Annotated in this window: 88 protein-coding genes, 1 tRNA gene and 5 pseudogenes (1 of these 94 cut by a window edge); 63 read left to right on the plus strand and 31 right to left on the minus strand. The window is 63.3% G+C overall.

All coding sequences use genetic code 11. The annotated features are described in order from the left end of the window. A protein-coding gene (locus tag ABIA96_RS13745) for a Do family serine endopeptidase (RefSeq protein WP_354137577.1) crosses the window boundary here: on the plus strand, positions 1–355 show its 3' end. 1,163 nt of this gene lie to the left of the window's left edge; only the last 355 of its 1,518 coding nucleotides appear in the window; its start codon lies off the left edge, out of view; it ends in the stop codon at positions 353–355. A 135-nt stretch (positions 356–490) separates the two neighbouring features. Here the strand turns inward: ABIA96_RS13745 and serB are convergent, their stop codons facing one another. After that, on the minus strand, positions 491–1,396 hold the full coding sequence (serB, locus tag ABIA96_RS13750; RefSeq protein ID WP_354137578.1) for a phosphoserine phosphatase SerB: 906 nt from the start codon (positions 1,394–1,396) through the stop codon (positions 491–493). Between the two features lie 11 nt (positions 1,397–1,407). On the opposite strand from serB, the gene miaA reads away from it, so the two are divergent. The 11 genes from miaA to ABIA96_RS13805 all read left to right on the plus strand — a co-directional run bounded on the left by miaA (position 1,408) and on the right by ABIA96_RS13805 (position 13,065). Continuing rightward, on the plus strand, positions 1,408–2,364 hold the full coding sequence (gene miaA, locus ABIA96_RS13755) for a tRNA (adenosine(37)-N6)-dimethylallyltransferase MiaA (RefSeq protein ID WP_354137579.1): 957 nt from the start codon (positions 1,408–1,410) through the stop codon (positions 2,362–2,364). A 330-nt stretch (positions 2,365–2,694) separates the two neighbouring features. Next, positions 2,695–4,470 carry an acetolactate synthase 3 large subunit gene (locus tag ABIA96_RS13760; RefSeq protein WP_354137580.1) on the plus strand — a complete coding sequence of 592 codons (1,776 nt, stop codon included), beginning with the start codon at positions 2,695–2,697 and terminating at the stop codon, positions 4,468–4,470. 4 nt (positions 4,471–4,474) lie between these two features. After that, positions 4,475–5,446, plus strand: coding sequence for a threonine dehydratase (locus tag ABIA96_RS13765; protein ID WP_354137581.1), 972 nt, complete (start codon positions 4,475–4,477; stop codon positions 5,444–5,446). Between the two features lie 23 nt (positions 5,447–5,469). Next, positions 5,470–6,012 (plus strand): acetolactate synthase small subunit, encoded by a 543-nt coding sequence (gene ilvN / locus ABIA96_RS13770; protein ID WP_354137582.1) that lies wholly within the window; start codon positions 5,470–5,472, stop codon positions 6,010–6,012. A 3-nt stretch (positions 6,013–6,015) separates the two neighbouring features. Continuing rightward, positions 6,016–6,711, plus strand: coding sequence for a class I SAM-dependent methyltransferase (locus ABIA96_RS13775; protein ID WP_354137583.1), 696 nt, complete (start codon positions 6,016–6,018; stop codon positions 6,709–6,711). 49 nt (positions 6,712–6,760) lie between these two features. Next, positions 6,761–7,636, plus strand: coding sequence for an EamA family transporter (locus ABIA96_RS13780; protein ID WP_354137584.1), 876 nt, complete (start codon positions 6,761–6,763; stop codon positions 7,634–7,636). A gap of 7 nt (positions 7,637–7,643) precedes the next feature. Further along, entirely contained in the window at positions 7,644–8,246 is a 603-nt protein-coding gene (locus ABIA96_RS13785) for a LysE family translocator (RefSeq protein WP_354137585.1), read from the plus strand. A gap of 132 nt (positions 8,247–8,378) precedes the next feature. Next, entirely contained in the window at positions 8,379–9,398 is a 1,020-nt protein-coding gene (gene ilvC, locus ABIA96_RS13790; RefSeq protein ID WP_354137586.1) for a ketol-acid reductoisomerase, read from the plus strand. A gap of 524 nt (positions 9,399–9,922) precedes the next feature. Further along, positions 9,923–10,774, plus strand: a complete 852-nt coding sequence (locus tag ABIA96_RS13795; RefSeq protein WP_354137587.1) for an SDR family oxidoreductase — start codon at positions 9,923–9,925, stop codon at positions 10,772–10,774. After that, positions 10,771–11,058: a hypothetical protein gene (locus tag ABIA96_RS13800; protein WP_354137588.1), complete on the plus strand. Its 288-nt coding sequence runs from the start codon at positions 10,771–10,773 to the stop codon at positions 11,056–11,058. The genes ABIA96_RS13795 and ABIA96_RS13800 overlap by 4 nt, the downstream gene beginning before the upstream one ends. 294 nt (positions 11,059–11,352) lie before the next feature. Further along, positions 11,353–13,065 carry a sulfatase-like hydrolase/transferase gene (locus tag ABIA96_RS13805; protein WP_354137589.1) on the plus strand — a complete coding sequence of 571 codons (1,713 nt, stop codon included), beginning with the start codon at positions 11,353–11,355 and terminating at the stop codon, positions 13,063–13,065. Between the two features lie 15 nt (positions 13,066–13,080). Here the strand turns inward: ABIA96_RS13805 and ABIA96_RS13810 are convergent, their stop codons facing one another. After that, on the minus strand, positions 13,081–13,314 hold the full coding sequence (locus tag ABIA96_RS13810) for a hypothetical protein (protein WP_354137590.1): 234 nt from the start codon (positions 13,312–13,314) through the stop codon (positions 13,081–13,083). Between ABIA96_RS13810 and ABIA96_RS13815 the strand changes: the two genes are divergently transcribed. From ABIA96_RS13815 to ABIA96_RS13825, 3 genes are read left to right on the plus strand one after another with little or no spacing between them, the layout of a single operon-like run. Further along, positions 13,313–14,479, plus strand: coding sequence for a COG1470 family protein (locus tag ABIA96_RS13815; protein ID WP_354137591.1), 1,167 nt, complete (start codon positions 13,313–13,315; stop codon positions 14,477–14,479). The two genes, ABIA96_RS13810 and ABIA96_RS13815, sit on opposite strands and share 2 nt — an antisense overlap. Beyond that, complete coding sequence (locus ABIA96_RS13820; protein ID WP_354137592.1) at positions 14,476–15,462, plus strand: ABC transporter ATP-binding protein; 987 nt, start codon at positions 14,476–14,478, stop codon at positions 15,460–15,462. The genes ABIA96_RS13815 and ABIA96_RS13820 overlap by 4 nt, the downstream gene beginning before the upstream one ends. After that, positions 15,452–16,414 (plus strand): ABC transporter permease, encoded by a 963-nt coding sequence (locus ABIA96_RS13825; protein WP_354137593.1) that lies wholly within the window; start codon positions 15,452–15,454, stop codon positions 16,412–16,414. Before ABIA96_RS13820 ends, ABIA96_RS13825 begins: the two co-directional genes overlap by 11 nt. A gap of 88 nt (positions 16,415–16,502) precedes the next feature. Here the strand turns inward: ABIA96_RS13825 and ABIA96_RS13830 are convergent, their stop codons facing one another. Next, positions 16,503–18,062, minus strand: coding sequence for an ABC transporter permease/substrate-binding protein (locus tag ABIA96_RS13830; RefSeq protein WP_354137594.1), 1,560 nt, complete (start codon positions 18,060–18,062; stop codon positions 16,503–16,505). Continuing rightward, positions 18,059–18,841, minus strand: a complete 783-nt coding sequence (locus ABIA96_RS13835) for an ATP-binding cassette domain-containing protein (protein ID WP_354137595.1) — start codon at positions 18,839–18,841, stop codon at positions 18,059–18,061. The genes ABIA96_RS13830 and ABIA96_RS13835 overlap by 4 nt, the downstream gene beginning before the upstream one ends. Before the next feature lie 132 nt (positions 18,842–18,973). Here ABIA96_RS13835 and ABIA96_RS13840 point away from each other — a divergent pair, with 132 nt between their 5' ends. From ABIA96_RS13840 to ABIA96_RS13850, 3 genes are all read left to right on the plus strand, one after another. Beyond that, the gene (locus ABIA96_RS13840; protein ID WP_354137596.1) at positions 18,974–19,792 is read left to right on the plus strand and encodes an ABC transporter ATP-binding protein; all 819 of its coding nucleotides are present in this window, start codon (positions 18,974–18,976) and stop codon (positions 19,790–19,792) included. Then, positions 19,792–20,580 (plus strand): ABC transporter permease, encoded by a 789-nt coding sequence (locus tag ABIA96_RS13845; RefSeq protein WP_354137597.1) that lies wholly within the window; start codon positions 19,792–19,794, stop codon positions 20,578–20,580. Before ABIA96_RS13840 ends, ABIA96_RS13845 begins: the two co-directional genes overlap by 1 nt. Before the next feature lie 162 nt (positions 20,581–20,742). After that, complete coding sequence (locus ABIA96_RS13850) at positions 20,743–21,270, plus strand: hypothetical protein (protein ID WP_354137598.1); 528 nt, start codon at positions 20,743–20,745, stop codon at positions 21,268–21,270. Between the two features lie 9 nt (positions 21,271–21,279). On the opposite strand, the gene ABIA96_RS13855 is transcribed toward ABIA96_RS13850, so the two are convergent. After that, a complete protein-coding gene (locus ABIA96_RS13855) occupies positions 21,280–21,729 on the minus strand; it encodes a cupin domain-containing protein (RefSeq protein WP_354137599.1) in 450 nt (149 codons plus the stop codon). A gap of 139 nt (positions 21,730–21,868) precedes the next feature. Between ABIA96_RS13855 and ABIA96_RS13860 the strand changes: the two genes are divergently transcribed. The 16 genes and pseudogenes from ABIA96_RS13860 to ABIA96_RS13935 all read left to right on the plus strand — a co-directional run bounded on the left by ABIA96_RS13860 (position 21,869) and on the right by ABIA96_RS13935 (position 38,782). Then, the gene (locus ABIA96_RS13860) at positions 21,869–22,894 is read left to right on the plus strand and encodes an ABC transporter substrate-binding protein (RefSeq protein WP_354137600.1); all 1,026 of its coding nucleotides are present in this window, start codon (positions 21,869–21,871) and stop codon (positions 22,892–22,894) included. A gap of 29 nt (positions 22,895–22,923) precedes the next feature. Then, entirely contained in the window at positions 22,924–23,628 is a 705-nt protein-coding gene (locus ABIA96_RS13865) for an NUDIX hydrolase (RefSeq protein ID WP_354137601.1), read from the plus strand. A 93-nt stretch (positions 23,629–23,721) separates the two neighbouring features. Next, positions 23,722–23,970 carry a hypothetical protein gene (locus tag ABIA96_RS13870; RefSeq protein WP_354137602.1) on the plus strand — a complete coding sequence of 83 codons (249 nt, stop codon included), beginning with the start codon at positions 23,722–23,724 and terminating at the stop codon, positions 23,968–23,970. Positions 23,971–23,986: 16 nt separating this feature from the next. Next, positions 23,987–24,757: an ABC transporter ATP-binding protein gene (locus ABIA96_RS13875; RefSeq protein ID WP_354137603.1), complete on the plus strand. Its 771-nt coding sequence runs from the start codon at positions 23,987–23,989 to the stop codon at positions 24,755–24,757. Further along, complete coding sequence (locus ABIA96_RS13880; RefSeq protein ID WP_354137604.1) at positions 24,757–25,461, plus strand: ABC transporter ATP-binding protein; 705 nt, start codon at positions 24,757–24,759, stop codon at positions 25,459–25,461. The genes ABIA96_RS13875 and ABIA96_RS13880 overlap by 1 nt, the downstream gene beginning before the upstream one ends. A gap of 7 nt (positions 25,462–25,468) precedes the next feature. Continuing rightward, positions 25,469–26,350, plus strand: a complete 882-nt coding sequence (locus ABIA96_RS13885) for a branched-chain amino acid ABC transporter permease (protein WP_354137605.1) — start codon at positions 25,469–25,471, stop codon at positions 26,348–26,350. After that, positions 26,347–27,366: a branched-chain amino acid ABC transporter permease gene (locus tag ABIA96_RS13890; protein ID WP_354137606.1), complete on the plus strand. Its 1,020-nt coding sequence runs from the start codon at positions 26,347–26,349 to the stop codon at positions 27,364–27,366. The genes ABIA96_RS13885 and ABIA96_RS13890 overlap by 4 nt, the downstream gene beginning before the upstream one ends. Next, the gene (locus ABIA96_RS13895; RefSeq protein WP_354137607.1) at positions 27,326–28,249 is read left to right on the plus strand and encodes a polyphosphate kinase 2 family protein; all 924 of its coding nucleotides are present in this window, start codon (positions 27,326–27,328) and stop codon (positions 28,247–28,249) included. Before ABIA96_RS13890 ends, ABIA96_RS13895 begins: the two co-directional genes overlap by 41 nt. A gap of 1,197 nt (positions 28,250–29,446) precedes the next feature. Further along, the gene (locus ABIA96_RS13900) at positions 29,447–31,783 is read left to right on the plus strand and encodes a mechanosensitive ion channel domain-containing protein (RefSeq protein ID WP_354137608.1); all 2,337 of its coding nucleotides are present in this window, start codon (positions 29,447–29,449) and stop codon (positions 31,781–31,783) included. Positions 31,784–31,830: 47 nt separating this feature from the next. Further along, positions 31,831–32,133: pseudogene (locus tag ABIA96_RS13905) on the plus strand (tripartite tricarboxylate transporter substrate-binding protein); the annotation flags it as partial. A 281-nt stretch (positions 32,134–32,414) separates the two neighbouring features. Further along, on the plus strand, positions 32,415–34,067 hold the full coding sequence (locus ABIA96_RS13910; RefSeq protein ID WP_354137609.1) for an NAD-dependent malic enzyme: 1,653 nt from the start codon (positions 32,415–32,417) through the stop codon (positions 34,065–34,067). A gap of 543 nt (positions 34,068–34,610) precedes the next feature. Beyond that, the gene (locus tag ABIA96_RS13915; RefSeq protein ID WP_148753097.1) at positions 34,611–35,003 is read left to right on the plus strand and encodes a BlaI/MecI/CopY family transcriptional regulator; all 393 of its coding nucleotides are present in this window, start codon (positions 34,611–34,613) and stop codon (positions 35,001–35,003) included. After that, a complete protein-coding gene (locus ABIA96_RS13920) occupies positions 35,000–37,519 on the plus strand; it encodes a M56 family metallopeptidase (protein WP_354137610.1) in 2,520 nt (839 codons plus the stop codon). The genes ABIA96_RS13915 and ABIA96_RS13920 overlap by 4 nt, the downstream gene beginning before the upstream one ends. A gap of 49 nt (positions 37,520–37,568) precedes the next feature. Then, the gene (locus ABIA96_RS13925; RefSeq protein ID WP_354137611.1) at positions 37,569–37,856 is read left to right on the plus strand and encodes a hypothetical protein; all 288 of its coding nucleotides are present in this window, start codon (positions 37,569–37,571) and stop codon (positions 37,854–37,856) included. A gap of 150 nt (positions 37,857–38,006) precedes the next feature. Continuing rightward, positions 38,007–38,528 (plus strand): septal ring lytic transglycosylase RlpA family protein, encoded by a 522-nt coding sequence (locus ABIA96_RS13930; protein ID WP_354137686.1) that lies wholly within the window; start codon positions 38,007–38,009, stop codon positions 38,526–38,528. A gap of 101 nt (positions 38,529–38,629) precedes the next feature. Continuing rightward, positions 38,630–38,782, plus strand: coding sequence for a hypothetical protein (locus tag ABIA96_RS13935; protein ID WP_354137612.1), 153 nt, complete (start codon positions 38,630–38,632; stop codon positions 38,780–38,782). A 97-nt stretch (positions 38,783–38,879) separates the two neighbouring features. On the opposite strand, the gene ABIA96_RS13940 is transcribed toward ABIA96_RS13935, so the two are convergent. The 3 genes from ABIA96_RS13940 to ABIA96_RS13950 all read right to left on the minus strand — a co-directional run bounded on the left by ABIA96_RS13940 (position 38,880) and on the right by ABIA96_RS13950 (position 42,407). After that, positions 38,880–39,197, minus strand: coding sequence for a hypothetical protein (locus ABIA96_RS13940; RefSeq protein WP_354137613.1), 318 nt, complete (start codon positions 39,195–39,197; stop codon positions 38,880–38,882). A gap of 147 nt (positions 39,198–39,344) precedes the next feature. Continuing rightward, positions 39,345–39,617: a hypothetical protein gene (locus tag ABIA96_RS13945; RefSeq protein ID WP_354137614.1), complete on the minus strand. Its 273-nt coding sequence runs from the start codon at positions 39,615–39,617 to the stop codon at positions 39,345–39,347. A gap of 99 nt (positions 39,618–39,716) precedes the next feature. Further along, a complete protein-coding gene (locus ABIA96_RS13950; RefSeq protein ID WP_354137615.1) occupies positions 39,717–42,407 on the minus strand; it encodes a flavin-containing monooxygenase in 2,691 nt (896 codons plus the stop codon). 189 nt (positions 42,408–42,596) lie between these two features. On the opposite strand from ABIA96_RS13950, the gene ABIA96_RS13955 reads away from it, so the two are divergent. Further along, a complete protein-coding gene (locus tag ABIA96_RS13955; RefSeq protein ID WP_354137616.1) occupies positions 42,597–42,845 on the plus strand; it encodes a hypothetical protein in 249 nt (82 codons plus the stop codon). 82 nt (positions 42,846–42,927) lie between these two features. Then, positions 42,928–44,397, plus strand: coding sequence for a carboxylesterase/lipase family protein (locus tag ABIA96_RS13960; RefSeq protein ID WP_354137617.1), 1,470 nt, complete (start codon positions 42,928–42,930; stop codon positions 44,395–44,397). Between the two features lie 7 nt (positions 44,398–44,404). Here ABIA96_RS13960 and ABIA96_RS13965 read toward each other — a convergent pair whose 3' ends face one another. Beyond that, positions 44,405–44,584 carry a hypothetical protein gene (locus tag ABIA96_RS13965; protein WP_354137618.1) on the minus strand — a complete coding sequence of 60 codons (180 nt, stop codon included), beginning with the start codon at positions 44,582–44,584 and terminating at the stop codon, positions 44,405–44,407. Positions 44,585–44,743: 159 nt separating this feature from the next. On the opposite strand from ABIA96_RS13965, the gene ABIA96_RS13970 reads away from it, so the two are divergent. Further along, positions 44,744–45,538, plus strand: a complete 795-nt coding sequence (locus ABIA96_RS13970; protein ID WP_354137619.1) for a DODA-type extradiol aromatic ring-opening family dioxygenase — start codon at positions 44,744–44,746, stop codon at positions 45,536–45,538. A gap of 26 nt (positions 45,539–45,564) precedes the next feature. Here ABIA96_RS13970 and glgA read toward each other — a convergent pair whose 3' ends face one another. Continuing rightward, positions 45,565–46,995 carry a glycogen synthase GlgA gene (gene glgA / locus ABIA96_RS13975; protein ID WP_354137620.1) on the minus strand — a complete coding sequence of 477 codons (1,431 nt, stop codon included), beginning with the start codon at positions 46,993–46,995 and terminating at the stop codon, positions 45,565–45,567. Then, positions 46,992–48,254, minus strand: a complete 1,263-nt coding sequence (glgC, locus tag ABIA96_RS13980) for a glucose-1-phosphate adenylyltransferase (protein WP_354137621.1) — start codon at positions 48,252–48,254, stop codon at positions 46,992–46,994. The genes glgA and glgC overlap by 4 nt, the downstream gene beginning before the upstream one ends. Positions 48,255–48,600: 346 nt before the next feature. Here glgC and ABIA96_RS13985 point away from each other — a divergent pair, with 346 nt between their 5' ends. The 4 genes from ABIA96_RS13985 to ABIA96_RS14000 all read left to right on the plus strand — a co-directional run bounded on the left by ABIA96_RS13985 (position 48,601) and on the right by ABIA96_RS14000 (position 51,810). Beyond that, the gene (locus ABIA96_RS13985; protein ID WP_354137622.1) at positions 48,601–49,038 is read left to right on the plus strand and encodes a hypothetical protein; all 438 of its coding nucleotides are present in this window, start codon (positions 48,601–48,603) and stop codon (positions 49,036–49,038) included. A 290-nt stretch (positions 49,039–49,328) separates the two neighbouring features. Then, positions 49,329–50,174, plus strand: a complete 846-nt coding sequence (locus ABIA96_RS13990; protein WP_354137623.1) for a CmcJ/NvfI family oxidoreductase — start codon at positions 49,329–49,331, stop codon at positions 50,172–50,174. A gap of 104 nt (positions 50,175–50,278) precedes the next feature. Beyond that, positions 50,279–50,593, plus strand: coding sequence for a septal ring lytic transglycosylase RlpA family protein (locus ABIA96_RS13995; RefSeq protein ID WP_354137624.1), 315 nt, complete (start codon positions 50,279–50,281; stop codon positions 50,591–50,593). A 47-nt stretch (positions 50,594–50,640) separates the two neighbouring features. Continuing rightward, positions 50,641–51,810 carry a Gfo/Idh/MocA family protein gene (locus tag ABIA96_RS14000; protein WP_354137625.1) on the plus strand — a complete coding sequence of 390 codons (1,170 nt, stop codon included), beginning with the start codon at positions 50,641–50,643 and terminating at the stop codon, positions 51,808–51,810. A 176-nt stretch (positions 51,811–51,986) separates the two neighbouring features. Here the strand turns inward: ABIA96_RS14000 and ABIA96_RS14005 are convergent, their stop codons facing one another. Both ABIA96_RS14005 and ABIA96_RS14010 read right to left on the minus strand, forming a co-directional pair. Beyond that, positions 51,987–52,178 (minus strand): hypothetical protein, encoded by a 192-nt coding sequence (locus tag ABIA96_RS14005; protein ID WP_354137626.1) that lies wholly within the window; start codon positions 52,176–52,178, stop codon positions 51,987–51,989. Positions 52,179–52,508: 330 nt separating this feature from the next. Then, positions 52,509–53,819, minus strand: coding sequence for an ABC transporter substrate-binding protein (locus ABIA96_RS14010; RefSeq protein WP_354137627.1), 1,311 nt, complete (start codon positions 53,817–53,819; stop codon positions 52,509–52,511). Between the two features lie 469 nt (positions 53,820–54,288). On the opposite strand from ABIA96_RS14010, the gene ABIA96_RS14015 reads away from it, so the two are divergent. The 4 genes from ABIA96_RS14015 (at position 54,289) to ABIA96_RS14030 (ending at position 59,092) form a co-directional block, all read left to right on the plus strand. Beyond that, a complete protein-coding gene (locus ABIA96_RS14015) occupies positions 54,289–55,419 on the plus strand; it encodes a sugar ABC transporter substrate-binding protein (RefSeq protein ID WP_354137628.1) in 1,131 nt (376 codons plus the stop codon). Between the two features lie 64 nt (positions 55,420–55,483). Beyond that, on the plus strand, positions 55,484–57,031 hold the full coding sequence (locus ABIA96_RS14020; RefSeq protein WP_354137629.1) for a sugar ABC transporter ATP-binding protein: 1,548 nt from the start codon (positions 55,484–55,486) through the stop codon (positions 57,029–57,031). Then, positions 57,024–58,136, plus strand: coding sequence for an ABC transporter permease (locus ABIA96_RS14025; protein WP_354137630.1), 1,113 nt, complete (start codon positions 57,024–57,026; stop codon positions 58,134–58,136). The genes ABIA96_RS14020 and ABIA96_RS14025 overlap by 8 nt, the downstream gene beginning before the upstream one ends. Beyond that, the gene (locus ABIA96_RS14030; protein WP_354137631.1) at positions 58,133–59,092 is read left to right on the plus strand and encodes an ABC transporter permease; all 960 of its coding nucleotides are present in this window, start codon (positions 58,133–58,135) and stop codon (positions 59,090–59,092) included. The genes ABIA96_RS14025 and ABIA96_RS14030 overlap by 4 nt, the downstream gene beginning before the upstream one ends. Positions 59,093–59,125: 33 nt before the next feature. On the opposite strand, the gene ABIA96_RS14035 is transcribed toward ABIA96_RS14030, so the two are convergent. The 11 genes and pseudogenes from ABIA96_RS14035 to ABIA96_RS14085 form a co-directional block, all read right to left on the minus strand. Continuing rightward, on the minus strand, positions 59,126–60,025 hold the full coding sequence (locus ABIA96_RS14035) for an SMP-30/gluconolactonase/LRE family protein (protein WP_354137632.1): 900 nt from the start codon (positions 60,023–60,025) through the stop codon (positions 59,126–59,128). Between the two features lie 170 nt (positions 60,026–60,195). Continuing rightward, on the minus strand, positions 60,196–61,434 hold the full coding sequence (locus ABIA96_RS14040) for an ABC transporter substrate-binding protein (RefSeq protein WP_354137633.1): 1,239 nt from the start codon (positions 61,432–61,434) through the stop codon (positions 60,196–60,198). A gap of 36 nt (positions 61,435–61,470) precedes the next feature. Then, positions 61,471–62,952 (minus strand): ATP-binding cassette domain-containing protein, encoded by a 1,482-nt coding sequence (locus tag ABIA96_RS14045; protein WP_354137634.1) that lies wholly within the window; start codon positions 62,950–62,952, stop codon positions 61,471–61,473. Next, positions 62,952–63,878: a branched-chain amino acid ABC transporter permease gene (locus tag ABIA96_RS14050; RefSeq protein WP_354137635.1), complete on the minus strand. Its 927-nt coding sequence runs from the start codon at positions 63,876–63,878 to the stop codon at positions 62,952–62,954. Before ABIA96_RS14050 ends, ABIA96_RS14045 begins: the two co-directional genes overlap by 1 nt. Position 63,879: 1 nt before the next feature. Continuing rightward, on the minus strand, positions 63,880–64,755 hold the full coding sequence (locus ABIA96_RS14055; protein ID WP_148778570.1) for a branched-chain amino acid ABC transporter permease: 876 nt from the start codon (positions 64,753–64,755) through the stop codon (positions 63,880–63,882). Between the two features lie 112 nt (positions 64,756–64,867). Next, on the minus strand, positions 64,868–66,112 hold the full coding sequence (locus tag ABIA96_RS14060) for an ABC transporter substrate-binding protein (RefSeq protein WP_354137636.1): 1,245 nt from the start codon (positions 66,110–66,112) through the stop codon (positions 64,868–64,870). A 309-nt stretch (positions 66,113–66,421) separates the two neighbouring features. Further along, a pseudogene (locus tag ABIA96_RS14065) lies at positions 66,422–67,084 on the minus strand (NAD(P)/FAD-dependent oxidoreductase); the annotation flags it as partial. A 12-nt stretch (positions 67,085–67,096) separates the two neighbouring features. Then, positions 67,097–67,522 carry an FAD-dependent oxidoreductase gene (locus ABIA96_RS14070; RefSeq protein WP_354137637.1) on the minus strand — a complete coding sequence of 142 codons (426 nt, stop codon included), beginning with the start codon at positions 67,520–67,522 and terminating at the stop codon, positions 67,097–67,099. A 39-nt stretch (positions 67,523–67,561) separates the two neighbouring features. After that, a complete protein-coding gene (locus tag ABIA96_RS14075; RefSeq protein ID WP_354137638.1) occupies positions 67,562–68,683 on the minus strand; it encodes a D-alanine--D-alanine ligase family protein in 1,122 nt (373 codons plus the stop codon). Positions 68,684–68,733: 50 nt separating this feature from the next. After that, positions 68,734–69,477 (minus strand): annotated as a pseudogene (locus tag ABIA96_RS14080) (3-deoxy-manno-octulosonate cytidylyltransferase). Positions 69,478–69,573: 96 nt separating this feature from the next. Continuing rightward, positions 69,574–70,797 (minus strand): SMP-30/gluconolactonase/LRE family protein, encoded by a 1,224-nt coding sequence (locus ABIA96_RS14085; RefSeq protein ID WP_354137639.1) that lies wholly within the window; start codon positions 70,795–70,797, stop codon positions 69,574–69,576. 264 nt (positions 70,798–71,061) lie between these two features. On the opposite strand from ABIA96_RS14085, the gene ABIA96_RS14090 reads away from it, so the two are divergent. The 5 genes from ABIA96_RS14090 to ABIA96_RS14110 all read left to right on the plus strand — a co-directional run bounded on the left by ABIA96_RS14090 (position 71,062) and on the right by ABIA96_RS14110 (position 75,588). Continuing rightward, the gene (locus ABIA96_RS14090) at positions 71,062–71,331 is read left to right on the plus strand and encodes a hypothetical protein (protein ID WP_354137640.1); all 270 of its coding nucleotides are present in this window, start codon (positions 71,062–71,064) and stop codon (positions 71,329–71,331) included. A 474-nt stretch (positions 71,332–71,805) separates the two neighbouring features. After that, the gene (locus tag ABIA96_RS14095; protein WP_354137641.1) at positions 71,806–73,368 is read left to right on the plus strand and encodes a 2-isopropylmalate synthase; all 1,563 of its coding nucleotides are present in this window, start codon (positions 71,806–71,808) and stop codon (positions 73,366–73,368) included. Positions 73,369–73,540: 172 nt separating this feature from the next. Continuing rightward, complete coding sequence (locus ABIA96_RS14100) at positions 73,541–74,542, plus strand: TRAP transporter substrate-binding protein (protein ID WP_354137642.1); 1,002 nt, start codon at positions 73,541–73,543, stop codon at positions 74,540–74,542. Positions 74,543–74,736: 194 nt separating this feature from the next. Beyond that, positions 74,737–75,345: a Spy/CpxP family protein refolding chaperone gene (locus ABIA96_RS14105; RefSeq protein WP_354137643.1), complete on the plus strand. Its 609-nt coding sequence runs from the start codon at positions 74,737–74,739 to the stop codon at positions 75,343–75,345. Positions 75,346–75,512: 167 nt separating this feature from the next. Next, positions 75,513–75,588, plus strand: a tRNA-Lys gene (locus ABIA96_RS14110). A 186-nt stretch (positions 75,589–75,774) separates the two neighbouring features. Here the strand turns inward: ABIA96_RS14110 and ABIA96_RS14115 are convergent. Continuing rightward, positions 75,775–77,385, minus strand: coding sequence for a T6SS phospholipase effector Tle1-like catalytic domain-containing protein (locus ABIA96_RS14115; protein ID WP_354137644.1), 1,611 nt, complete (start codon positions 77,383–77,385; stop codon positions 75,775–75,777). Between the two features lie 93 nt (positions 77,386–77,478). Here ABIA96_RS14115 and ABIA96_RS14120 point away from each other — a divergent pair. From ABIA96_RS14120 to ABIA96_RS14155, 8 genes are all read left to right on the plus strand, one after another. Continuing rightward, a protein-coding gene (locus ABIA96_RS14120; protein WP_502918814.1) for an IS630 family transposase occupies positions 77,479–78,427 on the plus strand; the annotation gives its coding sequence in 2 pieces (ribosomal slippage) (positions 77,479–77,819 and positions 77,818–78,427; 951 coding nt in all). 137 nt (positions 78,428–78,564) lie between these two features. Next, the gene (locus ABIA96_RS14125; RefSeq protein WP_354137646.1) at positions 78,565–80,130 is read left to right on the plus strand and encodes a recombinase family protein; all 1,566 of its coding nucleotides are present in this window, start codon (positions 78,565–78,567) and stop codon (positions 80,128–80,130) included. Then, positions 80,127–80,984 (plus strand): ParB/RepB/Spo0J family partition protein, encoded by an 858-nt coding sequence (locus tag ABIA96_RS14130; protein ID WP_354137647.1) that lies wholly within the window; start codon positions 80,127–80,129, stop codon positions 80,982–80,984. The genes ABIA96_RS14125 and ABIA96_RS14130 overlap by 4 nt, the downstream gene beginning before the upstream one ends. Next, positions 80,981–81,907 (plus strand): plasmid partitioning protein RepB C-terminal domain-containing protein, encoded by a 927-nt coding sequence (locus tag ABIA96_RS14135; RefSeq protein WP_354137648.1) that lies wholly within the window; start codon positions 80,981–80,983, stop codon positions 81,905–81,907. The genes ABIA96_RS14130 and ABIA96_RS14135 overlap by 4 nt, the downstream gene beginning before the upstream one ends. Positions 81,908–82,194: 287 nt before the next feature. Continuing rightward, positions 82,195–83,268, plus strand: coding sequence for a ComEC/Rec2 family competence protein (locus tag ABIA96_RS14140; protein ID WP_354137649.1), 1,074 nt, complete (start codon positions 82,195–82,197; stop codon positions 83,266–83,268). 4 nt (positions 83,269–83,272) lie between these two features. Further along, complete coding sequence (locus ABIA96_RS14145; protein WP_354137650.1) at positions 83,273–83,962, plus strand: hypothetical protein; 690 nt, start codon at positions 83,273–83,275, stop codon at positions 83,960–83,962. Positions 83,963–83,964: 2 nt separating this feature from the next. Next, positions 83,965–85,809 (plus strand): helicase-related protein, encoded by a 1,845-nt coding sequence (locus ABIA96_RS14150; protein WP_354137651.1) that lies wholly within the window; start codon positions 83,965–83,967, stop codon positions 85,807–85,809. Positions 85,810–85,831: 22 nt separating this feature from the next. Beyond that, positions 85,832–89,227: a TM0106 family RecB-like putative nuclease gene (locus ABIA96_RS14155; protein WP_354137652.1), complete on the plus strand. Its 3,396-nt coding sequence runs from the start codon at positions 85,832–85,834 to the stop codon at positions 89,225–89,227. 113 nt (positions 89,228–89,340) lie between these two features. Here the strand turns inward: ABIA96_RS14155 and ABIA96_RS14160 are convergent, their stop codons facing one another. The 3 genes and pseudogenes from ABIA96_RS14160 to ABIA96_RS14170 all read right to left on the minus strand — a co-directional run bounded on the left by ABIA96_RS14160 (position 89,341) and on the right by ABIA96_RS14170 (position 90,959). After that, positions 89,341–90,066, minus strand: coding sequence for an SOS response-associated peptidase (locus ABIA96_RS14160; RefSeq protein WP_354137653.1), 726 nt, complete (start codon positions 90,064–90,066; stop codon positions 89,341–89,343). 3 nt (positions 90,067–90,069) lie between these two features. Beyond that, positions 90,070–90,519: a hypothetical protein gene (locus ABIA96_RS14165; RefSeq protein ID WP_354137654.1), complete on the minus strand. Its 450-nt coding sequence runs from the start codon at positions 90,517–90,519 to the stop codon at positions 90,070–90,072. Positions 90,520–90,565: 46 nt separating this feature from the next. Beyond that, positions 90,566–90,959: pseudogene (locus tag ABIA96_RS14170) on the minus strand (hypothetical protein). A 145-nt stretch (positions 90,960–91,104) separates the two neighbouring features. On the opposite strand from ABIA96_RS14170, the gene ku reads away from it, so the two are divergent. Together ku and ABIA96_RS14180 are read left to right on the plus strand one after the other, a co-directional pair. After that, entirely contained in the window at positions 91,105–92,034 is a 930-nt protein-coding gene (gene ku, locus ABIA96_RS14175) for a non-homologous end joining protein Ku (protein WP_354137655.1), read from the plus strand. A 165-nt stretch (positions 92,035–92,199) separates the two neighbouring features. Further along, entirely contained in the window at positions 92,200–92,814 is a 615-nt protein-coding gene (locus tag ABIA96_RS14180; protein ID WP_354137656.1) for a cell envelope biogenesis protein TolA, read from the plus strand. Positions 92,815–93,027: 213 nt separating this feature from the next. Here ABIA96_RS14180 and ABIA96_RS14185 read toward each other — a convergent pair. Continuing rightward, positions 93,028–93,250, minus strand: a pseudogene (locus ABIA96_RS14185) (non-homologous end-joining DNA ligase); the annotation flags it as partial. Positions 93,251–93,435: 185 nt separating this feature from the next. On the opposite strand from ABIA96_RS14185, the gene ABIA96_RS14190 reads away from it, so the two are divergent. Both ABIA96_RS14190 and ABIA96_RS14195 read left to right on the plus strand, forming a co-directional pair. Beyond that, positions 93,436–94,917, plus strand: coding sequence for an amidase family protein (locus tag ABIA96_RS14190; protein ID WP_354137657.1), 1,482 nt, complete (start codon positions 93,436–93,438; stop codon positions 94,915–94,917). Positions 94,918–94,986: 69 nt separating this feature from the next. After that, on the plus strand, positions 94,987–95,559 hold the full coding sequence (locus ABIA96_RS14195; RefSeq protein ID WP_354137658.1) for a TetR/AcrR family transcriptional regulator: 573 nt from the start codon (positions 94,987–94,989) through the stop codon (positions 95,557–95,559). Between the two features lie 177 nt (positions 95,560–95,736). On the opposite strand, the gene ABIA96_RS14200 is transcribed toward ABIA96_RS14195, so the two are convergent. Next, positions 95,737–96,000 (minus strand): hypothetical protein, encoded by a 264-nt coding sequence (locus tag ABIA96_RS14200; protein ID WP_354137659.1) that lies wholly within the window; start codon positions 95,998–96,000, stop codon positions 95,737–95,739. On the opposite strand from ABIA96_RS14200, the gene ABIA96_RS14205 reads away from it, so the two are divergent. Next, positions 95,960–96,358 (plus strand): hypothetical protein, encoded by a 399-nt coding sequence (locus tag ABIA96_RS14205; protein WP_354137688.1) that lies wholly within the window; start codon positions 95,960–95,962, stop codon positions 96,356–96,358. The genes ABIA96_RS14200 and ABIA96_RS14205 overlap by 41 nt on opposite strands. A gap of 230 nt (positions 96,359–96,588) precedes the next feature. Here ABIA96_RS14205 and ABIA96_RS14210 read toward each other — a convergent pair whose 3' ends face one another. Next, positions 96,589–98,694: an NHL repeat-containing protein gene (locus tag ABIA96_RS14210; RefSeq protein WP_354137660.1), complete on the minus strand. Its 2,106-nt coding sequence runs from the start codon at positions 98,692–98,694 to the stop codon at positions 96,589–96,591. Positions 98,695–98,900 lie beyond the last annotated feature (206 nt).

The following is a 98,900-nucleotide window of genomic DNA, read 5'->3' on the forward strand; positions in this document are numbered from 1 at the left end:
TGACAAGGTGCAGGCCGCGGTGAAGACAGACGAGCCGCCGCCGGAGAAGCCGGTGACACAGAAGGCGCTCGGCCTCGATCTCGCCGTGCTCAACAAGGATTTGCGCACGCGCTACAAGATCAAGGACACCGTCAAGGGCGTGGTCGTCACCAATGTCGACGCCAATTCGGATGCTGCCGAGAAGCGGCTCGCCGCCGGCGACGTCATCGTCGAAGTCGCGCAGGAAGCAGTCTCCAGCGGCGCCGACATCCAGAAGCGGATCGACCAGCTCAAGAAGGACGGCAAGAAGTCCGCGCTGCTGCTGGTCTCGAATGGCGACGGCGAACTGCGGTTTGTGGCGCTGAGTGTGCAGTAAGGGACGCACGGTCCCGTAGGGTGGGCTGAGCGGAAGCGTGCCACCATTCTTCTACCGTCGCGGCAAGAACGGTGGGCACGGTGCTGACGCGCCTTTGCCCCACCCTACGGCTGCGGTGCATGTAGCAAGAAGAGGCTACGCCTCCACAAACTCATCCCGCCGATAGCCCTGCGCATACAGCAGCGCGGTGAGATCGCCGTGGTCGATTCGCGCCGCCGCGGCGGCCGCGACCGCCGGCTTCGCGTGATACGCCACGCCGAGCCCCGCCGCCTGGATCATCGCGAGATCATTGGCGCCGTCGCCGACCACGACCGAGTCGATGTCGTCGAGATCGAACGACTCCATCAGATCCACCAGCGTTGCGAGCTTTGCTGCGCGGCCCAAAATCGGCTCCTTCACCTCGCCGGTGAACTTGCCGTCGCGCACGACGAGCTCGTTGGCGCGGTTCTCCTGGAAGCCGATCTTGGCCGCGACTGCGCTCGTGAACAGGGTGAAGCCGCCGGAGACGAGGCAGGTATAGGCGCCGTGGGCGCGCATGGTCGCGACCAATTCGCGGCCGCCCGGGGTCAGCGTAATGCGCTTGGCCAGCACCTCTTCGACGACGCTGGCGGGGAGGTCCTTCAGCAGTGCGACGCGCTCGCGCAGCGCCGGTTCGAACTCGATCTCACCGCGCATCGCGCGTTCGGTGATGCCCGCCACATGAGCCTTCATCCCGACGAGATCGGCGAGCTCGTCGATGCATTCCTGGCCGATCATGGTGGAATCCATGTCGGCGAGAAAAAGCTTCTTGCGCCGGACGCCGGCAGGCTGCACGACGATGTCGATGGGCAGGTCGACGCGAAGCTCGCGCAGCCGCTCTTCGATGGCGTGACGGTCGCCTTCGAGGTTACTGGCGGCGCCAAAGGGAATGTCGACCGCAACCCCGTCGAACAGCCAGTGCGCGGGTGCTGCGTTGGGCAGCACAGCACGGGCACCGTCGACGATGGTCGAGTCGAGGGCGGGATTGGCGGGGTTGCAGATCAGCGTGGCGACGAGGGACATTTGAGGTTTTCGTGAGCGAGAGGCAAGTCAGCAGAACGCATGTTGGCAAGGCTGTGCTTATCGCAGGCCCGACCGCCAGCGGCAAGTCGGCGCTGGCGCTGGAGCTTGCCCTCAGTGCAGGCGGGATCGTCATCAATGCCGATTCGATGCAGGTCTATCGCGACCTCCGCATCATCACGGCACGCCCCACGCAGGATGAGGAGACGCGCGTTCCGCATCGCCTCTATGGGCATGTCGATGCGGCCGTGAACTTTTCGGCCGGCGCCTGGGTGACTGATGCTGCAAAGGTGCTGGAAGAGGCGAAGGCCGAGGGCCGCCTGCCGATTTTCATCGGCGGCACCGGGTTGTATTTCAAGGCGCTGACCGCAGGTCTTTCGGTGGTGCCGCCCATTCCTGCTGAAATACGCGAAAATGTGCGCGCGCGGCTGGAGCGGAACGGCGTCGAGGCGCTGCATGCGGAACTTGCGCTTCGCGACTCGCGCGCGGCAGAGCGACTGAATCTGCGCGACCGCACGCGGATCGCACGCGCGCTTGAAGTGGTCGAGGCGACCGGCCGATCGCTGCTCGACTGGCACCATGAGGGCCAGCCACCGTTGCTGCCGACGGACAGTTTTCGCGCGGTGTTTCTCGCCCCCGAGCGCGCCGAGCTCTATGCCCGGATCGACGCGCGTTTCGATGCCATGCTGGGCGCCGGTGCCCTGACCGAGGTCGAGCAGATCGCCGCCCGTGGCCTCGACCCGCTGCTGCCAGCCATGAAGGCCCACGGCGTCCCGGCCCTGATCCGGCATCTGCGCGGTGAGATTAGCCTGGACGAGGCTGCCATGATCGGCCGCGCCGACACCCGCCACTATGCCAAGCGGCAGTTCACCTGGTTCCGGCATCAATTGCCGGATTTCGAATGGGTGAAGCCCGAGACGGCGAGGGGATGGCTCGCGGCCGCCGTCACTGCTGCGCGGCACCCCGGCTGACGCGCTTTTGTACGAGGATTCCCGATTTTACCTCTCGCCGTATCCTGGGAACACCGCTACACTGCCAAAATCGCACGCGAATGGCCGCATTGCCTTGACATCCGGGCTTTGGCCGCTATGTTTCGCGCAACCTTTGGGAAGTCGAGCGTCCGTCATGCGCAACATTATTACCAAACTCCTTATCGCCGTCGTACCCAGGCACACCGCCGGGGGTGGCTAGCTGCCATCCACATGACAGGCGGTGTGCAGGGTCCCTTCTTCGGGGCCTTTTTTATTTCCCGAACCCGACACGAACGAAGCCGCTGACAACAGCGCATCCGGAGCAAGCCAATGAGCGACAACAGCCACGATCCGAACCAGATGACCGGCGCCGCGATGATCGTCCGCGCGCTCATCGATCACGGCGTGACCGACATTTTCGGCTATCCCGGCGGCGCGGTGCTTCCGATTTATGACGAGATCTTCCAGCAGAGCGAAGTTCAGCACATCCTGGTCCGCCATGAGCAGGGCGCCGGTCACGCCGCGGAAGGCTATGCCCGCTCGACCGGCAGGCCCGGCGTTGCGCTGGTGACCTCCGGGCCCGGCGCCACCAACATGGTGACGCCGCTGACCGATGCGCTGATGGACTCGATCCCGCTGGTCTGCATCTCCGGTCAGGTGCCGACGCATCTGATCGGCAACGACGCGTTCCAGGAATGCGATACCGTTGGCATCACGCGTCCCTGCACCAAACACAATTGGCTGGTGCGTGACGTCAACGATCTCGCCAAGGTCCTGCACGAAGCCTTCTACGTTGCGACCACGGGCCGTCCGGGCCCGGTGCTGGTCGACGTCCCCAAGGACGTCCAGTTCGCAACCGGCACCTATCATCCGCCACGCAAGTCCGACGTGCATCGCTCCTATGCGCCGCGCGTGAAGGGCGATGCGACACAGATCCGCAAGGCCGTGTCGTTGCTCGCCAATGCCAAGCGCCCGGTGATCTATAGCGGTGGCGGCGTCATCAACTCCGGCCCCGAAGCGACCAAGCTGTTGCGCGAGCTAGTCGAGGTCACGGGCTTCCCGATCACCTCGACGCTGATGGGCCTGGGGGCTTATCCGGCATCGGGCAAGAACTGGCTCGGCATGCTCGGCATGCACGGCACCTACGAAGCCAACATGACGATGCATGATTGCGACGTCATGCTGTGCGTCGGCGCGCGCTTCGATGACCGCATCACCGGCCGTGTCGACGCGTTCTCGCCGAACTCGAAGAAGATCCACATCGACATCGATCCGTCCTCGATCAACAAGAACATCCGCGTCGACGTGCCGATCATTGGTGACTGCGGCAACATCCTCGGCGACATCCTCCAGGTGTTCAAGGCGGAGGCGAAGAAGCCCGATGTCAAGGCGTGGTGGCAGCAGATCGCGCAGTGGCGCGCCCGCAACTCGCTCTATTACAAGAAGAGCAACGACGTCATTCTGCCGCAGCACGCTATTCAGAGCCTGTTCGAGGCAACGCGCGGCAAGGACACCTACATCACGACCGAGGTCGGCCAGCACCAGATGTGGGCGGCGCAGTTCTTCGGCTTCGAGGAGCCGCATCGCTGGATGACGTCGGGCGGTCTCGGCACCATGGGCTACGGCCTGCCGGCCGCGGTCGGCGTGCAGGTGGCGCATCCCGACAGCCTCGTCATCGACATCGCGGGCGATGCTTCGGTGCAGATGACGATGCAGGAGATGTCGACGGCGGTTCAGTATGAACTGCCGATCAAGATCTTCATCCTGAACAACCAGTACATGGGCATGGTGCGGCAGTGGCAGCAATTGCTCCACGGCAACCGGCTGTCGCATTCCTACTCCGAGGCGCTGCCGGATTTCGTCAAGCTCGCGGAAGCCTATGGCGGCGTCGGCATCCAGGTGCATAAGCCGTCCGATCTCGACGGTGCCATCCAGGAAATGATCTCGGTCAAGCGCCCGGTGCTGTTCGACTGCCGCGTCGCGGCGCTGGAAAACTGCTTCCCGATGATCCCCTCCGGCAAGGCGCATAACGAGATGCTGTTGCCTGAGCATGCCAACGACGAGGCCACCGCCAAGGCGTTCGCCGGTGGCAAGGCGCTGGTGTGAGGCCATGTTCGATCTGACGGAACTCGAACGCGCACATGCGATCGTGGGACAGGCGGTGCCCGCAACGCCGGCACGCGGCTGGCCGCTGCTCGCTGGACGGCTTGGCACCGAGGTCGTGGTCAAGCATGAGAACCACACGCCGATCGGCGCCTTCAAGGTGCGCGGCGGGCTGGTCTATCTCGACCGGCTGAAGCGCGAGCGGCCGAACACGCCCGGCATCATCTCGGCGACGCGCGGTAATCACGGCCAGAGCCTGGCGTATGCTGCTAGCCGACACGGCGTGCCCGCGGTGATCTACGTGCCGCGCGGCAACTCGGTCGAGAAGAATCGCGCGATGAAGGCCTTTGGCGCCGAGCTCGTCGAGCATGGCGAGGATTTTCAGGCCGCCCGCGAGGAGGCGGGACGCCACGCTCAGTTCGCGGGCCTCCACATGGTGCCATCGTTCCATCCTGATCTGGTCTTGGGTGTCGCGACCTACGCGCTCGAGCTGTTTCGCTCAGCGCCCGATCTCGGCATCCTCTATGTGCCGATCGGGCAGGGTTCCGGAATCTGCGGCTGCATCATGGCGCGCGACCTTCTGGGTCTGAAGACCGAGATCGTCGGCGTGCAGTCGACGGAAGCGCCGTCCTACGCGCTGTCGTTCGCGGCAGGCCAAGTCGTGACGACCGAGACCGCCAACACACTCGCTGACGGCATGGCGACGCGCATTCCCGACGCGGAAGCGTTCGCGCTGATCCACAGCGGCGCCTCGCGCATTGTCCAGGTCACCGACGACGAGGTCGCTGCGGCGATCCGCGCCTACTGGACCGACACGCACAATCTCGCCGAAGGCGCTGGCGCGGCCGCGCTCGCCGCGGCGCTGCAAGAAAAGAACAAGCTGAAGGGCAAGCGCGTCGGTCTCGTGCTGTCAGGCGGCAATATCGATTTCGATCTGTTCCGCCGTTGGGTCGGGACAGACGCGCCAGCGATGGCGTGAGGAAGGGACAAGAGGGGACGACAATGAACCAGCCCGCATCCGCCTACTTCATCGAGGAGCGTCACGATCCCAACGAGACGCACACGCTTGCGGTGCTCGTGCAGAACGAGCCGGGCGTGCTCGCGCGCGTCATTGGCCTGTTCTCGGGCCGTGGCTACAACATCGAAAGCCTCACGGTCTCGGAGACCGAGAGCCAGAAGCACCTCTCGCGCATCACCATCGTCACCACGGGGACCCCGATGGTGATCGAGCAGATCAAGCATCAGCTCGACCGCATGGTTCCGGTCTACCAGGTCGTCGACATGACCCAGACTCGCCGCTCGATCGAGCGCGAACTGGCGATGGTGAAGGTACGCGGACAGGGCGAGCATCGCGTCGAGGCGCTGCGGCTGGCGGATGCGTTCCGCGCACGCGTGATCGACGCCACCACCGAGAGCTTCGTGTTCGAGATCACAGGCAATACCGACAAGATCAACCAGTTTATCGACCTGATGCGTCCGCTCGGCCTAGTCGAGGTGTCGCGCACCGGCGTTGCCGCGATCGGTCGCGGGCCTGAAGGGATGTGAACCATGCTGGCGCGCGACTGGTACTATAACGAGCGGAACCGGATGGGCATCGAGCCCGCGGTGGCGTCGATCTACGACGCCCACGACGATGCCGATCTGCGGGCGCGCGCCGCACTGAAAATGCTGGGAGTCCAGCGTGGCTGGCGCATCGCCGATATCGGCTGCGGCAACGGCGTGCTGGCGACCGAAGCAGCCCTTATGGGTGCCGAGGTCGACGCCATAGACATCTCGCCGGCCATGCTGGCGCTTGCCGAGATCTACGCCCGCGACCGCAAAGCGCCCGTGCGCACCCAATCGGCCGGCCTGCTCAGCTTCGCTTACCGGCCAGAGTCCTACGATCTGATCGTCAGCGAGTTTACACTGCATCATCTGCCGGATTTCTGGAAGGCCGTGGCAATGTCGCGGATCTTTCGTGCGCTCAAGCCCGGCGCGAGCTTTTACTTGCGCGACATCGTCTACGCCTCGATGCCGGACGCAATCGAGCGCGACGTCGAGCAATGGGCCGACTTCGAGATCAAGAACCACGATTTCTCGCGCGAGACCGTGGTGACGCATATGCGCGACGAATATACCACCTTCGGCTGGGTCATGGAGCGGATGTTGATCGATGTCGGCTTCACGCTGGCTTCGGCCGACTATCACGCGCCGATGCACGGCACTTATCTTTTGCGCAAACCGAAAGCCGGCGAGCAGGGCTAGAGCGGAACAACAAGCAGGGCTGCACGACAGCGCAGAACCGGAAACAACAATGAAGCCGGCCGACATCCTCATCGCGCTTTTGGTCGCGATCATCTGGGGGCTTGCCTTCGTGGCGAGCCGGATTGCGCTCGACGAGTTTTCGCCGGAGCTGATGACGGCGATGCGCTTCACCATCGCCGCGGTGCCGTGCCTGTTCATTCCCAAGCCGAAGGTCGCTTGGTCGCTGCTGATCGCGATCAGCTTTACGCTGTTCCTCGGCCAGTTTCTGTCGCAGGCTTACGGCATCGCCCATGGCGTACCGGTGGGCCTGACCTCCGTCGTCGTGCAGAGCCAGGCGCTGTTCACGATCGGCTTCGCGGCGATCGCCTTCGGCGAACGTCCGACGCCGGTACAGACGCTGGGCGTCGTTATCGCGGCCATCGGGCTGCTGATGATCTGCGGCACTGTCGGCTACGATTTCAGCGTCGCTGCCTTCGCTGTGCTGATGATCGCGCCGGTCAGTTTTGCGATCGGCAACATCTTGCTACGCGGGGCGCGGGGCGTGCCGATGTTCGATTTGTTCGCCTGGCTCTGCCTTGCGACCGCGGTGCCGCTATTGGCGCTGACCCTGGTCGTGAACGGGCCGGAGCCGACAGTGCACGCGCTGATCCATATGTCGCTGACCGGCCTGATCTGCCTGCTGGTGATCGGCGCTATCTCCACCAGCATTGCCTATTGGCTGTGGGGGCGGTTGCTGCGTGATTATCCCGCTGCGCAAGTGGTGCCGTTCGCGCTGCTGGTGCCGTTCGTCGGCTCGGCCGCGTCCAGCATCGTGTTCGGCGAGCGGTTCGGGCCGCTGCGCCTCGCCGGCATGCTGACCGTCGTTGGCGGCATCGCGGTGATGGTGCTGGTCAGGCGGCCGCGGCCGCTTGCGAAGACCGCGTGAGGTGAATATGGCGCACTCGCTCTTCTACGCCTTCCTCGCCTTCATGGTGGTGATGTACTTCACCCCCGGGCCGAACAACATCATGCTGTTGGCCTCAGGCCTGACCTACGGCTTCCGCCGCACCATTCCGCACATCGTCGGCATCGTCCTCGGCTTTGCCTTCATGGTCGCCACCGTCGGCCTCGGGCTCGGCACCGTCTTCCTGGCCTATCCGATCCTCCAGACCATCCTGAAATATGCCGGCGCTGCTTACCTGATTTACCTCGCTGCCGTGATCGCGATGTCCGGACCGACCACGCCAGGCAGCGAGGACGGTCGCGGCCCGATGACCTTCTGGGGCGCCGCCATGTTCCAGTGGATCAATGCCAAGGGCTGGGTGATCGTGATCGGGACCATCACCGCCTATGCGGCAATCGCCCAATTCCCGATCAACATCGCCATCCAGACCCTGATCAGCCTGCTGGTGGGCACGGTTTCGACCGTAGTCTGGGCTTTCTTCGGCACTGCACTACGACCGGTGCTGACCTCGGAGCGGCTCGTCCGCGCCTTCAATATCCTGATGGCGCTCCTGCTGCTCGCCTCCCTCTACCCCGTTTTCATGGATGCATGATGTCGCGGATTTCCATGCAGAAACGGGTTTCCTTAAGGGGCCAAAATGCTCTAGACAGCCCTCGAAATCCGCAAATTTCACCCTTCGCACACTGACTATCGGCCGCTTCTGGCCCTGAACGAGGAAACGACTATGCGTGTTTATTACGATCGCGACGCCGACCTGAACCTGATCAAGGGGAAGAAGGTCGCCATCGTCGGCTATGGTAGCCAGGGTCACGCCCATGCGCTCAACCTGAAGGACTCCGGCGTCAAGGAGGTGGCGATTGCGCTGCGCAAGGACTCGGGCTCGGTCAAGAAAGCGGAAGCCGCCGGCTTCAAGGTGATGGACGTCGCCGACGCCGCCAAATGGGCCGACCTCGTCATGATGCTGACCCCGGACGAGCTCCAGGGCGACATCTATCGCGAGCACCTGCACGACAACATGAAGAAGGGCGCCGCCCTCGTGTTCGCGCACGGCCTCAACGTCCACTTCAACCTGCTCGACCCGCGCGCCGACCTCGACGTGCTGATGATCGCGCCGAAGGGCCCCGGCCACACCGTGCGCTCTGAGTATCAGCGCGGCGGCGGCGTGCCTTGCCTGATCGCGATCGCCAAGGACGTCTCGGGTAACGCCCATGACCTCGGCCTGTCCTACGCCTCTGCCGTTGGCGGCGGCCGCGCGGGCATCATCGAGACCACCTTCAAGGAAGAGTGCGAGACCGACCTGTTCGGCGAGCAGGTCGTGCTCTGCGGCGGCCTGGTCGAGCTGATTAAGGGTGGCTACGAGACCCTGGTCGAAGCCGGCTACGCGCCGGAGATGGCCTATTTCGAGTGCCTGCACGAAGTGAAGCTGATCGTCGACCTGATCTATGAAGGCGGCATCGCCAACATGAACTATTCGATTTCCAACACCGCCGAGTTCGGCGAGTACGTCACCGGCCCACGCATCGTCACCGCCGAGACCAAGGCCGAGATGAAGCGCGTTCTCGCCGACATCCAGGGCGGCAAGTTCGCCCGCGACTGGATGCTCGAGAACAAGGTCAACCAGACCTCGTTCAAGGCGACCCGCGCCAAGCTCGCCCAGCACCCGATCGAGGAAGTCGGCGCGAAGCTGCGCGACATGATGCCCTGGATCAAGAAGGGCGCGCTGGTCGACAAGTCGAAGAACTAAGTCGCAAGTCCCTGGACGTGGCGCGTCGTTGATCCGCTACGTTTGGGACGCGAGAGCGAAAACAAAAAGCTTCGCTCGCCAAACCAAATCTTAAAACCTTCGCGACTATATCTGGGCGAGATCGCAAACAGCGGTCTCGCTCTTTTCATCTCGCGCGAAGCATTGCTGCTTCATTCAAATTCTTCGCGAGCTGAAGTGCTCTCAGAGCAGCAAGAACTGACGCTTAAACCATATTCTTGGGCCCGCGTCGTTTCTCCAAACCTTTTCAGAGTTTGCGATCGCCAAAAACGCTGCGTCATCAAAGTCTAGGATTCTGCTCTTCATCCGCACTCTCAGGACGCAATCAATCGCATTTTGTGACGTTCGCGCGCCACTTCATCTTAAGAACCGACACCTGCTGCATCTGCTTGCGGCGCGACGCGGCCTCAAAAAAGGCCGTCGGTGCGCGGCTTGAGAACCTCATGGCATTGCGCTGGCGCGGCCTCCCCCTACATTGATCGCGGGGTACAAAGGGGGGAAGGACCATGCGATCTGTCGTCATCACCGGCGCGTCCACCGGCATTGGCTGGGCCATTGCGAAATATCTGATCGGACGCGGCTATCGCGTCTTCGGCAGCGTCCGCAAGCAGGCCGATGCCGATCGGCTGGCGGGTGAGTTCGGCGCGAACTTCACGCCGCTGCTGTTCGACGTCACCGACGAGGCCGCCGTGCTGGCGGCCGCGCGGCAGGTGCGCGAGGCACTGGGCGGCGAGACGCTGGCGGGTCTCGTCAACAATGCCGGCGTTGCCGTCGCTGGCCCCGTGCTCGAATTGTCGGCGGATGATTTCCGCCGCCAGATGGACATCAACGTCATCGGCCCTGTGATCGCGACGCAGGCGTTCGGGCCGCTGCTCGGCGCCGACCCGTCGCTAAAGGGGCCGAAGGGGCGGATCGTGATGATCAGCTCGGTCGCGGGCAAGAACGGCAATCCGCTGTCGGCACCCTATTGCACCTCCAAGCACGCGATCGAGGGCCTGTCGGAGAGCCTGCGCCGCGAGCTGATGCTGTTCGGCATCGACGTCATCATCGTTGCGCCCGGTGCGGTCAAGACGCCGATCTGGAGCAAGGCCGAGCAGTTCGACATGTCGGTCTACCAGAACTCGCCCTATCTCCCGGCGCTCAATAAGGTCATGGCGTTCATGATGAAGCTCGGTGAGACCGGGCTGCCGGCCGAGCGGATCGCCGAGGTTGTGTTCGAGGCGCTCACGGCCGCAAAGCCTCGGGTTCGCTACCAGATAGCGCCCGATCGGATGCGACACTTCATTACGGCCACGCTGCCCAAGCGAGCCGTCGACCGCATCATCGCCAAGCGGCTCGGGCTGCTGCCGCAGGGTTGAGCAATATTCAGCCCACCTCGGCGGTCAGTCGGCGGGGGTGGGCGGCCATCGCGATCATTCGCATCGCCATCACCGCGAACAGCGGAAAGAGGAACGCCGCGTATCCGCGTGCCCGTCGCCAGACACCCAAAGCCCGGCCCTATCACCACGGCGACCTCCGCCGTGTGCTGATTGATGCTGCGCTGCAACTGGCCGCCGAAGGCGCCGAGGTCTCGGTGCGCGAAGCCGCCCGCCGGGCCGCGGTGTCGCCGGCCGTGCCATGGTCTACGGTTTCGCCCGGATGAATCTCGATGGCCATTTTCCGCGCTGGGGCGTGGAGGAGGACGAGATCGAGCAGATGGCGGCGGGGGTGATCGATCTGTTCATCGCGGGAATCGCGAAGGCTTAGCATCGCCCAGGTGCGGCCCTTCGTCATCCGCTAAGATTAAGCGAAGGTCGGATGGCGGATCGCGTTGCCTGCCAGTGACCATTACATTACAGTTTTATGACACGGTGCAGGCTTTCCGGCTGCGCCGAACGCCGCAGGCCCGCCAGACGGCTTGGCATCACCGCGCCGGACCAGAAGTTGCGTGTCGTCGATGGCGTCCGCGCCCAATCCAGGTCCTTCCGCCACCACCGCCGCCCTGGCGAGCGTCGCCGCGCTCGGCATCTGGCGGCTGCTCGCGGTTGCCACGCCGCATTTCGCAGCGCTTGCCCTGATGTACGAGACCGAGACCGATTTCGGCTCGCGCCTCTCCTTCTTGCTCGCCTGGGGCATCCTCAACTTCTTCTGGATCACGCTGCTGCGCCGGCCGGCACTGTCGGGCGCGCTGTCGCTGACCATGGTCGTGGTGCTGGTGTTGCTGTCGCGGCTCAAGCACGACGTCGTGCAGATGACGGTGAACTTCATCGACCTGATGATGATCGACCGCGACACGGTCGCGTTTCTGTTTACGATCTTCCCGAATTTGCGCTGGTCGGTGATTGGCGCCGGTTTCGTCACACTGCCGCTGATGTATGCGCTGTGGTGGCTCGATCCATTTCGCATCCGCCGCCTGCCGGCGCTTGCCGCCATGCTGGCCTGTCTCGCCGGGCTGGTTGGCTATTCCGTCTATTATCCGGATGAAGCCTGGCGCGGCTATTACGATGACGGCTATCTCTCAAAGTTCTTCCGCTCCGGCGTCACCGCAGTATCCGACTTTGTCCAGTACGGCATTATGGAATCAGCCGCCTCGACCAATGAGCGGCTCAACATTCCGCTGGTCGACGCCTGCCATCCCGCTGGCCGGCGGCCGAACATCATCATGATCCATGATGAATCGAGCTTCGACATCCGCGCCGCGCAGGGCATCAAGGTGCCGCCAGGCTACGGCGCCCATTTCAAGTCCTGGGACGGCAAGGAGCGCACATTCCTGGCCGAGAGCAATGGCGGGCCGAGCTGGTTCACCGAATACAACGTGCTGGCCGGCCTCTCTTCGCGCTCGTTCGGGCGCTTCGCATATTTCGTGACGCGCATTGCGTCGGGGCGCGTCGAGCGAGGCCTGCCGCTGGCGCTGCGCCGCTGCGGCTACGACACGATGTCGCTCTATCCCGCCTATGGCGGCTTCATGGGCGCGCGCAGTTTTCAGGTGACGACCGGCATCGAGCGCTTCCTTGACTCCAGGGATCTCGGCGCCAAGGACGTCGAACCCGACAGCTTCTTCTACGACAAGGCGCTGCGGCTGATGGGCGAGCGCACGCCGAACAAGCCGCTGTTCACCTTCATCTATCTCGGCGCCAATCATTTTCCCTGGGAGACGCGCTTCCGTCCCGAGCTGATGCCGAACTGGCGGGCACCAGGCAACGCGCCGTCCATCGACGAATATCTGCGCCGGCAGGCGATGAGTGCCGAGCAATACAACGCCTTCCTCGCAGGCTTGAAGAAGAATTTTCCGGGTGAGCCCTTTCTGATCGTGCGCTATGGCGATCATCAACCTGAGTTCGCGCCCAATCTGCTCGAGCCCGGGCTCGACGAGGGCGCGATCGGCAAGAAGCTCGACGCTTACGATCCGCGTCTCTATGCGACCTATTACGCGATCGAGGCCGTCAATTTCGAGCCGGTGAAGAGTAACACGGTGATGGACACGGTTGACGGTCCCTATCTGCCGCTGGTGATCCAGGAGGCCGCGGGCATTCCGCTCGATCCGTCTTTCGCGGAGCAGAAGGAGATCATGCTCCGCTGCAAGGGCATCTTTTACGGCTGCAAGGACGGCGCCGAGGCGCGGCGCCTCAACCGGCTGCTGATCGATGCCGGCATGATACACGGGCTCTAGCGTCTTTCGCATTCGTCATTCGGATAGGCGAAGATATATCGTATTACGATATATTAATCTTCCGAGCCCGAGCGCGATTTTCCAACTAAAGTCTGAGCCGAAAACACCTGAAATCACCGACTTGTAATTGGCGCGGCGCCTCGCTTCCCAAACTTTGTCACGATTGCTCTCATCATCAGACACGCCGCCGCTCTCTTTTGGCGCGTTGCCCATCCCGGGTTCAACTTTCCTTGCAGGAGTATCGTCCATGCGAGCGCTTGACGCTGCGCGTCTTGCATTTGCCCTCATGCTGCTTGGCCCCACTGTTCATGCCGCCGAACCGGCGCATGATATCAAGGGCCTCTATCTCATGACCGATTACCCGGCCGTCACGGTGCGGCCTGGGACCACGACCAACGTTTCGCTGCGGCTTCAGGATTATGGTCTCGCGCCGGAGCGCTACGGACTTTCGGTCGCCGGCGTGCCGAGCGGCTGGGCCGCAACGCTGCTCGGCGGCGGCCAGCCGGTCGGCGCGGCGATGCCGGCGCCCGATGGCAGCGTCGCTCTCCAGCTCAGGCTCGACGTTCCGGCCGGCAGCGATCTCAGCGCGCACACGCTCACGGTCAGGGCCGAAGGGCAGGGCACGACCGCCGAGCTTCCGATCGTGGTGTCGCTCGCCAAGGAGCTGCCGGCAAAGCTGACCGTGAAGTCTAGCCTGCCGTCGCTGCGCGGCAGCCCGAAATCGAACTTCGACTACACGCTCTCGATCAAGAACGATTCCGGCCGCAACCTCGTCACCAGTTTCGCCGCGGAAGCGCCGGCGAATTTCGAGACGTCGTTCACCGAAGCCTATGGCACCCAGGAGCTGTCCTCGATCCCGATCGATGCCGGCCAATCCAAGGACATCAAGCTGAAGGTGCGTCCTCCCAGTACCGTCGACGCCGGCCACTTCCCGGTGAAAGTGACGGTGAAGGCGGAGGACGCCTCGGCGTCGACCGAACTCGCGCTGGATGTGGTCGGCGAGCCGCAGCTCCAGATCTCCGGACGCGACGGGCTCTTGAGTGCGCGTGCGGTCGCCGGAAAGCAAAGCTCGATCCCCGTCGTCGTAACCAACACCGGCACCGCACCGGCCGAGAACATCGCACTGGCCGGCACCGCGCCGAACGGATGGAAGGTGACTTTCGAGCCGGCGACGATCGACCGGCTCGTGCCCGGCAAGGACAGCGAGGTGCAGGCACTGCTCACGCCCAGCGAAAAGTCGCTGGCGGGCGATTACCAGACCACCATCCGCGCCACCTCGAAGGGCGAAAACGCCTCGGGCCAGTTCCGCATCACGGTCGGCACCTCGACGGTCTGGGGCGTGGCGGGCGCCGGTGTTATCGGTGTCGCGCTGTTGTTGATGCTGGGCGCAGTCGCGAGGTTTGGCAGGCGATGAGTGAACAACAGACCGAGACCAAGAGTCCACCGCGCGTTCCCGTCATCCGCGCGCGCGGCCTGACGAGGCGATACGGCAGCGCCGCGGTAGTGAACGGTATCGACCTCGATATCGTCCGTGGAGAGGTGTTCGGCCTGCTCGGGCCGAACGGTGCGGGCAAGACCACGACCATCCTGATGATGCTCGGCCTGACCGAGATCTCGTCGGGCGAGATCGGCGTGCTTGGCTTCAACCCGGCGCGCGCGCCCCTCGAGGTCAAGCGCCGCGTCGGGTACCTGCCAGACGCCGTCGGCTTCTATGACCAGCTCACGGCCACGGAGAACCTCGCCTACACTGCCAAGCTGATGGGCCTCACGCGTGCCGAGCGCGCCCGCCGGATCGAGCAGGCGCTCTCGCGCGTCGGTCTGGCGGACGTCGCCTTGAGGCGGGTCGCGACCTTCTCGCGCGGCATGCGGCAGCGGCTGGGTCTGGCCGAGATCATCATGAAGCGTGCCGAGATCGCGATCTTGGACGAGCCGACCTCGGGTCTCGATCCGCAGGCCACCCAGGAATTCCTCGGGCTGATCGGGGAATTGAAGGCGGAAGGCATCACGGTGCTGCTGTCGTCCCACCTGCTCGACCAGGTGCAACGCATCTGCGATCGTGTCGCGCTGTTCAAGGCCGGCCACATCGTCCTGATGGGCGCGGTGCCGGAGCTTGCGGTGAAGGTGCTCGGCGCGGGCTTCGTCGTGGAAGTCGAGGCCGAGGGCCCCGGCATCGCCCGGCGGCTCGCGATGATCCCTGGGGTCACCCGGGTCGATACACTCGCCGTCGACCGCTTCCGCATGACCGCGGAGCGCGATGTGCGGCCCGATGCGGCGCGCGCCGTCGTCGCGGTCGACGGGGCTTTGCGCAAATTGTCGGTCGACGAGCCAAGCCTGGAGGCGATCTACGCGCGCTATTTCCAGGCCGAGCCCACGGGAGATGTGCGTCATGCGGCGTGAGGGATCACCGTTCCAGGGCCTGTCCACCGTGTTCGTCAAGGAGCTTGCCGATCACGTCTCCAGCATCCGCATGCTGATGCTGGAGCTGTTGGTCGTCTTCACGGCGCTGGCCGCGCTGTATGAAGCGATCAACAGCCTGCGGCAGAACACGGCCGAAGACCCGTTCCTGCTGCTGCGGCTCTTCACCATCGACCAGGCGCCGCTGCCGTCCTTTGTCGCCGTTCTCGGATTCCTCATTCCGCTGATGGCGATCGGGCTCGGCTTCGACGCCGTCAACAGCGAGCACAACCGGCGGACGCTGTCGCGGATCCTGGCGCAGCCGATCTACCGCGACGCGCTGCTGATGGGGAAGTTCCTTGCGGCGCTCGCCACCATCGGCATCAGCCTCGCCGCATTGTGGCTGCTCGTGATCGGCCTCGGCCTGATCTTCCTGGGCGTGCCGCCCGGCGGAGAAGAGATCGCACGCTCATTGGTGTTTTTGGTCGTGGCGATCTTTTATGCCGGCGTCTGGCTGTCGCTCGCGATGCTGCTCTCGATCGTGTTCCGCTCGCCCGCGACCGCGGCGCTGGTCTCGCTCAGCATCTGGCTGTTCCTGGCCGTGCTCTGGCCGATGCTGGCTCCGGCCGTGGCGGAGGCGATCGCGCCGGTAGATCCACGCTACGCGTTGCTGGGCCTGAACGACCCGGCGACTGCGGTCTGGACCCAGGAGCTGCTCCGGCTGTCGCCAAACGATCTTTTCGGCGAAGCCATGCTCGCGGTGCTGTCGCCGACCACCCGCGCGCTCGGGCCGGTTTTTCTCGATCAGCTCCGCGGCGCCGTGATGGGCGCACCGCTGCCCTTTGGCGAAAGCATCATGATCGCCTGGCCGCAAACCGTCGGCCTCGTCGCCGGCACCATCGTGTTGTTCGCGTTCGGCTATGTGCTGTTCCAGCGCCAGGAGGTGAGGGCGTGATCTAATTGCGCGTTGCCCTCTCGTCCTCCAGAGAAGGGCAGGAGGGGGTGGCCGAAATCCCCCATCGCGGCCACCCCCTCAACTCCATCTACGGTCGTCCAATCTTGCTCCACAGCCACTTTGCGACCGCATCGGGCGAGGAATTCGCGTCGTTGCCGCTGGCGCGCAAATTGGCCTCGCGCATGGTGGTGATGTCGATCTTGCCGAGCAGCGGCTTGAGCGCTGCCTTGAGCCGCTCGTCGCCGGCGCGCTTCGGCGCCAGCAGCAGGATGGCATCATAGGGGGGGATCGCGTGGTTGGGATCGTCGAGCGCGACGAGATCGTATTTCGCGATCAGGCCATCGCTGGTGTAGCCGGCGATCACGTCGACCTCGCCGCTGGCGACGGCGGCGTACATGAAATCCGGCTGCATCTGGCGCTGGGCGCTGAACTGAAGACCATAGGCTTTCCGCAGCGCCGCCCATTCCGGCCGCGAGAAGAATTCGTAATCGCCGGCAATCGACATCGCCGATGCGTGCGCGGCGAGATCGGTGATGCTGTGGATGCCAAGCGCCTCGGCGCGCTTCCTCGGCATCACCAGGGCATAGGCATTCTCGAAGCCGAGCTCGCCAAGCAGGGTGATGTTGTCCTTCGCGAGCGCAGTCTTCAGATCTGCCAGCAGCTCCGCGCGCGGCTTGATGTCGGTACGGTGCAGCTGATTGGCCCAGAGCGTGCCGGAATAATCGACATAGAGATCGATGTCGCCCGCCTTCAGCGCCTCGAAGATCACGCTCGAGCCGAGACCCGATCGCGACGTGGCGGAGAGGTCGGCCGCCTGGAGGCGATCTCTAAGCAGAGCCGACAGCACATATTGCTCGGCAAAGGTTTTTGCGCCGACCACATAGCCGGACGACGAACGTCCCATCGTCGGCACCAGCGTCGCGGCAACCAGCGCCGCAATCCCGATCGCGCCGAGCCCGGCGCGCAGGCGGCTGCGCTGGCGCAGCCCGCTCTCGATGAGGCCGAGCAGCTGATCGACGGCGAGCGCGAGCAGCGCAGACGCGAAACAGCCGAACAGCACGAACACCCAATTCTGGGTCTGAAGCCCTGCAAAAATGTAGTTGCCGAGGCTGGTCTGCCCGATCGGCGTCGACAGCGTCGCGGTGCCGATCACCCACACCGCGGCGGTGCGGATGCCGGCCATCATCACCGGCAGCGCCAGCGGCAGCTCGACCATGACGAGCGACTGCCGCGCAGTCATGCCGACGCCCTTGGCGGCTTCGATCAGCGCGGGGTCGATGCCGTTGAGGCCGGTGATGCCGTTGCGCAGGACCGGCAGCATCGAATAGAGCGCCAGCGCCAGCATCGCCGGCAGGAAGCCGAATGCGGAGAAGGAGACGCCGAACCATTTTAGCGTCACGGACGCCGCGAGCAGCAGCAGCGGATAGAACAGCGCGAGCAGCGCCAGTCCCGGCACGGTCTGCACGATGCTGGCGAGCGCGAGCAGGATGGCGCGCGGCGCCGGGCGATTGCGCGTGAGGATTGCGAGCGGCATGCTGATAATCAGGCCAAGCGCAAGCGCGGCGAGGCTCACCCGCACATGATTGCCGAGATAGTCCGGCAAATGCGACAGGGCCTCGCCCCAGCGCGGATCATTGAGGAAGCTCATGCCGCACCGCTCTGCGGCAGCCGCGCGTTGAGCCGTTCGACCTGGCGCCGCGGGGTGCGCAGCAGCTCCAGCACGTAAGTGTCGCTGCTCGCTGACAGCTCCGCCGGCGTGCCTTGCGCGAGCAGCTTGCCGCCGCGCATCACCGCGATGCGGTCGGCGAGCAAGATCGCCTCCGTCATGTCGTGCGTGATCATCACGGTGGTCAGGCCGAGCTTGCGGTGCAGCTCACGAAAATCCTCGCCAAGCGCATCGCGGGTGAGGGGATCGAGCGCGCCGAATGGCTCGTCCATCAGTACGATGCGGGGCTTTGCGGCCAGCGCGCGCGCCACGCCGACGCGCTGGCGCTGCCCACCTGAGAGTGCCTCCGGCAGCCGGTCGCGATGGGAAGCGCGGTCGAGCTGCACGAGCGCGATCAGCTCGTCGACGCGGGCAGCGATCTCGGCTGTCGGCGCGCCGAGCAACCTTGGTGTGATCCCGATATTGTCGGCGACGCTCAAATGTGGGAACAGCCCGCCGCTCTGGAAGACGTAGCCGATCCGGCGCCGCAGCGCGACCGGATCGACGTTCTGGACGTCCTCGCCCTCGACCGTGATGGTGCCGCCATCGGCTTCGATCAGCCGGTTGGCGAGCCGCAGCAGCGTCGTTTTTCCCGAGCCCGAGCCGCCGACGATGGCCAGAAACTCGCCCTCGGCGATGTCGAGCGTCACGTCGTCGACGGCCTTGAGAAGACCGAAGCTCTTGGTGACGTGTGTATAGCCAATCATCGGCATGGACGGCATCAGACGTGCACTCAGCTCGCTTGCCCTCCAGGGGAGGGGGGTGGTCGAGACCTATGCGTAGCACGCCTGCGCGGTTGATTGAACTTGGCCGCGCGAGAGGCTAAGGCATCGGTCAGGGTTCGGAGGAAACATATGACAACGCCCACGGCAGTGGCGCTGGAAGATGCCAAGGTTGCGTTCCGGCTGGGGGACGGGCGGGTCTACACGGCGGTGGAGAAGGCCCATCTCGCGGTCGCGCAGGGCGAGTTCGTCGCCATTGTCGGGCCGACCGGCTGCGGGAAATCCACGCTGCTCAACGTCGCCGCCGGCCTGCTGAAGCCAGCGGCCGGCAGCGTCAAGATTTTTGATCGGCCGCTCGCCGGGCTTAACCGGGATGCCGGCTATCTGTTCCAGGCCGATGCGCTATTCCCCTGGAAGACGGCGCTCGACAATGTCGCGATCGGGCTCGAGGTCAAGGGTACGCCGCGCAGCGAGGCGCTACCGCAGGCGCAGAAATGGCTCACCTCCGTTGGCCTCGGCGCCTTTGCGAACCGGTATCCGCACATGCTCTCCGGCGGCCAGCGCAAGCGTGTGGCGCTGGCGCAGGTGCTGATTCGTGATCCAAAGATATTGCTGATGGACGAGCCGTTCGGGCCGCTCGACGCGCAGACGCGCCAGGTGATGGGCAATCTCCTGCTCGATCTCTGGAACGCTGACCGCAAGGCCGTGCTGTTCGTGACCCATGATCTCGAAGAGGCCATCGCGCTCGCCGACCGCGTCGTGATCATGTCGGCCGGGCCATCCTCGCGCATCATCGGCGACTGGCGGGTGACGCTGTCGCGCCCGCGCGACATTTTCGAGGTGCGGATGGACAAGGAGTTCCATGGGCTTCACCGCGAGATCTGGAGCGTGCTCAAGGACGAGGTGATGAAGGGCTACGCGCAGTCCACCCATGCGGCGGAGGCGGTCTGATGTCGCGCGTCACGCTGCTCGCCTTGCAAGTCCTGGTCGCGATCGTCTGCATCGTGCTTTGGCAGTTCTTTTCGAGCGTTCCTGTGTTTGGAAAAATTCTGCTGCCACCGTTCTTTTTCTCCAACCCCATCGATGTGCTTAGCCAGATCGTGAAGTGGTTTGCCTCCGGGGTAATCTGGAAGCATCTCGCGATCACGCTCTGGGAATCGATCCTCGCCTTCGTGATCGGCTCGCTCAGCGGCGTCCTGGTCGGCTTCTGGTTTGCTCGGCAGCCGCTGGTTGCCGCGGTATTCGATCCCTACGTCAAGATGGCCAACGCGTTGCCGCGCGTGGTCCTGGCGCCGATCTTCGCGCTGTGGCTGGGGCTTGGCATCTGGTCCAAGGTCGCGCTCGGCGTGACGCTGGTGTTCTTCATCGTGTTCTTCAACGTCTACCAGGGCGTCAAGGAGGTCAGCCGCACCGTGCTCGACAATGGCCGCATGCTCGGCATGAGCGAAGGGCAGCTGATGCGGCACGTCTATTGGCCGTCGGCGCTGTCGTGGATGTTCTCCTCGCTGCACACCTCGGTCGGTTTCGCCGTGGTCGGCGCCGTCGTCGGCGAATATCTGGGATCGGCGGCAGGGCTCGGCTATCTGATCCAGCAGGCGGAAGGTGTGTTCGACGTCGCCGGCGTGTTCGCCGGCATGTTCGTGCTGTCGGCCTTCGTCATCCTGATTGATTTCGGGGTGACGCTGGTGGAGCGACGGCTGCTGGTGTGGCGGCCGACTACGTCGGATGGACGCGGTTGAGCGTGCAGCCGCTTAAGACCGAGCGGCCCGGCATCTTCGCGGTAGATTTCTACCATCTTCGATTCGGCCAATGGCGGGCCAATGCCTCCGCGGGTAGATTTGGTCACTGGACCTGGACGGGTCCTGCTGCCTTCACCTGAGGGGATCAAACGGAGGAATGCTATGCCGGTCCCTTCTAAGCTCGAGCGCAGTCTCCTCAGCCACGAAGAGTATGAGACGATCCGCCTTACGCACCATCCCGCCATTTATGACGTCGAAGTGGCTGAACTCGAAGCCATGCGTCCCCGCTTGCGCAAGATGCGCGATAAGGAACGCACGCTCGGCCGACAACGGCGACGAGAAGGGCGCGGTAAGGCCGAGGCGCGCGGAGCAAGCTTTCCAGGAACCGTCGAGCGTACATCAGAGCGCAAGCAAGTCTTCGCCGCGGCGCTGAAGCGGCTGAACAAGGAGCTCGGCCGTCTTCACAATCTGGCAGCCCGCACCGCGCATGTCGAAGCGGCTCGAAAGGCGCTTGCACTGCATCGAACCGCGAACTTCACGACCTATCCTCCTGCCGGAGCTACCGCGAACGACGGCATGGTCCCGAACGCGAGCAGACGTCGAAGAAAGATCGTCACCGGCGCAAAGATCGGACGAGTGTCGCAAGCGACGAAAGTCGCGCAGGCGATGCGCGACTCGCGAGGCATGTGAACTCAACGCTCAGTCTAAGAGCTTGACGTCGTCGGGCGCCTGTGGCGGCGTCTTGATCGCGATCGCCTTGACCTGTCCGCTGATCGGCTTGGTGCCACCATGCGGCGTGCCCTTCGGAATGATGACGAGGTCGCCCGGTTTCACCGTCACTTCCTTGTCGCCGAGCCAGATGGTTCCGGTGCCGTCCAGGATGTACTGGATCTCGTTGGTGTTGGGATGCAGATGCTTCGGCACATTGCCGACCTGGATCGACACGGTCGAGCCATCAGCGGTCACGAATGTCTTGGAGCGGTAGCCGACCTTGTTGGCGGGGCCGAGCGCATCGCCTTCCATCTCGCCGGTATGGATGATCTGAGGGGTAATGCTTTCGGCGGCGAGCGCCGGCCGGAGCAAGTGGGTCGCGCCGCATCCGGCGACAAAGGCGGCGGTGATCGACAGCGTGGCTGTAAAGCGATTCATGGATGATCCTCCCCATCGATGATTGTTGTCGTGTGCGCATGCTATTGCGACGAAATGCCAATGACCAGTGCCACTTAAGCGGTGCTTCTCAAGCCTGTCCCGCTGCTCTATGGTGCCGCCAGCCGAACGGAGGAAACCAATGAAGAACACGATTGCCAGGCTCGCCGGCGCGCTGCTCGCGCTGACGCTCACCACCGGTCTTGCCGCAGCGCAAAGCAAGGTGACCATCGCGGTCGGTGGCGGCGCCTGCCTATGCTATTTGCCGACGGTGCTGGCCAAGCAGCTCGGCGAGTACGAAAAGGCCGGCCTCAATGTCGACCTGGTCGACCTCAAGGGCGGCTCGGACGCGCTCAAGGCCGTGCTCGGCGGCAGCGCCGACGTGGTGTCCGGCTATTTCGACCATTGCGTCAACCTGGCGGCCAAGAAGCAGGAGCTTCAGGCCTTCGTGGTCTACGACCGCTACCCCGGCCTCGTGCTGGTGGTCGCACCCTCGCATACGGGGGACATCAAGTCGGTCAAGGATCTCGCCGGCAAGAAGGTGGGTGTCAGCGCGCCCGGCTCTTCCACGGATTTCTTCCTGAAGTATCTGCTGAAGAAGAACGGGCTCGATCCGGCTGGCACCGCCGTGATCGGTGTCGGCCTTGGAGCCACGGCGGTGGCTGCGATGGAGCAGGGGCAGATCGACGCCGCGGTGATGCTCGATCCCGCTGTCACTGTGCTTCAGGGCAGCCACAAGGATTTGCGCATCCTCAGCGACACCCGCACCCAGAAGGATACGCTCGAGACGTTCGGCGGCGAATATCCGGGCGGCGCGCTGTACTCGACCGTGGCCTGGGTCAATGGACACGAAAAGGAAACCCAGGCGCTTACCAACGCAATGCTCGCCACGATCGCCTGGATCCATTCGCATTCGCCCGAGGAGATCATGGCGAAAATGCCCGAGGAGATGGTCGGCAAGAACAAGGACCTGTATCTCGCCGCGTTGAAGAACACGATCCCGATGTTCTCCGAGACCGGCAAGATGGATCCCAAAGGTGCGGACGCCGTGCTCGCGGTGTTCAGCGTCGGTTCGCCCGATGTGGCCAACGCCAAGATCGACGTCAGCAAGACCTTTACCAACAAGTATGTCGACCAGGCCAAGAAGACCACGGGGAGCGCCAAATAACTGACGCGAAGTCTTGGTAAGCAGGCGTCATGACGTCACCGACCATTCATCGCGTTACGACGCTTGACCTTGCCGTGCGCCCCGTCGTCTGGCCGTTCGCCGAGGAGCGGCGCGCCGAGATCGAGGCGCATTTCGCCGAGCAACAGCGCGCGAGGCCAAAGATCTGGAACGGCCGGGTGCTGCTCGGGCGCGATGCCGTCTTCACCGACGGTCGTCTCGCTGCGACCTATTTCGAGACGGATTTCGCGAGCTTCCTGGCATGGCGCGACTGGGGCTTTCCCGATAAGGCCGTGTTCAACGGGTTCGGCATGGGGGCGCTGCGCACCTCCGATGGCGCCTTCGTGATGGGCGAAATGGCACATCACACCGCCAATGCCGGACGCATCTATTTCGCATCGGGTACGCCCGATCTCGACGATGTCAGGGGCGGTACGCTGGACATTCCCGGCAGCGTCGTCCGCGAACTCGAGGAAGAGACCGGCCTGCTGCCCGCCGATTATTCGGCGGAGGCGGACTGGCACTGTGTCGTCTCCGGCAGCGCACTCGCAATGATACAGATCCTCAACCTGGACATGCCGGGTGAGGCGGCTCGCGCGCGGATCGAAGCCAATCTGGCTCGCCAGGACGAGCCGGAGCTTTCGGCCATCCATCTCGTGCGCGGAATGGATGATCTCATGCCGGCCATGCCGCGATTTGTCACGGCCTTCATCGCGCAGCAGTTCGCCTCGCGCTGATGCGCGAGGCTTGACATCGCGCGGCCGAGCCCATGTGATGGGCGGAAAAGCAAAATCAAAAATTGCAATGCACAATCGTCCAGGGAGGTTTAGATGCGCCTGCGCATGGCTGCTCGCTTGGTCCGTGGGGTGTTGATCGCGATTGCAGCGACGGGCTTGACCGTTTCGGTCCAAGCCCAAGACAAGGCTCAAGACAAAGTTCAGGACAAGAGAATCAAGATCAACGTGATTCTCCACAAGTACGTCGTCGACGACAAATCCTCGGTGGTGTGGCCCAAGAGCCAGGCGCAGCGCGAAGCCGTGCTGTCGCTGCCGAAGGGCACCGCCTACAGCAACCAGTAGCGGCGGAGTGGGGGCGGTGCTGGAGGTCAACGGCTTGGTGAAGCGGTTTGGTGGCTTCACCGCCGTCAACAACGTTTCATTTAGAGTCGATCAGGGCGAGATCCTCGGCCTGATCGGTCCCAACGGCTCGGGCAAGAGCACGATCTTCAACATGCTCTCCGGCACGCTGGCGCCAAGCTCGGGATCGATCCTCTTCGACGGCTCCGAAATCGCAGGCCTCGCGCCGCACCGGATCATCAACCGCGGCATCGGCCGCACCTTCCAGATTCCGCGGCCGTTTCGCCGCCTCTCCATTTTCGAGAACGTCGCGCTTGCCGGCTTCTACGGCCAGGGCCGGCATAGTCGCGTCAAGGCCGAGGAGGCGGCGGAGCGGTCGCTCGCGATGGTGGGCTTGCCGACCGATCGCCACGCCAGCGTCGACGGCCTGGGTGCGGCCGGCTTGAAGAAGCTCGAACTCGCGAAAGCGCTCGCCACCGCACCAAAGTTGCTGCTTGCCGATGAGAGTCTCGGCGGTCTCGACGAGGCCGAGATGGATCAGGCCGCCGACATGCTTCGCAACATCCGCGACGAACTCGGTATCACCATCATCTGGGTCGAGCACATCATGGCTGTGCTGATGCGGGTCGTCGACCGCGTCATGGTGCTTGATCACGGCGAGAAGATCTCGCAGGGATTGCCGAGCGCAGTCGCCGGCGATCCGCGCGTCATCGAAGTCTATCTCGGCACCGATGCCGAGATAACTCAGGCTGCAGCGGCTGAAGCGCGCCGCCGCGCGGGAGGCCAATGATGCTGGAGCTTCGCGGCGTCAATGCCGGATATGGCACGTTCCAGGCGCTGTTCGATGTCAATCTCGACGTGATAGCCGGTGAGGCCGTGGGCGTCATCGGCCCGAACGGCGCCGGCAAGACCACGCTGATGCGCGTCATCTCCGGCCTGATCCATCCCTCGCGTGGCTCGATCAAGATGGAGGACGTCGACGTGCTGGCGACACCGCCGCACAAGATCGTCAGCCTCGGGATTGCGCATGTGCCGGAGAACCGGCGGCTGTTCCCACAGCTCTCGGTCGACGACAATCTGAAGATGGGCGCCTTCATGAAGGAGGCGCGCGCGCACTACGCGGAACGGCTGGAGGTCGTGTTCGACCTGTTTCCGCGGCTGAAGGAGCGGCGCCATCAGATGGCCGGTACCATGTCCGGCGGCGAGCAGCAAATGTGCGCGATCGGCCGCGCGCTGATGTCGAATCCAAAACTTCTGCTGCTCGACGAGCCGTCGGCGGGGCTGGCGCCGGTCGTGGTGCAGCAGGTGTTCGAGCTTGTGAAGCGGATCCGTGCCAGCGGGCTGACGGTGCTGATCGTCGAGCAGAACGTGCAGCAGGTGCTGCGGGTGGTCGATCGGGCCTATCTGATCGAGGCCGGCACGATTCGCGCTTCCGGCACTTCGGCCGAGATGCTGGCGAGCGACACGGTTAGGGAAGCGTATCTCGGGGTGTGAGGGGAATATGCAGGCGTTCCTGGACATTTTCGACATCTATCTGCTGGAGGCCGTCATCAACGGCATCCTGCTCGGTGGCGTGCTGGCACTGCTCGCGCTCGGGCTGAATCTGATCTTCGGCGTCATCGACGTGACCTGGATCTGCTACGCCGAGCTCGTCATGATCGGCATGTACGCCATGTACTTCCTGGTCCAGTATTACGGCGTCAGCTATTTCATTGCAGCGCCGCTGACCATCCTGCTGGTCGCGATCCTCGGCGCGCTGCTGCATTATCTCGTGATCGCGCCGCTGTTGACCGCGCCGCCGATCAACCAGCTGCTGGCGACCGGCGGCGTGCTGTTCGTGCTGCAGAGCTTTGCCACCGTCGCCTTCGGCGTTGACTTCCGCAACCTCGGTATCCGCCTTCCGGTGCTCGCCTTCGGCGACATGAATTTCAGCTACGCACGGCTTCTGTCGTTCCTGGCCGCGCTGGTCGGCATGGTCGCGGTCTATCTGTTCATGACCCGCACCTTCACCGGCACCGCGATCCGCGCCATCTCGCAGGACCGGCAGATCATGGCGCTGATGGGCGTCGACACCAAACGCATCTATCTCATCACATCCGCGATCGGCGGCGGGCTTGCCGGGCTCGCCGCTTGCCTCCTGGTGCTGCAATATGACGTGCATCCCTTTGTCGGCCTCTCCTTCGGGCCGATCACCTTCCTGATCTGCGTGCTCGGCGGCTTGGGCAATTTCATTGGCGGCTTCATCGCCGCGTTCGTGTTTGCCGAGATCATCTCGCTGGGCGGCCTGTTCTCCGATCTCGAATGGGGCTACGTGCTCGCCTTCGCCTTCTTCATCGTCATGATGTTCATCCGGCCCGCTGGCCTGCTCGCGAGGCGCCGATGACGGGGCAGGGACGGCTTGCAGTGTGGGGGATAGCATTGGCCGCGCTGGTCGCGCTGCCCTTCGTCTATCGCGATCCCTATCATCTGCACATTCTGGTGCTGATCCTGATCTGGTCGTTCGCCTATACATCGTGGTCGATGATGGGGCGGTTCGGCCTGGTCTCGCTGGGGCATGGCGGCTTCATGGGGATCGGCGCCTATGTCACCGCGCTGTTGTGGAACCATCTGGGCCTGTCGCCATGGATCGGCATTCCCGTCGGCATGGTCGCGGCCGGGGCGCTGGCGCTGATCGTCGGCTATCCCTGCTTTCGCTTCCGCATCACCGGGCATTATTTCGTGCTGGTGACGCTCGCGCTCTCCGGCATCGTGCTCCAAATCATCACGGCCACGCGCGACTATACCGGCGGCTCGCTCGGCTACACGCCGAACCGTGCCTCGGGCAACAAGCTCCTGGCGCTGCAGTTCGACGACAAGACCAACTGGTATCTGATCGCGCTTGCGGTCTGGCTCGGCGGCATCATCGTCTGGCATCTGGTCGATCGCAGCATGAGCCGCTACGCGCTCGAGGCGATCTCGGAGGACGAGGACGCAGCCGCCGCCGCTGGCGTCGACGTCACCGCGGAGAAACTGAAGATCACCTTGATCAGCGCTGTGATGACGGCGCTGGCGGGCGCCATCTATTGCCAGTACCAGATGTTCATCACGCCCGACACTGTCTCCGGCATCGCGGTGTCGCTCCAGATGGTTTTTGCGGCCATCGTCGGCGGCCTGTTCGTCTCGCTCGGTCCGACCGTCGGCGCCGTCATCACCATCCTGCTCGCGGAAACCCTGCGCATCGGCTTCGGCACCAGGGCGGTCGGCTGGGACAACCTCGTCTACGGGGTGCTGCTGGTGCTTTTCATCATATTCCTTCCGAAGGGCATCCTTGGTAGCCTGCTCGACCGATTGAAGCCGCAACGCAAGGTGCCCCGCGCTCATGAGCAAAAATCCGTCCAAATCGCTCGCCCAGGAACTTGACCGCTACATCACGCCATTCCGGCACGACGGGTCCGGCAAGTTCCACCTGAAGAGCTACAAGACCAACGCGAAGGGCGATCTGGACAAGGAGACGGCGCAGGAGATTCTCGACGCCAACAAGAAGCGGCTGGTCGCATTCCAGGAGAAGCTCTACGCCCAGGATCGCTGGTCGGTGCTGATCGTGTTCCAGGCCATGGACGCCGCCGGCAAGGACAGCGCGATCAAGGCGATCTTCGAGGGCATCAATCCGCAGGGCTGCGAGGTGTCCTCGTTCAAGGCGCCGAGCAGCAAGGAACTCGACCACGATTTCCTCTGGCGCCACGTGATCGCGCTGCCGGAGCGCGGTCATATCGGCATCTTCAACCGCTCCCATTACGAGGAATGCCTGGTGACGCGCGTGCACCCGGATATCCTCGCCAAGGAGAAGCTGCCGCAAAAACTCGTCACCAGGGATATCTGGAAGGAACGGTTCGAGGACATCGTCGCCTTCGAACGCTATCTCTCCCGCAACGGCACATTGGTGCTGAAGTTCTTTCTCCATCTCTCAAAGGAGGAGCAGCGCCAGCGCTTTCTCGACCGGCTGGAGGAGCCGGCCAAGCAGTGGAAGTTCTCGATGGACGACATCAAGGAGCGCGCTCTGTGGCCGCGCTACCAGGCGGTCTATCAGGACATCGTGCGCCATACCGCGACGCCCCATGCGCCCTGGTATGTCGTGCCTGCCGACCACAAATGGTTCGCCCGCGTGGTGATCGGCTCCGTCATCGTCGCGGAGCTGGAAAAACTGGACCTGCGCTTTCCCCGCGCCGACAAGGCTTCGCTGGCGGAGTTCGATAACGTGCGTAAGGCGCTGGAGGGGAAGGGGGACAAGAAGCGGAGAAATTGACGGCCGGCGAAACAGTCCGCGCGGCCACCGTCACCGGCAAAACTTGAAATCAACCCCATGCACAGTAGCCGGCGATAGCGGAATCAATGGCTTGCGGGCGATCGCGATGGATGTTCGGATTTTAGGAAATTTGCTTGACCCGTCGGGCAAAACAGGGGCATGATGTCACCATAGCGACAGTGCCCTCCAGTGCGTGCGGCCCTGTCAATAGCAGCCTGATCTCCGCTCTCGTAGGGTGGGCAAAGCGTAAGCGTGCCCACCAATCTTCATGACGAGAGAGGTGGTGGGCACGGCGCTTTGCGCCTTTGCCCACCCTACAAGTTCTGTACACGCCGTTAGTACCCTCGGCCCCACCAATAGCAGCAGCGTTCGACATTGGTGGGCATGCTCGCCTCGTAATTCGCCCATCTCGTACTTCGGCAGCTTCGATGCGATCAATCTGTTGCGGGAACGCCATGGAACGTAGCGTCAAATGTGATTGCGATGCCATTGATCCCGCTTGACAGTTTTATGTCACGGGAGGACCATGCCGATGGTCGCAAACAAGCGACGCGTAACGTCCACTTCATGAGCAAGGGGAGGTCTATGACACCACCTCCGCAGAGCCAGCCGCGTTAAGTGCGATGGAGCTCGTTCGGACTATCGCATAGCGGCAGAAACCGCGAACGGCACGCCGGGTTTAGGTTTAGTGGGCTGCAGTCAGTAAGGCAGAGCCCCTACCTGCCCGGCGCTGTGCGTTTTGCACCGTCGGATCGACTGGGCCTTCTTCTGCACGCCGAAGAGATCACCGAGCGATTGATAATAGACCGGCTGCTTGTCGTGCAGCGTGCTGCGGTTGTTGGGCGGGCGATCGACATTGCCCCAGAGATAGATTGCCCCAGAGATAGAGGCTTCCCGTCACCGCAAAAAACTCCCGCACGTTTCTTCAGCAAATAGGAATCTGGCGGATAAAGCTCGTTCTGCCTGGCGATGTCGTAGAAGCGTGCCCCCGAACTCCTATCGTAATCTCTCACTCTTTTGCGACATTGACCATGGCGCGGTTCCATCCTGCCTGCGTTGCAGCAAATGCCAAGAGAATGTCGCCTCATTGGCAAACTTCCGACACAGGATCGGGGCGAATAGCGCTGACCCGACATGACGCAGTGCTTCGCGGTCACGATTCCGCCGGCGCATTTCATTTACTTTTGGGGAATCCGCGTGTCGCACAAGTTTGTCTCAGCGCTTTTCGCAGCGCTCTTCCTCGCCATCTCGTCGTTCTCCCCGGCCCACGCAGAGCCGCCCGCGCCGGCCACCAATGGAGCGGCCGCGCTGTCGCCCGACGAGGCCAGGCGGGCGCTGGACACGCTGCAGGACGACAAGAAGCGCGCGCAAATGATCGACACCCTGCGCGCGATTGCGAATGCGTCCGGTCCGCAGCAGCCGGCACCCGCGCCCGAGCAGAAGTCGCCGATTCCGCTCTCGGCCGATGGCCTCGGCGCACAGCTTCTGCTCACCGTGTCCGAGGAGATCGGCGAGATCTCGCGCGATGTCGCCGATATGGCGCGGACGCTCACGCATTTCCCGGCGTTCTATTACTGGATCGTGCGGACCGCCAATGATCCCGACGCCTATAATCTCCTGATCGAGATCGCCTGGAAGCTGGCGTTGGTGTTCGGCTGTGCTCGTGCGGCCGAATGGGTGGTTGTCCGCCTGATCCGGCGCCCGGTCACGTTCCTCGAAGGGCGCGTGCCGCAAACGGCGCGCCTGCCGGCGCAGGTGCTGCCGATCGCCGACCCGCCATCGTCAGTTGCCGACGTGACGCCGGCGCCCGAATTGCAAAAGCGCCGTCACAGCCTCGCGCGTGCGTGGCAATCGTTGCTGCGGCTGCCGTTCGTGTTCGGGCGCCTGGTACTCGAGCTGCTTCCGGTGGTCGCTTTCGTCGGCCTCGCGACCGCACTGCTCGGAACGGAGATCGGCGAGCCTGCCACCGTCCGTCTCGTGATCCTCGCCGTCGTCAACGCCTACGCGTTCTCGCGCGGGCTCATTTGCGTGGTCCGCGCGCTGGCCGGGCCGTTCGGCCTGTTTCCGGTGCGCGCCGAGACCGCAGCCTATATCGAGATCTGGGCGCGTCGCATCGTCGGCGTCGGCGTATCCGGCATTGCATTCGCCAACGTGGCGCTGCTGCTCGGCCTGCATCGCGCCGGCTATGCCGCGCTCTTGCGCATGGTGATGTTGGTCGTGCATCTCTTCGTCGTCGTCATCATCCTGCAATGCCGCCGCCAGGTGGCCGATTCCATCCGCGCGCCGGCGGCCCGGCAGGGGATTACGGCGCGGCTGCGCGACCGCATCGCCGGCGGCTGGCATTATCTGGCCATCGCGCTCGACCTGGCGCTGTGGGCGGTCTGGGCGCTGAATATCCGCAATGGCTATTCGTTGCTGCTGCAATATTTCGTCGGCACCATCGTGGTGGTGCTGATCACGCGCATCGCCATCATGGTGACGCTGAGCCTGATCGACCGGGGTTTCCGGATCCAGCCGGAAATTCTCCAGCGCTTTCCGGGACTGGAGATCCGCGCCAACCGCTATCTGCCGCTGCTGCGCAAGGTTGTCTCCGGCGTGATTGCCTTCATCGGCTTTGTCGCCGTGCTCGAGGTCTGGGGCGTCGACGCCATCGTCTGGTTCTATGGTGGCCAGATCGGCAGTCGGCTGATCTCGGCGCTCGCAACGATCGGCATCGCCGTCTTCATTGCTGCAGCGATCTGGGAAGCCAGCAATGCGCTGCTGGACCGGCAGATCAACACGCTGTCGCGCGACGGACATTATGCCCGCGCGGCGCGCCTGCGCACCTTCCAGCCGATGCTCAGGACGGCGCTGTTGTGCCTGATCGCCACCGTCGTCGGCCTTACGGCGCTCAGCGAAATCGGTGTCAACGTTGCGCCGCTGCTCGCGGGTGCCGGCATCGTCGGCATTGCCATCGGCTTCGGTTCGCAGAAGCTGGTGCAGGACCTCATCACCGGCTTGTTCCTGCTCCTGGAGAACACGGTCCAGGTCGGCGACGCCGTCAGCGTGTCGGGCCTGTCGGGCGTGGTCGAGAACGTCTCGATCCGCACCATTCGCCTGCGCGCCGGCGACGGCGCCGTGCACATCGTGCCGTTCAGCGCGGTGACGACGATCACCAATGCCAGCCGCGGCGCCGGCAACGCCTCCGTGAGTGTCAACGTCGCCTACAAGGAAGACACCGATCGCGCCGGCCAGATTCTCAAGGACATCGTCGAGGAGATGCGCCGCGAGACGGAATTCCGCCCGTTGATCCGCGGCGACCTCGATCTCTGGGGTATCGACAAGGTCGATGGCGCGATGGTGTCGATCGTCGGCCAGATCCGCTGCACCGAGGCCGGCCGCTGGCCGGTCCAGCGCGAATTCAACCGCCGCATGAAGCAGCGCTTCCAGCAGAACGGCATCGAGGTCGCGTCCGCCACCCAGACCATTTTGATGCACGTCGCGCCGCCGGCTGATGTCGCCACGAACCTGACGCCAAGGCGGGCGGCCGGATAGCCGCTCGCCAAATTTTCCGGCTTGCCTCCGCTCACCCGGCAGCGTTCACGCGGCTTGCGTCCGCCCCCGACATTCCGACCGTCGACGAGGCGGGGCTGCCAGGCCTCTACATCTCCCACTGGCACGGCATCTGGGCCCCGAGGAACGCGCCGAAGGAGATCGTCACAAAGCTCAACACGGCGATTGTCGCAGCACTTGCCGAGCCGTCCGTCAGGCAGCGCTTTGCGGAACTGGGCCAGGAGATTCCGCCGGCGGACCAGCAATCGCCCGCAGCGCTCGGCGTCTTTCAGAAGGCCGAGACCGAGAAATTGTGGCCGATCGTGAAGGCTGCGGATATCAAGGCGGAATAGTCTTATCGCGTCACGAGCTTCCCCCTCATCCTGAGGAGGCCGCATAGCGGCCGTCTCGAAGGATGGCCGCAGGCGAGATCGGGGCCTTCATGGTTCGAGACGCGCGTTCCGCGCTCCTCACCATGAGGAGCGGGAAGTGTGCGGCATTAACCTCCTGCCACGCGCGAAATCTCGCTGCGGTGCGAGATCACAATCGATGCACGCGTCGCTCAGTCCTTGATCTCAGGTGAGCGCTGGCCGACAATGTTTGCTGTTCAATAAGAAACTCCCTGGGGGAATTCGTGAATAGACCTGCTCGGGTCAGCGCCCATTCGACATCATCCGATTCCGCACAAGGCATGACGCTGCTGCGCGATCCCTTGCTCAACAAGGGCACGGCCTTCACCGAGGAGGAGCGCGCTGCGCGCGGCCTGCGCGGCCTGTTGCCGCCTTGCGTGCTGACGATCGAGACGCAGGTCGAGCGCGTGCTGACCAACCTGCGCACGCTGCCGACCGACCTCGAAAAATACGTCGCGCTGAATGCGCTGCATGATCGCAACGAGGCACTGTTCTTCCGCGTCGTCGTCGACAACATCGACGAGATCCAGCCGATCATCTATACGCCGACGGTCGGACTCGCCTGCCAGAAATACGGCCTGATCTACCAGCGGCCGCGCGGCATGTTCATCTCCTCGCGCGATCGCGGCGAGATCGCCGAGATTTTGAAGAACTGGCCCTATCCGGCCAAGCTGATCGTCGTGACCGACGGCGAGCGCATCCTGGGGCTCGGCGATCTCGGCGCCAACGGCATGGGCATCCCGGTCGGAAAGCTCTCGCTCTATTCGGCCTGCGCCGGCGTGCATCCCGAGCAGTGCCTGCCGATCGTGCTCGACGTCGGCACCAACAACGAGGAGCTTCTCAGCGATCCCTACTATCTCGGTCTGCGCGAGCGGCGGCTCACCGGCGAGGCCTATGACGGCTTCGTCGACGAGTTCATGACGGCCGCGCGAAAGACGTTTCCAGATGTGCTGATCCAGTTCGAGGATTTCGCCAACCATTCCGCGTTCAAGCTGCTGCACAAATACCGGGATGAAGCCTGCGTCTTCAACGACGACATTCAGGGCACCGCAGCGGTTGCGCTCGCCGGCCTGTTCTCGGCGTTGCGCGTCAATGGCGGCAAGCTCAGGGACCAGCGCATCCTGTTCCTCGGCGCGGGCGAGGCGGCGACCGGCATCGCCGATCTCGTCGTCTCCGCCATGATGGCGGAGGGCACGACGGAAGCCGAGGCGCTGCGGCGCAACTGGCTGGTGGATTCCCGCGGCCTCGTCGTCAGCAGTCGCGAAGGCCTCTCCGGCCACAAGCGCCGTTATGCGCATAAGGATCAGGCGCCGATCGCCGACTTCCTCACCGCGATCAAGACGCTGAAGCCGACGGCGATTATCGGCGTCGCCGCGGTCGGTGGTGCCTTCACGCCCGAGGTGCTCAAGGCGATGGCCGAGCTCAACGAGCAGCCGATCGTGTTCGCGCTGTCCAACCCGACCTCGAAGGCCGAGTGCTCGGCGGAGGATGCCTATCGCTACACCGAGGGCCGCGCGCTGTTCGCCTGCGGCAGTCCGTATGATCCGGTCAAGCTCAACGGCCGCACCTTCGTGCCGCGCCAGGGCAACAACTCCTACATCTTTCCCGGCGTCGGCCTCGGCGTCATCGCCAGCCGATCGCGGCTCGTGACCGACGAGATGTTCATGGCGGCCGCCCATACGCTCGCCAATTGCGTCGGCAAGGAGGACCTCGACCAGGGCAGCCTGTATCCCGCGCTGCCCCGCATCCGGGAGGTCTCGGCCCGCATCGCAGCGGCCGTCGCTGACGTCGCCTATCAGCGCGGGCTTGCCGACGGACCCGCGCCCAACGACGTGAAGGGCCTGGTCCAGTCGCAGATGTACGAGCCGAAGTACTGAGGCTGCTAAGCGAAATGGACTTAGGTTGAATCAAGTAGCCGCGGGCTTGGTGCACCTCTCTCGCTTGCGGGAGAGGTCGGCGCAACGCGCCGGGTGAGGGCTCTCTCCTCTGGGGGAGTGTCCCATGCGGAGAAACCCTCTCCCCAACCCTCCCCCGCAAGCGCAGGGCAATCGCATACGGGAGCGATTCCCCCCGTAGCCATCCTTCGAGACGCCCGCCGTTGGCGGGCCCTCAGGATGAGGACCGAGTGTGCGGCCGTCGTTTCGACCAGCACCAATGCCACTTAGCCTCATCCTGAGGAGACCGCGAAGCGGTCGTCTCGAAGGACGAGGCGCGCGCTGCGATCGCGCAAACTGCCATATGCGATTGCCCTACCCGCAAGCGGGGGAGGGAGCACACCTCCCTTGCCGCGGCAATTGAAACCTAATCTCATCAGGCTCTACGAACGATTCCGGTTCGGCCGGAATCGCCGTTGTTCGCCGACGCCTTATGTGCGACGGTCCGTAGCGTTACAAGAATCTCAAGCCGTTAGGTAAGCCACCATGGACGATCGTTTGCCCGACCTGGGCGATCTCGAGCACGAGGTCATGCAATTGGTATGGGCCCATGGGCCGGTCACGGCCGAAATCGTCCGCGAGCGACTATCGCGACGCCTGAAGGAATCGACGGTGCGGACGGTGCTGCGCCGGCTGGAAGAAAAAGGCTATGCTCGCCACACCGTGGACGGGCGCACCTACGTCTACCACGCCGCCGAAGAGCGGGCGCGCGTCGCGGCCAAGGCGGTGCAGCGCATCGTCGACTGGTTCTGCAACGGCTCGATGGAGGAGGTCCTCGTCGGCATGGTGGACAATGCAATGCTCGATCAGCAGCAATTGCGTGCGCTGGCCGACCAGGTGGCCAAGGCGAAGAAGGCGAGGGGAGTGAAAAAAGAATGATCGCAGCTCTGGCTGAGGCGGCGTTACGCTCCTTCTCGCTGGGAGGCGTCGTCTGGATCGGTCTCATCCTGTTTCGTGTGCGCAATCCGCACGTCCACATGACGGCGTGGGTGGTCGTCCTGCTGGCATCGTTGGCGATGCCGTTCGTGATGCATTGGCCGACGCTCACCATCGACCGGATGCCCTTGTCCGTGCCGGTGCCGGACGAAGCGTGGCCGGCCGACTTCGCGATGCCTGAGCGGCCGCAGCCGTTCCTGCCGATCGCGCCCGCTGCGGCCATCGCGCCGATGGTGACGCGAGGCGTCTCGATCGACTGGTGGATGGTCGCCACCACCGTCTATGCCTGTGTCGCCGGCCTGTTGCTGCTGCGGCTGGCCATCGGCCTCTGCCTGACCTGGCGTCTGGCACGCGCGGCGAAGCCGGTGAAAAGCCGTGAGATGATCGATGCCGATGTGCGCGTCAGCCGCGACGTCGGCGGTCCCGTCACCTTCGGCTCGACCATCCTGGTGCCGCCGCAGTTTTTCGGCTGGGACGCGAAGAAGCGCCTCGCGGTGCTCGCCCATGAGGGCGCGCATGTCGCCAACCGCGATTTCTACGTTTTGCTGCTCGCCTCGCTCAACCGCGCGGTGTTCTGGTTCAGCCCGTTCTCCTGGTGGCAACTGACGCGGCTTGCCGAGCTTGCCGAGATCATCAGCGATGCCCGGGCGATCGAGATGATCGACGACCGGCTCTCCTACGCCGAAATCCTGCTCGACGTCGCTGCCTCCGTGAAGCCGCGGCCGATGGAGCTTGCGATGGCGCAGGCCTCGACCGTGCGCGCGCGCGTCGAACGCATCATCGCAGCTGCCGCCATGCCCGCGGCGGTCGGCTGGCGCAAGCGGCTTTGGATCGCGGCTGCGATCGTGCCGGTGGTGATCGTGTCGGCCGGCATGATCGCCTATCGCACGCCGGATCCGGTGCCCGCCGGCGCGGATCTCGGCGATGTACCGGCCGAGCATTACCATCCGTTCGCCAATTTCTATGCCATGGGCCCCGCCTCGGTGTTCGCCGTCTTCCGCGAGGGCGACGAAATCTACGGGCAGCTGACCGGGCAACGCAGGCTGCGCCTGACCGTCGCCAATGACGGTACGGCGTCGTATGCGGCGTCGTTCGGCGAGATCTCGTTCCCGATCGATGCAGAGCGCCGCTCGTCCGAATTGATGCTGCATATGAACGGCCGCGACGTGCGCGCCGTTCGCGTTGCCGAGACGCCGGCGCCGGCCACAGATCCCGTGTCGCTCGATCAATATGTCGGCTGGTACAAGATCGCGCCGAACCGCGTGCTCACCGTGCGGCGTGATGGCGATCGTCTGCAACTGCAGGAGACCGGGCGGGGCCGAGCGCCGGTTCTTGCCGAGGGCACTGACGCCTTCTCCGTCCACGGCGATCATCTCCTGATCTTCCTGCGCGATGAGGCGGCCAGCGTCTCGCGCGTGCTGGTCCAGAATGTCACCTCCGGCGCCCGCCTCGCGCAGCGGATCGATGCGGCCACGGCCCAGGCGATCGAGGCCGACTTCGCGCGGCGCCTCGCGGAAGTGCCTGACAGGTTCAGGGAGCAGGTCCCGGCTGCAGGCAGCAAGGCGGTGATCCTCGCGGGGATCGAGGATCTTCGCCGCGGCACGCCGAACTACGATCGCATGAGCGCGCCGCTCGCCGCCAACATCCACCGTCGGGTCGACGAGCTGCGCGCGACGTTCGTGGCGCTCGGTGCCGTCGAGTCGATCTTCTTCCGGGGGGTCGGGCCTGGCGGCTACGACATCTATGGGGCGAAGTTCGAGAACGGGACCGCGGAATTCCGCGTGCTGCTTGAACCCGACGGCAAGGCCGGCGACGTCACCTTCCGGCCCGACGGCAATGACGAACTCGGCGGCATCGTGTCCTGTTCGCAGGAGGCGAGCGTGCGCGGCCGCGCCGATACCTCGCCGATCAGGATCATGCTTTATAACGAGACGGACAGCGACATTCAGGTCTTCAATCTCGACGCGAACGGTCAGCACAAGGCGCAGAGTGTCGTCAGGTCGGACATGACCTGGGCCGCGTTGACCACCGTGAACAGTCCCTGGGTCATTGCCGACAAGTCCGGGAAGTGCATGGAGATCCTGGTGCCGGGCCGGCAGACGCGCTTCCATAATGTCGAGGCCTCGAACGTCGCGGCACGGCCGGGGCGCGCGGCGCGTCGCGCCGTCCCGATCGCCAATGGCGAGGCGATGCTGCGGCAATATATCGAGGGTATCGGCAAGGGGCAGCCCGACTACGACCACATGACGACGGAAGTTGCCAACATCACGCGGCACCAGCTTTCGTTCGACCAGGCTATCCTGGTGCGGCTCGGCGCGTTGCGCGCGGTCTCTTTCCGAGGCGTCACCGCGCTCGATAGCGACATCTATTTTGCCCAGTTCGCCAACGGCTCCGCAGAATGGCGCATCGGTGTCAGGAACGGCACGATCACCAAGATCGCGCTCGGGCCGAATTATTAGACGCGCGTTCTCTTTATCGTGATCATGCGGCGATGCCGTCAAACGGTGCTTGCGCCCGTTCATCTCAAACGTTACGCTGTGTAACACTACGCTAAGTAACCTGACGCGGATGTTCGGTGCGGCCGTGCGCCTTGGAGTTCGGCGCGGCCCTCACAAGCTGACCGGGTTCATGATGTGCACGCTGACGCAACGGGAGCTCGATTTTCTCGCCAGCTTGAAAACCGGCTGGCGGCTGCTCTATCGGCGCGAACTGATGCGGCTCATCCGGGGCGACATCGAGGCCGGCGAGGCGCAGCCGGAGACGCGCGCGATCAATTGGCGCATCATATCAAACTGAGTTCCCTGTCCTGTGTCGATTCAGGGCGGGTACCTGTGGTGGATTCATCACAGCCGGCGCGAAACGATGGTGGCCGCAAGGCCGCTTTTGTTCAGCCAAGGTTCTGCCCTCATTGCCCACCGAAACTTGGGGTTGTTCGGAGGGCGCATCATGTCTCGCTTTGCAAGTGCCGAAACTACCCCGATTTCGCTGGCAACCTCGGCGCGGTTGCTGCTCGCCATCATCGGCGCCGCATCGCTCGCCGCGTGCGCACAATCACCGGTCGGCCGCCAAAAAGCAGACCTTGCTCCGACCACAAGGCAAACCGCGGTCGAGCGTCCGCACAGGGTGGCAGCGCTGCATCGCCCCGTGAGCCGGGTGCGTATCCCCCACGACACCGCCGACGCGAAGCCGACGGCCTCGCATGGCGTGGCCAGTTTCTATTCAGACACGGAGACCGCGAGCGGCGAGAAGTTCGACAAGAACGAATTGACCGCGGCGCACCCGACGCTGCCGTTCGGCACCAGGCTGCGCGTGACCGACGTTTCCTCCGGCCGCTTCGTGACCGTCCGGGTCAACGATCGCGGGCCCTTTGTTCGCGGACGCGTGGTCGACATCTCTCCCTCCGCGGCCGAGGCGCTCGGCATGGTCGACAAGGGCATCGCCAATGTCAGGCTCGACGTCGTGCAATAGTACGCCGCTCATCGACATCGGTAGGCCGCGCTTAACCGGCTGTTAGCTGCTCTCCCGCACGATGGGTACCCGGCAATTCGGGGCTTTGGGGGAGAAGGCGCTTGACCACGATCCAGCATCTCGAAGATCAGGCTGCGCGCGCCGAGCGACTTGCCAAACGGATCACGGATACGCTGACGATCGAAAAGCTCCTGAGTTTCGCCGGCGACCGCCGCCGCGAGATCGAGGTCATCGCCGGCAGGCGACGTGGCTAACGCCTGCAGCGAGTAACGCCTGCATGGGGTCGAGGTGCTCCGCTCTGGTTGCTCGGCGTGCCGCTGCCGAACGTTCTGCTGCTGGCACTTGCCGTCGTCAGCTATGGCTCTCGACGAAATCGCTGAGATAGTCCGGCAGCGTCACGCCATCGATATCGCAGCGTGCCTGGATCTCGTCGGCAATTTCGGTCGAGATGTCCTTCATCCAGTGCTCGAGCGTATTGAACGAGATCACCTTGATGGGATCGTTGAAGCAGCCGGCGACGAGCTCGCCGATGGTCGCTTCGAGATTGCTGCGTTCGACACGGATTTCAGTCGCCTTGTCGAGGCGATCGATCACCACGAACAGGGTCTGGTCTGCGCCGAAGGGCACGGTTTGACTGGGCACGGTTTGACTGGGTATGGCTTCAAGCATCTCAGGCACTCACGCCTTGGCTTTGGATCGGCTTCGGATTCTTGGTTTCAGATTCTTGGTTTCAGATTCTTGGCTTCCGATCCCTGTTAACGGGAACAACCGGAAGAAGGTTCCTGCCATGATGAGAAGCTTGTCGGGCTGGCGCCTTCAGAGATATTCCCGCAGCCGCGATAGCTCGAGGACGTGCTCGGGCGACAGGATGTCTGTGACCAGCACAGGCTGCGGCGCCGTGTGGATCTCATAGAGATGCCGGGTCGGCGCGGGCTTCTCCATGAAGGCCGAGATGCACTGATCGAGCGTGCCCTCGCTCACCTGATAGGACGCACGGTCCGGCCGGCGCTGGTTTCCGAGTGACGGCCATTTGTGCAGCACTGAGAGCGCGCTGAAATCAACCTTTGAATCAACTGATACGCCACCCATCGTCCTCACCTCACGCAAAAAGACCCCCGGCACGCAAAGCCCTCGCGTACCGGGGCTCACAACGCGATGGCCGGGAAAAGGTTCCCGGCCGACCGCGTCTTAACTCGCGGCCGCCGCGATTTTATGCCCCGGATCAGCATGGCGGTGATTGGTTTCGTCGCCGCGGCTGACCTCCGGCGGAAACCCGGCAAAGCGCCGCAGGGCTTGTGCCATCTGCACCCGGCCCTGGACGCCGGTGATGACCACATCGACCATCGCAAAGGACGAGTGGAAATGGCCATGCGCCTTTAGCTGTTCGACCGGGACACCCGCGGCCGCCATCGCGTCCGCATAGGCGATACCCTCGTCACGTAGCGGATCGAACTCGCAAGTGACGACAAAGGCCGGGGGCAACCCTGAGACCTTGCCGCGCAGCGGCGAGGCGCGCGGATCGGTGCGGTCGGCCGGCGAGCAGTAGAGGTCCCAGAACCAGTACATCAGCGACCGCGTCAGGAAGTAGCCGGTCGCATTGTCATTGTAGGACGGACGATCATAAGTGCAGTCGGTGACCGGACACACCAGCAGCTGGCCGGCGATCTCCGGCCCGCCGCGATCGCGCGCGAGCTGGCAGGTGACGGCGGCGATGTTGCCGCCGGCGCTCCAGCCCGCGACCAGCACCGGGCCGGGCTTGCCGCCGAGTTCGGCCAGATGCTCCGCGATCCAGCGCGTCGCCGCGTAGCCGTCTTCGGCCGCGGCCGGGAAGCGATGCTCCGGGGCGTGGCGATAGCCGACGCTGACGAAGGTCAGACCGGTCCGCCGCACCATGTCGCGGCAGAACGGCTCGTCCGACTGCTCATCGCCGAGCACCCAGCCGCCGCCGTGGAAATAGACGACGACCTGATGTGGGCCCGGTGTGGCCGGCTTGTAGACGCGATATGGCAGCGGGCCATCCGGGCCGGGCAGCGTGCCGTCGACGATGTCGCCGATCGGCCGTCCCGCGGGCCGGCCCTTGTTGAACTCGTTGACGAAGGCGCACGCGCCTTGCGCCCCCATCGACTCGATCGGCGGCAGGTTCAGCGACGCGAGAAAGTTCAGCACCAGCCGCACGTCCGGCTGGAGCTGCACCACCTCGCCGTCATTGCATTGCGCGGCGCCGTCGGCGCCAGTGAGCCTGAAGCCGAGCATGCCGCGGCTCGTGACCTCGTCGCAGATGCTGCGATAGGGACCGACGCCGCCGGTATAGGGCATCAGGCCCTGCACCTTGCCGGGGACGTTGGCGCCCGTGTACCAGGTGTTGGCGAGCCGGTGCAGCGTCACCATCGAGCAGTCGGTCATGTGCCGGCCCCAGCCGGCCTGCGCCGTCTCGGTCGGCTCGATCGTGGTGAAGCCGGCGTCGCGCAAGGCGGCGAGGCGGTCGACAACCCAGTCGACATGCTGCTCGATCGAGACCGCCATGTTCGACAGCACCGACGGGCTGCCGGGCCCCGTGATCATGAAGAAGTTCGGGAAGCCCTCGACCGTGAGACCGAGATAGCTCTGCGGTCCCTGCGCCCAGACATCGGTGAGCGACTTGCCGTTGCGTCCGGTGATCGGATGCACGGCGCGGATCGCGCCGGTCATGGCGTCGAAACCGGTCGCGAACACGATGACATCGACGTCGACGTTTCGTTTGCCGGTGGTGATGCTGCCTGCGGTGATCGCCTTGATCGGCTCCTGGCGCAGATTGACCAGCGTGACGTTCGGCCGGTTGTAGGTCGCATAATAGTTGGTATCGAGGCAGGGGCGTTTGGCGCCAAAGGGATGATCGTGCGGCATCAGCGCTGCCGCAGTCTCCGGATCCTTCACGGCTGCCGAAATCTTCTCGCGGATGAGATCGCAGATCAGTGCATTGCCATCGACATCCACGCCCTGGTCGGCCCAGAGCTGGGTCAGAATGTGGACGAGATCGCCGGCCGCCCAGGCGCGTTCGAAGCGTTCGCGGCGCTCGGCATCGCTCAACTGCCAGCTCACCACCGTTTGCTGCGGATAGGGCACGCCGGTCATCGACTGGCGCGCCTGCTCGCGGTAGGCCGCGCGGTCGCTCTGGAACAGATCCCTGCGATCGGCCGGCGAGGGGCCGTTATGCGCGGGCAGCGCGAAGTTCGGGGTGCGCTGGAACACGGTCAGGTGCGCGGCCTGTTCCGCGATCAGCGGGATCGACTGGATCGCCGACGATCCGGTGCCGATCACGGCGACGCGCTTTCCGGCGAGATTGACGCCGTCATGCGGCCAGCGTCCGGTGAAATAGATTTCGCCCTTGAAATCCTTGACGCCGTCGATCTCCGGCGGTTTTGGCGCGGAGAGGCAGCCGGTGGCCATGATGTAGTGGCGGCAGGAGACCGGCGCGCCGTTGTCGGTGGCGAGCTGCCAGCGCTCGGCTGTCTCGTCCCATTTGGCTTCGATGACCTTGGTCCTGAAGCGGATGTCGCGGCGCAGATCGTAGCGATCGGCGACGAAGCCGAGATAGCGCAGGATCTCGGGCTGGGCGGCGTATTTCTCCGACCAGGTCCAGAGCTTGTCGAGTTCCGGATCGAACGTGTAGCTGTAGTCGATGGTCTGGATATCGCAGCGCGCACCGGGATAGCGGTTCCAGTACCAGGTGCCGCCGACATCGCCGGCTTCCTCGAGGCCGACGGCCGAGAGACCGGCCTTGCGCAGGCGATGGAGAAGATAGAGGCCGGCAAATCCGGCGCCGACCACGGCAACATCGACCTGCTGGGCTGTTCCACTCGCCGGCTTGGACTCACGTGCGGCGACCATTGCTTCCGGCATGGTATTCCTCCCGTGTATTTTGTTTTGCCGGCAGGCTAGTCCTGCAGGCTCGGCATGTCATCAGAGCAAGTGCAATCTTCGGTAGTCGTTGCGGCCTCATCATAATGACGCGAAGGTTGCTTCAATGCACGCATCGCGATGCACAATGGCCGTGATTGCCCGGGCTAATCATGCGCGATCCGTCTGTGTATGCTTGCGGTTACAAGCCACGCGTACCGACCGGGCGTCATGACAGAGTTGAGTGAGCGGACCAAAGCGAACATGGACGTCGTCCTGGAGGAGACGTGCCGCCAATTGCCGCATGGCGGCGACCACGACAGCCGCAGGTTCATCGCCGAGCGCCTGATCGAGGCGGCGCAATCCGGCCATTCCACGCTCGGCGAGCTCGGCATCATCGCGCGGCATGCGCTGGCGGAGATCATTGCCAAGGGCGGCTAGCTCCCGCCACAGCGCTTGCCTCGCCACGCCTCGCGGACGTAACCTGCCAGGGAACTTTTCCGCGCATCGAGATCTCCTGAAGATGCGATCCCTGCTTGCGGTCATTTCAGCCTTTGCATTGCTCTGTACCGGCGCGGCCGTGGCGCAGGCGGTCGGTCAGTTTCCATTTGCATTGACGCGCGAAGGCCAGATGCTCGGCGCCGTCGAGGGTGAGGTGGCGTCCTTCAAAGGGCTCGCCTATGCGGCGCCGCCGCTCGGCGCACTGCGCTGGCGTCCGCCGCAGGCATTGCCCGAGAGTTCGGAGATGAGCATGGCCTACCACTATGGCGCGCCCTGCCTTCAGCCGTCGATGCCCGCCGCGCGCGAGGATTGCCTCACGCTCAACGTGTTTCGTCCCTTCGGCGTCGACGGACCGTTGCCGGTGATGGTGTTCATTCATGGTGGCGGTTTCGTTACGGGCACCGCAAATGATCCGTTGTTCGACGGCGCAAGGCTCGCGCAGGCCGGGCTCATCATCGTGACCTTGAATTATCGTCTCGGCGCGCTCGGCTGGCTGATGCATCCCGCACTGTCGGAAAGCGGCTCCGGCAATTTCGGTCTGATGGACCAGATCACGGCGTTGCGCTGGGTGCATGACAACATCGCGGCTTTCGGCGGCGATGCAAACAACGTCACGCTGTTCGGCAACGGCGCCGGCGCAACGTCGATCGCGCTGCTGATGCTGTGTGCCCAATCGCGGGATCTCTTCCAAAAAGCCATTTTGCAATCGGTGCCAGGTCGTGCGCGCCTGCCTTCGCCGCGGCAAACCGAGGTTGTGGGCCGACAGTTCGTCGCGGCGCTTGGGCAGGCGGCGGACTTGCGCGCCGTCGAACCGGCGCGGCTGCTTGCCACGGAAAAAAGCGTGCTGGAGAAATCGCCGCGCAGCTTTGCGCCGGCGATGGACGGACATCTGGTGACGGAAGACATCGCCGCGGGATTTTCGGCAGGACATGAGAGCCGCATTCCCCTGATCATCGGCTCGAACAACGATGAGACCCGCTTCGACAGCGAGCCGGACGTCAAGGAGATGCTGTCCGCTTCGGGCGAGAGCATCGATGAGCTGCGCAAGCTCTATCCCGATGCCGCCGGGACGTCAGACGTTGCGGCCAGCTTCTACACCGACAAGGTCTTCTCCGAGCCGGTGCGAAGGCTCGCCCGGCTTCATGCGGCGACCGGCGCGCCGACCTTCCGCTATCGCTTTGCCTATGTGCCGGAAGCCCGGCGCGGCAATCCCGAGGAAGGCCACGGGCGCGAGTTGCAGTTCATCTTCGGCGTGGAGGGCGTGCCCGGTGCGGGCATTTTCTCGCGACGAGATCGCGAGGTCGCAAACCGCTTGCGCGCCTACTGGATCAACTTCGCAAAGAGCGGCGATCCCAACGGTGCCGAGCTGCCGCATTGGGATGCGGTCGCGGACCGCGACCATTTGCTGCTGATCACGAATGATCGCATCACGAGCGGCGACGACCCATGGTCGGGGCGTCTGGACCGGCTCGCAGGCGACAGCAAAAAATGAGTTGGACTTAGGCCGCGAGCTCGACGCGCGGAGCCGGGCTCAACCGGTCTTCTTCCAGATGGTCCATCGCGCCGTCCTTCTCGACGGCGTAGAACTGCAGGCCTTCCTTCGTCCTGTAGGCGGCGCGAACCACGCCGCGGCGGCCCTTGTCACTGTTGACGACGTCCCCCAGTGCAAACTTCTTCATCTCACGTCTCGCTTGTCTTCTGGCCGATTGCTTCAGCCACGCCGGATTGTGGGCGGCAAATCGTTAACGACTTGCTAACCATACCGGTTTGCCTATGCTCGCCGCCGATTGCGCGGGCCGTTCACACGCGCATGTTGTCAAAGAGACGAGCTGGCGTAAATGACGCGACTTCCAACCCTGTTCCTGTCCCACGGCGGCGGCCCCTGGCCCTTCATGGAGGACCGGCGGGTGCAATATGCGAAGACTGCTGCGGAATTCGGCCGGCTGCCACAGCTTCTGCCTGCAAAGCCGAAGGCGGTGCTCGTCATCACCGGACATTGGGAGGCGGACGCCTTTACCGTGTCGACCTCCGCGCATCCGCCGATGGTGTACGACTATTACGGATTCCCCGAGCATACCTATCACATCAAATATCCGGCGCCGGGCGAACCCGAGCTTGCTGCGGAAGTGAGAGCGCTGCTCAAGCACGCGGGCCTCGAATGCCGGGAGGATCCCAATCAGGGGTTTGACCACGGCACCTTCGTGCCGCTCGGACTGATGTATCCGAACGCCGACATGCCGATCGTGCTGATGTCGCTGAAGTCCAGTTACGACGCGGCCGAGCACATCAGGGTTGGCCAGGCGATCGCATCTCTCCGCGCCGAACGCGTTTTGATCGTTGGCAGCGGTCTCACCTATCACAACATGCGCGGCTTCGGGCGCGCGGAGTCCAAGCCGGTCTCGTATGATTTCGAGGCCTATCTGAACGAGGCGATCGGCAACCCGGATGCGGTGCGCCGCAACGCGATGCTGGTGGACTGGGAGAGCGCGCCGAGCGCGCGTCTCGCCCATCCGCGCGAGGACCATCTGCTGCCGTTGATGGTCGCGGCGGGTGCCGCCGGCAGCGACGTGGGCAAGCGCGTCTTCGTCGACGAGGTCGCGAATGTGGCGATGGCGTCTTACATGTTCGGGTGAATCCGCCCTGCGCATCGCGCAGGGCTTCAGGCGCGGCGGGATGCCATCAGGCCGCGATAGAGCGCCGCGTACTCGCCCGCCCGGTTGCGCCAGGAGACGTCGGTCGCAAGGCCCGCGAGCTGCAATTGCCGCCATGCCGCCTTGTCATGGAAGGTGAAGCTTGCGCGCCCCAGCGCTGCCGAAAGATTTGCCGATGTCACTGGCCCGAATGTAAAGCCGGTGGTCTCGTTCACGGTATCCGCGAGGCCGCCGACGCGCGACACGATCGGCACGGCACCATAGCGCAGGGCGCAGAGCTGCGTCAGCCCGCATGGCTCGAACCGCGACGGCACGATCAGTGCGTCAGAGCCGGCCTGGATCAGATGCGCGAGCGCCTCGTCATAGCCGATCACGGCCGCTATCCGGCCCGGATGTCCGCGTGCAGTTCCTTGGTAGCGATCCTGCAGTTCGGCATCGCCGCTGCCGAGCAGCGCCAATTGCATCCCATCGCTCAAGATGGTGGGCATGGAATCCAGCAGCAGATCGAGGCCCTTCTGCCACGACAGGCGGCTGATAACACCGAGCAGCAGCGCATCCGGCCGCGGATCGAGGCCGAATCGCTGTTGCAGCGCTGCCTTGTTGGCCGAACGAAACGACAGCTCCCCGGCGCTGAAGCGATAGGCGATATGCGGATCGGTGTGCGGATTCCACACCGAGATGTCGATGCCGTTGAGGATGCCACTTAGCACGCTTGCGCGCTCGCGCAGCAGGCCGCCGAGCCCCATGCCGCCTTCGTCGCTCTGGATTTCCTGCGCATAGGTCGGCGACACCGTGGTGATGCGATCGGCGAGTTGCAGGCCGGCTTTGAGGAAGCTGATGCCGCCGAAATATTCGAGCCCGTGGACGTCGAACGACGCCTCTGCAGGCAGGCCAATAGAACCAATGAGCTGGCGAGAAAACTTGCCCTGATAGGCCATGTTGTGAATGGTCATCACCGTGCCGGGCCGCGTTCCGCCGTCATAGTGCAGATAGGCCGGCACGAGCCCGGCCTGCCAGTCATGGGCATGCACGACGTCAGGCACGAAGGCCGCGACGAGACCGTGGCCGATGTCGGCCGCGACGCGCGATAGCGCCGCGAAGCGCACGCCGTTGTCCGGCCAGTCGACGCCTTCGGCGGTGACGTAGGGATTGCCCGGCCGTGCGTAGAGATGCGGCGCGTCGAGCACGAACAGGTCGAGCCCGTCGTGTGAGCCGGCGAGCAGCCGGCCCGGGCCGCCGAAATAATCCGGCCAGCGCCGGATTTCATCCGCGCCCGAAAGCAGTCTCATCACGTCCGGGTAGCCCGGCATCAGCGTGCGCATCTCGACGCCGTGCGCCTTCAGCGCAATCGGCAGCGCCCCGGCGACATCCGCGAGGCCGCCGGTCTTGACGATGGGGTAGACTTCAGAGGCGACCGCGAGGACGCGAACAGGCGTCATGTATTGAGCCTGTCGATCATGGTCTGGGTGATCAGCGAGATGCCCTGCTCGGTGGTGCGGAAGCGCTTTGCGTCGAACTCGGGATCTTCGCCGACGACAAGTCCTTCGGGGATCTCGATGCCGCGGTCGATCACGACGTTCTTGAGCCGCGCGCCGCGGCCGACGGTCACGTAAGGCATGATCACCGCGTTCTCGACATTGGCATAGGAGTTGATGCGCACGCCGGTGAACAGCAGCGATCGGCGCAGCGAGGCGCCGGAGATGATGCAGCCGCCCGAGACGAGCGAGCTCACGGCGTAACCGCGCCGGCTCTCCTCGTCGTGGACGAATTTGGCGGGCGGCGTGATCTCCGAATAGGACCAGATCGGCCAGGCGCGGTCGAACAGATCGAGTTCCGGCACTACGTCGGTGAGGTCGATATTAGCGGCCCAGTACGCGTCGACCGTTCCGACATCGCGCCAGTAGGAGCGCGGCTCGGTGCCGGTCCGCACGCAGGAGGTCGAGAACTGGTGCGCGATCGCGCGTCCGTTCTTGACGATGTAGGGAATGATGTCCTTGCCGAAATCGTGGTTCGAGTTTGGATCTGCGGCGTCGCGCTTGAGCTCCTCATAGAGGAATTTCGCGTCGAACACGTAGATGCCCATGCTGGCAAGCGAGACGTCCGGCTTGCCCGGCATCGGCGGCGGATCCTTGGGCTTCTCCAGGAATGACTGGATCCAGCCGTTCTCGTCGATATGCATGATGCCGAAGCCCGAGGATTCCGCGCGGGGCATTTCGAGGCAGCCGACCGTGACGTCGGCGCCGCTGTCGACGTGCTGGCGCAGCATCACCTCGTAGTCCATCTTGTAGATGTGGTCGCCCGCAAGCACCACGATGAAACGTGCGTTGTGCGACTCGATGATGTCGATGTTCTGGTAGATCGCATCCGCCGTGCCGACATACCACATGCTCTCCGAGACGCGCTGGCTCGCAGGCAGGATGTCAAAGCTCTCGTTGCGTTCGGGCCGGAAGAAGTTCCAGCCCATCTGGAGATGCCGGATCAGGCTGTGCGCCTTGTACTGGGTGGCGACCGCGATACGGCGGATGCCGGAGTTCACCGCATTCGACAGCGCGAAATCGATGATGCGGGATTTGCCGCCGAAATAGACCGCGGGCTTGGCGCGCCGATCGGTTAACTCCAGCAACCGGCTGCCGCGACCACCAGCCAGGACAAATGCCAAAGCCTGGCGGGCAAGCGGCTCATTTCCGGCGGCACTCATGCTTTCCTCCCACGCATTTGGTGCAAGCTCAGGCCATCGCGAGACGCCTCCCGGCCGCGCACCATTGGAACCGATAGTAATGGTACGAATAGGTAATCGGAAAGGTGCTTGTTGGTTGCGAACGCATGGGAAGCTTAACGCTTTGCCGTGGCGCGCGGGACCTCCGGCGCCGTCTCCCCGGTGTCGCGTCCGGGCGGCGGAGGGCCCGCCGGCTGATCACAATTGGGGCACATCGGCCTGCCTTGTGCGTTGCACGCGCATTCGAGGCTTTGACTTAACGCTGGGATGCCCGATCATGTTGCTCGCGATCCTTTTCCAAACGAAACGTCAGACACGGAGTAAGACGATGATCTGGAAAACCGCAATTGCCTGCTCGCTGACCGCCGCTTTCATGGCGGGTGAAATCGGGCAGGCGGCAGCGGCGCCGATGCCGACCAATGTCGCGACTATGAAGGCTGCGACACCGGAGGCAACCACACAAGTCCACTGGCGCGGCAGAGGCTTTGGTTGGGGCATTGGCGGCCTCGCGGCCGGTGCGATCATCGGCGGCGCCATCGCCGGCGGTTCACCTTATGGCTACTACGGCGGCGGGCCCTATTACGGTGGCTATGGTTATCCGGGGCCGGGTTACGGCTACGGGTATGCGCCAGCCTATTATGGTGGCGGTTACGGACCGGGCTATGGTTACCGTCCCTACTACCGCCCCCGCCCTTATTATGGCTATGGCTACGGCTACTATCGGCCGCGGGCCTATTACCGTCCCTACTACCGACACTATTGGTGATCGCGCAGGCCCGAATGGTGGCCTAAAGCGACCGCCACACGATCAGGCTCATGCAGGCGAGATGCAGCGGGCCGGCTTTGAGGCGAAGGCTGCGCATCTCGCCGATAGCTCAGGCGTGTTCAAGCGTTTGTGAGGCGAGAACGACGTTCTCCGCGCTGCGCCTATCGTCGACACGTTCGTTCTGCATATCTTGCGCTCGACAACAGCCTCATTGCTATTTGCATCATCTCTCTTGCAGCCCCATCGGTCCCGTCAAAAATTAATCCGACGACCACATCGGGAGACCGGCCATGGGCCTGCAAGAAACAAAGATCGAATCGCTTCCCTTCGTCACCGCTGAACTCAACTACCTCGCGCCGGTGTCCGGCAAGCCACGTACCTACGCCTTCGATCCGCCGCCGGGCGAGCCCAAAAGCACATCGCTGCCTGAGCCGCACCAGGTGCCGATCTTCGATGCGCGGCTGATCGCGCACAATCTCTCCCTCGATCGCGAAGGCTTTGCGCTGGTGCGCCATCCGAACCGGGTGAAGGACTTTTACAACGACGAGGAAATACGAGCGCTGTACTATCCCGCCGTCGAGTCCTTCCTGCGCGCGACGCTGAAGGCCGACCGCGTTGTCATCTTCGATCACACCGTGCGCAGGCGCGTCGAGGGCGCGGCGGATATTCGCGACGGTGGACCGCGTCAGCCCGCGACACGCGTCCATGTGGACCAGACCGCCGTCTCCGGGGCCAACCGTGTGCGCGAGCATCTGCCTGACGAGGCCGAGGAGCTGCTCAAGGGCCGCGTCCAGGTGATCAACCTCTGGCGGCCGATCCGTGGTCCGCTGCGGGACTCACCGCTCGCGATGGTCGACGGCACGACCGTCGCGCCTGACGATCTCGTCGCCTCCGATCTGATCTATCCCAACCGTCGCGGCGAGACCTATTCGGTGAGATACAATCCGAACCATCGCTGGTTCTATTTCCCTGAGATGACAGCGGACGAAGCGCTGCTGCTCAAATGCTATGATTCAGCAACCGACGGCCGCACGCGTTTCGGGCCGCACACCGCCTTCGTCGATCCGACCACGCCGCTTGATGCCGCGCCGCGCGAGAGCATCGAGGTGCGCACGCTGGTCTTTCACAAACAGTAACAATGTGTGATGGCACCTGCCGGGCATCGCCCGGCAGTGTTTTGGGAACCAAGGGGAATCGGGCGACGTTTGCAGCGCGGGGCAGGGCAATCGGGAGCGATGCCGTGCGAGCGCAGCCGACGCTATTGTTTTGTCTGACCACTTTGTCGCTTTCTGCATTTTCCGTCGCCCACGCTGAAAGCGGACTTGCCTCATATTATGGATACGGGAAGGCCGCGAAGAACGGCGAGCTGACCTGTGCGCACAGGACGCGCCCGTTCGGCAGTGTGCTCAGGGTCTCCTACAGCGGGCGGACCATCCAATGCCGCGTCAATGATCGCGGCCCGTTCATCCGCGGCCGCATTGTCGATCTCTCGGTGCCCGCGGCCCGCGCGCTCGGCATGATGAGCGCGGGCGTGGTGCGGGTCTCGGTGGAATAGGCGCGCAGGCCCGCTATAGTGCCGCCCAAAGCAAGGGGAGGGGCGCTATGGCCAAAATCAAGGTCGGACTGGTCGGCTGCGGCTTCGTGTCGGAGCTGCATATGTATGCGTTCCGGCGCGTCTATGGCGTGGACGTCGAAGTTGCGGCAGTCGCGGCGCGCGGCGACTCCGTTGTCGAATTCGCCGCCCGTCATGACATTCCGCGCGTCTATCGCAGCTTTGCGGAGTTGATTGGGGACCGTGCGCTCGATGTCATCGACATCTGCACGCCGCCCAATCTCCACGCCGAGATGATCGTCGCCGCCATGCAGGCCGGCAAGCACGTCATTTGCGAAAAGCCGTTCGCCGGTTATTTCGGCCGTGACGGCGACAGGCGGCCGATCGGCAAGCACGTGCCGAAGGCGCTGATGTATGAGCAGGTGCTGGAGCAGATGGACGCGACGCGTGCCGCGATCGAGCGCACGGATAAGCTGTTCATGTACGCCGAGGACTGGATCTATGCGCCGGCCGTGACCAAGACTGCAGAGATCCTCAAGGCGACAAAAGACAAAGTCCTGTTCATGAAGGGAGAAGAGAGCCATTCCGGCTCGCACGCCGCGCATGCCGCGCAATGGGCGATGACCGGCGGCGGTTCACTGATCCGGATGGGCTGCCATCCGCTCTCCGCGGTGCTCTATCTCAAGCAGGTCGAGGCGAAGGCGCGCGGCGAGACCATCAAGGTCGCCAGCGTCACCGGCGATGTCGGCAACGTCACGGCAATCCTCAAGCCGGAGGAGCGGACTTACATCAAGGCCAATCCGATCGATGTCGAGGATTGGGGCACGCTGACGGCAACGTTCTCCGACGGCACCAAGGCCACCGTGTTCTCCGGCGACATGATCATGGGCGGCGTACGCAATCTGATCGAGACCTACACCAGCGGAGGCTCGCTGTTTGCCAACATCACCCCGAACACGCATCTGATGAGCTACCAGACCTCCGAGGAAAAGCTCGCCTCCGTCTACATCACCGAGAAGGTCGACCGCAAAACCGGCTGGCAATATGTTTGCCTCGAAGAGGAATGGACGCGCGGCTATCTCCAGGAGATCCAGGATTTCATGGAATGCGCCGCGACCGGACGGCAGCCGCTGTCCGACCTCGCGCTGGCCTATGAGACGATCAAGGTCAACTACGCCGGCTATTGGGCGGCGGAAGAGGGACGGCGGGTGATGTTGTAGGACGCCGCCGCAGGCTCGCTGCTATCAATCTCGCCGCCTACCAGGCTCCGACAGCCATCATCATGACAATGGTCAGGCAAGAGAGGCAGGCAATAGACGCAGCATAGAATTCCGGCGTATTCAATGTTGCCTCCTGAAAATGTGCTGCCTTTCCAAATATTGTTGCCGTGGCGCGATTATTCCCGCGCGCGCTTCAATTCGGCTTCTTGCTGCGGATCCATCCTGTCCGGATCGGCGGGATCATCGTCCGGCAGAAAGAGTTTTGGATGTTTACCCGTGAGCAGAAGCTGCTTGCGCATCTCGGCAAGGCGAGCGCGGCAATATTCCTTGTAGAGCATTTCGAATATGGCGGGCATGGTCACCCCCATCGCTGGAATTCAGTTTCTGAAAATGTCTGGTCCGCGCTGGACGGCTTCGAAATGCGAGCCGATTTGCCGGTTGAGCCAACCTGACGCGATTGGCTGATCGGCTTGTACGTAGGAAATTGAAGCAGCGCTGATTATCCAGATCACATTCTAGAAGTTTTTTGTTTCAATAAGACTTCGCTTCACAACCTGTGCGAGTTGATCGACGGTCGAAAATCCAACTACAGCGCGAAAGCAATGACCATTGGCTGCAAATAGCGTCAACTACAACGCCACTCGTGCAGCGAGCTATTCTCCCTCTCGGGGAGAGCTACTGCCGCTATGACGGGACGACTACGTCCCGTAAGTCGATCCCTTCGGCAGCGGAAACACCGGGTCCTGGGTGCGGATGTTGGTCGGCCACACCACGGAGATGTGCTCGCCGGCATTCTGCATCACCACCGGCGTCGAGCGTTCGTTCTGGCCCGAGAGCGGCGTGCCCGGCGGGAAGAATTTCACGCCGTAGCCCTGGATGGTGCCGCCGGGAGGGATATCGACGTCGAGCGCGGCCTTGCGAATGGCTTCCGGCTCGAAGCTGCCGTATTTCTCTTTTGCCACCGGCAGCACGTTGTTGAGCAGCACCCAGGTCTGGTTGAAGCCCATCGAGCAGTGCGGCGGCACGTCGGTGGCGCCGGTCTTGGCCTGGTAGCGCGTGACCATGGTCTTGATCAAATCACCCATGCCGGGCGCAAGCTTCGACGGGTCGAGCAGCTGGGCCGGCACCGGATCGATGTTGCAGAAATTGTCGATGTCGGCGCCGAAGGCCGTGCGCAGCTTGTCGAGCTGGCTGTAACCGGCTCCCGCACCGAACAGCATCTTGAACCGAAGTCCACTCTCGCGCGCCTGGCGCAGGAACAGGGTGATGTCGGGGTTGTAGCCGGCGTGCGAGATCACATCGACCTTGGCGCGCTTGAGCTTGGTCACGAGCACCGAGAGATCGGGCGCGGAGGCCGAATAGCCTTCGCGCAGCACCACCTGGATGCGGGCCTCCTTGGCATAGGCCTCGTCGGCGGCTGCGACACCCACGCCATAGGGACCATCCTCGTGGATCAGCGCAACCTTGACCTCCTTGGGCTCCATGCCGAGCTTGGTCTTGGCGTGCTCGGCGATGAAGCCTGCGAAGGCCTGGCCGTACTGGTCGGAGTGGATCTGCGCGCGAAAGACGTATTGCAGGTTCTTGTCCTTGAACACGGCGGTCGACACCGCGGTCGTGATCCAGAGGATCTTCTTCTGCTGTTCGACCTTCGCCGCCATCGGCACGGCGTGCGCGCTGGAGAAGACGCCGTTGATGATGTCGACCTTTTCCTGGCTGATAAGCCGCTCGGCCTCGTTGATGGCGACATCGGCCTTGCTCTGGGAGTCGGCGGCGACGGGCGCGATCTTGGTCTTGCCGCCGATGCCACCCTTCTCGTTGACAAGATCGATCGCGATCTGCGTTCCGACGGATGAGGCGACCGAGCCGCCCGCGGCAAACGGGCCGGTGAGATCGTAGATCACACCCATGCGCAATGTCTCGGCTTGCGCCTGGGCCCTTGTCCAATCGAGGCTGAGTGTGGCGGCGGCAGCCGCTGTACCCTTCAGCAGCTGCCTGCGTGAAGTCGGCATCCTATCCCTCCCTCCGAACCGTCGTTTGCGACTGGCTTTAGTTTTTTGGCGAGTATTTGGAGGGCGCCTGTGAAAGTCAACATGCACCGCACCAGGCAAATCGCGGCCGTCCGTGATCGGATCGGCATTTTTCACTGAGTATCATTCTTTTTGCGGAGCGCTCGGGAAGACACCGCTCCGCTGTCCCTCGCCCATGGACCGTTCGATTGCTCTGCATCATGCCGGACGCGAACATCCGCTTGTCGTGCGTGTGCTTTCAGCTTCGCCGCAACACGACATCGTCTCCCGCAATTGTGATGGTTTCGCTCCCGCGCGGTCGCCGCGGGCCAGGCTTGCGACCGGCATCCGGCTTGTGTGCGTCGGAGGTTGCGTGCCATCCTAGCGGGGCAAATTGCACGGGAAGCTCAATTCCCGGCTTGGCCATCGCGCCGCGTTAAGGGTGGAACACAAAGCTCAGGGAGGTAGAGACATGGTGTGGACGCTTCGTTTTGCGGGGCTGGCTTGCGCTGGCCTGTTGCTGTCCTCGGTCAGTGCGTTGGCAGGGCCCAAGGTCGTATCCGGTCCGGGCGCCGATCCCGGATGCTTCAAGCCCTGGTCTTCCCAAACCAAGTTTTTCCAGTGGGCCAAGAAGCCCGGCCCGTACAAGATCGCGCTCGTCAACGGCTTCGTCGGCAACACCTGGCGCATCCAGATGGTGAAGACCGCAAAGGCGTTTGCCGCGCAGCCGGGCATCAAGGAGAACATCAAGGAGTTCAAGGTCGTCTCGACCGGCACCGATGTTGCAGCGCAACTCGGCGCGATGGAGGACTTCATCAATCAGGGTTTTGACGCCATCGTCACCATCGCGGTCGCCCCCGATGGTTTTGATCGCATCATCCGGCTCGCCGACAAGAATAATGTGGTCGTGGTGCCCTTCGACAACGTCCTCGACACCGACAAGGTGATGATGGTCAACGAGGACCAGAAGGAAATGGGCCGCATGTCGGCCAAATGGCTCATCGATGAGAGCGGCAAGAAGGCGGGAGACATCCTCGAGGTTCGCGGCCTGCCGGGCAATTCGGTCGACCGCGACCGTCATCTCGGCTTCCGCGAGGTCATGGAAGCTCCGGGCAACAGCTTCAAGATCACGGAAGTGGTCGGCAATTGGGACACCGGCACCTCGCAGAAGGTGACGGCGGACGCGCTTGCGGTGCACGGCCATTTCGACGGCGTGTTCACGCAAGGCGGCTCCGACGGCACCGTGCAGGCGCTGATGTCGGCGAAGCACCCCTTCGTCCCGATGTCGGGCGAGGGCGAGAACGAGTACCGCAAGCAGATCGCCGATCACGCCAAGGACGGGCTCAAGGGCATGTCCTACGGCCAGTCCCCGGCGCTGGTCGCCATCGCCACCAAGGCGGCGATCTCCGCGTTGCAAGGCAACGTCATGCCGCAGCTCATCTCGATTCCGATCCCGGTCGCGACCTACAAGGATCTCAAGCCCGGCACCAATTACTGGCCGGACCTCAACGCAAACTTCTTCGCGCCGAACCAGTTCACGCCGTGTGGCGTCAATTTCACGGCGCCGGAGATCATGTCGCAGAGCGAAAAGAACACCCAGTGAGCACACTGGAGATGTCCCGGTTGCGGCCCGGCCTTCGCCGGGCCGCGGCCGCGTGAGCCTCGCCATGCCGGAGGCCACCTCGAGCCAACCCGCCTTCCTCACCTTGTCCGGAATTTCCAAGCGTTACGCCGGTGTACGCGCGCTCGAAGGCGTCGATTTCGCGTGCGAGCGCGGCAAGATCCACGCGGTGCTGGGGGAGAACGGCGCCGGCAAGTCGACGCTGATCAAGATCATCGCCGGCGTTGTGCAGCCTGATGCCGGCACCATGCGGCTCGGTGGGGACGATGTGAGCTTCGCGACGCCGTCCGCGGCCAATGCAGCCGGCGTCGTCTGCATCTTCCAGGAATTGTCGCTGATGCCCGACCTCTCGGTCGCGGACAACATCTCGATCGCGTCGCCGCCGCGCCGGTTCGGCCTCATCGACGCGCGGGCGCAGCGCCGCCGTGCCGAGGAGCTCCTGGCCGAGATCGGATGCGAGGACGTCAATCCCCTGATGCGCGTGCGCGATCTGCCGCTGTCGCGCCGTCAGGTGGTGGAGATCGCCAAGGCGCTCGGCAAGAAGCCGCGGCTGTTGATCCTCGACGAAGCCACATCGGCCCTCACCAGTGCCGACGTCGAGAAGGTGTACGCCATGCTGGCACGGCTCAAGGCCGAGGGCGTTGCCATTCTCTATATCTCGCACCGGATGCACGAGGTCGAGGCGCTCGCCGACCGCGCCTCCGTGTTTCGCAACGGTCGCCATATCGAGACCTTCGACAAGGGCCGACGCTCGACCGCCGATATCGTTCAGCTCATGATCGGGCGCGACATCGCAACCCAGTATCCGCCCAAGCCGGCACGGGGAGCTCCGAAGCCGGTGCTGGCCATCGATAATCTGAGCTGGGACAGGAGCCTCGACCGCATATCGCTCAGCGTCGGCGCCGGCGAGATCGTCGGCCTCGGTGGGCTCGACGGCCAGGGCCAGAAATCTCTGCTGCTGGCGCTGTTCGGGGTGCTGCGCGGCGTCTCCGGGCAAGTCACCGTCGAAGGCCGCGAGGTGCGTCCGGGATCTCCGGCGGCGGCGAAATCGGTCGGCATCGCGCTCGTGCCGGAGGATCGCAAGACTGAAGGGCTGATGCTGCCGATGTCGATCGCCGACAATCTGGTGATCGCCTCGCTCGACGCGATCTCGACCGGACCGCTGGTCGACCGCGCGCGCGAGAATCATGAGATCAAGCGCGCCATCGCGCGGCTGCAGATCAAGATTGGCGCCCCCGGCGACGCGGTCTCCACGCTCTCCGGCGGTAACCAGCAGAAAGTCGTTCTCGCCAAATGGCTGATGACCGATCCGCGCATCATCCTGCTCAATGATCCCACGCGCGGCATCGACGTCGGCACCAAGCAGGAGCTTTACCGGCTGATGCGCGAGCTCGCCGACCAGGGCGCCGCCATCCTGTTCTACTCGACGGACTACGACGAGCTCATCGGCTGCTGCGACCGGGTGGCGATCATGTATGACGGGCGCATCGTGCGCGAGCTTCAGGGCGACGGGCTCACCGAGACCAACATCATCGCGAGCGCGCTGAATATCGACGCCACGACACCGGGCGCTGTCGGGGTCGCCCATGCTTGACGATATCGCCATCAGGATTCGCCAGAACATCGGCATCGTCACCGCCGTCCTGTTGTTCTCCATCCTCTATCTGCTCTACAACTTCGCCCACCCCAAGGGCTTCTCGTCGGCGGTTCTGGTGCAGAACGGCGACGAGATATTTGCGCTCGCCATGCTGGCGATGGCCCAGACCGTGCCGGTGCTGGCGTCGGGGCTCGATCTCTCCGTGGGCGCCGTCATGACCATGGTGGGCTGTTTCGCGAGCTATCTGCTCACGGGGGTGGCGGGCGGCGCGCCGTTGCATCTCGACATCTTCGGCTTGCAAATCGGTCTTGGCACCTTTCCCGGCGGGGTGAGCGGCATCCTGCTCGGGATCGTCGTGTGCCTCGCGATCGGCGCACTGGCCGGTTTCGTCAACGGCTGCGTCGTCGTCTATGGACGCATCCAGCCGATCATCGCGACGCTCGCGACCGGCGCGGTCTATATCGGCATCGCGCTGTTCCTGCGGCCGACGCCGGGCGGCAAGATCGACGAGGATCTCAACTGGGCGCTGACCAATTCGCTCGGAGACTTCGCCGCGACCGTCCATATCTTTGATGATGGCGCAGCCAGCTGGTTTGCGCCGGTGGCCTGGATCCCGGTGCCGTTCGTGCTGCTGGTCCTGATTGCCCTGCTGGTCTGGGTACCGTTCCGGCGCTCCGTGCTTGGCCGGGCCGTCTATGCGGTCGGCTCGGCTGAAGGCGCAGCCTACATGTCCGGCCTTCCGATCGAGCGCGCCAAGATTGCGGCCTTCACGCTCGCCGGATTCTTCGCTGGTTGTGGCGGCCTGTTCCTCGCCATCCAGACATCCTCAGGCAATGCCGACATCCCGCAGGCCGGCGCCTACACGCTCAACTCCATCGCCTCTGTCGTCATCGGCGGCACGTCGTTGCTCGGCGGGACCGGCAGCGCGATCGGCTCGATCTTCGGCGCCATGGTCTTGCGCGTCATCTCGTTCTTCTTCCGCATCTTCGACATCGCGCCGCTGTTGCAACCGCTGTTCGAGGGCCTGATCCTGCTTGCCGCGGTCAGCATCGGCGCGCTCGGCGTCCTGCGCGTCAAGAACACGCTGGAGCTGTTCCGATGAGTTCGGCCTCACTCAGTCTCTCGCGCGATGACCGCCCGATCCTGATCGCGGCGCTGTTCATCCTCGTCATCCTGGTGGCGGGCACGATTTACACATTTGCGCGCTTCGGCAGCGCGCCGCTGTTGTCACCGACTTATCTGTTGCAGCAGCTCCAGATCGGTGCGTTTCTGGGCATCGTGGCCGCCGGGATGATGATGGTGATCCTGATCGCCCAGATCGACCTGTCGGTGCCGTGGACGCTCGCCGCCGCCGCCATGATGGCGACATCGATCGGCGGGCCGCTCGCAATTCCGGTCGGGCTCGGGGTCGGGGTTCTGGTCGGTCTCGTCAACGGCATCGGCGTTGCTTATCTGCGCGTGCCCTCGATGATCTTCACGCTTGGCGTCAACGCGGTGATGCGCGGCCTGATGGTCGCCCATACCGGCGGCTACGCGCCGCAGACCGCCGCCACCGACCTGATGCGGATGCTCGCCGGCGACCGCACGCTCGGTATTCCCAACGCCTTGTTCGTCTGGGCCGCCGCGTCGGTGCTCGTCACCATCGTTCTCCAGCGCACGGCGCTCGGCCGTTACGTCTATGCCATCGGCAACAAGGAGGCGGCCGCGTATCTGGCCGGCGTCGACACCCGCCGCATCACCGTGATCTGCTTCGTGCTGTGCGGGGTCGCAGCCGCGCTCGCCGGCGTTCTGCTCGCCGGCTACTCCACCAAGGCCTATCAGGGCATGGGCGATGCCTATCTGCTGCCGTCGATCGCGGCGGTCGTGATCGGCGGTACCAACATTCTCGGCGGCCGCGGCCGTTATCTCGGCACGCTGGTCGGCGTCGTGCTGATCGTGCTTCTCAACAGCGTGCTGTCGATCATGGACATGCCCGAGGCCGGCCGCCAGGTGATCTACGGCCTGGTCATCATTATGATGCTGCTGGTCTACGGTCGCGGCGAACGCGTCACGAGTTGACGCGACACGTTCTGCTTCATCGCGATCGTTCTCTTACACCGCCGCCCGCGTGTTGAGAAAGATCGAATACAGCGAGGTCTGCCCGCAGATGTAGAGGCGGTTGCGGCGCGGGCCGCCGAAGCAGACATTGGCGACGATCTCGCCGATCGGGATCGTGCCGAGATGCGTCCCGTCGGCTGCGTAGCAGAACACGCTGCGGCCGGCCGACGTCCAGATGTTGCCATGGATGTCGCAGCGGAAGCCGTCGTAGAGCCCGTCCGTGCAAGTGGCATACAGCGAGACTTCTCCGATTGCCTGTCCCTTGACCTCATAAGACCAGATCGTCGGCGGCAGCCCGCGGACATGCGTCGCGCCGGTGTCGGCGACGTAGAGCCGGTTTTCGTCCGGCGAGAAGGCCAGTCCGTTGGGCTGCACCCGATCGGACACGACGCGCGTGATGGCACCGGAGCTGCCGTCGATCCGGTAGACGTTGGAGGCACCAATCTCGGAGGGGCTTTGCTGCCCTTCATAGTCGCTGTCGATGCCGTAAGTCGGATCGGAGAACCAGATCGAATTGTCGGACTTGACGACGACGTCGTTGGGCGAATTCAGCCGGCGGCCCTCGAACGCGTCCGCCAGAACGGTGATCGAGCCGTCGTGCTCGGTCCGGGTGACGCGCCGCATGAAATGCTCGCAACTGACCAGCCGCCCCTGGCGATCGGTCGTGTTGCCGTTGGAATTGAAGCTGGGCGAGCGGAACACCGAGACCGATCCGTCGGTCTCGTCGAAACGCATCATCCGGTTGTTCGGAATGTCGGACCAGATGAGGTAGCGCCCGGCCGGAAAGTAGGCGGGGCCTTCGGCCCAGCGGCAACCGCTGGTGAGCTTTTCGAGATTGACGTGGCCGAAGACCAGCCGGTCGAAGCGAGGGTCGTGGGCGACATAGGGGAGCATGCGTCCTCCTTGATGAGCCGCAGATTCTTGGAGCTGCCTGCGTGCTGTCCTTACTTTGATCGACCCTGCCAAATTTGCAAGAGTGCCTCAGTTCGGGGCGCATCGCCGCAAAACGAAATGCCCGGGACAGGCCCGGGCATCACGCGCTTGCGAAGACGTTCTTCTGCCTCTTACTGCGACAGCTTCACGAAGTTCGGAAACTTCAGCTTGCCTTCCGCGATCTTCTCCGGCCAGACCACCACCTGCTTCTGGTCCTGCCACTGGAAGACGAGGCCGGTCACCGCGCCGGGGCCGGACTTGATGCCGTGGGTGAACTCGTCGTCCTTGCCGTAGAACTTGATCTGGCCGATCGTGCCCTCGAAGTCGGTCTTCTCCATCTCGGCGACCATCTTGTCCGGATCGGTCGAGCCGGCCCGCTTGATGGCGTCGGTGATGATGTAGACCTCGTCATAGGCGGTATAACCGGTATAGGCCGGCGGCGTGCCGAACTTGGCCTTGAAGGCCGCCGCGAACGGCTTCGTCTTCGAGGTCACAGCGACGTCGGGCGTCGAAACCGCGAGCGACGGCACGCCGTCGGCGGCGCCATTGGTGTCCTTCCAGAATGTCGGGCTCAGCGCCTGCGCGCTGATGCCGAACATCGGGATCGGCACCTGCTGGTTCTTCCACTGCACCGTCGGCTGCACGCCGACATGCGAGATGCCGGTCACGATCACGTCCGGCTTCTTGCTTTCCATGTTGTTGAAGATCGGCGTGAAGTCGGTGGTATCAGGCGAGAAGCGCACATGCTCGACGACCTTCAGCCCGGCCTTCGGCAGGCAGGCCTCGTAGCCGACGTCGAGGGGCTTGGTCCATGCGGCGTCCTCGCTCATGATCGCGGCGGTCTTCATGTGCATCTTGTCGACCAGGAGATCCTTGGCCGCATCGCAGACGATCTGGGCTTGCGCTGCGGAGGTCAGATAGCCGTGGAAGGTGTACTTGTTCTTTTCATAGTCGTTGTGGATCGCCTTGGTGATCTCGTTCGAGGCGGCGCCCGGCGTGATCAGCGGCATCTTCAGCCGCGCCGCCCAGGGCTCGAGCGCCAGCACGACTTCGCTGATATAGCTCGCGATCACGGCGGACACCTTGTCCTCGCTCACGGCGCGCTGGAAGGCGCGCACCGAATCGGCCGAGGAGCTCTTGTTGTCATAGGTGACGATCTCGACCTTGCGGCCGAGGATGCCGCCCTTGGCATTGATCTCGTCTGCGGCGATCTGGGCGCCGCCGGGCGTTGCAGCACCTGCGATCGACTGCACCTCGGCAATGACGCCGATCTTGATCGGATCGTTCGACTGTGCGTAGGCGGGGGCGGCGAGGCACAACGCCAGCGCGGATGTAACGAGGCTGCTCGCCAAAATCGTCGATGATCGCATGGTCGTTTCCCTTCGTTGTTTTTGTTGATACGCGAGCTAGAGAAAATCGGCACCGGCCTCGGCAGCGAAGCGGCCAGGATCGCCCTCCCAGACGATCCTGGCATGCTCCAGCACGTAGACGCGGTCGGCATGCGGTAGCGCGAAGGTCACGTTCTGCTCGCCGAGCAGCACGGTGATTGACGTGGTCTGACGCAGCCGCTCCAGCGCTTTGGACAGCAACTCGAGGATGACGGGTGCGAGCCCCAGCGTCGGCTCGTCCAGGATCAGGATCTGCGGCTGCATCATCAGCGCCCGGCCGATCGCGAGCATCTGCTGCTCGCCGCCGGAGAGCGTCTGCGCCAGCTGGCCCTGGCGCTCCTTCAGGATCGGAAACAGCTCGAACAGCCAGGCGAGTTGCTTGGCGCGGGCTTCGTCGTCGAGATGTTGCCCGCCGAGATCGAGGTTTTCGCGCACACTCATCTCGCCGAATAGCTCGCGCGATTCCGGGCACTGCACCAGGCCGCTGCGGGCGATCTTGGCTGGGCTCGTGCCGCGCAGCTTTCCGCCGCCGCGCAGGATCTCGCCGCTATAGGGCAGGAAGCCGGAGATGGTGTTGAACAGCGTGGTCTTGCCGGCGCCGTTGAGGCCGACGATGGAGACGAACTCGCCCTCGTGGATGTGGATCGAGACGTTCTCCAGCGCCTGGGCCTTGCCATAAAACACGCTGACATTCTCGACCTGGAGCAGCGGTACCTTGTCCTTGAAGCTGGTCTCCGGCCGCGCGTGGGTCTCCAGCGCGCCGCCGAGATAGACCCGCCGCACGGTCTCGTTCTTCATGACGTCCTCGGCTTTGCCCGTGACGATCTCCTCACCGAGATACATCGCGAGCACACGGTCGACCAGCGCCGCGACACTCTTGACGTTGTGGTCGACCAGCATCACCGCGCGGCCCTCGTCGCGAAAACTGCGGATCAGGTTGGAGAACACGTCGACCTCGGCGCGCGTCAGGCCGGCGAAGGGCTCGTCCACCAGCACGACCTTCGGGTCGCGCGCGATCGCCTTTGCGAGTTCGAGCCGGCGCAAATCGGCGAAGGGCAGCGTCGGCGGGCGGCGGTTCATCACGGAGCCCAAGCCGACGCGGTCGGCGATCCATTTGGCGCGCTCGACCAGCGCCTTGTCGGGGAACAGCATGAACAGGCTGTCCGGTAGCAGCGCCACCATGATGTTTTCCAGCACGGTCTGCCGATTCAGCGGCCGCGAGTGCTGGAACACCATGCCAAAGCCCTTGCGCGCGATCTTGTGCGCGGGGAGGCCAGCGACATTCTCCCCCTCGAAGACGACTTCGCCGGCAGTCGGGCGCTCGATGCCCATCACGCTCTTCATCGCGGTGGATTTGCCCGAGCCGTTCGGCCCGATCAGGCCAAAGATCTCGCCGCTGTTGACCTCGAAGCCGAGGTTCTTCACCGCCGTCAATCCGCCGAACCGTTTGGTCAGGCCGCGGACTTCGAGCACGGGCGGGTTGGAAAGCCTCTGATCCATCACGAGCGAGCCTCGCGCGAGAGGGCCGCTCCGAGGAAGCCGCCGGGAAAGAACAGCACGACGAGCAGCGCGACCGCCGAGACGATGAAGGTCGCGAGTTCGCCGGTCGGGCGCAGGAATTCGCCGGCCACGATCAGGAAGATCGCGCCCAGCGCCGCGCCGAGCACGGTGCGCCGGCCGCCGAGCACGGCCGAGACGATCACGTTGACGCCGACCGCGACGTCGACGACGGTGCCGACCGAAGCGGTGCCGAAGTAGAACACCAGCAGCGCGCCTGACAGGCCCGAGAAGAACGCGCTGACGATGAAGGCCGCGAGCTTGTGCTTGATGATGTTGAAGCCGAGCGCGCCGGCCTGCACCGGATCCTGACCACTGGCTTGCAGCACGAGCCCGACCGGCGATTGCGAAAGGCCGTAGAGGATCGCCGCCGAGATTGTCATGAAGCCGAGCGCGATCCAGTAATTCGCGCCGGCGTTGATGGTGATGACGTCGGGGATGGTTAGCCCGATCTCGCCGCCGGTGAGGTCGGCGAATACCACGATGAAGTTTTGCAGCATCAGCACCGCGACCAGCGTGGTCAGGCCGAAATACGGCCCGCGCACGCGCAGTGCCGGCAGCGCCAGCACCAGGCCCGCGATGACGGAGGCAAGCGCTCCCAACACGATGCAAGGATAAACCGACCAGCCGAACTGGGCATTGAGGATGCCGGCGGTGTAGGCGCCCACGCCGATCAGGAAGGTCGGTCCAAAGTTCACTTCGCCGGCGAAGCCGAACAAGAGGTCCCAGGACATCGCGAACACGCCGAAGTAGAACGCGACAGTCAGCAGTCCGAGCACATAGCCGGAGACATAGAGCGGCAGCGTCGCCGCAATCACGACGAGCGCGAGCGAGATAAAGAACAGGCGCGAGGTAAAGAAGCTCGCCATCTCAGCGCCTCCCCAGAAGGCCCTGGGGCCGGATGTACATCACGAACACGAGCAGCAGGAGCGCAGGGATGGTGCGGTAGGCCGGCGAGACCAGGTAGGCCGTCAGCGTCTCGAGATAGCCGACCACGAAGGCCGCGATCAGCGAGCCGGAGACGCTGCCGAGGCCGCCGAGCACGACGATCGAGAACGCGCTCGCGGTCAGCGGCCCCACGCTGTAGGAGCTGACGCCCAAAAACATGCCGAGCAGCACGCCGGCGATGCCGGCGAGGATGCCGTAAATTCCCCAGACCACGATGTAGATGTTGGTAAGCTCGAGCCCGAGCAGCGTCACGCCGCGCGGGTTCATCGAGGCCGCCAGCACCGCCTTGCCGGTGCGGGTACGGTTCACCAGCAGCCACAGCAGTGCGATGACGAGGCAGCACACGATCGCCGTAAAAATCTCGTTCTTCGGCGTGCGGACGCCAAGCACGTCGACGACGCCTTCGACGATCGGCAGCACCGTCTTGGCGTTGTTGGTGAAGAAATAAGCGATCAGCTCCTGGATCATAATGCCCCAGAGCAGCGTGCCCGTGAGGACGAAGATCTCTTTCTCCTCATTGGGAATGCGCCGGGAGTCCTGGATGGGCTTCACCACCGCGAAGTAAGTGGCGAAGGCGGCGAGGAGGGCGACCCCGACCCCGATCAGGGCGCCGGCATAGGTGCCGACACCAAGCACGCTGGCCGCGGCCCAGGCCGCTACCGCTGCCGCCACCATGATGGCACCGTGGGAGAGGTTGAGCACGCCGGAGACGCCGAAGATCAGCGTGAAGCCGGTGGCACCGAGGGCGTAGAGAGCGCTGATGGCAAAGCCATCGATCAGAATTTGGAAAGCTCGCATCTAGGATTGGCTATCCGTCTATGGCTGGCAGTCAGGCTGCCGCTTTGAGGGAAAGTGCTGCGGAGGGCGGCAAGTGAAAGCTCCCGGGAGGTGGTCCCGGGAGCATTTCCGATCAGTTGCTGAGCTTGATGAAGCTTGGGAACTTGATGTCGACCTTCGCGACGTCCTTGGGCCAGACCGCGCTCTGCTTGCCGTCCTGCCATTGCAGCATCAGGCCGGTGATCAGGCCCTTGCCGTATTTGATCGAGTGCGTGAACGGATCGTCCTTGCCGTAGAACTGGACGCGGCCGATGGTGCCTTCCCAGTCGGTCTTCTCCAGCGCATCGACCAGCTTGTCGGCATCGGTCGAGCCGGCGCGCTTCACGGCATCGGCGATGTAATAGACCTCGTCATAGGAGGTGTAGCCGGCATAGGACGGGTAGTTGCCGAACTTCTTCTTGAAGTTTTCCGCGAACGGCACCGATTTCGGCGTCACTGCGACGCCGGGCCCGGAGACGCCCTGATAGAGCACGCCTTCGGCCGCCTGGTTGGTGTCCTTGCCGAAGGTCTCGTTGGTGGCCTGCGAGGAGATGCCGAACATCGGGATCGGCACCTGCTGGTTCTTCCACTGCACCGTCGGCTGCACGCCGACATGCGAGATGCCGGTGATGATCACGTCGGGCTTTGAACCTTCGATCTTGTTGAAGATCGGGGTGAAGTCGGTGGTGTCGGGCGAGAAGCGGATGTGGTCGAGCACCTTCAGCCCGATCTTGGGCAGGCACTCCTGGTAGCCGACATCGAGCGGCTTGGTCCAGGCGGCGTCCTCGCTCATGATGACGGCCGTCTTCATGTGCAGCTTGTCGACCAGCAGGTCCTTGGCGCCGTCACAGACCGAGAGCGCAAGTGCCGCCGAGGTCAGGTAACCGTGGAAGGTGTACTTGTTCTTCTCGTAATCGGCGTGGACACTCTTGCTGATCTCGTTGGAGGCCGCACCGGGCGTGACGAACGGCGTCTTCAGCCGCGAAGCCCACGGCTCCAGCGCCAGCACTACTTCGCTGATATAGCTCGCGATGACCGCGTTGACCTTGTCTTCGTTCACAGCGCGCTGGAAGGCGCGCACCGAGTCTGCCGAGGAGGAGTGGTTGTCGTAGCCGATGATCTCGATCTTGCGGCCGTCGACGCCACCGGCGGCGTTAATCTCGTCTGCAGCAAGTTGTGCAGCCTGCGGGATCGATGCGCCGGCAATCGCCTGCGCTTCCGCGATCACGCCGATCCTGATCGGATCGGCCGCAAAGGCCGGGCTAGAGGCTGCCAACAATGCGCCCGTCGCCGCTGCGCCAATCGCAATTCGCAATGCACCAGAAAATACGTTATCCATATCGTTCTCTCCCTTGAACAAGCTTCTTTGAGCTATTGGGGCGGACTATAACGACGAGAGAATCCTCGGCAAGTGAAACTGTATTCAGGATTGTACGTTGGGGACTAAAGTCTAGCGCTTGCGTAAATATCGGGCAGAGCGGATCGGTACTCCGCACACAGGCATGCAGATTTTGGCGGCGGCCATGCATGAGCATTCAAGGCCGTAGCCCGGATGGAACGAAGCGCAATTCGGGATTCTCGCCCATGCTCCGCGTTCCCGGACTTCGCTTCGCTCGATCCGGGCTACAAGGAAGGATTGCTGAGCTACTCAGCGTGCTTGCAGCAGCGACGGATCGAGCGGCGCGAGCCGGGCGGGATCGAACGGCGCGAGATCTACGTGCGTTCCGCCCTCGGCAATGAGTTGCGCCATTGCCTCGCCCGTCGCGGGCGCATTCAGAATGCCCCACACATTGTGTCCGGTCGCGACATAGAGACCGTCGCTCTCGGGGACCCGGCCGATCAGCGGGAGGCCGTCCTCCGTCACGGGACGGAAACAGGCCTGCTGCGCGATGATCTTGTCGGGGCGAAACAGCGGCGACAGCCGCTCGGACATGGCTTGCAGGCGCGCGATTGCATCGCGGTCCGGCGTCACGGTTGCGGGATCGAGCGGCAGCGGCGCAATGTCGGAGAGAGCGGTGATATGCGTACTGCCGTCGGCGCGCGGAAAGACCTCGATCGGCACGGCGCTGCCATCCGTCTCGCAGTCCAGGAACAACGCATCGGCCGGCACGTTGGGGCCGATGTCGTAGACGATGCTCGGGCTGCGCTGGCCATAGACGGCGGGCAGGCGCATCCATTGCGCCGCGAGCAGCGACCATGGTCCCATCGCGATCGCGACGGCATCTGCTTCGATGATGTCGCCGTCGATTTCGACACCCTTCGCCGTCGTGTCATCGGAATCGCGCGCGATGCCGGTGATGCGACCAACGCGAAGCTCGGCGCCTTACGCGAGGGCCGCATTCATCACAGCTGATGTGAATTTGTGGGGATGCACGATCGCAGTCGTGTCCGTCGTTCCGATGCGCTGGGTGATGGCCACGCCATCGGCCAGCCAGCCGAGCGTGGATGGCATCGTCCGGCGTTGGTCGCCATCGGGAGCAACATAGCCGGCATACGCGCTCATCGGTCGGTAGCCCCAATCGCCGGGGATCTCTCCGGGCAGTTGCGCGTGAAGCCCAAAGCTTCGTCGCGCCAGCGCATCCAGCGGCGAGCCGGCGCACCAGTCGCGCGCCAGAAAGCCCCCGGCCTTGCCGGAGGCCGCGGCCGCCACCTCGGTCCGTTCGACGACAATGACATCGACGCCGAGGCGACAGAGGAAATAAGCGGTGCAGGCCCCGATCACGCCGCCGCCGCAGATCACTACGCGCATGGCCTGTTCCCTGGTCCGGCCCGTCGTTGAGGTGACAACCTAGCTGGAATAGCCGCGTTCCAGGGCATGACGTTGCCGGTAGCGGTCCAACGCCTGCTGGACGAGGCGCGTGAGCAGCTCTCCATACGGCACGCCTGAGGCTTCCATCATCTTCGGATACATGCTGATCGAGGTGAAGCCGGGCAGGGTGTTGATCTCGTTGAAGCAGAACGCGCCGGTTTTCCGGTCGAGGAAGAAATCGACCCGCGCGAGGTCGCTGCATTCGAGCGCCGCGAACACCTGCACCGCGAGCGCGCGCACGCGCTCCATTTGTGCCGGGTCGAGCCTGGCCGGAAGATCGACGCGAGCGCCGTCGGGATCGAGATATTTGGCCTCGTACGAATAGAATTCGTGATGGGCGTTGGGATTGAGTTCGCTGGCGATGCTCGCAAACAGCGTCTCGCCCTCGAGCACGGCGACCTCGATTTCGCGCGCGTCGATGCCCTGTTCGACCAGCACCTTGAGATCGTAGCGAAACGCATCGTCGAGCGCGGGGCCAAGCGCATCCCAGGTCTTCACCTTGTGAATGCCGACACTGGAGCCCATGTTGCACGGCTTGACGAACACCGGCAGGTTCAGGCCCTCGACCGCCTTCGCGAGAGACGAGGCGCGGTCCGCGGCGAAGGCTTTGCGGGTGAGCACGCGATAGGGCGCGACCGGAACGCCGGCGAATTCGGCGAGCCGCTTGGCGACATCCTTGTCCATGCTGACGGCGGAGGCGAGAACGCCCGATCCGACATAGGCGACATCGGCGAGCTCCAGCAGGCCCTGCACGGTGCCGTCCTCACAGAGCGGGCCGTGCATGACCGGAAACACGACGTCGATCTTGATCGGGTCTGTCGCGCTTTCGGAAATCGGCATGAGAACGCCGCGTCCATCGGCTCCTCGGGCGAGCCGCATCTCGGGCGCGTCGGGCAGGATCGGCAAGGCCGCCGCCTGCGTCCGGTCGATCGTGGCAAGATCGTTCCATTGCCACCGGCCCGTCTTGTCGATGGAGACCGGGATCACCTCGAAACGCGCGCGGTCGAGATGCCTGAGCACGGAGGCGGCCGATTTCAACGAGACCTCGTGCTCACCGGACCTGCCGCCATAGAGGACAACGACGCGAATTTTGTCTGCCATGGCTCAATTATCACGCGCTCCGTCTGGAAGTCACGTGTTGCCCGCGGCGGCTAGATCGACCTGGATGCCAAAAGTTCTCGAGCGCGCTCGAGATCAGCCAACGTGTCCACACCGAGCGGCTCCGTTCGGATTACCTTCGCGTCCATCCGCATGCCGTGCTCGATCGCTCTGAGCTGTTCAAGGCTTTCGCGCTGCTCGAGGACGCCGCGTGCGAGGCTGACATATTTCGTCAACGCCTCGCGCCGATAGGTGTACATGCCGACGTGATGATAGTGCTTCCCCGCTCCCGAGGGGATCACGGCCCGGCTGAAGTAAACCGCGCGACCGATGGTTTCTCCCGGGTGGAGAGCAAGGGCGATCTTCACGACGCTCGGCGCTTGAAGCTCGATGGGATCCTCGATCTCGGTGGCGAGCGTTGCAATCGCGCATTCGGCGTGTCGGGACAACGGCTCCATCGTCGCCCGTATCGTCGCCGGATCAATGGCCGGCAGATCACCCTGAAGGACAACGACGACATCGTAGGCCGTTTCCGCGTCGATCAGCTGTAGTGCCGCGTGCGCACGATCCGACCCTGTCGGGAGCGTTGGGTCGGTCAGGACCGCTCGTCAGCCCAAATCGTCGATGACATCCACGATGGCTTGATCGCCGCAGGCAACGACAACAGGGCCGATGTCGGCTTCGAGACCTCTTCGCCAGACGTGAGCGATCATCGGCTGACCGTTGATATCCGTCAGCGCCTTGCCTGGGAGCCTAGTCGAACCGAGCCGGGTGGGTATGATGACGATCGGACGCATCGAAACTTTCCGCTTCCTGAATGGGCAATGTGGCGCGCAAGTTTGAGGCGCCAGCGGGGCACCCTGGCGCCTCGTCGCAATCAGCTCACGCCTGCTTCAGCCCGGCCCCGCACCTTGCGTCGCCGTGAACACCGCGTAGAGCGACTGGCTCGCGGCCATGAACAGGCGGTTGCGCTTCGGTCCGCCGAAGCAGATGTTGCCGCAGACTTCCGGAAGCCGAATGCGGCCGAGCAGCTTGCCTTCCGGCGACCATGTCGTCGCGCCGTTATAGCCGACCGCGCGGCCGGCATTGCTGGAAGCCCAGACATTGCCGTTGACATCGCAGCGCACGCCGTCCGGCCCGCACTTCACGCCATCGATCACGCAATCGGCGAAGCTCTTCAGATTGGAGAGCTTGTTGTCCGCGCCGACATCGAACACAATAATTTCGCCCTTGCCGCCGGGGCCGGTGTCGCCCGGTCCCTTGCCGGTCGAGACGACATAGAGCTTCTTGAAGTCGGGCGAGAAGCACAGGCCGTTCGGGTCGGGAACCTGCTCCTCGGTGACGACGAGATCGACACGGCCGCTCGGATCGATGCGATAGCAATTGGTCGGCAACTCGCGCTTGCCAGGTGTGAAGCCGGCCGGCTGTCCGATCCGCGGATTGAGCTTGCCGCCCGCATTGGTCGATCCGCCCGCCGCGTCGGGCTCGCCCTCGTAGAGCTGACCGCCATAGGGTGGATCGGTGAACCAGTAGCTGCCGTCGGGATGCGCGACGACATCGTTCGGCGAGTTCAGCTTCTTGCCGTTGTAATTGTCGCACAGCACGGTGGCGGTGCCGTCGTGCTCGTAGCGCGTCACCCGCCGGGTCAGATGCTCGCAGGAGAGCTGGCGGCCCTGGAAGTCGAACGAGTTGCCGTTGGAATTGTTGGAGGGCGCGCGGAACACGCTGACGCGACCGTCGTCCTCGCTCCAGCGCATCTGCCGGTTGTTGGGGATGTCGCTCCACAACAGATACCGCCCTTGCGCGCTCCAGGCAGGTCCTTCCGCCCAGAGTACACCAGTGTAGAGCCGCTTGATCGCGGTGTTGGGCTGCGCCAGATCGTTGAACGACGGATCGACCGCGATGACGTCGGGGTCCCAGAAGTAGGTGGTCGGTGCGCCGTGGGGGCCGAAGTCGCGCGGCGGGGTGGTGACCGTCGTCGGCGGGGCGGCAGGTCCGGTCTGGGCCAGCGCGGTGCCCGTTCCGGCCATCGTGGCTGCGGCGCCGAGCACAAGGCCCTGGACCAGCGTCCGTCGTGAAAGCGAAGCATCCTGCTCACGCTGTTGTTGGCGTGTCATTCGCGTCCTCCCGGGTCATGTTCGGCTGGCCGGTTGATCCGGCCGGGCAACCTGAGGTTAGTCCGGTCGGGGGTCGGTTGCGAGCGCCACCGTCGCGTCCTCAGCGCGATTTCCATGGTGTCGCCGGATTCGTCTTGTCCCTGTCGTGCCTGAAGCGACCATCTGTCCTCCGAGGTCAACCGAAACCGGCTGCGGCGCCTGTCAAGTCTTGACCTCAGGCGTCAGGCTGGCAGAACGTCCATGGGGTCAACGCCGGAGTTCCGCGTGATACAAGGTGTCGTACTGGTCATATTGCTTGGAATCGCGTTTGCGGCCGGCTATTTCACGCGCGACCACATGTCCCGGAAGAAGCGGGCACAAGCGCGCCGTTGGCGCGATTATGTAGAACCCGACTGGCTCCATGCGGGCCCGCCTGCCAACACCAACGAGGTGACGGTCACCAATCAGATGCCGCAGCCGGCTCCCGCGACCGGCGAACTCGGCCAGATGCTGGGCCGCTGGGAGAACAGGGCGCGCGCCCGTCGGACGGCGTAAGGCTGACTGGACCTTTGCTCGCCCCATCCACAATCCGTTGCGCGCCGTCGCGGATGTGAGTGGCAGGGTCGAGAGGCTCCCCACGGGACGCGTTGCGTCCCCAGACCCAGTCAGGTCAGTCTCCCTGACCATCTTTTGGCGTTGCAGTTGCTGCCATTTCTCGTCTAGAAACGACGTGTTGAGCCTCCCGGCAACCAACCGTCAACGGTTTTGACCGAGGATTTGGGGCTCAAATAGGGTCTGGCAATGCTGATTCGCGGCCAAATCGATGGGATTTCGAGGGAGGTGGCTCTGGCCGCCGCCACGATCCCGGCCGCGCTGCTGCCCACCCTCCTTATTGGCGGGCTTCTTCTTACTTGCCCCTGAGGGCCGGCTGGGCGCCATGCGCCTGGGCGCTCAGGGGTTGGTCGAGATCACCGGACACCTCAAGCGCCCAGCAGACTGACGGCGCAAAAGCTCAAAAGGAAATTTGCAATGGCCCCCGCGAACAAGTCCGACAAGGACCGCGTCATCATTTTCGACACCACGCTGCGCGACGGCGAGCAGTGCCCCGGCGCCACCATGACCTTCGAGGAAAAGATCGAGATCGCCGAGATGCTCGACGACATGGGCGTCGACGTTATCGAGGCCGGCTTCCCGATCACGTCCGAAGGCGATTTCCAGGCCGTCAGCGAGATCGCCCGCCGCTCCAAGAACTCGGTGATCGCCGGCCTGTCGCGCGCCAATCCAAAGGACATCGACCGCTGCGCCGAAGCGGTGAAATTCGCCAGGCGCGGGCGCGTCCACACCGTGATCGCCACTTCGCCGCTGCACATGCGCGTCAAGCTGAACATGACGCCCGAGCAGGTGATGGAGCTTTCGATTGCCAATGTCACCCGCGCCCGCAATCAGATCGACGACGTCGAATGGTCGGCCGAAGACGCCACCCGCAGCGAGATGGACTACCTCTGCCGCATCGTCGAGGCCGTGATCAAGGCTGGTGCTACCACGGTCAATATTCCCGACACGGTCGGCTACACCACGCCGGAGGAATACAGCCACTTCATGCGCACCTTGATCGAGCGGGTGCCGAATTCCGACAAGGCGGTGTTTTCGGTTCACTGCCACAACGACCTCGGCATGGCGGTGGCGAACTCGCTGGCCGGCATCGCCGGCGGTGCGCGCCAGATCGAATGCACCGTCAACGGCATCGGCGAGCGGGCCGGCAACGCTTCGCTCGAAGAAGTCGTGATGGCCATCAACGTCCGCAACGACGTGTTTCCGTGGTGGAACAAGATCGACACCACGCAGCTGACCCGCGCCTCGAAGGTGGTGTCGGCGGCGACCTCGTTCCCGGTGCAGTACAACAAGGCGATCGTCGGCCGCAACGCGTTCGCGCATGAGAGCGGCATTCATCAGGACGGCGTGCTGAAGGATGCCTCGACGTACGAGATCATGCGGCCCGAGATGGTCGGCCTGAAGCAGTCCTCGCTGGTGCTGGGCAAGCATTCCGGCCGCCATGCCTTCGTGCACAAGCTGGAGGAGATGGGCTACAAGCTCGGTCCGAACCAGCTGGAAGATGCGTTCACGCGGATGAAGGCGCTCGCCGACCGCAAGAAGGACATCTACGACGAAGACATCGAGGCGCTGGTCGACGAGGAGATGGCGGCGTCGCACGACCGCATCAAGCTGATCTCGCTGACCGTGATCGCCGGCACCCATGGCCCGCAGCGCGCGACCATGAAGCTCGACGTCGACGGCCAGATCAAGATCGAGGAAGCCGAGGGCAACGGTCCCGTGGATGCGGTGTTCAACTGCATCAAGCGCCTAGTGCCGCACGAGGCCAAGCTCGATCTGTATCAGGTCCACGCCGTGACCGAAGGTACCGACGCGCAGGCGGAAGTGTCGGTGCGTCTGTCGCATGAGGGACGTGCGATGACGGCGCGTGCGGCGGATCCGGATACGCTGGTGGCATCGGCCAAGGCCTATCTCGGCGCGCTCAACAAGATCGTCATGAAGCGCCAGCGCGACATCGTGACGACGGCTGCGGCAAGCTGACATTGCTGACTTCGCCTCTCCCGCTTGCGGGAGAGGCGGCTGCGTCGCTCATCGTGAATAGCAGCCCTGCTAACGGCCAATAGCACGCGGCGGCGCCGGCCTGTATTGAAGTGCCTGGCATGAGGATAGGCCGTCCGCGCGCCGGACGGCCCAAGAACAACAGGGAGAAATTATGCGCACCTTCGCGATCGCGGCATCCGTCGCAGCATTGGCCTTGGGCCTTGCCGGCCCCGCCAGCGCCGACCCGATCATCATCAAGTTCAGCCACGTCGTCGCGACCGACACGCCGAAGGGCAAGGCGTCCGAGAAGTTCAAGGAACTCGCCGAGAAGTACACCGGCGGCAAGGTCAAGATCGAGGTCTATCCAAATTCGACGCTGTACAAGGACAAGGAAGAGCTCGAGGCGCTTCAGCTCGGCAGCGTGCAGATGCTGGCGCCGTCCAATTCGAAATTCGGTCCGCTCGGCATCCGTGAATTCGAGGTGTTCGATCTGCCCTACATCCTTCCCGACCTGAAGACGCTGCGGAAGGTGACGGAAGGCCCGCTCGGCGCGCGGCTGCTCAAGCTGCTGGAGCCGAAAGGTATCACCGGCCTTGCCTATTGGGATAACGGCTTCAAGCAGATGAGCGCCAACAAGAAGCTCATCGCACCGGCCGACTATCAGGGCGTCAAGTTCCGCATCCAGTCATCGCGCGTGCTGCAGGCGCAGTTCAAGGCGCTCGGCTCGCTGCCGCAGGTGATGGCGTTCTCGGAGGTCTACCAGGCGCTTCAGACCGGCGTGGTCGACGGCCAGGAGAACACCTGGTCGAACATCTACACCCAGAAAATGCACGAGGTGCAGAAGTACATCACCGAGACCAATCACGGCTACATCGGCTACGTCGTCATCGTGAACAAGAAGTTCTGGGACGGTCTGCCGGCCGACATCCGCGAGCAGCTGTCGAAGGCGATGAAGGAGGCGACCGACTTCAACAACGCGCAGTCGCAAAAGGAAAACGACGACGCGCTCGCCGAGATCAAGAAGAGCGGTAAGAGCGAGATCATCAAGCTCACGCCGGAGCAGGACGAGGCGATGCGCAAGGCGATGGAGCCAGTCTACAAGGATGCGGCCAGCCGCGTCGGCCAGCCGCTGATCGACGAGTTCCAGAAGGAAGCCAAGGGCACGACGAACTAAGCTAAACGATTTATGAATGAATGGCTTCCGTGCGCGCTGCACGGAAGCCATTTTGTTACGAACGATGTCAGTGCAGCTGAACAGACATTCAAGTAAGTTACATCTCTGACGGAACGTTCTCTCTGTCCAAGTTGTAAGTTGCATGAGAGGCCGGCGACCCTCATCTTCAGGATATCCTTCCAGAGGAGTTTCTTATGAGGAAGTTCACTATCGCCGCCATCGCCATGCTCAGCATCGCCGGCTCGGGCGCGGTCTATGCCCAATATCATCGCCCGTGGATGGAGCACTTCCGTCACATCCGCATGAACCCGGAAGACCGCGCCGCCTTCGTCGACGCGCGAATCGCCGCGGTCCATGCCGGGCTGAAGCTCAATGCCGACCAGGAGAAGCTGTGGCCGCCGGTCGAGGCCGCCGTGCGCGACCTCGCCAAGCTGCGTCTGGACCGCGCCAACGCGCGGATGAACGCCGGTCCCGGCGACGCTGCCAGGAACGGCGACAATAGCGGCGACAAGCCGGATGATCCGGTCGCCCGCCTGCGCCAGCGCGCCGACGACATGAGCGCGACCTCGGCTGCGCTGAAGAAGATCGCCGACGCCGCCGATCCGCTCTACAAGAGCCTCGATGACGGCCAGAAGCGCCGCCTTGCCATGCTGACCCACCACCGCGGCCTGTTCGGCGGCGGCGAGGACGGCCCGCGCCACCACTTCATGGAGCGCCGCATGGACCGCATGATGGAGCGTGGCATGGACCACTTCCGCGGCGGCGACCGCGACGACAGCCCGGATCGGGACGGGCGTCTTTAAGCGCTCCGGGATTTCCCGGATATCAACCTTGGCGAAGCCGCTGGAATCCAGCGGCTTTTCGCATTTCCGGGGCTGTGGAAGAACCTTGGAAAACATGCGCCACATCGCTTGCCAGACCCGGATCGCTTTGCTAAACGACCGACCTCGCAAGGCATTGACCGCCTTTCGGGCGCATAGCTCAGTTGGTAGAGCAGCTGACTCTTAATCAGCGGGTCCCAGGTTCGAGCCCTGGTGCGCCCACCATACAAATCAAGACCTTAGCGAGAGAAACCGTTTGAGAAGGCCGAACTAGAACGGTTTTTCAAACGGTGTTTTTGGTGGGCGGCCGGCGAGTCCACTCGCGGCATTGTGAACCACTCTACGAGTCTCGGCGGAGGCCAAGGCGACTCGAAGGGCGGCCAACAGAACCGCTTCCTTGTAGTTTCTGGGTCAGAGCCGCCCGACATAGCCGGCATTTTCCCACTTCTGTTCTATGTCATCGGCGACGCATTGGGGCGGTTGCGCAGAGCTTCCGTCGAAGTAATGCTTGAAGTCGACGTGAATTCGCATGTTGTCCGGCCTATAGGCGGCCTTGCGGTCGTAGAGCAGAACCGATCCTGCTTCGAAGCGCTGATAGACCGATTTATGCATCGGTGATCTCGACTCCTCAGTCTCGGGATCGATGGGAAGATCGCGAACTCCCGCCTTGAGGAAGCCGCCCGCCTGCTCATTGTGCTGGGGGCCGGCAGGATCGGGTGACAGCCGTAGGACACTGCCGTCGTGTTTCAGGCCAGCCGGGATCAGTGAAGCTCCGGCGAGCAGCCAGTTCAGCGCCACATCCGACAAGCGGGCCTCGTTTTCCAGATAGCCGCCGCCGACATCAGCATGCACGCCCGGAAACCAGACCTGCTCGAAATAGAGATTGCCGTGCGCGTCACGTTCATCCTGCTTCTCGGCCGTGGGTGACCAGCCAACGCGCTTGAAGTCGGCGCGGTTCTCGTCGATCGAGATCGCATGCTTGGCGTAGCCCACATTCGGATTCAGCGTCGTGTCGTAGAATTTGTGCTTCGGTGGCGCGAAGTGCGTGGCCCGGAGGCGCTTCATGAAGCCATAGCCGGGCAAGGATGGCGCGATTTTGAGATAGTTTATGAGAAAGACGATCAGCGCTGTAGCTACACCGAGGTAGCTCAGTATCCAGGCCACCCATCCCGCCCATGGAAAGACCGGCTGAAGGAAGCCACCGAGCCAGTGCAGTCCGATCAGTAGCGCAATGCCGGAGGTCACGAGCGCCGTACCGAGATATTTGTGGCCGAGGGCGGCGACCGTATCGAACACGCCGATGAAGTAAGGAAAGACGTTCGCGTGCTCGGCGCCGTTGACGGTGGTTGTGCTGCCGTAATGCTGTCTGAATTGTGCGGCGATCGCGTCTCGAGTCTCGAGCAGGAACTGCCGGTATCCAAGAATCTTGCGCGAGTAGGATGGGCAGAATTGATAGACGTCCTTGACGGCATGCTCGGCCAGCTTGTGGATGCTTGTCGGGTCGCGGCGCAGGGGCGAGCCATCCGGCATATGGCGCGGGATGCCGCAATAGGTCATGACGCCAGCGACCGATCGGACCGTGTAGGCGCCTCGGCTGAAACCGATCAGAAAGACTCGGTCGCCTTCCTCATAGAGGGCGATGATCGCGGCGTAGCAATCAACGATGTTCCGGGTGATCCCGAGGCCCGTCGCCATGCTGGCGAGATTGTAGAGCCAGCGCATCCAGCCGATCTTGAAATGCCCGCCGTCTGACGCTGAGCCAAGGCCGGCATCATAGAACGCCACCTGCTCGGAAGGCTCGATCTTAGTGTCGGGCCCGACGCGGCAGGCGCGGTAAAGCTTATAGACGTTGGTCCGGGCTTCGTCGAAATTGATGCCGCCGGCTTGCCCCGTGCCGTCGGAAAAGATCACAATATTCTTCGGCATTGCACACCGTCCCCCAAAGTGCGCTAAACGCCGTTCTATACCAAAGATTGTGGCTGCCGGGTGTGAACCAGCTGACATATCCACGCATCTCTGCATCCGACAGTTGGGTTGAATCGAACGTGATCGAGGGAGGGATTCCCCAGGGACGTTTGGCGTGAGTCCATGTGGTCTCTGATTCGGAGGCTGGATATGGGAACGTCAGCGCATTCGGATGATCTTCGATCGCGGGTTGTTGCGGAGATTTTGGCAGGAGCTTCGCGGCGGCAGGCCGCGGAGCGGTTCAAGGTGAGCGCGGCCTCGGCCGTTCGCTGGGCTCAACTCCACAGCCAAACAGGCGGCGTTCACCCCCGGCCTCGGGGCGGCAAGAGCCGCTCGCCGTTGGAGCCGCATGCGGCGTGGCTGCTGGAGCTGATCACCGCGGAACCGGACCTGACGCTGGAGGCGATCGTGCAGCGGCTGCTGGCTGGTCTTGAGTTGAAGACTTCGGAGGCCGCGGTTCGCCGCTTCTTCAAGCGGCACGCGATCACCTTCAAAAAAAACACTGCACGCCGCCGAGCAGGATCGGCCCGACGTGTCCGAGGCGCGCGAGCGCTGGCAGGCAAGCCAGGCGAGCCTTGACCCCACCAAGCTGGTGTTCGTCGATGAGACGGGCGCCAACACCAAGATGGTGCGCGCCTACGGGCGATGTCGAAGGGGCAAGCGGCTCGTCTGCAAGACCCCGTGGGGTCATTGGAAGACCACGACCTTCACCTGCGGCCTGCGCTGCGACGGTCTGGTCGCGCCCTGGGTGCTGGAAGGCCCCATGACCGGCGACGCGTTCCGCGTCTATATCGAGAAGGTGCTCGTTCCAACCCTCGCACCAGGCGATACAGTCATCATCGACAACTTGGCCAGCCACAAAGTCGCCGGGGTGCGTGACGCGATCGAGGCTGTGGGTGCGAAGCTTCTGTACCTGCCGCCCTATTCCCCCGATCTAAATCCCATCGAACTCGCCTTCGCCAAGTTCAAGACCGGACTGCGAAGAGCCGCAGAACGAACCGTCGATGACCTCTGGCAAAGAATCGGCACCCTCATCGACGACTTCTCGCCCAACGAATGCCAAAACTACCTCCGTCACGACGGTTACGCCTCAGCTTAAGTGACGGATGCGCTAGCGGTATTTAAGTCAGCTGAGCATCAAGTCGCCCAGATCCCGTAAACGGCCCGCTTGGATTTGGCGGCTAATTTGCCACGGCAAGCCGGTCCCTAGATCTGACGTCCCCAGGTTAGCTCGTCATGCCTGACGCGTGGGTGATTGCCTCCGGACCCGCAGCGTCGCCTCTGCGAGCTGCGCAATATGTACGCATGTCCACCGACAATCAGAGGTACTCGACCGAGAATCAAGCGGAAGTCATTGCCGCTTATGCCCAGAGCCGCAATGTATCAATCGTAAGGACCTATTCGGACGAAGGGCTCAGTGGCCTTTCGATAGACGGGCGCGACGGCCTAAAGGCTTTAATCGCCGACGTCGAAGGCGGACGCGCGGATTTCGACTGCATTCTTGTCTACGATGTCAGCCGATGGGGTCGCTTTCAGAATACAGATGAAAGCGCCTACTATGAGTTCATCTGCATGCGCGCCGGGATCACCGTCCATTATTGCGCCGAAGAGTTCGAGAACGACGGTAGCTTCGCTTCCAGCATCCTCAAGGTGAATAAGAGAGCGGCGGCCGCCGATTTCAGCCGCGGGCTGTCAAAGAAGGTTTTTCTCGGCCAGTCGCACATCGTGCGGATGGGATTCGGTCGCGGCGGCATGCCGGGCTACGGGCTGCGGCGGCAGCTCGTCGAGGAAAATGGCGCCATCAGGCAGACGCTCGAATACGGGCAGCAAAAATATCTTCAGACCGATCGGATCAAGATCATCCATGGACCCGACGCCGAGGTCGAAACCGTCAGGCGCATGTTCAATGCGGTCGCGTTGGAAGGAAAGCATCCCGGCGATATCGCCGCCGAACTGAATGCGAAGCAAATCCGCACGACACGAGGCCGCTGTTGGGACCCCGAGACGATCCGGAAGATCCTTACCAACGAGGTCTACACCGGCAGCCTTATTTTCAATCGGGCCTCTTTCAAGTTGAAGCAGCGCCGCGTCAACAATCCCCGCGATATGTGGATCAGATGCGAGAACGCCTTCCCAGCCATCGTTTCAGTGGAGCTGTTCAACCAAGTGCAGGAGGTCATGCGGGCGCGGCGTGAGCAACGCAGCAACCAGGAGGCCATCGATCGACTGGCGGCGCTAGGGCGCGAAAAGGGTCGTCTCTCCGTAGCAATCATCGCCGCGGCCGATGGTATTTTGTCGGCCGAAAGCTATCGGCGACGTTTCGGATCGTTGGTCGCGGCCTATGCACTTGCCGGCTATCAGCCGGAGTCCTATCAGCGCCGCGCCGAGACAACCGCAAGGTTCCGGGAGCGTTTGATCGCCATGGCTGATGAAGTGGCAACCAGGATCAATGCTCTCGGTGGTCTGGCCGTCCACGATGGCAAATCCGGCATCGTTAGCCTGGGCGATGGTTGCCGCATCGCGGTCGGATCGGCGCGCGCAGTGACCAGCGGCGCGGATCGCGTGCGCTGGACGATCTTCGCCGATCGTCGGGCGGACGCCGAACTTACGCTAATCGTCCGAATGGACCCTGCCAACGATCTGGTCGCTTCTTGCTACGTGCTGCCGACTCACGACCTTGCGCTGGCAAAGGGGAGGGTACTGCGTATTTCAAATCCCGTCTTCGCACAGGCCTGCCGCTACCCAACCCTCGATGCATTCTGCCGACTCTGTGCCGGTTATGACGAGAGGACAGCCGCTTGAAAAGCCGCCGCAAGATCGAATCCATACCCATCGCCGCGATCAAGGTGCTCAATCCGCGAAATCGGAGCCGTGCACGGTTCAAGGAGATTGTCCAAAGCATCGAGACGGTTGGCCTGAAGCGGCCCATCACGGCGAGCAAACGAGAGATGGCGAACGGGTACGAGCTGGCATGCGGCCAAACGCGAATGGAGGCGCTCTCGACCCTCGGTCAGGCGGAGATTCCTGCGATCCTCGTTGAAGCCTCGACGGAGGATTGCATCCTGATGAGCCTGGTTGAGAATATTGCGCGCCGGCGGCACTGGCCGATCGAGCTCGTCGGCGATATCGGCCGGCTCGCCAAGAGCTATAGGGCCCCAGACATCGCCGCCAAACTCGGCGTCACCGAGGACTTTGCGCGGGCGATCGCCTATCTGATCAAGCATGGTGAAGATCGGCTGCTCAGCGCAGTCGAACGGGGCATCGTACCGCCGACGCTGGCTGTCGAGATCGCCAGAGCCAAGACGCCCAGATTGCAAGCCGCGCTGCTGGAGGCGTTCGTCAACGAGAAGCATACCAGCAAGCAGATCGGCAAGATGCGCAAGCTCGTCGAGCAGCACCACCGCAAATCCATGAAGGCACAATTCGCCGGCGAGGCGATCAATGCCGCCTCGCTGGTTCGCGCCTTTCGGCAGGAGACCGAGCGTCAGGAGATCGTGGCAAAGAAAGCCGATCTCACCCATGCGCGTCTTGTTTTCCTGATCAGCGCGCTCAAAACGCTGATGGGCGAGCGCATGTTCATGTCGCTGCTGCGCGAGGAGCGAATGGACAAGGTCCCCCTTCCGATCCTCCGCCTCCTGTCGGCGAGTGTCTCATGACGGAGAGGTCCATTCGTTTGGTGTTTGAGCCCGAGTTGGCGGTTCTGCGGCTCAAGTCCCTGCTGCCGCTCAAGCAAGTGACCGATCGAATCCGGCGTTCTCACAAGTATAAGGTGATTGCCGCCTCAATCGACGAAATCGGAATCATCGAACCGCCTGTCGTTTTTCACAAGCCGGACCAGCGTGGCCGGTACATGCTGCTCGATGGAGCGCTGAAGCGAGACATTTTATTGGCCAGGGGCGAGACCGAGACCGAGTGCCTGCTGGCGCTCGACGATGAGGCCTATACTTACAACAAAAAAGCGATCCGACTTTCCGTCGTGCAAGAGCACGTCATGATCCTGCGCGCCATCGAGCGCGGTGTTCCCGAGGGACGGATTGCCAAGGCCCTGAATGTCAAGATTGCGCACATCAAGCAACGCCGAAGAATGCTACGGGGGATTTGCAAGCAGGCCGTTCGCCTGTTGCGAGACAAGCCGGTCAATCCAGTGACGTTTGATGTTTTGCGCAAAATGCGCGAACCGAGGCAGATCGAAGCCTGCGAACTGATGGTCGCCGCGTCGAACTATTCCTCGTCTTACGCGAAAGCCCTCCTCGCGGCGACCTCGGATGCGGAGCGTGTGCAGCCTCAGAGGCGCGGCGTCCCGGCCGTAGTGACGGCTGCCGACCTCGCCCTCTTGGAAAGAGAGCTGAACGACGTGCAGAAGAAGGCCGGTATCGTCGAGGCCGCCTACGGACGTGACATGCTCGATCTCGCTATTGCGGCCCGCTACGTATCCGACCTTCTCGCGCGAACGGCGATCGCCCGCTACCTGGATGACAATCATCCGGAGATGACGAAGGAGTTCGGATCCATTCTGGCGGCCACTCTGACCCAGCCCCGAAAGAAGCTATTGCCTACAGCCAAGGGCGCGAATGCCTGAGGCTGTAACGTCGCCCAACATCGCCCAGAGACTGTGGCTCTTGCTCATCGGCCCGGTTCCGCAGATCTGAGAAAAGTCAGCAATATTGTCCTAATTATTGAGCTTTTATTGCGGTATTTGTGCATAAGTCTGCACGATTTTAGAAAAATCTGCTGTGTTCCTCTTGAACTGTTCCCACGCGTTCCCAAATCGTTCTTCACTTTGTGGGGATCACTCGCGCGAGGCCTCCAGCTCATCAGGTTCACCAACGACCGCCCCGTAAGGGCGGCCGAACGCGGGAGTATGCCTTGCCTTACGAGATCGATTTTCTGCGTGCCGGCGATAGCAACGGCGACGCCATCATCCTTCGCTGGGGAGCCACGAAGGAAAGCCCGTTCTTTATCAACATCATCGATGGCGGTTTCGCCGACACCGGCGACCAGATCATCGAGCATGTTGAGCACTATTACGCCAAGCCGGCCAACATCGCCAACGTCGTTCTCTCGCACGCCGATAACGATCACGCGACCGGCCTGATCAAGGTGCTTGAGCATCCGCGGTTCACGATCTCGACGCTCTGGATGAACCGTCCCTGGGACTATGTCGACGAGGTGATCGACAGCTTCCACGGCGCCTATACCCGGGAAGGGCTCATCAAGCGCATGCGCGAGATGCACCCGTACCTGGTCGAGATGGAAGAGATCGCCACGCGGCGCGGGATCACCGTCAAGGCGCCGTTGCAGGGTGCCGCGATCGGTCCCTTCAAGGTACTGGCGCCGAGCCGCGCCCGGTATGTGCAACTCATTCCCGATCTCGACAAAACCCCGACCGCCTATGGCAGTAACCTGAAAGGGGGCTTCGGAAGCGCCCTCGTAAAAGCGTTTGTTGATGTCGCCGAGAAGGTCCTTGAGCGGCTCGATTTGGAGACGCTCGACGATAACCCGCCAGCGACATCCGCCTCTAACGAGACCTCGATTGTGCAGTGGGCCGTGATTGACGGCAAGCGGATCCTGCTGACCGCTGACGTCGGGCCTGAAGGCCTTGCCGAGGCCGCACAGTATGCCGAGAAAATCAGCCTCTCCATCCAGCCCGATCTCGTGCAGATCCCGCACCATGGCAGCCGGCGCAACGTGACGCCGACGGTCCTCAACCGCTGGCTGGGCGGCTATCCTGCGTCGGGCCGAGGCAACGCCATCGCCTCGATCGGCAAGAATGCCGACATCTACCCGCGCAAGAAGGTCGCGAATGCGTTTGCGCGGCGCGGCTACGGTGTTCACGCCACGCGCGAATCTTGGGTCAACTTCCGCGACGGCTATGATCGCCGCGCGAATACGATTGATGCCTATGTCATCCCGTTCACCTCCGATGTCGAGGATGACTAAGATCATGCCTAAGTTCGATAAATACACGCTCCTGGCCCGCCTGCTTCCGGCCGTGATCGCAGTCGCGCCGGCATTTGCGCTCGTTTGGGTCGTCATCACATCCGGCACCGAGTTGAAATTGGTGCACGGCATCGCCGGCTCCGCGCTCGCCGCTCTCCTATGGGCCTTTGCCGACGCGGCGCGGCGGCGCGGGAAAGCCATCGAGCCGAAACTGATCGAAGCCATGGGTGGGTTGCAGAGCATCGTGATGCTCCGGCACCGCGATACGACGTTCGATGCGTCGACGAAAGCGCGCATGCAGGCGTTCCTCGCCGGCAAGATCTCCGAGGTGGCGCCGACCCCGCAGCAAGAAGCCGACAATCCCGAGGCGGCCGACGCATTCTACAAACGGGCGGGAGACTGGTTGCGCGAAAACACCCGCAGCCAGAAGAAGTTCGACATCCTCTTCAATGAGAACGTTACCTACGGCTACCGCCGCAATCTTTACGCGCTCAAATGGCTCGCGCTGGCGCTTAACGTCCTCATCGTGGCGGGCTGCGTCGCACAGTACCTGTTCCGCTGGCCGTTGCCGGCCGATCTCGGGCTGGTACCCGTGTTCGTCATCGCCTTCTTGCATGCGAGCTATCTGCTCGCCTTCTCGACACGAGCGGCGGTCTTCGAGGCCGCGCGCACTTACGCGCGGCAGCTCCTGTAGCCATGTTCACCCGCCGACCGGCCGACGCCGCGCGGTTGCTGTCGACGGCCGCGTTCATCGTGATCGACGAGCTCCATTCCTTCCTCCAGGGGCCGAGGGGACTTCATGTGGCGAGCCTGCTGCGCCGCATCGATGCGATGTCGAAAAAGGCCGCGCGGCGCGTCGGGCTGTCCGCGACGATCGGCGATCTTCCGCAGGCCGCCGCTTGGCTGCGTCCTGCCGTACCGCACTCGGTCGAGATCCTCGAGGCGAAATCCGATTCGCCGGAGCTCAGGCTTCAGATCCGCGGATACGTCGAGCCGCCCGAGCTCGACGATCCCGATCATGCCGAAGGTGCCGCCGGTGCAGAAGAAACGCCGAGAAGGATCGCGCTGGACGACATCGCGGATCATCTGTTCGCCACGCTCCGCGGGACGAACAATCTCGTCTTCGGCGGGTCGCGCCGCACGGTCGAGTCGGCCGCGGACAGATTGAGGAGGCGTTGCGAGGCTGCGAAGGTCCCGAACGAATTCTTCCCCCATCACGGCAGCCTCTCGAAGGCCTTGCGCGAGGATCTCGAAGATCGCTTGAAGGACGCAAAGCTTCCGACGACCGCGATCTGCACGTCGACCTTGGAACTCGGCGTCGACATCGGATCCGTGAAGTCGGTCGCCCAGATCGGCTCGCCCAGATCGCTATCGTCGCTGAAGCAGAGGCTCGGACGCACGGGGCGCCGGCGCGGCACGCCTTCGATCCTGCGGGTCTACGTGCGCGAACCCAACATCGATCAGGACTCCGGGATGTTGGATAGGCTTCGGTCCAACACGATACGGTCGGTCGCCGTCGTCCGGCTGCTCCTGGAACGGTTCGTCGAGCCGGCGGGCGAGGTGCCCGAAACGGCGTCGACGCTCGTCCACCAGATCCTGTCGGTCATCGCGGAACGCGGCGGCATAAGGGCTCGACCGATGTACGATCTGTTGTGTGGCCCGGGTCCCTTCGCGTCGATCTCGGTGTCTGAATTCGCCGATCTGCTCCGGCACCTGTCTTCCGAGGCGGTCAAGTTCGTCGAGCAAGCGAGCGACGGTACCATAATGCTCGGGAAGGAGGGCGAGCAGATCGTTCAATCGCGCAATTTCTTCGCCGTGTTCGAGTCACCCGACGAATGGCGCCTCACGGTCGGAGGGCGGACGCTCGGGACTCTCCCGATTTCATTTCCCGTCCATAAGGACAGCCTGGTCGTCTTCGCCGGCCAACGCTGGATCGTGCAGGATCTCGACGAGAAGACGAACACTCTATTCGTGGCGCCGCATCCGGGCGGCGTGGTGCCCCGGTTCGAACGAGCCAACGGAGAGCGCCTCCACGACCGATTGGCTGCGGAGATGCGACAGGTCTACCTGGCATCGGACATGCCGCCCTATCTCGATGACAAGGGGCGTTCGCTGCTGGCCGAAGGACGAGAGATGTTCCGGTCTCTCGATCTCGAGACGGCGACCTGCGTGCAGGAGGAAAAGAACCTTCACGTCTTTCTGTGGCGGGGGTCCCAGGCGACCGCCGTCTTCGGAGCCGCCGCCGCGATGGTCGGAATTCCGGGCGAGGTCCATGACCTCGGTCTTACGCTTTCCGAGACGAACGTGTCCGATGCTTCGGCGAAGTTGAAGCTCCTGGCAGATGCGGAGGAGGTGGATCCCATCGGGGTAGCGGCGTTCGTCGAGAACGTGGCGGCCGGCAAGTTCCGGGAGCAGGTCCCGCAACCCTTGGCCAAGGCCTTGTGGGCCAGACAGAACGCTGCGGCGATAACCGGAATCAACGGCATGGCGCGGACTGTGTGCCAGGCGCACGGAGCGGGAAGCGACGGCGGACTCCGCTGACGCGATCCAATGAGGTGAGAAAATGTACAAAGTCGCGGGAACGCTCAACCTCAGTGCCGGCGATCTGGTGGGGCATCTGAACTGCCGCTATCTGACGTCGCTCGACCTCAAGGTCGTCGACGGCGAGTTGGACAAGCCCAAGATCTGGGATCCGGTGCTCGAAGTGCTGGCCGAGCGAGGTTCGCTGCACGAACGTGAATTCGTCGAGCACCTCAAGGCCGACGGTCGAACCGCGACGGTCGTGGAAGGCGTCGGCGTCGACGCCAATTCGCTCGCCGCCACCGGCGCCGCCATGGCCCGGGGAGAGGCGATCATCGTCCAGGGCGCGTTGCAGGCAGGGCGCTGGAACGGTCGCGCGGACATCCTCACGAGAGTCGAAACGCCGAGCCGCTTCGGCTCCTGGTCGTACGAAGTCATCGACACCAAGCTCGCGCGACAGACTAAGGGCAGCACGATCCTTCAGTTATCGCTCTATTCGGATCTGTTGTCCGAAATCCAACAGGCTGAGCCGACGTCCGCGCTGGTCGTCACGCCCGGTACCAATTTCATGCCGGAGACGTACCGGGTCGCCGATTATGCCGCCTACTACCGGCATGTCCGCCGCAGCCTGGAGGAGGCAGTGTCGGGACCGCTCTCGAGCTCCGTCTATCCCGAGCCCATCGACCACTGCGAGATATGCCGGTGGCGGCGGCACCGCGACGAGCGAAGGAGGGCGGACGATCACATGTCGCTCGTCGCCGGCATCAGCAAATCGCAGATGAGCGAACTGGAGAGGAACGCGGTGGAGACGATGGCCGCGCTCGCCGCCCTGCCGTTGCCGCTGCAGTGGAGACCCGAACGAGGAAACGTCAAAAGCTTCGAGAAGATCCGCGAGCAGGCCCGCATACAGGTCCAAGGGCGCGAGAGCGGCGCGATCCTCTACGAGACCTTGCCGCCGATCGCGGGATTCGGCCTGTCACGGCTGCCCGAACCTTCCCAAGGCGACATATTCTTCGACTTCGAGGGCGATCCGTTCGTAGGCGACGGCGGATTGGAATTTCTGTTCGGATACACCTACTCCGACGAAGGCGGCCAGCCGCGTTACGTCGGCGATTGGGCTTCCAACCGTCAGGAAGAAAGGATCGCCTTCGAGCGTTTCGTCGATTTCGTGACCGATCGCCTCAAGACCTATCCGGACCTGCATATCTACCATTTCGCGCCCTACGAACCGGCTGCGATGAAACGGCTCATGGGCCGATATGCAACGCGCGAGAACGAGGTCGACAGCCTCCTGCGCGCCGAAACCTTCGTCGACCTCTATTCCGTCGTCCGCCACGCCATCAGAGCAAGCGTGGAGAGCTACTCCATCAAAAAACTCGAGCCTCTGTATTCCTTCGTCAGAGCTGTTCCGCTCGACGACGTCGGTGCGGTGATGGCCCGGACTCAGGCGCGGCTTGAGTTGTCGGACGCGGCCGGCATACCTGAAAGCGACAAGGAAGCGATCAGGGGCTACAACCGGGACGACTGCTCCTCGACGGATGCTTTGCGACGTTGGCTCGAGTCGGTTCGGGCCGAGGTCGTCGCCGCCGGGGCGATAGTCGACCGGCCGGCGCCGGGGACGTCGGAGATCAGCGCCGAACTCGACGAATGGCACAAAAAGGTCGCCGCGCTCGTAGGACGTCTAACCGCAGGCGTGCCGGACGACTTCGCGGAACGAAGCCCCGAGCAGCAGGCGCGCTGGCTTTTGGCGTTCATGCTGGATTGGCACGGGCGGGAGAACAAGGCCGTCTGGTGGGAATACTTCCGGCTGCGGGACCTGTCCGCCGAAGATCTGCTTCACGAGCGCGACGGGATCGCGGAATTGAGGTTCCTGCAGCAGGTCAGCGGAACGGCCAAGGTCCCGGTCCATCGGTATCGCTTCGCGCTGCAGGACACCGACATCCGCGTCGGAGACAAGTTGCACAGCATCGGCGGCGACGATTTTGGACGGGTAGTCGCGATGTCGCTCGACGATCGTACCATCGACATCAAGAAGCGCGGAGACACGGCCTCGTTGCATCCCGAGGCGGTCTTCACACACAGCTTCGTCGGCACTCAGGTTCTTGCCGACGCGCTGATGCGGATCGGCGAGTACGTGGCCGACCACGGAATGGTCGGGGAAGGCGATCATCGCGCCGCCCGCGATCTGTTGATGGCGGCGGCTCCGCGACTGGTGGGGCAGCAATTCCAGGTGGACGGCGAGACGACCATGCAGGCCGCGATCCGGACAGCGCTCAACCTCGACAGCAGCGTCTTTCCAGTGCAAGGCCCCCCGGGGGCGGGAAAGACATATACCGGCGCTCGTATGATCTGTGCCCTAGCCAACGAGGGTAAGAAGGTCGGGATCACGGCGAACAGCCATAAGGTCGTCCGCAATCTTCTGGACGAGGTCGTCTCCACCGCTCGCCAACAGAGCCTTCCGATCGAATGCATCCAGAAGCCGTCCGAAAAGGAGGACGATCTCCCGGGACTGCGCTTCACGACGGACAACGCTGCGTTTCTCGATGCTCTGGATTCGGTCTGCATGGTCGGAGGTGCGACCGCCTGGTTCTGGGCCCGACCCGACGCGGCGGGGATCGTCGACGTTCTCTTCATCGACGAAGCCGCCCAGATGTCGCTCGCGAACGTTCTCGCCGTCTCGCAGACCGCTCGGAGCATCGTACTGTTGGGCGATCCCCGGCAACTCGAACAGCCGATCAAGGGGAGCCATCCCGACGGCGTCGACGTCTCCTCTCTCGACCACATCCTAGGCGCCCACGCCACCGTGCCCCCCGACTGTGGCCTCTTCCTGCCCGAGACCTGGCGCCTGCATCCGCAGATTTGCTCGTTCAACTCCGAGATGTTCTACGACGGCCGCCTGCATCCCCATCCCGGCCTGGAGAATCAGAAGATAACGTCGACCGGCAGGCTGGCAGGCGCCGGTCTCCGCTATCTACCCGTGGCGCACGACGGCAACCAGAGTTCGTCGCGGGAGGAAGCCGACGCGATCCGCGACCTTGTCTCGGAGATTCTAGGTACCGGAACGACCTGGACCGATCGCGACGGCGTCGAGGCACCAGTCGGTTTGAGCGAGATCCTGATTATCGCTCCCTACAACGCGCAGGTGTTCGAGCTTCAGGAGCGCATTCCCGGTGCCCGCATCGGGACCGTGGACAAGTTCCAGGGACGCGAAGCCCCCATCGTGATCTTTTCGATGACGACGTCCAGCTACCTAGACGCTCCTCGCGGAATGGAGTTTCTCTATAGTGCGAACCGGCTGAACGTGGCGACTTCGCGCGCGAAATGCATCTGCGCCATCGTAGCATCTCCTCGACTCTTCGAGGTTGAATGTAAAACCCCCCGACAGATGCAGCTCGCCAATGCGTTTTGTCGGTATCTCGAGCTGGCGACGCATATCTAATCGGTTTCAAGCCCCGGAGCCTCTTGGTCCCGGCACTCAGCTGCCCCAAATCGTAAAAGCGGATTTTACAGTCTTTCCGGATGATTGCCCCGCTGGGTCGTTGGTTTCGTCAGTCACGCTGCCGGTTCGGCCGAATCTTCCTTGATGCCGCGGGCAACAATCCGGAGCGCCCCATCCGGAAGCGGCCGCTGTAGCCTCAGGGCCTCCTCCAGAGGCGCCGTCATCCAAGTCTCGACCTCGTCTGGCGTCGTCAGAATTACCGGCATCGCCTTGGGGTGGATGGCGCCGACCTCGGCGTTCGGCTCCGTCGTGAGGAACGCGTAGAGGTCGTTGGTGGTCTCGCCTTCCTTGACCTTTCTGACGGAGGTCCAGTTGGTCCAGATGCCGGCGAAGCAGGCGAGGGGGCGAGTCTCATCGAGCGCGAACCAGATGTCGCCGCCTTTGGCCTTGTTGAACTCACTGAAGGAGTTGAACGGTACCACGCAGCGGTTTTCGGTTCCTAGCCATCTCGTCCAATGCTGGCTCTTCACGTTGCGGATGTTGGTCGTCCCGCCGTCCGGCTCTATCCGCAGCAGTTCCTTGAAATCGACGGTCTTACCCTTGGCTTGCAGCTTCTCGGCTCGCTTCTTGGTGGCGTCCATCAGCGCTTTTGACGACGACGGCATTCCCCAGCGCGCCGTAGCGAGTTCGCGGCCCTCGGCCCCGTTGCGCACGATCGGTGCCTTGTAATCGGGGAAAACCCCGGGCATCGGCGCCAGATTGCCGACGTATCGGTTCACGACGCGGAACAACGCGCTGATCGCGGCTTGGTTAGTCGTGATCGAGTAGAGATTGCACATCGGTCAGGCTTCGGTCCGAGGGTGGCGCGGCTGCCAGGCTAGTTGTAGCAGAGTCGCGGAAGGACGCCGGCCCGCCTTGGCGCATTTGCGGCAGCGCAGCCGGCTGGCGAGATCGTGCACGAAGGTGGTCGGCGGATGCTTCATCGCCGAGAGGTCAACGTCGCTCGGCGTCTTGCAGCGCGCGCACTGGATCTCCAGCCAAGGGAAGCCGCCATTCACCGCTTGATCGATCGTCGGGGATGGATCAATCGGTTCTCCGTCTGACCACATGCGTTCGTTCCAACTCTCGCAGAGCAGCTTGTCGGCCCGCTGGATGAGCGCTTCCCCCTTCGCCCGCGTCTCCGCCGATTGGGTAGCCAGGATGTTGGCCATTGCCCGCGCCTTGCCAAGCTCCTTCGCCAGAGTCTTGCGGTCGCCGCCCGACAGCGGCGTAGGGTGATACTTCGGGGCCATCCGGACATCCAGGCGCTAACAGATCGGATTGGCGATCCGGAGCGGGCTACGGCGTCTTGAACGCCGGCCAGCACCCGTCTTCTTCGTGTCTGCCGGTGCGCTGCTGGCAGGTGTTGTCGAGCAGCCGTTGCGCGACGTCCTTCCAGACCGCGTTGCCGCCATATAGTCGGACTGCATCGGCGGTCTGGATTTCCACGGTTCGCTCGCAGCGGCGGCAGGAGATGCGCAGCACGTGGCGCTGAATCTCCGAAAGACGTCGCTGCCGCAGGTGAGCTCCGGTCGCGCAGGCGCGAGGATCTTTGAGCAACGACTCCCAGTATTCGGCCGGCAGCGGCGCATCAGGCCGCAGCGGGAGGAGCCGGCCTGCGGGCGGCTTGAGCGGTCAGTTTTTTCATCTGCTTCGGGGTCGGCATGCGCCAGCTCGCGGGTCGATCGGTCATTCCGAATTAGAACATAAAGAGAACAAAAGTCGAGTCCGCTTGGGCAGGCATCCGAGAAAAATCGTCCTGTTGGGAAGGCCGCGATGTCGGAACCAAGCCGGGCCATTCGTCTTGAATCCGGCATCAGTATTGGAGTTCCCCCGTCATGGCGCCCCGCGCGAACTGGAAAGGCTTCCTGCGCCTTTCTCTCGTCACCTGTCCGGTAGCGCTCTATCCGGCGACGTCGGAATCCGAAAAGGTCTCCTTCAACCAGCTCAACCGGAAGACCGGTCACCGCATCAAATATGCCAAGGTGGATGCTGACACCGGCGAGGAAGTCGCCAACGAAGACATCGTCAAGGGCTACAAGGTAGACACCGACACCTTCATCGAGGTGACCAAGGAGGAGCTCGAGAACGTCGCGCTGGAATCCACGCGAACCATCGAGATCGAGGAGTTCGTCGACCGCAGCGAGATCGACCCGAGATATCTGATCCGTCCCTACTACCTGGTGCCCGACGGAAAGGTCGGTCACGACGCCTTCGCCGTCGTCCGCGAAACCATCCGTGAGATGAACAAGGTCGCGATCGGACGGGTGGTGCTGACCAACCGCGAGCACATCATCGCCCTCGAGCCGATGGATAAGGGGCTGATGGGGACGCTGCTGCGCTATCCTTACGAAGTGCGTTCTGCGGACGAGTATTTCGACGATATTCAGGACGTCAAAGTCACCAAGGATATGCTTGATCTCGCCAAGCACATCGTCAACCAGAAGGCGGGCCACTTCGAGCCGGACAAGTTCGAAGACCAGTACGAAACTGCCCTTCTCGATCTCATCAACCAGAAGCGCGCCGGCAAACCCATCACCGCGAAAGCGCGTCCCCGCGGCGAGAACGTGGTGGACCTGATGGACGCGCTGCGCAAGAGCATCGGAGGAGGCGCGGCGGCAGCGACAGAGGCGCCGAAGAAGCCAGCCAAGAAGGCGCGCAAGGCGGCGGCCGGGCAAAAGGAAATGCTGATGCCGATTGCCGGCAAGAAACCGGCGAAGGAGGCTGCGGCGAAGAAGCTGGCCAAACCGCAGCGGAAGTCGGCTTAAGGTATCTTTGCGGTGGGTTCACGGAAAGCTCGCTCCGACACGCCGGATGCACCGAGATATTTTCCGGGCCGGCCGCTCTGTGCGCCCGCTTTGGAAATTCTCTGCTCGCGAGGTCGACAGCAGAGCTGATCGCATGGCGGCGGTCAGTGGGCGGGGAAGCGTCTCATGGCCAGAAAACTGAAGACCTACCAGACTTCGCTAGGCTTCTTCGATCTGGCGATGACCGCTCCCTCCATGAAAGCGGCTCTGGAGGCGTGGGGCGCAGACAGCAATCTCTTCCACCAGGGCGCGGCGAAGGAGAGCCACGATCCGGACGTCATCGCGGCGACCATGGCAAAGCCCGGCGTCGTTCTCAGGCGCCCGGTTGGAACGGACCGATCATTCAGCGAACATGCCGAGCTGCCCACCGATCTTGGCGGCGGAGGACCAACGAAAGCCGCCCGCAAGTCGAAAGGCCCAAAGGCGAAGAAGCCTTCCTCTCGCCCCGTCGACAAGGCTGCGGAACGAAAGGCCGCTCTCGCCTTCGAGAAGGAGCAGAAGCGGCGCCAGCTTGAACAGGCGAAGGAAGAGACTGCCAGGCAGAAGGACCGTGAACGCCGGCAGCAGGCCATCGACAAGGCGCAGGCTGCGTTGGACAAGGCCGAGCAGGAGCACGCGAAGCGGGCCGCTACCATCCAGGCCGAGGTCGAGGCTCTCGAGAAGAGATCGCAAGCCGAAAAAGCCCGCTGGGATAAGGAGAAGGAGCGATTGGGAGCCGCGCTGCGGCGCGCGCGGGGTTAGTTTCTGCGGCGGCACTGACAGGCGAAGGCCAACGGTCCCGTTAAGCGTTCATCGTTCGAGCTGGCACACATGCTGCGGCTTGATTTACCGCGGCGCGGTCCCGTCGGCCCTCAGGAGCGAGCTCCATGACGGCCCGATGTAGCTCGGCCGGAATCGCCAGCGAGCTTTCCGGCGGCTTGTTCGCCCACTGCCAGAAGCGATCGAAAGCATCCATCACAGGTCCTCCCGCAGGCCCCCTGAAAAACGGGTGACGAAACTTTCCCTTGGCCGGATTCGCGCGATATTCGAGGTTTAAGCCTCTCCTTCAGGTCGGCCGCCGAGATCTTATCGAAGCCGTGGTCGACTTTGCCGGCGTAGACCAGATCGTCGCCTTGCGCCGGCCGACGTAGGGCCCGTCCCACTTCGTACCATCGAGCCTGAAACCGGCAATGATCAGCCTCCCTTGAGCGGAGGTGTCGGCATCATCGGCACCTCACGCTTATGTGTCCAGCGACGCTGCACCCTCGCCAGAATTGCTATTGAATTACGATCGTAATTTTATATTATGACCGTAATGGCATTGAGCTGAGCCGCTGTTTGGCGGCAGCGGGATGCCGCCAAACAGCTCTTTGCGAGGATTTCATGGACGACACGACCGCCACTTCACGCCAGATTGCATCGCGAGACACCACAGATCTCACCTCGCTTGGGCTCGCAGCGGCTGCAGCAGCGGTTCGCAACGGCGACATCACGTCGGAAGCCTACACTACTGCGCTTCTGCAGCGCGCCCGAGCGCTTGCCGAGCTGAACGCCTTCATCACCATCGACGAGGCCGCTGTGCTCGAGGCCGCGAGGGACGCGGACAAGGCGCATGCGGCCGGCTCGGCGGCTCCGCTCCTTGGCGTGCCCCTCGGGGTGAAGGATAGCTATTTGACGAAAGGGCTGCCAACGAGCCTGGGCCTCGATAGCTTGGCTCACTTCATTCCGCGGGAAGACGCCGACGCCGTCCGTGCAATCAAGGAAGCGGGCGCTCTCGTCTTCGGCAAGAATAATCTGGTGGAGATGTCCTACGGGCTTACTGGCCACAATGAGCGCTATGGCCAGGTGAAGAACCCACACGCCCGCGATCGCGTAACAGGCGGCTCCTCAAGCGGCTCTGCCGCATCGGTGGCCGCCGGCCTCGTTCCCGCGTCCTTGGGCGGTGACACCGTTGGGTCAATCCGGGTGCCCGCATCGTTCTGTGGCGTTGTGGGATTCAAGCCGACCACCGGACGTTGGCCGCGGAACGGCGTTGCTCCGATCTCCCATACGCTCGACACGACGGGCGCATTCGCCCGAAGTGTCGAGGACTGCATTTTGATGGATCAGGTCGTGACTGGTGAACAGGCTGCGGAGTTCTCCGACGGCGGCTACGACCTGAAGGGAGCCCGACTGGCCTTCGCGCCGCGACAGTTCCTGGATTTGGTGGACTCGGAAGTCGAGACCCACTTTCGCGAAGTGGTTCGACGGCTGCAGGACGCCGGCGCCGAGGTCGTTGAGGTAGATCTTGGCGACGATTTCAATGCCCTCATCCAGACCGCGACATGGGGCATCTTCGCTCATGAGACGATGGACGCAATTTCGGAATTCCTTCGCCGCCACGACATCCCGACCACGTTCGAGGCGATTTTCGAGGGTCTTAAGCCCCAACTTCGGCAGGCGTGGGGACACGTCGTACTGCCGGGCGGTGCAGGTGCTACCTCGGCAGACGCGTATCAGACGGCGCTCAACGTGAGCCGGCCGGAAATCCAGCGCCGCCTCAACACGGCGTTCGTCTCTCATGGGGCGCTGGTCATTTTGCAACCGACCACGCCCTGCACGGCGCCTTTGATCGAGGAGCAGTCGACTGTCCATATCGCTGGGCAGGAAGTCAGCTACCTCGCTTTGGCGAACCACACCGTGTCGGCGAGCAGCGTGGGGCTGCCGGGTATCAGTCTTCCAGTCGGCTTGTCTCGCGCTGGGCTGCCGATTGGCCTTGAACTGGACGCTCCCTTGGGGAGCGACCGGGTGCTTCTGAACCTGGCCCGCGGCATCGAAGGCGTCTTGGGCGCCAAGTCCTTGGGCGCCAAGTCGACTGCGATCTAACGCCATGGCCCCTTCGCTTGGCGAAGCTGCCGCCTAACGGTTGCGGGATATTAGTGGAGTGGAGAGAACATGCGTTTCGAGAAGGGTCATAAGGCAGCGACGCGACGGCACATCGTCGATGTGGCCTCGAAGTGCGTGCGCCGAGACGGCATCTCCGCCGCCGGGATCGGCGGGATCATGGGCGAAGCCGGCCTGACGAAAGGGGCATTCTCTCCGCACTTCGAGTCCAAAGACGCGCTCGTTCGCGAGGCGCTGGCGAGCGCGCTCGCCGACCAGCAACATCGCCTCGATGAAGATCAGCGCAACGGCCTGGACCTCGAGGGCGCGATCCGGAGGTACTTGAACCGCGCTCACCTCGAAGACCCGGCGGGTGGGTGCCCTTCCGCAGCGTTGCTCCCCGAAATCTCCCGCCAGCCCCTGTCCACGCGGCAAGACTACGAGAAAGGCCTGCTCAGCTTCGTTTCGACTCTCGCGGCACTGCTTCCTGACGCCGGTTCTGCAGCGAGTGGCCGTCGCGCGACGGCCATCTTCGGCCTCATGGTGGGCACGCTCCAGTTCGCGCGGGCCGTGCCCGACGCTGCGCGGGCGGAGCAGATCCTGGAAGGCGGCGTTGAGGCCGCGTTGCAATTGGCACGAGCTTGATCTTGCTAGATCAGGAAGGGCGGAGAGGCTGAGCTTGCACATCCTGGTGAGCCCGGATCACCGAGGTTCAGCTACTGGACCATCGCGTCACTAAGCTGCGCTGCAAAATCTGGTCGCTATCGGTGCATAGTAGACTCTGGCCAGCCGTCCACCCCGGCATATTTATGGGTTCACGACTTAATCAGGAGGGCACTCTGGGCAGGTATCACCGATCGAGTTCAGCACGTCGCGAACCTCGGCCGCCGCTGCATCAGGGGAGACCCCTGCTGGTGGGTCCCGGCGGGCGATATCAAAGGCCCGCTCCCGTGCATGCGGATCGGCGCGGTCCTGCATCCAACCGTGCTCCTCACACTCCCGGATGGCGCCAGCTTCCTGGAGCACGTCAATCGCCCATCCGCGCATGGTGCGTATTGCCGGCCTTCGTTCACTCGTCATCAGCATAGAAATAACTCCTGATACGGCGAATCGTTTTGTCCGTCGTTCGTTCCGGCTGCTAACACATGGCTGGGATTCGCAATCGCGGGAACTCAAGATTTGGAGTGACACCGCTCGCGAACTGTCCGCTTCAGGTTGCGCGCTTGAAGTGAACGGCAAACTGAAGGCCGCATTTGCGATCAGGGACGGCGCCGCGGCAAGAAGCTGTGAACACTTTCTCAATGCTTCAGGTTTTGACGCGCAGACCAAAGTTCGCGAGGGGGTCCCAGTCCCTGAACTTAGTCTTCCTGGATTTTCGTTTGGGCGCGTGCGGCAAGTGCCGCACCGAGCTTATATGAACGGAGCCCTGTCAACCCATCAATAGCCCACCAAAACCATCGCGGACCCCCCCGTTTTCGCCGATCGGCGATGTCCGCTACTGGCGAATGCGGACATTCCACCGGGGTAAACCTCGGTCGCGAATGACCCATCTCGGACATCTGAGAACAGACACTAGGTGCTCGCCGCGCACGGCGATAGACCAGATCGTCATACTGATTGAGCGTTCGGATCGCGTGATGATGGCCATCCGAACGCTTCGAGAGGAGCCTGAGACTACGGCGCGCGCGCTGGTCCGATCTGTGGCGCACGAACCGGCTTTGCCATTCCATAGAAAATGACAACACCTTGGCCGCCGCAACGGGTCGAGAGCGCCTCGTTTGGCTCGCCGAAACAACTGGCAATGTCCGTCCAATTGTTCATTACCCAGACGTTGCCCGCTGGGTCGACGGCAAGATCAGTCTGCATTTGCAGGCCGCCACCGACATAGCCTCCGGGCGGCGAAATCTGGTCGCCTGTCTTCATGCCCGGAGGACAGGTCTCGGTGCGAGTGCCGCACAGCTGGGTGATCGGACTGTTCGGCATGGCAAAGTTAGAGATCCAGACGTTGTCGTTGCCATCCACCGTTGCCGCCCAAGGACCGGGGAGACCGCCGCCCGTGAACGGCGAACCGGGATACTGAGTACCATCGGGCCGCAACAGCGTGACGCTGCCACCGTCAGGGCCGCCTACCTGTTTGGCCATTTGCTCGGTGAGTGTCCGATCAGCGTTGTCGCCCATCTTCAGGACAGCGATGTCCTCGACAATATCGAACATTCCGCGATCCCTGCTACCTAGTCGATTGGTGACCCAGACATTGCCGCGGCTGTCGATGCCAAGACCGCTGCCGCTGTACCCGGTTTTGAACTTCTCGACCTTATTCGGGTCGGAGGCGGGAAATCGCGTCACATGCGCACCAAAGGCGTTCGTCACCCAGATGCGATCTTGCTGATCAATACCGAGATGGAACGGTCCCACGAACGATTTGCAAGGCTCGACTTCTCGGCCCTCACAGACGATCCGGCCTTTGGTTGGATCACCCTTGGGGAAGTAGAGGAGCTGGCTCTTTGATATGCCTACTGCCCACACGTCTCCACTGGGTGTTGCGATAATACCCTGCATGAGACCTAGCTTGCCATCAAACGTAATGCCCTCCGGCGGTGTCAGTGGCTTGCCGTTCTTGTCGAATACCGCAATTGACTTGCCGCCGTAACTGGAGAGCCAAGCGTTGTCTTTTGCATCGACGGCTGCGCCGAATGTGCCGCCCTGCATTCCACCGCCCGCGAACCCGGTCGTGATCGGGGAGAGCGGACGACCGTTAGGAGCGAACTTGGTAGCGTTGCCTTGCCAAAGGGTATCCTGACCCTGCCAGCCGACTGTGAAGTTGTCACCGACCCAGAGGTTGCCTTGGCTGTCGAACATGGCTTTGCCGCCCGCACGATAGCCGCCACCATCGAATTTGAGCGGTAGAACCCAAGCGCTAGGCGCAAAGTTCAGATAGGGCATGTACGGAACGGCGCGCATGGTCCTGCCCTTCGGGACCGGATAGAACTGGTCCAGAAGTGCGAACAGTCTCGTGGGCTGATACCACGGAGCACGCGCAATCGACTGTGCTGCCGCCAGCGTGTCATTCGGGGCATCACCCTTTGGCGGGGTGGCCGCCGTGTAGAGCTGGGGGCACGCATCGGCCGTCACACGCGTGACGCATCCGGCAAGCGCATCCGCGAGCGTGGCGAAGTTGGCCATCGTTGGCGTCTGGACGCTGTTGAGCGGGTCCTGAATTGTCGTGCCCCAGCCGCCCGTCTGAAGATCGACGAAGTTCGGAACGTTGCCAGCGGCAATGCGCAAGCTGAGCGGCGGTCCCTTGATCACGGAGCCGTCGAGAAATTGCGCGTGGGTCCATACCGAGGCCACGGTCGTCATCTCGTTAATTGTGATAGTCGCCGGTGGTTTACCGCCTATCACCGTCATCAGCGCAATGGCGGGGTTGTCACCACCTTGCGCATTCGATTTAGGTTGGCCGCCCTTCGCAATCAGATAAAGCGTGGCAGCGCCGGTCCCACCCGTTGAATTGAGCGTAAACCTGCCATCGGCTCCGGTGCGGGCCTGACCCAGCTGCTGCGGCGCGCCCGCGCTCGTAGCCCAGAGGCTGACTGTCGAATTGGTAATCGGCTGGCCGCCGCCGAGAACTTTCCCCTTGAGGGTATCCGCAGCAGCCGGGCCAACTGCCCAAGTGAGCAAACCGCCAGTCAGTAGTATGGTGACGAACTTCGCCTTACTTTTCGCTATCACAAGAGCCTCCAGCGTTTTGGCCGAAACCTGCAGTCTGTCAGCTGCTCTCATCTTGTTCTATGCAAGTTCGGCAGAACTATCCCCAAAGGCGCAAGAATCTCTGGCATATTGTGCGACGCGCTATCTATATTACCTGCACTTCATTACCTGCACTTCCGTTTTTGTGAAGGGTTTCGGATGCCGGCCCCATGACGGTGGGGCCGCGCGCACGGGGCCGGCGTCCGAAAGCCTCCAAGGGAGGAAACCGCGCTTGAGGG

Source organism: Bradyrhizobium sp. LB11.1 (assembly GCF_040549385.1).
GTDB lineage: Bacteria > Pseudomonadota > Alphaproteobacteria > Rhizobiales > Xanthobacteraceae > Bradyrhizobium.

What these genes read in the sequence shown, in the direction of transcription:
- serB (WP_354137578.1), bottom strand. Translation starts at nt 1,396, where the DNA reads ATGTCCCTCGTCGCCACGCTGATCTGCAACCCCGCCAATCCCGCCCTC.
- ABIA96_RS13760 (WP_354137580.1), top strand. Translation starts at nt 2,695, where the DNA reads ATGAGCGACAACAGCCACGATCCGAACCAGATGACCGGCGCCGCGATG.
- ABIA96_RS13765 (WP_354137581.1), top strand. Translation starts at nt 4,475, where the DNA reads ATGTTCGATCTGACGGAACTCGAACGCGCACATGCGATCGTGGGACAG.
- ilvN (WP_354137582.1), top strand. Translation starts at nt 5,470, where the DNA reads ATGAACCAGCCCGCATCCGCCTACTTCATCGAGGAGCGTCACGATCCC.
- ABIA96_RS13775 (WP_354137583.1), top strand. Translation starts at nt 6,016, where the DNA reads ATGCTGGCGCGCGACTGGTACTATAACGAGCGGAACCGGATGGGCATC.
- ABIA96_RS13780 (WP_354137584.1), top strand. Translation starts at nt 6,761, where the DNA reads ATGAAGCCGGCCGACATCCTCATCGCGCTTTTGGTCGCGATCATCTGG.
- ABIA96_RS13785 (WP_354137585.1), top strand. Translation starts at nt 7,644, where the DNA reads ATGGCGCACTCGCTCTTCTACGCCTTCCTCGCCTTCATGGTGGTGATG.
- ilvC (WP_354137586.1), top strand. Translation starts at nt 8,379, where the DNA reads ATGCGTGTTTATTACGATCGCGACGCCGACCTGAACCTGATCAAGGGG.
- ABIA96_RS13795 (WP_354137587.1), top strand. Translation starts at nt 9,923, where the DNA reads ATGCGATCTGTCGTCATCACCGGCGCGTCCACCGGCATTGGCTGGGCC.
- ABIA96_RS13805 (WP_354137589.1), top strand. Translation starts at nt 11,353, where the DNA reads ATGGCGTCCGCGCCCAATCCAGGTCCTTCCGCCACCACCGCCGCCCTG.
- ABIA96_RS13815 (WP_354137591.1), top strand. Translation starts at nt 13,313, where the DNA reads ATGCGAGCGCTTGACGCTGCGCGTCTTGCATTTGCCCTCATGCTGCTT.
- ABIA96_RS13810 (WP_354137590.1), bottom strand. Translation starts at nt 13,314, where the DNA reads ATGGACGATACTCCTGCAAGGAAAGTTGAACCCGGGATGGGCAACGCG.
- ABIA96_RS13820 (WP_354137592.1), top strand. Translation starts at nt 14,476, where the DNA reads ATGAGTGAACAACAGACCGAGACCAAGAGTCCACCGCGCGTTCCCGTC.
- ABIA96_RS13825 (WP_354137593.1), top strand. Translation starts at nt 15,452, where the DNA reads ATGCGGCGTGAGGGATCACCGTTCCAGGGCCTGTCCACCGTGTTCGTC.
- ABIA96_RS13830 (WP_354137594.1), bottom strand. Translation starts at nt 18,062, where the DNA reads ATGAGCTTCCTCAATGATCCGCGCTGGGGCGAGGCCCTGTCGCATTTG.
- ABIA96_RS13835 (WP_354137595.1), bottom strand. Translation starts at nt 18,841, where the DNA reads ATGCCGTCCATGCCGATGATTGGCTATACACACGTCACCAAGAGCTTC.
- ABIA96_RS13840 (WP_354137596.1), top strand. Translation starts at nt 18,974, where the DNA reads ATGACAACGCCCACGGCAGTGGCGCTGGAAGATGCCAAGGTTGCGTTC.
- ABIA96_RS13845 (WP_354137597.1), top strand. Translation starts at nt 19,792, where the DNA reads ATGTCGCGCGTCACGCTGCTCGCCTTGCAAGTCCTGGTCGCGATCGTC.
- ABIA96_RS13850 (WP_354137598.1), top strand. Translation starts at nt 20,743, where the DNA reads ATGCCGGTCCCTTCTAAGCTCGAGCGCAGTCTCCTCAGCCACGAAGAG.
- ABIA96_RS13855 (WP_354137599.1), bottom strand. Translation starts at nt 21,729, where the DNA reads ATGAATCGCTTTACAGCCACGCTGTCGATCACCGCCGCCTTTGTCGCC.
- ABIA96_RS13860 (WP_354137600.1), top strand. Translation starts at nt 21,869, where the DNA reads ATGAAGAACACGATTGCCAGGCTCGCCGGCGCGCTGCTCGCGCTGACG.
- ABIA96_RS13865 (WP_354137601.1), top strand. Translation starts at nt 22,924, where the DNA reads ATGACGTCACCGACCATTCATCGCGTTACGACGCTTGACCTTGCCGTG.
- ABIA96_RS13870 (WP_354137602.1), top strand. Translation starts at nt 23,722, where the DNA reads ATGCGCCTGCGCATGGCTGCTCGCTTGGTCCGTGGGGTGTTGATCGCG.
- ABIA96_RS13880 (WP_354137604.1), top strand. Translation starts at nt 24,757, where the DNA reads ATGCTGGAGCTTCGCGGCGTCAATGCCGGATATGGCACGTTCCAGGCG.
- ABIA96_RS13885 (WP_354137605.1), top strand. Translation starts at nt 25,469, where the DNA reads ATGCAGGCGTTCCTGGACATTTTCGACATCTATCTGCTGGAGGCCGTC.
- ABIA96_RS13890 (WP_354137606.1), top strand. Translation starts at nt 26,347, where the DNA reads ATGACGGGGCAGGGACGGCTTGCAGTGTGGGGGATAGCATTGGCCGCG.
- ABIA96_RS13895 (WP_354137607.1), top strand. Translation starts at nt 27,326, where the DNA reads ATGAGCAAAAATCCGTCCAAATCGCTCGCCCAGGAACTTGACCGCTAC.
- ABIA96_RS13915 (WP_148753097.1), top strand. Translation starts at nt 34,611, where the DNA reads ATGGACGATCGTTTGCCCGACCTGGGCGATCTCGAGCACGAGGTCATG.
- ABIA96_RS13920 (WP_354137610.1), top strand. Translation starts at nt 35,000, where the DNA reads ATGATCGCAGCTCTGGCTGAGGCGGCGTTACGCTCCTTCTCGCTGGGA.
- ABIA96_RS13930 (WP_354137686.1), top strand. Translation starts at nt 38,007, where the DNA reads ATGTCTCGCTTTGCAAGTGCCGAAACTACCCCGATTTCGCTGGCAACC.
- ABIA96_RS13940 (WP_354137613.1), bottom strand. Translation starts at nt 39,197, where the DNA reads ATGCTTGAAGCCATACCCAGTCAAACCGTGCCCAGTCAAACCGTGCCC.
- ABIA96_RS13945 (WP_354137614.1), bottom strand. Translation starts at nt 39,617, where the DNA reads ATGGGTGGCGTATCAGTTGATTCAAAGGTTGATTTCAGCGCGCTCTCA.
- ABIA96_RS13950 (WP_354137615.1), bottom strand. Translation starts at nt 42,407, where the DNA reads ATGCCGGAAGCAATGGTCGCCGCACGTGAGTCCAAGCCGGCGAGTGGA.
- ABIA96_RS13955 (WP_354137616.1), top strand. Translation starts at nt 42,597, where the DNA reads ATGCTTGCGGTTACAAGCCACGCGTACCGACCGGGCGTCATGACAGAG.
- ABIA96_RS13960 (WP_354137617.1), top strand. Translation starts at nt 42,928, where the DNA reads ATGCGATCCCTGCTTGCGGTCATTTCAGCCTTTGCATTGCTCTGTACC.
- ABIA96_RS13965 (WP_354137618.1), bottom strand. Translation starts at nt 44,584, where the DNA reads ATGAAGAAGTTTGCACTGGGGGACGTCGTCAACAGTGACAAGGGCCGC.
- ABIA96_RS13970 (WP_354137619.1), top strand. Translation starts at nt 44,744, where the DNA reads ATGACGCGACTTCCAACCCTGTTCCTGTCCCACGGCGGCGGCCCCTGG.
- glgA (WP_354137620.1), bottom strand. Translation starts at nt 46,995, where the DNA reads ATGACGCCTGTTCGCGTCCTCGCGGTCGCCTCTGAAGTCTACCCCATC.
- glgC (WP_354137621.1), bottom strand. Translation starts at nt 48,254, where the DNA reads ATGAGTGCCGCCGGAAATGAGCCGCTTGCCCGCCAGGCTTTGGCATTT.
- ABIA96_RS13985 (WP_354137622.1), top strand. Translation starts at nt 48,601, where the DNA reads ATGATCTGGAAAACCGCAATTGCCTGCTCGCTGACCGCCGCTTTCATG.
- ABIA96_RS13990 (WP_354137623.1), top strand. Translation starts at nt 49,329, where the DNA reads ATGGGCCTGCAAGAAACAAAGATCGAATCGCTTCCCTTCGTCACCGCT.
- ABIA96_RS14000 (WP_354137625.1), top strand. Translation starts at nt 50,641, where the DNA reads ATGGCCAAAATCAAGGTCGGACTGGTCGGCTGCGGCTTCGTGTCGGAG.
- ABIA96_RS14005 (WP_354137626.1), bottom strand. Translation starts at nt 52,178, where the DNA reads ATGGGGGTGACCATGCCCGCCATATTCGAAATGCTCTACAAGGAATAT.
- ABIA96_RS14010 (WP_354137627.1), bottom strand. Translation starts at nt 53,819, where the DNA reads ATGCCGACTTCACGCAGGCAGCTGCTGAAGGGTACAGCGGCTGCCGCC.
- ABIA96_RS14015 (WP_354137628.1), top strand. Translation starts at nt 54,289, where the DNA reads ATGGTGTGGACGCTTCGTTTTGCGGGGCTGGCTTGCGCTGGCCTGTTG.
- ABIA96_RS14020 (WP_354137629.1), top strand. Translation starts at nt 55,484, where the DNA reads ATGCCGGAGGCCACCTCGAGCCAACCCGCCTTCCTCACCTTGTCCGGA.
- ABIA96_RS14025 (WP_354137630.1), top strand. Translation starts at nt 57,024, where the DNA reads ATGCTTGACGATATCGCCATCAGGATTCGCCAGAACATCGGCATCGTC.
- ABIA96_RS14030 (WP_354137631.1), top strand. Translation starts at nt 58,133, where the DNA reads ATGAGTTCGGCCTCACTCAGTCTCTCGCGCGATGACCGCCCGATCCTG.
- ABIA96_RS14035 (WP_354137632.1), bottom strand. Translation starts at nt 60,025, where the DNA reads ATGCTCCCCTATGTCGCCCACGACCCTCGCTTCGACCGGCTGGTCTTC.
- ABIA96_RS14040 (WP_354137633.1), bottom strand. Translation starts at nt 61,434, where the DNA reads ATGCGATCATCGACGATTTTGGCGAGCAGCCTCGTTACATCCGCGCTG.
- ABIA96_RS14045 (WP_354137634.1), bottom strand. Translation starts at nt 62,952, where the DNA reads ATGGATCAGAGGCTTTCCAACCCGCCCGTGCTCGAAGTCCGCGGCCTG.
- ABIA96_RS14050 (WP_354137635.1), bottom strand. Translation starts at nt 63,878, where the DNA reads ATGGCGAGCTTCTTTACCTCGCGCCTGTTCTTTATCTCGCTCGCGCTC.
- ABIA96_RS14055 (WP_148778570.1), bottom strand. Translation starts at nt 64,755, where the DNA reads ATGCGAGCTTTCCAAATTCTGATCGATGGCTTTGCCATCAGCGCTCTC.
- ABIA96_RS14060 (WP_354137636.1), bottom strand. Translation starts at nt 66,112, where the DNA reads ATGGATAACGTATTTTCTGGTGCATTGCGAATTGCGATTGGCGCAGCG.
- ABIA96_RS14070 (WP_354137637.1), bottom strand. Translation starts at nt 67,522, where the DNA reads ATGCGCGTAGTGATCTGCGGCGGCGGCGTGATCGGGGCCTGCACCGCT.
- ABIA96_RS14075 (WP_354137638.1), bottom strand. Translation starts at nt 68,683, where the DNA reads ATGGCAGACAAAATTCGCGTCGTTGTCCTCTATGGCGGCAGGTCCGGT.
- ABIA96_RS14085 (WP_354137639.1), bottom strand. Translation starts at nt 70,797, where the DNA reads ATGACACGCCAACAACAGCGTGAGCAGGATGCTTCGCTTTCACGACGG.
- ABIA96_RS14095 (WP_354137641.1), top strand. Translation starts at nt 71,806, where the DNA reads ATGGCCCCCGCGAACAAGTCCGACAAGGACCGCGTCATCATTTTCGAC.
- ABIA96_RS14100 (WP_354137642.1), top strand. Translation starts at nt 73,541, where the DNA reads ATGCGCACCTTCGCGATCGCGGCATCCGTCGCAGCATTGGCCTTGGGC.
- ABIA96_RS14105 (WP_354137643.1), top strand. Translation starts at nt 74,737, where the DNA reads ATGAGGAAGTTCACTATCGCCGCCATCGCCATGCTCAGCATCGCCGGC.
- ABIA96_RS14115 (WP_354137644.1), bottom strand. Translation starts at nt 77,385, where the DNA reads ATGCAGAGATGCGTGGATATGTCAGCTGGTTCACACCCGGCAGCCACA.
- ABIA96_RS14125 (WP_354137646.1), top strand. Translation starts at nt 78,565, where the DNA reads ATGCCTGACGCGTGGGTGATTGCCTCCGGACCCGCAGCGTCGCCTCTG.
- ABIA96_RS14135 (WP_354137648.1), top strand. Translation starts at nt 80,981, where the DNA reads ATGACGGAGAGGTCCATTCGTTTGGTGTTTGAGCCCGAGTTGGCGGTT.
- ABIA96_RS14145 (WP_354137650.1), top strand. Translation starts at nt 83,273, where the DNA reads ATGCCTAAGTTCGATAAATACACGCTCCTGGCCCGCCTGCTTCCGGCC.
- ABIA96_RS14150 (WP_354137651.1), top strand. Translation starts at nt 83,965, where the DNA reads ATGTTCACCCGCCGACCGGCCGACGCCGCGCGGTTGCTGTCGACGGCC.
- ABIA96_RS14155 (WP_354137652.1), top strand. Translation starts at nt 85,832, where the DNA reads ATGTACAAAGTCGCGGGAACGCTCAACCTCAGTGCCGGCGATCTGGTG.
- ABIA96_RS14160 (WP_354137653.1), bottom strand. Translation starts at nt 90,066, where the DNA reads ATGTGCAATCTCTACTCGATCACGACTAACCAAGCCGCGATCAGCGCG.
- ABIA96_RS14165 (WP_354137654.1), bottom strand. Translation starts at nt 90,519, where the DNA reads ATGGCCCCGAAGTATCACCCTACGCCGCTGTCGGGCGGCGACCGCAAG.
- ku (WP_354137655.1), top strand. Translation starts at nt 91,105, where the DNA reads ATGGCGCCCCGCGCGAACTGGAAAGGCTTCCTGCGCCTTTCTCTCGTC.
- ABIA96_RS14180 (WP_354137656.1), top strand. Translation starts at nt 92,200, where the DNA reads ATGGCCAGAAAACTGAAGACCTACCAGACTTCGCTAGGCTTCTTCGAT.
- ABIA96_RS14190 (WP_354137657.1), top strand. Translation starts at nt 93,436, where the DNA reads ATGGACGACACGACCGCCACTTCACGCCAGATTGCATCGCGAGACACC.
- ABIA96_RS14195 (WP_354137658.1), top strand. Translation starts at nt 94,987, where the DNA reads ATGCGTTTCGAGAAGGGTCATAAGGCAGCGACGCGACGGCACATCGTC.
- ABIA96_RS14205 (WP_354137688.1), top strand. Translation starts at nt 95,960, where the DNA reads ATGGTGCGTATTGCCGGCCTTCGTTCACTCGTCATCAGCATAGAAATA.
- ABIA96_RS14200 (WP_354137659.1), bottom strand. Translation starts at nt 96,000, where the DNA reads ATGCTGATGACGAGTGAACGAAGGCCGGCAATACGCACCATGCGCGGA.
- ABIA96_RS14210 (WP_354137660.1), bottom strand. Translation starts at nt 98,694, where the DNA reads ATGAGAGCAGCTGACAGACTGCAGGTTTCGGCCAAAACGCTGGAGGCT.